Origin of the sequence: Mycobacterium paraense (assembly GCF_002101815.1) — a bacterium.
Classification (GTDB): Bacteria; Actinomycetota; Actinomycetes; order Mycobacteriales; family Mycobacteriaceae; genus Mycobacterium; species Mycobacterium paraense.
In genome coordinates, this window is record NZ_LQPM01000030.1 from 1 (window position 1) to 111,548 (window position 111,548).

Here is a 111,548-nt window from a genome sequence, read left to right on the forward strand (position 1 = left end):
CGGGTGGGCCGGCCGCGCTCGGCGGCCCGGGCGGCCCGGGCGGCTTGTTGGGGGGCTTGGCGGGCGCCCCCGGCGCGCCCGGACTGGCAACGGTCCCGATCACGGTGCAAAACAACGACATCCTGGCGAACCTCTCGGTGGGCGGTGGACCGACGGCGTCGGTGGTGGTCGACACCGGTTCGCGGGGCCTCATTCTCCCGCCCCAAGACGTGAACCTCGCGACCCTCGGCACGCCCACCGGTAGCGGCAGCGTCGTCTACGGCGAACCCGGCAACATTTTGACCGTGAACTTCAACACCTATACGACGACGGTCAATTTCGGAAACGGCATCGTCACCCAGCCGACCACCGTGGCCGTGGCCACGTCCGCGACCCAAACCGTCGACTTTTTCTTCTCCAATCCGGTTCCGACTTCGCAAGTGCCGGCGATCTTGGGCATCGGGGTGAACCCCGCCGGACCACTCGCCAGCAGCCCCGTGACGGCATTGCCCGGTAGTTTCGGTCAGGGTGTGCTGATCGACGAACCCAAGGGCGTAATGCAATTCGGCACCAACCCGCTGCCCGCCATCGGCTCCGTGACCGGCGCCCCCTCCGCCACCCTGGACGTCCGCATCAACAACGGCGCCCTCCAGCAGACCGGGGGCGCGTACATCGATTCGGGCGGCCTGTACGGATACGTCCCCGACAATCTCAACCCGCCGAATTCCGGCGGATACCTGCCGGCGGGAACCACCATCTCCGTCTACACCCCCGACGGGACGACGTTGCTGTACACGACGACGGTCGGTGCGCAACAGACGCCCGTCGTGTCGAGCCTCCTCGGCGGCAACTTCAACACCGGCATCGCTCCGTTCCTACAAGATCCGATCTATCTCTCCTACAACCCGACCGGTTACGGGACGACGGTCTTCGACGCGTGAATCGGCTTTGAATTAGCTTTGAAAACAAGCAATTTCGCGACGGCGAGCCGCTAACATCCGCTTGTCGCTCATCGGGTCGCGACCGCTCACTGACACGCATTACTCCTGGAGGGGTCGGATGTCGTTTGTCATCGCGGTGCCCGAAATAGTTACCGGCGCGGCAACGGATTTGGCGAGCCTCGGCTCAGCGATCGACGCCGCCCACGCGGCGGCGGCAACCCGGACGACGGGCGTGATGGCCGCCGCCGGCGACGAGGTGTCGGCGGCCATCGCGGCGCTGTTCTCCCGGCAGGGCTCGGCGTATCAGGCACTGGGCGCGCAGGCCGCGGCGTTTCACGCCCAGCTGGTGCAGACCCTCAACGCGGGGGCGGGCGCCTATGCGGCCGCCGAAGCCTCCAACGCGGCGCCGCTGCAGGCCCTCGAGGACGGGGCGCTCGGGGTGATCAACGCGCCCACCGAGCTGCTGTTGGGGCGCCCGCTGATCGGCAACGGCGTCAACGGCATCACCGACGCGGCAGGGGTGGGAACCCCCGGTGGGGCTGGCGGACTCCTGTGGGGAAGAGGCGGTAACGGCGGAAACAGCACGGCCGAGGGGGTGCCCGGCGGCGCCGGCGGACCCGCCGGGCTGCTCGGCACCGGCGGCACCGGCGGACAGGGCGGCTGGGGCGCGCCCGGCGGGGCCGGCGGCACCGGCGGGTTCCTGTTGGGCAACGGCGGCGAGGGCGGTGTGGGCGGGCCGAGCGGGATCGGCGGTCCCGGCGGCAGGGCGCTGCTGTTCGGCAACGGCGGGCCCGGCGGGGTGGGCGGCGAAGTCGCGGTGGGCGGCGCCGGTGGCGCCGGCGGGTTGCTGGTCGGCAACGGTGGGCCCGGCGGGACCGGCGGCGTGCTGGCAGCCGGCGGCCAGGGCGGCCCCCGCGGTTTGGTGTTCGGCCAGGCCGGGCCCGGCGGCGCCTACGGCGGTGACGCCTCCGTCGAGCTGACGATGATCAACGGTCGCCCCACGGTTGCGGTCAGCGTGGGCAACGGACCGTCGGTGCCGGCGCTGATCGACACCGGATCCACCGCCACGTTGTTCCCGGTCCAAGACGTCGATCTGCAATCCCTGGGCCAGGCAACGGGATCGGGCGTGTACAAGTTCGGGCCGCCCGAACAAAGCACGGTCGATTACTACACCACCTACACGGCATCACTGGATTTCGGGAACGGCATCATCACCAAGCCGATGACGGTCGGCGTCATCACGTCGGAAACCTACAACGGAGTACAGCAGACCCCGAGCGAAATTGTTCTCGGTGTCGGGTCCAACACCCCGTCTCTCCCGCATTTCGCCGTCAGCCCCGTGCAGGAGCTGCCGGGCGCGCTCAGTCAGGGTGTGCTCATCAACGAACCGAAACTTCAGGTCGAGTTCGGGCCCGACCCGCTGACGCCGTTTGCCGCGGCCACCGGAGCGCCGATCACCAACGACCTGGGCGTGGCGGTCACTCCGCCCGGCGGTCCGCTGGGCGGGATGCAGAGTACTACCGGCGCGTTTGTCGACACCGGCGGTAACGGTGGCGACCTCCCGGAAAGCATGCTGCCGCAATCCCTTTCCTACCTTCAGCCCGGCCAATACCTGCCGCAGGGCACCGAGATCCAGGTCGAAGTCCCGAGTGCGACCCTGTCCGGCTACCAGTTGGTGTACGAAGAGATCGTGCCCGCCAATTCCATGTTGGTCACCGCAGGCGATTTCAACACCGGCAACTATGTCTTCACGAAGCTGCCGGTCTATCTCTCGTACACCCCCAGCGGTCCGGGAACGATGTTTTTCGACACCCCCGCGTAAGCAGGCGGGCGATGCCGTTCAGGCCGCCGCCGTACCCGCCTTCGCTTCCACAAAGCGCCTCGGCCGCGGCCACCGGACGACGGCGGCCGCCCACAGCAGCACGCACATCGCCTCGGCGACCACGGTGAGGGCCGCGTGGGGCGCCGGCTCCCACCCGTGCTCGGTGAAGCCAAAGAGGCCAACGGTTCTCGACAGCACGAAGGCCACCAGGGAGCCGCCGGCCAGCGCGGCGGCGGACCACTCGACCCACCAGGGTCCGCCCGCGGCGACCAGCAGCGCCAGCGAGAACGACGCGCTGGCCTGGACCAGGAAGGCATTCCCGATCATCGGGATGTGTTGGTAGCCGTGGATGTAGAGGTAGGCGTGGCTGAAGGCGCTGACGGCCAGGGCGGCGGCCAGGGCGAGCCGAAGGATGAGTTTCATTGCAGCGTCGTCTCCTTCAGTGCCAGGGCGGTCTGCCCCTTGGTGTAGTTGACCTCGCGAATCCCCAGGGCGTCGCGCAGCTTGCCGGCCGGCAGCGTCACCGGCTTGGGCGCCGGGCCGTCGCCGGGATGCGGCAGCGGGTAGGCGGTCGTCGTGCCGCTGTAGAAGGTGACGTTGCCCTCCGTCTTCGAAAACAGTTGGTGCACATGCCCATTGAGGCAGGTGACCGACGAGAAGCGGCTCAGGTAGCTCAGCGCCTGGGCGGCGTCGTCGGTGCCCCAGCCCCAGTCGGGGTACATCGCGAACAGCGGGATGTGGCTGAACACGATGATCGGCGTGTCGTTCGACAACCCCGCGACGTCCTTCTCGACGAATGCCAGCTGGTCCGTGTCCAGATGCCCGAGCTTCTTGAGGTTCAACGTGTTCACCAGGGCGATCACGTGGACGCCGGCGATGTCGAAGCTGTACCACCCGTCGCCGCGGGTTCCGGCGCCGAAGACACTCCGGTACTTCTGGCCCCCGTCGTCGACCGAATCGTGTTCACCGGGCACCGTGAAGATGTGCGGCGTCTGCAGCTTGGTCATCATCTGCTTCACCTGGTCGAACTGCTCGGGGCTGGACAGGTGCGTGAGGTCGCCGGTGTGGATGACGAAATCCGGTGTGTAGCCGAGGTTGTTGATCTCGTCGATCGCGTGGCCGAACGTGGTTGTGACGTCCGGGTTGGGTGGGCCGGAGAAGCCGATGTGGCTGTCACTGATCTGGGCGAATCGCAGCGTGGGTCGGGCCGCGGTGTGCGCGGCCGTCGCCGTCCCGGCGACGTGCGAGATGACCTCGCCGCCGACGACGGCGAACCCGACCGCCGCGCCGAACCAGGCCGAGTGCCGGATGAGCTGGCGGCGGGTCATCGAGTTGGGGTCGTTCATCCCGTCACCACCACCGTGCCGTGCATCATCGGGTGAATGGAGCACACGTAGTCGAACTTCCCGGCCGTGGGAAAGGCATGCGAATACGTGGCGCCCGTTCCCATTCCGGGTGAATGAAACGACCCGTCGCTCGCGGCCACCGTGTGCGGTTCCTCGTCGCGGTTGGTCCACGTGACGGTGGTGCCCGCCTTGACGGTCAGGGTGGCCGGCGCGAAGGCGAAGTTGTCGATGGTGACCTGGTCGCCCGCGGCGGCCGCCGGCGACCCGGTCGCCGATGCCGGGCCCGACGTCGGGCCCGACGTCGGGCCCGGCGCGCTGGGCATCCCGCTCATGCCCGGCATTCCGGGCATGCCGCTGGCGCCTGAGCCAACGGTCACCGACGGCTGGGCGGCGGGTGGCGAGGACGAGCAGCCGGCCAGCAACAGCGCGCCCGCGGCCAGCACCGTGAGCAGATGTTTTCGAAGCTTGGCGATATCCATGCCAAGAGATAGGGCGGCGGGTTACACCTCGCGGCGCGGCGGGGCGAACACCTCGATCACGCCGTTGACCTCGCGAACCATCAGCGTGGGCAAGGGCTTTGGCGAGATCGGCAGCTGGTGGGTGAGCACCTTCCCGCTGGGCGAGAACGATGTCGTGTGGCACGGGCAGCGCAGGGTCCCCTCCGGGGCGTCGAACCACAGCCGGCAACCCTGATGCGTGCAGACGCCGGATATCGCCTCCGGTTTGCCGTCCACGCGGCGGACGAATCCGGTGACCGAGCCCAGGTCGAACGGATGCATGACGCCGTCGGGCACGTCGGAGCTGGCCGCGACGCGCTGCCAGCTGCCCTCGTAGGGCGTGAGTTCCCCGGCGACGGCCGGGCCTTCGGTGGGGCCGCCCATCAGCGCCCGGTCGATCGACACCGCCGCCGCCGCGGCGGCCGCGGCGGCCGACGTGCCCACGATGACCTGGCGGCGCGTCGTGGGGTGCTTGGCCGGCGCGGGCGCCGGCGCACCGTTCATCTGCTCGGCGAGCCGGCCGTGCAGCTCGCTGAGGAACTCCTGCCGCGGTTCGTCGTCACCCTGCCCGGCCGCGCGCAGGTCGATCGCGGTCCGGATCTGCGCCGCCTCGAAGTCGTCGGCCGCGAACGGCTTGGGCCGGCGGCCCCGCAACAGGTCATCGACATAGCGGCGCAACCCTCGCGCGTTCATCGCTGACCTCCATCGTTGACCTGTGCCGCCAGCCGCAGCGCCCGGTGTTGGAGCACTTTGGCGTTGGCGACGCTGATTCCCAGCTCGGCGGCAGACTCCTTGATCGAATTACCTTGCAAGAAACGCATTTCCAAAATCTGGCGGTACCGGTCCGGCAGCCTGTCGAGGACCCGGGCGACTCGCTGGGGCGCGGTGCTGATCGCCTCCTCGCTCTCCGGTGGTTGTTCGATGTCGTCGATCGAGGTTATCTCCCGGCCCATGGTCTCCCGCCAGTGCGCGGCCAGGACCGTCCTGGCCGTGGCCCGCAGGTAGGCGCGCACCTCGCCGACGCTGGCCGTCAGGCGCAGCGGCCGCAGCGCGGCGAGGAAGACCTCCGCGGTGAGGTCCTCGGCGTCCGCCCGGTTGCCCACCCGGGCGAACAGCGTGCGGTACACCCAGGACGCGTTATCGGAATACACGGCCTCCCAATCGGGATAGCCGTCGTCGGGGACCGCGCGCAGCGGACGCGGGCCGGGTTCGTTGTGAGCCGCCACGTGCCTCCTTCACCGATAAGTATCAGCTCGGGTTACACGAGAGTTCGTCGGCCATCAGCCGGTCCAGCTTCTCGGCGGTGGCCGACAACGCCGAGCGGGCCATGCGCAGGATCCGTTCCCGCACCCTTGGCTTCGCCGACGCCGGCGCCAGCAAATGTCCCATCAGATGACCGAACAGGTCCAGGCGCGCCGTGGCAAGCCAGGCGGCCAGGTCCGCGTCGTCGAGCCAGCGCAGCTGATTGCCGTAGTCGGCCCGCGCGATGCGCAGCCAGTCCAGGTCGGTGTCGGGATGCGGCAACGGCGGGCAGAGCTCGTTGCGCGCGGCATCGTCGGGGCAGGCGGCCTCGACGTGGGCGATCAGCGCCGCGCTGAAGATCTGCTGGCAGCCCCGCACGCTTTGCAACGTGATGCGGCCCGGCTCGAAAATCGGTGCGGCGGGCGGCTTCTCGGCGCCGTCGGCGGTGCAGTCGACGTACAGCGCCGAGGCGCCCCCGCGGACGGCGCCACCCTCGAGGACCATACCGTCGGCGTCGACGCGCAGCAGGTGGCCCATCCGCACCACGTCGGTGATCCGCCGCAGCTGCTCCAGCTCGGCGCGGGTGACGGTGGCGCAGCGATACATGGTGGGTCGGATCGCCGGGTCGATCCGCAGCAGCGCGCCGGCGTCCTCGAGGCGGGCGAACAGGTCGTCGACCGAGGTCGCGTCGTTGACGGCCCGCAGCTGCGCGGTGAAGGCCGCCTTGATCCGGTCGGCGAACAACGAACCCGGCTGGATCGTCGCGCGGTCCAGCAACCACGAGTCCCGCGGCATGATCCAGGTCAGCCGGTCCGGGTCGATGCCCTGGCCCAGCAGCCAGAGGCAGGTGTCGATGCCGGTCTTGCCGGCCCCGACCACGACGTAGCGCTCGCGCGCGGCAAGGCGGGGCAGGTCGTTGGGCGGGACGCACGCGACGCCGGGCGCCACCTCGTACGGCGGCGGGCGCATTGACGGGACCATGACGCGCATGTAGGTGGCGTCGACGACGCGGCGCCTGACGTCGACGGCGTATTCGGTACCTCCGAGCGTGGCAAAGCGGCCATTCCCGCGGTACTCGCTCATCGGGAAGTAGGCCACGCGCCCGGTCGGCAGGAACCGCCGGCGCAGGACGTGGTCGTAGTACGCGCAGACCTCGCCGGCGGTCGCGAGCTCGTAAAGCCCCTCGTTCCAGCCGACTTGGTCGAGGGCGTCGCTGCCGAGCGGCAGCGAGTTGACGCCGTAGAACGCCGACGGCTGGTGCAGCCGCACGAACGGGTAGGCCGTGGTCCAGTGCCCACCCGGCTGGTCGTTGCGATCCACCAGCACCACGCGGGCCTGCGTCTCGGTGACGAGCGTGTCGAGGAACGCCATCCCCATGGCGCCCGCCCCGACCACCAGGTAGTCGGCCTCGATGGCGTTCAACGGATTTCGGCCGCCGCCGCGCGCAGGTCGTTCAGGGCCGCGCGGGCGAGCTCACCCAGGCTCTGATCGCCGTCGGTGGTAATCCATTCGGCGAACGCCTCTTTGAACGCCAGCCCACCCAACTCGGCCGCCAGGGCGGCCGCCCGCTCCGGCACGCCGCGCGCCCGCAATGCGCCGGCCATGGCCGCGGCGAGGCCGACCTGCTTGAGCGCGTCGCGCTCCTGCAGTTCGCTGCTGGTGGCGATGACGGCCTTCACCCGGGGGGCGAGCTCGCGGTTGAACGGTGTCATCGCCCCGGCCGCGCTCTCGAGCCCGGCGGCGACCGCGGTGAGTGGTGTGGCGTCCGCGGGCGCCGACGAGATGCCGTCGACCAACAACCGGGACAGCGTCTCCTGGCCGGCCGCCAGCACCTCCCGCTTGTCGGGGAAATACCGGAAGAAGGTGCTTCTGGTCAGGCCGGCCCGGTCCGCGATCTCGGCGACGGTGGTGTTGTCGTAGCCCTTCTCGGAAAACAGATGCAGCGCGGCCTCCACCAGCCGCAGACGGGCATCGGGCTCCCAGCGTGGCATGCAGTCATCGTAGCGATGCGACTTTTGTCGCATCACTCTGTTACGGTGATAGGACATCAGTCTCATCACTCGAGGAGTAGTCATGCGGGTTTTCGTCACGGGTGCCACCGGCGGGGTCGGTTCGGCGGTCGTCCCCGAGCTCATCGGCGCCGGCCACGAGGTCCTCGCGCTGGCCCGGTCCGACGCGTCGTCGCGGGCGGCCGCGTCGATGGGGGCCGAGGTGTTGCGCGGCGACCTCGACGACGCCGAGAGCCTGCGCAGGGGCGCCGCCGAGGCCGATGGCGTCGTCCACCTGGCCTTTCTGCACTTCGACGATTTCGAGAAGGCGGTCGCGCAGGAGGCCGCCGCCGTCGAGACGTTCGGCGCGGCGCTGGACGGCAGCGGCAAGCCGTTCGTCATGGCCTCGGGAACGCCTCCCGTCCCCGGCCGCGCCGCCACCGAGCGGGATTGGCCGCCGAGCGAGGGGCTCGTCGGCGGGCGCAGCCGCAACGCGCACGCCGCCGTGGAATTGGCGGACCGGGGTGTCCGCTCGGCGGTGGTCCGCCTCCCCCGGTCCGTGCACCGGGCGGGCGGTCCCTGCGGTTTCGCCTCCCTGCTCGTCGAGGCCGCCCGGCGGACCGGCGTGTCCGGATACGTCGGCGACGGCACCCAGCGCTGGCCGGCCGTGCACGTCCTCGACGCCGCCCGCCTGTTCCGGCTGGTTCTCGAGCAGGCCACGCCCGGCACGGTCGCGCACGCCGTCGGCGACGAGGGCGACCCGATGCGCGCGCTCGCCGAGGCCATCGGGCGCCAGCTCGAGCTGCCCACGGTGTCGGTCCCCGCGGAGCATTTCGGGTTCGTCGGCGCCATCTACGCCCTGGACCAGCCGGCCTCGAGCGAGGCGACCCGGGAGAGATTCGGGTGGCAGCCCACCCATCCGAGCCTGCTCGAGGATCTGGAGGCAGGAAACTATCCGGTGTGAGACCGTGCGGCTACGGTCGCGACATGACCAGCTGGAGAGAGTTCACGGAAGCCGCTCCGCGCATCGCGACCATCTTCGTCCGCCGCCATCGGGCCACCGGCAACTTGTGCATGCTGGGCACGCTTCGTTCCGACGGGTTTCCCCGAATCAGCCCGGTCGAGCCGAGGGCCTTCGAGGATCAGCTCTGGATCGTCGGCATGCCCGCTACGACGAAATTTCGTGACCTCGCCCGCGATCCGCGCTTCTGCCTGCACACCGCCACCGTCGACACCGGGGTCGAAGACGGTGACGCGAAGTTGTTCGGCGTCGTCGAGGACGTCGGGGACAGGGCCCTGCAGCGACGGTTCGCCGAAGCGCTCTACGAAGAGACCGGCCTGGACCTTCGAGGGCAGGACTTCGATCACTTCTATCGGGCCGACCTGATCGGCGGGTCCGCGGTCGAGGTGACCGATGGCCACCTGGACATCACGATCTGGAAGCCCGGCGAGGCCGAGCGCGTCGTGCGCAAGCACTGAACGCCTTGCCAACCCCCGAGGGCAGTTACTAGGATATGCAAGTATCCGCTTTCAGCGCGCCAACAACACTCGAGGGCCCCATGACCACACAGATCCCGCACTTCATCGACGGGAAGCGCACCGCAGGCCAGTCCACCCGCACCGCCGACGTCTTCAACCCCAGCACCGGCGAGGTGCAGGCGAAAGTGCCGATGGCCGGCAAGGCCGACGTCGACGCGGCGGTGGCCTCGGCCGTCGAGGCCCAAAAGGGTTGGGCCGCATGGAATCCGCAGCGCCGCGCGCGGGTGATGATGCGCTTCATCGACCTGGTCAACAAGAACATCGACGAGCTGGCCGAGCTGCTGTCCCTCGAGCACGGCAAGACGGTGGCCGACTCGCGCGGCGACGTCCAGCGCGGCATCGAGGTGATCGAGTTCGCCATCGGGATCCCGCACCTGCTCAAGGGTGAGTACAGCGAGGGCGCCGGGCCGGGCATCGACGTCTACTCGCTGCGCCAGCCGCTGGGCGTGGTCGCCGGCATCACGCCGTTCAACTTCCCGGCGATGATCCCGTTGTGGAAGGCCGGGCCGGCCCTCGCGTGCGGAAATGCCTTCGTGCTCAAGCCCAGTGAGCGCGACCCCTCGGTCCCGGTGCGGTTGGCCGAGCTGTTCGGAGAGGCCGGGCTGCCGCCGGGCGTCTTCCAGGTCGTGCACGGGGACAAGGAGGCCGTCGACGCCATCCTGCACCACCCCGACATCCAGGCTGTGGGTTTCGTCGGCAGCTCCGACATCGCGCACTACATCTACTCCACGGCCGCGGCCAACGACAAGCGGTCGCAGTGCTTCGGCGGCGCCAAGAACCACATGATCGTGATGCCCGACGCCGACCTGGACCAGGCCGTCGACGCGCTGATCGGCGCCGGGTACGGCAGCGCCGGCGAGCGCTGCATGGCGATCAGCGTCGCGGTGCCCGTCGGCGAGCAGACCGCGGACCGGTTGCGCGCCAGGCTGATCGAGCGGATCAACAACCTGCGCGTCGGCCACAGCCTCGACCCCAAGGCCGACTACGGCCCACTGGTCACCGAGGCCGCTCTGGCGCGAGTGCGCGACTACATCGGCCAGGGCGTCGAGGCGGGCGCCGAATTGGTCATCGACGGCCGCGAGCGCACCAGCGACGATCTGACCTTCGGTGACGCCAACCTGGAGGGCGGATTCTTCATCGGCCCCACCCTGTTCGACCACGTCACCCCCGACATGTCGATCTACACCGACGAGATCTTCGGGCCGGTGCTGTGCATGGTGCGCGCGCACGACTACGAAGAGGCCCTGCGGCTGCCCTCGGAACACGAGTACGGCAACGGCGTGGCGATCTTCACGCGCGACGGCGACGCCGCCCGCGACTTCGTGTCCCGGGTGCAGGTGGGCATGGTGGGCGTCAACGTGCCGATCCCGGTGCCGGTTGCCTACCACACCTTCGGCGGCTGGAAGCGCTCCGGCTTCGGCGACCTCAACCAGCACGGCCCGGCGTCGATCCAGTTCTACACCAAGGTCAAGACCGTCACGTCGCGATGGCCGTCCGGCATCAAGGACGGCGCCGAATTCGTCATCCCCACAATGAATTAACCGCCATGTTCACTCTGAACGACGACGAGCGGGTCATCACCGAGACGGCGGCCGCGTTCGCCGCCAAACGAATCGCCCCGCACGCGCTGGATTGGGACGCGGCCAAGCACTTTCCGACCGACGTGCTGCGCGAGTCCGCCGAGTTGGGCATGGCGGCCATCTACTGCCGCGAAGACGTCGGCGGCAGCGGGCTGCGCCGGCTGGACGGGGTCCGCATCTTCGAGCAGCTGGCCATCGGCGATCCGGTCACGGCGGCGTTCCTGTCCATCCACAACATGTGCGCGTGGATGATCGACAGCTTCGGCACCGACGAGCAACGCAAGTTCTGGGTGCCGCGGCTGGCCGCGATGGATGTCATCGCCAGCTACTGCCTGACCGAGCCCGGCGCCGGGTCGGACGCCGCCGCGCTGAGCACCCGCGCCGTCAAGCAGGGCGGCGACTACGTGCTCGACGGCGTCAAGCAGTTCATCTCCGGCGCCGGGGCCTCGGACGTCTACGTGGTGATGGCCAGGACCGGCGGCGAGGGCCCGCGCGGCATCTCCGCGTTCGTCGTCGAAAAGGGCACCGACGGGCTGAGTTTCGGGGCGCTCGAGGAGAAGATGGGCTGGCACGCCCAGCCCACCGCGCAGGTCATCTTCGACGGCGTGCGGGTGCCCGCCGACGCGATGCTGGGCGGCGCCGACGGCGAGGGCGCCGGCTTCGGCATCGCGATGAACGGCCTCAACGGCGGCCGGCTCAACATCGCCGCGTGCTCGCTCGGCGGGGCGCAGTCCGCCTTCGACAAGGCGGGCGCCTACGTGCGCGAGCGGCAGGCCTTCGGCTCTCCCCTGCTCGACGAGCCGACCATCCGGTTCGCCCTGGCCGACATGGCCACCGGGCTCGAGACCTCGCGGATGATGTTGTGGCGCGCCGCGAATGCCTTGGACACCGACGACCCCGACAAGGTCGAGCTCTGCGCGATGGCCAAGCGCTACGTCACCGACACCTGCTTCGAGGTCGCGGACAAGGCGCTGCAATTGCACGGCGGCTACGGCTATCTGCGCGAGTACGGTCTGGAGAAGATCGTCCGCGACCTGCGGGTGCATCGAATCCTGGAAGGTACCAACGAAATCATGCGGGTGGTCATCGGCCGGGCCGAGGCCGGCCGCGTGCGGGCGAGCGCCTAGGAGGCTCAGTTGACGGCAATCGCGTTTCTGGGGCTGGGCAACATGGGCGGGCCAATGTCGGCCAATCTGGTCGCCGCCGGCCACGATGTGCGCGGGTATGACCCGGTACCCGCGGCCGCGGCCGCCGCGACCGCCGGCGGTGTCACGGTCTTCGACAGCGCCGCCGACGCGGTGGCCGAGGCGGACGTCGTCATCACCATGCTGCCCAACGGCGACATCGTCAAACGCTGCTACGGCGAGGTGCTGCCCGCCGCCCGGGACGGCGCGCTGTTCATCGACAGCTCGACGATCTCCGTCAACGACGCCCGGGAGGTGCACGCGCTTGCCGAGCAGCACGGGGTCGCGCAGCTCGACGCCCCGGTCTCGGGCGGCGTGAAGGGCGCCGTCGCCGGCACCCTCGCGTTCATGGTGGGCGGCGACGAGTCGGCGCTGCAGCGCGCCCGGCCGGTGCTGGAACCCATGGCGGGCAAGGTCATTCATTGCGGTGCGGCCGGGGCGGGCCAGGCGGCCAAGGTGTGCAACAACATGGTGCTCGCGGTGCAGCAGATCGTGGTCGGTGAGGCGTTCGTGCTCGCCGAGAAGCTGGGGCTGTCGGCGCAGTCCCTGTTCGACGTCATCACCGGCGCGACCGGCAATTGCTGGGCGGTGCACACGAATTGCCCGGTGCCCGGCCCGGTTCCGACCTCGCCGGCCAACAACGACTTCAAGCCGGGTTTCGCGACCGCGCTGATGAACAAGGACCTGGGCCTGGCGATGGACGCGGTGACGTCCACCGGTTCGGCGGCACCGCTGGGCACGCACGCCGCGGAGATCTACGCCAAGTTCGCCGCCGACCATGCCGACAAGGACTTCAGCGCGGTGATCGAGGCGCTGCGCGGCGGCTAAAGCCTTGCGTCACTGCACCTTTCGGCCGAGGAACGCGGCCAGCTGATCGGCGGGCGCCCGGTCGCCCGAGCACGACTGCTCGTGGCCGAAGGGCCGGCCCGGCCCGCGGAATTCGGCCCTGACGAAGGCCCGGGCGGCGACGAGCTGCTCGGCCGCCAGCTCCGGGTCGAGATCGGTGGACTGGTCGGTGGCGAAGGCGAGATCCCACGCGTGGGTCAGCACGTCGGAGGTGCGCATCCCGACGAACACCTGCCCGGGGACCTCCCCGAACGGCAGCTTGTACATCGCGGTCATCCCGTCCGGCCCGGCGAAGACGTTCTGGGCGGCCAGCGCGGAGGCCCGGTGGGCGGCGACCGCGTCGTCGGGCCGGGCCTGCGGCTCGGTGGGTTTGGCCGCCCACAGCCCGACGCGCTCGTTGCCGCCGATGACGTGGTCGATCAGGTCCCCGATCGTCCACTCCGTGCAGGGCGTCGGCGCGCCGAACTGGTCGGGGCTGACACGGGCAAGGACGCCGGCGAACGCCTCCTGGGCGCGCTGGTGCGCAACTAATGGGTCCACGGTCCTGTCCTGCCTTCCTTCGTTTCAGTCTGAGAAGTCACCCGCGTTGCGCCGCAACGTCTCGATGGACGACACCAGCGCCTGGGATTCGGCGTCCTTGATCCCGATGTCGGCGAACACCTGCTCGTTGAGCGTGATTGTGGCGTCCTCGACGGTGGAACGCCCGAGATCGGTGATTTGCACCAGCGTCGTGCGCCCGTCGGTGGGGTGCGGCGCCCGCTGGACCAGCCCGTCGGCCTCCAGCCGGCGGATGGCGTGGGTCACGCTGGTGACGTGGACCTGCAACCGATCGGACGCCTTGGTGATCGGTAACGCCCCGGTGCGGCTGAACGCCAGCAGCCGCAGCAACTCGTAGCGGGAAAAGCTCAAGTCGTAGGGCCGCAGCGCGTTCTCCACCCGGGCCAACAGGATCTGGTGCGCGCGCATCACCGAGGTGACCGCCACCATGCCCTGCGACACCTCGCCCCACCCGGCGCGCTCCCAGTTGGCCCGCGCCGCGGCGATCGGATCGCGCTTGGAGCTTGATGGGGCCACGGCCCCTTCTTACCGCATCTGCGGCCCAACCGTGGCCTTTCCTATCGCCGAGACCACCGCCAGCGTCGACGCGCGGTTGCCGACGGTGATGCGCGCGCCGCCGTCCGCGTAGTGGCGCACCTGCAGGCCGCTGCCCGCGAAAACCTCATGCCACGGCCCACCCCTCGAAGGCAGGTACATGAAGTTCGCGTGGGCGTCGGTGGTGTAGACCCCCAGCGCGCTCAGCCGCATCCGCAGATAGCGGCGTTCCGCGTTGATCGCGTGAATCCGTTGCAGCAGTTGGTCTTCCGCCTCATACGACGCGGCGACCGCGAGCAGGCTGGTAAGCGCGACCCCGAACGGCAGCTGCTGGGACCACAGGGTGCCCGCCAGTTCCGGCGCCGCCAGCCCGTAGCCGATCCGCAAACCCGCCAGCCCGTACGCCTTGGAGAACGTCCGCAGGACCACGACGTTGGGAAAGCGGGACAGCAACGCCGGGACGTCGATGCGGTGCTCGGGCGCGGCGAATTCGATGTACGCCTCGTCGAGCAGCACGACGGTGTCGCGCGGCACCCGGCCCAGAAAACGCACGAGCTCGGCGGCGGGCTCCAGCGTGCCGGTCGGGTTGTGCGGGCGGCACACCACCACCACCCGCGCGCCGGCGGCTGCGTCGGCCAGGCCGTCGAGGTCGTGGTGGCCGTCCTGGTCGAGCGGAACGGTCAGCGAATTCAGCCGCGCCATCGCGGCGATGATCGGGTAGCCGTCGAAGGTCGGCGACGCCATCGCCACCACGTCGCCCGGTTCGGTCAGCGCCTGCAGGGCCTGCAGCGCCACCCCGGTCGCGCCGGCGCCCAGCACCACCTGGTCGGCGGGCAGGCCGACGTGGCCGGCGATCACGCCGCGCAGCCGCTCGGGCAGGAACTCGGGGTAACGGTTGACCGCATAGATGGACCGGATCAGCGCGGACCGCACCGCCGGCAGCGGCGGGAACGGATTCTCGTTGAGCGACAAGGCAAGCGGGTCGATCGCGGTCGGAAACGCGTCGTCGATCTCGGCGGCGAACGGGCCGCGGACCGGTTGCATCAGCTTCGTCCGCCCCAGCGCACCGCCGCCGCGCCGGCGAAGTCGCCGGCGTGGGCGAAGGCCGCCATCAGGACCACATCGCCCGCCTTGGCCTGCCCGTCGGTGATCGCACGGTCGAGGTTGACGGGGATCCCGGCGCCGAACAGATTGCCGCACTCCTCGAAGGTGTCCCGATGGCGTTCGGGGGGCAATTCGAGCGCGTCCCGCCAGTTGCGCAGAAACGCCCGGTTGGGCTGGTTGGTGACGAGCAGGTCGATGTCCTTGGTGGGCAGCCCGATTCGGTCGCAGACCGCGAACGCCACCTCGGGTACCTGCCGGTTGCCCCGGGCCAGCACCTTGGTGATCTTGCTTTCGGTGAAGCCGATGCTGCCCTCGCCCGGCCCGGCCTGCCACCACTTGCGGGGCGGGTCGAAGGACAGCGTCATCTCACCGGCGTACTCGCCGTAGGTGCGGCACTCGACATCGAGGATGGGCGAGGCGTCGGACAACGCCACCAGCGCCACCGCCGCCCCGTCGCCGGGGACCGCCGATTGCGCCTTTCGCCGGATCGTCGGCTGGTCGAAGAACTGCCCCGCGGCATTCTGCGCGATCGCGATCAGCGCGCTGTGGCCCTCCCCCGACGACAGCAGCTTGCGGGCCACGTTGAGCGCCAACACGAAAGCCGCGCACCCGCCGTTGTTCAGGTCGAGCACCCAGGAGGGCCGCATGCCCAGCCGGTGCGCGATGCCGCCCCCTTGCCCATAGAACGCCATGTCCGGCACCTGGGTGTGGGTGATCAGCACGTCGGCGCCCTCGACGGCGTCGTGGCCGTGCCGCTCGATGATCCCGCGGGCCGCGCGTTCGATCATGTCGATCGAGCTCTCCTCGGGCCCGACGTGATGGCGAAGCTTGGGGGCGCGGAACATGAGATGGTCTCGCAGGTCGTCGTTTTCGGCGAATTGCGCGTAGTACTCGGCGCCGATCGGCTCGCCCGGCAGATAGGTGGAGACGTCGATCAGGCTGACGCTTGGCGTGCTCATGTCATCCCATCCAATCCGGCGTCACCGGCAGGCCGTGGCGGTGGCGGTACTCGGCGATGGCCTTGAGGTTCTTCAGCTCCAGCAGGTGGCCGGCGCCGAACATGTCCCAGAAGTCGCCCACCCACACCGGCCGCTGCGGCGGCGCGGTCTCCGGATAGGGATTGTGATCGTAGAACGGGTGATGGCAATTGGTCCACAGCACAACCGAACCGGGCTTGTCGAGCACGATCTGCGCGTCGACGACGCGCATCAGGTAGACCATCCACAGGTGCTTGCCCTGATCCCAGGCGCAGTGGTAGTCGACGGTGCGGGCCCGCGGGTTGGCGATGGTGCGCGTGTAGATCTCGGTCTCCGAGCCGAGCCGGTCGTGGGCCAGCCACAGCCCGGGTTCGTCGGTGGGGGTGAAACCGCGCAGGCTGTAGGTCCACTCCTCGAGGCTGCGGGTGTCGGCCATGTAGTCGTACAGCTCGTCGGGCGGACAATCGACGTAATCGTTGACGGTGCAGTACTCCCCGAAGACCTGGTCGTGCGGATACACCGACCGCATCATGTCCATGATGATCGGGGTGGCCTTCTCCCGCGGGCTGGTCTCGATGCGGATCACGCCGTCGATGTGGGTGGGAATGTCCTCAAGCGCTGGCAGCGACATCGGTCCTGGCCTCCTTGGCGGTCGGAATCAAAAACGGTGCGAACGGCGGAATCTCGTCGGCGGCGCATTCGACGCTGACGACGGCCGGGCCGTCGGTGGCCAGCGCCGCGCGCAGCGCGGCGGACAGGCCGTCGAGGTCGGTCACGTCGACGGCCGTCAGCCCGGGGAACATCGCCGCCAGGCCCGCGCCCAGTCGACTGGACCGGAATCGGTTGTAGCTGTACAGGTCGTCGTAGAACAGCTGCTCGCGGGTCACGCACATGGCGTGGGCGTTGTTGTTGAACAACACGAAGGTCACCGGCAGCCGGTACTGCACGGCGGTGTGCACCTCCATGCCGTGCATGAAGAACGCACCGTCGCCCGCGATCACCACGGTGCGCCCGCGGGGGCGCCCGCTGGTGGCCCGCCCGAAGGCCATCCCGATGCCGGCACCGAAGCTGTAACCCATGCCGCCCATTCCGAGCGCGACCGCGAACCTGCCGTCCCGCCGCGCCGGCAGGTAGTGCACGGCCGCCGCGCCGGTGTTGCCCGCGTCGACGACGATGTCCGCGCCGTCGGGCACGCAGCCGTCCAGCACCGCCATCGCGTCGCGGTAGCGCACGCCCGGGCCCGCGAACGGCGGCGGCGACAACTCGGTGCGTTGAATCCTGTCGGGGACCCGCACCCGCGTCGGCCGCCCCGGCCCGGACAGGTCGTCGGTCAGCATCCGCAGCGAGGCGCGCAGGTCGTCGGTGTGCACGTGCGTGCACGGGATGTAGGGCTGCGCCGACCCGATCGAGACCGTCCGCACCGCCGCCAGGGCGTCGTCCAGGCCGGTGCGCGCCGTGACCGACAGGCGCGTGCCGATCACCAGGCACACAGCGCTGTCGGCCACGGCATCGACCACGCCCGGGTGGCCCATGACGCCGGTCACCCCGAGCGCGGATGACGAGCCCATGCCCGGGGTGCCGGCGACGTCTTTGGCGTCTGGCACGGTCGCGACCCGGGCCCGCAGCACCGCCCGCAGCGCCTCCAGCTCGGCGCGGGCGTCGTCGCGGGCCACCTGCTCCCCGACGATGATGGTGATCGGGCCGCTCGCGTCGCGCAGGATGCCGGCCAGCGGACGGGGGTTCCCGATGGGCCGCAGATACTGCACGCTCTGCCCGTTGCGCTCGCAGTCCAGGTAGCCCTGCTGAATGTCCTTGGGCAGCAACAACACTGCGGGGCCGCCGGTGCGCGCCGCGGCGATCGCCCTCGACAGCGCCGGCGCGGCGTCGGCCGGGTTCAGCACCCGCTCGCACGACACCGAGACCGCCGAGAACACCGCCCGCGCGTTCAGCGATCCGTTGTCGCCGCTGGTGTCCTGAAAGCTGCCCCGGCCGTCCATGGCGGTGGGCGTTTGTCCGACCAGGGCCAGCACCGGAACCCGGCTCGTCAGCGATTCCCCAAGGGCTGCAACGAGGTTGAGCGCACCGCCACCCGACGTCGCCGCCACCACGCCCAGGCCGGATCCCAGCCCGGCGCCGCTGCGGCTGTACCCGTCGGCCATGGCCGCGGCGGAGAACTCGTGCTTGGCCAGCACCGCGGTGATGTCGGTACGGAAGTGCGCGGCGTCATACAGGTCTTCGATGTTGGCGCCGTCGACGCCGAAGATGTGGTCTACGCCGACCGAGGCGAGCCGCTCGACGATGTGGTCGACCACCCGCTGCTTCCTGGGCATGCCTGTAACACGACGCGCGGGTAACTTCAGTTCACCGCGCGCCGTGTTTTTAGAGCGAGCGCTGCAGCAGTACCTGACCGCTGTCGGCCGAAACCACCTGCACGGCGGCGATCTGGTCGACCGGGGTGGAGATGCTGCCCGCGGGCGTCGCGGTGTGGCCGGGTTCGGCCACCCAGGTCGCCAGCCGGGTTTGGCTGCCGTCGCGACCGACCACCACCATTGCCAGCGTGTCGTGGTGGGCGTTCAGCGGGGCCAGGCAGACGCACTTGAGGTTGATCGACGTCCCCCAGTGCTGGCTGGACAGCTGCACCGTGGACGCCAGCAGGCTGGTGCCGACCTGCGCCATCGGCTGCGAGGACGCGGCCACCTGCTGCGCGGGCGACGAGGTATACCCGTGCACACCGACCAGCACGCCGACCCCCAGCACCGCTGCCGCGGCGGACGAGGCGACCCACGTCGCCACCCGGGTGCGGCGCCGCCGCCAGCGCACCGTCGCCAACAGCGACGGCAGCAGCTCCGGCGACATCTCGGGCGTCGCCGCGGCGCGGCCCGGTTCGTCGATCGCGGCGACGTCCGCGTGGTCCAGCTGGGACAGCAGCGCCGGCACGCCGCTCAGATCGGCGACGGCCTCCCGGCACGCCGGGCAGTCGGCCATGTGCGACTCGAACTCGCGGCGGTCGTTCGCGGACAACGACCCCAACACGTATGCGGCATCCCACATCGCGTAACGGTGGTTGTCCCCAGTAGTCAACCCGAACACCTCGTTGTCACCGGGCGGGCCGATGCCCCGTAGCGGCGTCCTCATCTCGTCCATCTCCTGTCACCCATCAAGTATTCGGAGCCGATGACCATGCGGATGGTCATCGCGTGACTCCAAGTTCCTGCAGAGTGAGCCGCAATGCCCGCACGGCATAGTGTAGTCGCGACTTCACTGTTCCTTCGGCTATCTCGAGGTCCGCAGCAATCTGTGCGGTGGTCCACCCGCGGTAGTAGGACCGCTCGATCACGGCCCGGTGCTCCACGGACAATTGCGTCATGGCCTCGGCTATCAGCAGCCGGTCCAGCGCCGCGTTCACCTCGTCGGGCGTCGACTGCTCGGGCGCCCCCGCTTCGTCCAGCGAACCGACGACGTTGCGGTACCTCGCGCTGCGCCGGTCGTCGATGATCATGTTGCGGGCGACGGTGAACAGCCACGCCCGCGCCGAGCGATCCGTGTCGCCGATGACCTCCGGATGCTGCCACGCCCGCAACAGCGTCTCCTGGACGACGTCCTCGGCTTGGCTCGCGTCCCCGGTCAACCGGAGCGCGTAGCGCCACAAAACCGCGGCGTGCTCGTCGTAGAGCGCCTTCATCAGGGCGGCTTCGGCAGCCCCGGAAGCCCTCCACGTGCCTGCCACACGGGCCACTCGATCACCTCCGACTACTGAAACGAGTCGAATGGGTGTTTAGTTCAGGCGGCTAAGCAAGGGTCAGGATGCGCGGCCCGGCGTCGGTGACGGCGACGGTGTGCTCCCAGTGCGCGGCGCGCGATCCGTCGGCGGTGGTGACGGTCCAGGCGTCGTCGAGCACCAGCGTTTTGGTGGTTCCCAGCGTCAGCATCGGCTCGATCGCCAGCACCGAGCCCGGCGCCAGCAGCGGGCCCCGTCCGGGGGAGCCCTCGTTGGGCAGGAACGGGTCCATGTGCATGTGCCGGCCGATGCCGTGGCCGCCGTAGCCCTCGACGATCCCGAAGGGGATCCCGTAGCGGGACTGGGCGGCGCGCGTGCCCGTTTCGATGGCGTGCGCGACGTCGGTCAGCCGGTTGCCGGGGACCATCGCCGCGATGCCGGCCTCCAGCGACTCCCTGGTCGCGTCGCACAGCGCCTCGTCGGCGGCGTCCAGCGTCTCGACCCCGAACGTGATGGCGGCGTCGCCGTGCCAGCCGTCCAGCACCGCGCCGCAGTCGATGGACACCAGGTCGCCCGGGGCCAGTATTTCCGCGGCGGACGGGATGCCGTGCACCACCCGGTCGTTGACGGACGCGCAGATCGACGCCGGGTAACCGTGGTAGCCCAGGAACGACGGGACGGCCCCGGCCTCGCGGATCACCGACTCGGCGATCTCGTCGAGGCTCAGCGTCGACGCCCCCGCGACCGCGGCCGCATGCACCGCCTGCAGGGCGGAGGCCACCACCGCACCGGCCGCCGCCATCGCGTCGAGTTCGCCGGGGCTGCGCTGCGGCACGACCCTGCGACTCCGCAGCCGTGCCAGCGCGCTCATGATTACTTGCCCAGCGCTTGCAGGGCGCGGGCGAAAACCTCGTCCATGGAGCCGACCGCGTCGACCGTCTTGAGCTCGTCGCTGTAGTACTCCAGCAGCGGCGCGGTCTCGTCGCGGTAGACCTTCATCCGGTTGTGGATCACGTCCTCGGTGTCGTCGGCGCGGCCGCGGCCCTTGAGCCGGTGCAGCAACTCGTCCTCCGAGACGCGGAACTCGACCACCGCGTCGATGTCGGTGCCGCGGCGTTCGAGCATCTCGTGCAGCGCCTTGGCCTGCTCGAGCGAGCGCGGGTAGCCGTCCAGGATGAAACCGTTGGCCGCGTCGGCCTCGTCGAGCCGGTCATCGACGAGCTGGTTGGTCAGGTCGGAGGGCACCAGATCGCCCGCATCGAGGTAGCGCTTGGCCTCAAGACCGAGTTTGGTGCCGTTCTCGATGTTGCTGCGGAACAGCTCCCCGGTGGAGATCTGCGGGATTCCCAGCTTCTCGGCGAGCTTTTGGGCCTGCGTACCCTTGCCCGCCCCGGGCGGTCCCAGCAAAACCACTCTCACTTGAGGAACCCTTCGTAGTTGCGCTGCATGAGCTGGCTCTCGATTTGTTTGACCGTATCCAAACCGACGCCAATCATGATCAAAACCGCAGTACCGCCGAACGGCAAATTCTGGACCGCGCCGCCGTTGCCGATCTGGAGGAACAGGTTGGGCAGTACCGAGATCGCGCCCAGGTAGATCGAGCCCGGCAGGGTGATCCTGCTCAGCACATAACGCAGGTAGTCGGCGGTGGGCTTGCCCGGCCGGATGCCGGGGATGAACCCGCCGAACTTCTTCATCTCGTCGGCGCGCTCGTCGGGGTTGAACGTGATCGACACGTAGAAGTACGTGAAGAAGATGATCAGGCCGAAGTAGATGCCGATGTAGACCGGGTCGCTCGGGTCGGACAGGTAGCTGCCGACGAACTTGTCCCACCAGCTGTTGCCGACCCCGCCGCTGCCGCTCCGGATCAGCTGGGTGATCAGGTGCGGAATGTAGATCAGCGACGACGCGAAGATGACCGGGATGACGCCGGCCTGGTTGACCTTCAGCGGCAGATAGGTCGAGGTTCCGCCGTACATGCGCCGGCCCACCATGCGCTTGGCGTATTGCACCGGGATGCGGCGCTGGCCCTGCTCGACGAACACCACGCCGACGATGATGATCAGCGCGGCGATGCAGACCGCGGCGAAGATGACGCCGCCGCGGCTGTCCAGGATGCTCTTGCCCTCCGCGGGGATGCGCGCCGCGATCCCGACGAAGATCAGCAGCGACATGCCGTTGCCGATGCCGCGCTCGGTGATCAGCTCACCCATCCACATCACCAGCGCCGCACCGCCGGTCATGACCAGCACGATGACGACCAGCGTGAAGATGCTCTGGTCGGCGATGATGTCCAGCGAGCAGCCCTGCAGCAGCCCGCCGTTGGCGGCCAGCGCCACGATGCTGGTGGCCTGCAGGACCGCCAGCGCGATGGCCAGGTACCGGGTGTACTGGGTCATCTTGGCCTGGCCGGACTGGCCTTCCTTGCGCAACTCCTCGAACCGCGGGATGACCACGGTCAGCAGCTGCACGATGATGCTGGCGGTGATGTAGGGCATCACCCCCACGGCGAACACCGTGAGCTTGAGCAGCGCGCCGCCGGAGAACAGGTTGATCAGCGAATAGATCTGCCCCGCCTCGCCGCCGCTGGCCTCCTTGATGCACTGCTGCACGTTCGGGTAGTTGACCCCGGGCGACGGCAAAGCCGCACCGACCCGATAGAGGACGACGATGCCAAGCGTGAAGAGGATCTTCCGTCTCAGATCGACTGTCCGCAGCGATGAGATGAAAGCCGAAAGCACTCTTCCTCCTGCGTCCTGCGTCACGCGCCTAACACCCGCAGGCCAGGACGTACGGCGTCGCGCGTCAAACCGTGTACGAGACTAACAGCTGGGCGGGACTGCTCCGGTCAACACCCTTTGCCGACAGCGACGAGGCGTAGAGTTTCGGTGGCTCATTGCATTGGCTAAGTAAGTGGGAGCATCGATGACGCGAAGCGATCAAGACACCTGGGATCTGGCCTCCAGCGTCGGCGCCACGGCCACGATGGTCGCCGCCGCCCGCGCGCGGGCCAGCGCCGAACCGGACGCGATCATCAACGACCCGTTCGCGGCGCCGCTGGTGCGGGCTGTCGGCCTGGAGTTCTTCATCCGCCTGGTCGACGGCGACCTACCACCGTCAAAAGCCCCGACCGAGGCGCCGGCCGGCGAACGCGACCTTCGGCTCGAGACGGATTCGATCGCGGTGCGCACCCGCTTCTTCGACGACTTCTTCCTCAACGCGGCGCGCGACGGCGTCACGCAGTCGGTGATCCTGGCCGCCGGCCTGGACGCGCGCGCCTACCGGCTGGCCTGGCCGCCCGGCACCGTGGTCTACGAGGTCGACCAGCCCAAGGTCGTCGAGTTCAAGAGCGCCGCCATGGCCAACCTGGGGGCCGCCCCGACCGCCGAGCGGCGCACCGTCGCCATCGACCTGCGCGAGGACTGGCCGGAGGCGTTGCGCCGCAGCGGTTTTGACCCGTCCCAACCGACGTCCTGGAGCGCGGAAGGGCTGCTGATGTACCTGCCGCCCGAGGCGCAGGACCGGCTGTTCGACAACATCACCGACCTCAGCGCGCCGGGCAGCAAGCTGGCCACCGAGTACCACGGCGATTCCGGTCGCACCATGACCCAACGGGCGCAGCAATTCAACGAGCGGTGGGCCAACCTGGGCTGCGACATCGATCTGTCCGGGCTGTTCTTCGACGGCGAACGCAGCAATGTCGTGGACTACCTCGGCGAGCGGGGCTGGGAAGTGACCACCCGACCGCGGCGGGAGTTCTTCGCCGATTACGGCCGGGTGTTCCCCGAGGACGAGGAATCCCAGCTCCGCAACATCATCGCCGTCACGGCCACCCTGCGCTAGGAGTCCGCATGGCGGAACGCTTCGACGGCGACAGCTGGGATCTGGCGTCCAGCGTGGGCGCCACGGCCACCGCGGTGGCCGCGCGCCGGGCGATGGCATCCAAGGGCCCGAACCCCTTGATCGACGACCCCTTCGCCGAGCCGCTGGTGAACGCCGTCGGCGTCGACGCCTTCATCCGGATGATGAACGGCGAGATCGAGCTGGCGGAGGACGATCCGGCCTTCACGCCGCGGCGGCTCAGCGAGGGCATGGCCGTGCGCACCCGGTTCTTCGACTCGTTCTTTCTCGACGCCGCCGGGGCCGGGATACGGCAGGCCGTGATCCTGGCCTCGGGGCTGGACACCCGCGCCTACCGGCTGCCGTGGCCGGCCGGGACGGCCGTCTACGAGATCGACCAGCCCAAGGTGATCGAGTTCAAGACCCGCACCCTGGCCGGGCTCGGCGCGTCCCCGACCGCCGACCGCAAACCGGTGGGCGTCGACCTGCGCGACGACTGGCCGGCCGCGTTGCGCGACAACGGGTTTGACACCGCCTCGCCGACGGCCTGGATCGCCGAGGGCCTGCTGGGTTACCTGCCGCCCGACGCCCAGGACCGCCTGTTCGACCACATCACCGCGCTCAGCGCCCCCGGCAGCAGGCTGGGCACCGGCTACGTCCCCAACATGCGCGACCGCATCGAGAAGCGAGGCCGCGAGATGAGCGAGCGCTGGCGGCGGCTGGGCCTGAACCTGAACTGGGCCGAGCTGGTCTACCCGGGTGAGCGCAACGACGTGGTGGCCTACCTGGCCGGCCTCGGCTGGCAATCCACCGTGCACAGCACGCCGGAGCTTTACGCGCAGAACGGTTTTGAGTTCCCCGGCCAGCCGTCCGCGGTCGCCTTCGGCGATATCAAGTACGTGTCGGCGACGCTGAGCTAGCTGCCTCAGGCGGGCTTGGCCGGCGGCGTGCGCACCACCAGCGGCACGGCCGGGAAGCACCATGCCATCTCGGTGCGCGACTTGCGCAGCGCGGCCGTGCCGTAGCCCTTCTTGCGGTGCTCGGGGTGGATCCAGATCCGCACGTTCACCTCGCCGCGGACCAGCTCGCCGAACACCATGCCGACCTTCTCCCCCGAGTCGACGGCCACGAACCAGGCGGCCTCCTCGTCGTCGAGGCGCCCCAGCGCCGCGCGGATCTCGTCGTCGAGGCTGCCGGCCGGGCCGCCGGACCCGTCGCCGGCGGCGCCCATGTCCTCGGTGCGCGCGCCGAAGATGTCCCGGTCCTCCTCGGCGGAAAAGGGCCGCAGCTCGAGGGTCTCCCCCGAACTGGCCGGGCGCTCGCCGAGGGTGAAGCTCAGCTGCTTGTTCAGGTCCTCGAGCTCGGCCAGGATCTTGCGGCGCGAGTCCTTGGTGAGCTGGGCGAAGGACATGCTCATCACCGCTTCGGCGGCCAGGTGCGACGTGTCGAGCAGCCGGACGATCTCCTCGACCGCGACCGCGTTGTTCTCGGACTCGACCACGACATCGGCTATGTCGTGCCGGCGTTCGAGGGCTTTCAACAGGGCGTCGGCGATCTCCCGGCGGGCGGCTTTGCGGTCCTGGTCAGTCATTGCACCAGCCTAGAACGCCACCGAAGGTAGTGCGTCGGATCGTCGGTTTCCCAGCTCCAGGAAGCGTTGGTAGCGGTCCGCGGTGGCCGCGGCCCACGCGGGCTGCGGCTCCACGACGCGCTCCACCCGCGCCCACCGGGCCGCGTCGGCGATCGCGGTTTCCAGGCCGGCCGCCATGCGACCCAAAAAGGCCGCGCCCAGCGCAGCCCCCTCGGCCACCGCGGACACCTCCACCGGGCGCCCGGTGGCGTCGGCGATGGCCTGCATCCACGGCGCGACCCGGGTGCCCCCGCCCGCGGCCACGATGCGCGCCACCGGCGCCCCGCTCAACTCGATCAGCTGACGCACGACGAAGGCGGACGCCTCGTAGGCGGCGCGGCGCAGCGCGCCGGCGTCGTGGGTGAGGTCCAGGGCGTCGAGCACGGCGCGGCGGTCGGGGTCGTGGAACGGGGTGCGCTCGCCGCGGATGTAGGGCGACCAGACGGGCACCCGGCGCGGGTCTGCGGCCGTCGGATCGCCTTGGGCGACAACGCGATCCACCCAGCCGAGGAACAGCCCGCCCGCGTTGCTGGCCCCGCCGATCTGGCTCTTGCCGGGGGCGGTGTGCGGGATCGTCCACAGTCCGGGCACCTGCCGGGCCTCCGGGATGGTGTTCCACACGATCAGGGTGGTGCCGCACAGCACCAACACGTCGCCGTCGCGGTCGGCGCCGGCCACGATCTGTTCGCACAGCGCGTCGATGGCGCCGATCCCCAGCACGGTCCCGGCCCCGGGAAGCTGCCCGGCGGCCGTCCCGATCGTGGCCACCCGGGGCATCTGCTCGACGTTCGCGCCCCGCTCGGCGCATGCCGCCTCGTTCCAGCCCGTCCCGTCGAACAACGGGAAGGCGGTGGCCGCGGTCGCGAGGTCCAGCACCGCCTCGCCCGCCAGGGCGTGGTTGGCCACCGCCGGCGCCGGCCAGTACCCGGCCGCTCCGGGCGCCTCGGCGGCGGTCCAGCGCAGGAACTCGGCGGCCTCGCCCAGCGCCGGCAGGGGCTGCTCGTCGCCGCCCGGGCCGCGGCCGCGGCCGTCCCCGTACAGCAGCCCCGGCGTCAGCGGGGTGCCTGCGGCGTCGACGGCGGTCAGCGAGGGCACCATCGCCGCGACGGCCACCGCGGCGGCGTCCGGGCGGTCCAGCTGCGCGAGGGCGGCCAACGGCCCGCGCCGCCACGCCTCGTCGGCGTCGTGCTCGAGCCGATCGGGCGCCGGCACCCGCAGCTGGTGCGGCACGCGGGCCCGCGCGGTCACCCGGCCGTCGGCGTCGGCGGCCACCGCCTTGACGGCGGTGCTGCCGATGTCGATGCCGATTGTGACGCCATCACGTGACACGGGCGTCACCGTACGCCAGCATGGTGCTTCGTGACGTCAAGACCGCGCGCCTTGGTGACCGCCCCGCTGCGGGGGCCGGGCTTCGACAAGCTCCGGCAACTGGCCGAGGTGGTCTACGACCCCTGGATCGACCAGACGCCGCTGCGGATCTACAGCGGCGAGCAGCTGGCCGAGCGGATCACCGCCGAGGCCGCCGATGTCGTTGTGGTGGAAAGCGACTCGGTCCGCGGCCCGGTGTTCGACCTGAAGCTGCGCGCGATCGCGTCCACCCGGGGCGACCCGAACAACGTCGACGTCGACGGGGCCACCGCCGCCGGCATCCCGGTGCTCAACACCCCGGGCCGCAACGCCGACGCGGTCGCCGAGATGGCGGTGGCGCTGCTGCTGGGGGTCACCCGCCACCTGCTGGCCGCCGACGCGGATGTCCGCACCGGCAACACGTTTCGCGACGGCAGCATCCCCTATCAGCGGTTCCGCGGCTGGGAGATCGCCGGGCGCACCGCCGGGCTGGTGGGCCTGGGCGCCGTCGGCCGCGCCACGCGATGGCGGCTGGCCGGGCTGGGCATGCGGGTGATCGCCCACGATCCCTACAACGACGAGGCGCACCACTCCCTCGACGAACTCCTGGCCGAGGCCGACGTGGTGTCCCTGCACGCGCCGGTCACCGAGAGCACCGCCGGCATGATCGGCGCGCCGCAGTTCGCGGCGATGCGCGACGGCGTCGTCTTCCTCAACACCGCCCGGGCCCAGCTGCACGACACCGACGCGCTCGTCGACGCGTTGCGCACCGGCAAGGTCGCCGCCGCCGGGCTGGACCATTTCGTCGGCGAATGGCTGCCGACCGACCACCCGCTGGTGGCCATGCCCAATGTCGTGCTGACGCCGCACATCGGGGGCGCCACGTGGAACACTGAGGCGCGGCAGGCGCAGCTGGTGGCCGACGACCTGGAAGCGCTGCTGGCCGGCGGGACGCCCACCCACATCGTCAACCCGGAGGTGCTAGGGCCATGACATCCGTGAAATCCGTGGCCAACGCCGAGAACGCCGTGCTGGACGCCGCCAAGGACATGCTGCGCCGGGGCCTGGTCGAGGGGACCGCCGGCAACATCTCGGCACGGCGCCCCGACGGCAACATCGTCATCACGCCGTCGTCGGTCGACTACCGCGACATGCAGCTCGACGACCTCGTCCTGATCGACCCGGACGGCGCCGTGCTGCACGCCGCCGAGGGCCGGTCGCCGTCCTCGGAGGCGAAGCTGCACCTGGCGTGCTACCAGGCGTTCGACGACGTCGGCAGCGTCATCCACAGCCATCCGGTGTGGGCGACCATGTTCGCCATTGCGCACCAGCCGATCCCGGCGTGCATCGACGAGTTCGCCGTCTACTGCGGCGGGGAGGTCCGCTGCACCGACTACGCCGCCTCCGGCACGCCCGAGGTCGGGACCAACGCGGTCAAGGCGCTCGAGGGCCGGGGGGCCGCCCTGATCGCCAACCACGGCCTGGTCGCGGTGGGGCCGCGGCCCGACAAGGTGCTGCACATCACCGCGCTCGTCGAGCGGACCGCCCAAATAGTCTGGGGCGCAAGGGCGCTCGGCGGCCCGGTCCCCATTCCCGAGGACGTGAACCGCAACTTCGCCGGCGTCTACACCTACCTGCGCGCCAACACCTGATGCGGCGGGCCCGGTTCGGCCACGCGAGCGTCGGGCGGGTGCTGGAACTTCGGTTCGACCTGCCGACCCGCTCCTTCCCCGGTACGCCGCCCTCGGGGTGGCGCGACAACGCCGACCTGCTGGTGCCGGACTTCTTCGACCCCGACACCGACCAGTGGCACATCGCGATCCAAAGCTGGTTCATCGAGGTGGACGGGCTTACCGTCGTCGTGGACACCGGCGTCGGCAACGACCGCGACCGCCCGCACATGCCGCCGCTGGACCACCTCGACACCGGGTTCCTGGCGGCGCTGGAGTCGGCGGGCATCGACCGCAACGCGGTGGACGTGGTGGTCAACACCCACGTCCACTCCGACCACGTCGGGTGGAACACCATGGCGCACAACGGAACCTGGGTGCCGACGTTTCCCAACGCCCGGTACCTGGTGCCGGCCGCCGACTACCGCCACTTCGCACCGGACGGGCCCGCGGGCGATCAGCCCGGTGACCGGCTCGTGTTCGCCGACAGCGTGCTGCCCATCGAGGCGGCCGGGCAGCTCGTCGCATGGTCCGACGACTTCCAGATCAGCCCGTCGCTGCGGCTGCGCCCCGCCCCCGGGCACACGCCGGGGTCCTCGGTGCTGTGGCTGGACGCCGGTCAGCCGGCCGTCTTCGTCGGCGACCTCACCCACAGCCCGCTGCAACTGCGCCGGCCCGCCGACGCCTGCGCGTTCGACGTCGACGCCGCCGCCGCGGCCGCCACGCGGAGCCGAATCTTCACCGAGGCCGCCCGGGCCAAGGCCGCCGTGATACCCGCCCACTACCCCGGCCGCGGTGGCGCGACCATCCGCGCCGTCGGCGACCAATTCGAGGTCGACGACTGGCTGGACATCGATACGGTATGAGCATGACGTACCGCGTGGTGCAGTGGTCGACCGGCAACATCGGCACGCGGGCCCTGGGCGTCCTGCTGGAGCGCGACGACTTCGAGGTGGTGGGCGTCCACGCGTTCGGCGCCGACAAGGTGGGCCGCGACGCCGGCGCGCTGGCCAGCCAGGCCCCCGTCGGTGTCGTCGCAACCGGCGACGCCGACGCGTTGCTCGCACTGAAACCGGACTGCGTGAACTACATGCCCCGCGCCATCGACTACGACCTGGTGATCCGGATGCTGCGCTCCGGCATCAACGTCGTCACCACGGGAGATTTCGTGACCGGCAGCCACCACCCGGCCGAGCTCCCGGCGCTGCAGGAGGCGGCCCGGCAGGGCGGCGCGACGTTCCTGGGCACCGGGTTCGAGCCGGGCTTCATCAACGTCGTCGCCGGCTTCCTCACCGGCGCCTGCCGAAAAGTCCACAGCGTCAAGCTCGTCGAAACGCTGGACTGCACAACCTATCCCGTCCAGGACGTGTGGAAGGTGCTCGGATTCGGGAAGGCGCCGCGTGAGCGGGTGACGCGCCTCGACCCGGCGGCGCAACGCTACGGCCTCGGCTACTTCGAGACGCTGGACATGATCGCCACCATGCTGGGCACCGAACTCGACTCCAAGGAGGCGTTCGTCGAGCCCGCGGTGCTGACCCGCGATCTGAACCTGGGCTGGGTGGACTACGCCGCCGGCACCGCCGGTGGCCAGCGCCGCACCTATCGCGGCTATCGCGGCGGGCGCCCGGTGGTCGAGCTGGCCATCTGCTGGACCATGAGCGACGACGCGCTCGACCCGAAGTGGACCGACCCCAAGGGTTTCAGCGTGGTGATCGAGGGTGCACCGCGCGTCGACGCGACGATCCGGTTCGGCCGTCCCGGGGAGGACGTGATGACCGTGTTGATGGACAGCACGGCCGTCGCGGCGGTCAACGCCATACCGTTCCTGTGCCAGGCGCCGCCGGGCGTCATCACCCCGATCGACCTGCCCGTCAGCGGATCCCCAGGGGCGCTAACGATTTGAACCGCGCCACGCGCGGGGCGAGGTGCCGTGCGCGCGGCCGAAGAGCCGGCTGAAATAGCCCGGATCGCCGATCCCGACGCGACCGGCGACCTCGGCGACAGGGAGATCCGTTTCGGCCAGCAAGGTCCGGGCCTCGGCCATCCGGCGTTCGATGATCCACTCCTGCACGGTGCGCCCGGTGCGGCGTCGCACCACGGTGGTCAGGTGCCCCGGCGTGATGCCCAGTTCGCCGGCGACGTCGCGCAACGACAACGGCTCGGCGTGCCGCCGGTCGATCACCTCGAAGACCTCGGCCAGCAGCGGTTCGCCGCTGCGCCGCAGGTCGCCGACCACGTCGACGGCCAGCCGCGCCAGGTCGATCAGCAGCAGCGTGAGATGGGCCAGCGCGGCCTGCTGGTAACCGTCTTGGCGCGCGGTCAGTTCGGCGTCGATCGACGCGATCGCGCCCTCCCACGCCGGCCGCCGGTCCGCGGGCACGTCCAGCCGCAGCAGCCCGCCGGACCGCCCGTGCAAAAACGGGAACAGCAGCGGATGCGCCCGCCACGCCGGCCACGGCGACCGGCCATCCTCGCCGAGGGCCGCCGGATCGAAGAAGACGCCCACCCCACCGACGATGTTGCCCACGCCGGCGGGGTCGATGACCTCGCCCGCCGCCACCACATACACCCGCCCGGCGGCGGGGATGTACCACAGCGCGGGGAAGTCGTGAATGTGGCGGCCATGCGCGACCACGTCTTCGCGCCCCGCCCACATCACCGATACGGGCGGGATGTCCCCATCGCTCCGGTACTGGTAGACGGGCACGCCGCCGCGATGGCTGATCAAGCGGGTCGCGACACTCATGGCACCCAAAGATAGTCCAATTTTTGCCGAGAATCGGCTAATTATTAGGCGCCCCTGCGGTTCACCATGGAATGCATGACAAAACATCATCCACATGACTACCTGCCCGCCGCCGGCCACGACGCGCTGCTCCCCTGCTACGACCTGTTCGCCCGGCTGTTGGGGATGCCCAAGGTCTATGCCACCCTGATCGCTCAGGCCGAAATCGCCGACGGCCAGCGCGTCCTGGAAATCGGCTGCGGCACCGGCAATCTCACCACCCGCGTCAAGCGCGCGCACCCGGGCGCCGACGTCACGGGGTGCGACCCCGACCCGCGGGCACTCGACCGCGCGCGGCGCAAGGCGAACGACATCCGTTTCGACCCCGGCTACGCCGAGCGGTTGCCCTACGCCGACGGCGAATTCGACCGGGTGCTGTCGTCGATGATGCTGCACCACATCAACGGCGACGCGAAAGCCGCTGCGGCGGCGGAGATCTTCCGCGTCCTGCGTCCCGGCGGGTGGCTGCACCTGGTCGACATCGGCGGCGACGCCGCCGGCGACCACGGCCCGGCGGCCCGGCTGATCAGGCGCAATCCGCATGCGGCCGGCAACCTCGGCGACGCGATCCCCCGGCTGCTGAGCACGGCGGGATTCGACTGCACCGAGCTCGCGTCGACCCCACACCGCATTCTCGGGCGATTGAACTACTACCGCGCCACGCGACCCGTCTAGCGCTGGTCGATCGCCACCTTGACCGCGCCGCTGTCGGCCTGGTTGGCGATCGCCAGGAAGGCGTCGCGCCACCGCTCGAGTCCGAAGGTATGCGTCAGCATGGGCCGCAGGTCCACCCGGCCGGCGGCGGCCAGGTCCAGGTAGTGCGCGATCGCGTGCCGGCGCTGGCCCTCGACCTCCTCGACACCGAACGCGTTCGACCCGACGAGGGCGATCTCCTTGAAATACAACGGACTCCACTCCCAGCGGCCAGGCGCGTGCACGCCGGCCTTCACCAGCGTCCCGCGGGCGCGCAGCACCCGGACCCCGACCTCGAAGGTCTCGGGCTTGCCGATCGTGTCGTACACCACGTCGACCGCGCCGGGGTAGGCCATCGGCAGGCCGAGCAGCGGCTGCCGGAGCCGCCCGCCGCCCCAGGCCACCAGTTCCTCGATGACGGCCAGCCGGGGTTCGTGCTCCAGCACGAGATCGGCGCCGAACCGGTGGGCCAGCTCGCGCTGGGCCGCGAACCGCGCGACCACCGCGACGGCCACGTCGGGGTAGAGCGCCCGCAGGATCGCGACGGCGCACAGCCCCAGCGAGCCCGCCCCGTACACCAGCACCCGGCCCGAGGGCGGCGGCGGGTGGCGGGTGATCGCGTGCAGGGACACCGAGAAGGGGTCGGCGAACACCGCCAGTTCGTCGGGCACCGAATCCGGAACCGCGAAGAGCATGCTGTCGTGGGCGGGCATCAGTTCGGCGTAGCCGCCGGTCACGTCGGCCGACACCCCGGTGTGGATGCCGGGCTTGATGTCGCCGTCGGTAAAGCTCCAGCACAGGCTGTAGTCGCCGCTTTCGCACGCGGGACAGGGCGGGGAGATGCCGCGCGGCCCGCACGACAGCCACGGGTTGAGCACCACCCGCTGGCCGATCTGCAGCCCGCGGGCCTGCGGCCCCAGCGCGACCACGTCGGCGACCACCTCGTGCCCCATGACTTGGGGAAACGAGCAGAACGCGGACATGGCGTTGTCGGCGTCGGCCTCGCCGAAATCCATCAGGATCTGCTTGGAGTCCGACCCGCAGATGCCGGTCAGCCGCGGCCGGGTGATCACCCAATCCTCATGCGGCAGTGCCGGATCCGGCACGTCGCGCATCGCGGTCGGCGTGCGCGCGAGGTTTCGGGTCAGCGTGTTGGCGGTATCGGGTACCGCGAAGGGCTCCGGCGGCACGCCGTAGACGAGCGCCCTCATCGCGACCCCATCCCGGCCGAGCCCGCGATGAACGAGTCGAGGTCGGCGTTCTTGGCGTCGACGACCGCTTTCATGTCGGGCACGTAGTGCTCGAACGCGCCGGTGCCCAGCGCCTCGATGACGCCTTCGGCCACCTCGTCGGCGGGCACCTTGGGGCCCTGGTAGAGGGGTTCCTCGCTGCCGGGGTGGTCCCAGATCTCGGTGTCGACGGGGCCCGGTTCGATGAGCTTCACCGCGACCCCGCTGCCGTGCAGGTCCACGGCCATCGCCTCGCTCCAGCCGCACAGCGCGAACTTGCTTGCGCAGTAGGCGCTTTCGTGGATGATCCCGAGCCGGCCGCCGACGCTCGACACGTTGACGATCAGGCCGGACCCGCGGGCCAGCATCCGCGGCAGCAGGGCCAGCGTCAGCCGCATCGGCGCGAAGAAGTTGACCCGCATGACGTCTTCGACCTCGTCGGGCGCCAGCGCGGTGACGGGACGCCGTTTCGGGATCGCGGCGTTGTTGACCAGCACGTCGACGCCGCCGAGCGCCTCCCATGCCCGCAGCGCCAGCTCGGGCAGCGACGCGGTGTCCGCCAGGTCGGCCACCCACATCGTCGATTCCGGGGAGGACCGCCGGCAGTCGGCCAGCACCTCGGCCAGGCGGTCGCGCCGCCGGGCGACCAGGCCGACCACCGCGCCCCGCGCCGCCAGCCCTCGGGCCAGGGCCGCCCCCAGGCCCGACGAGGCGCCGGTGATCAGCACCCGCTTGCCTGCCGCCGCGTACGTCATCCGTCAAGGTTGCCGCTAAAGGCGGGAAGCGTACAGTGGGGGAAGCTTGTTATATCGGCTAAATATTAGATTAACTAGATCCGAACAGGGGCGACTATGACTTCCACCAGGTATGAGGGCGACACCTGGGACCTGGCCTCCAGCGTCGGGGTGACCGCGACCATGGTCGCCGCCGCCCGGGCCGTCGCCACCCGCGCCGACCGGCCGCTGATCGACGACCCGTTCGCCGAGCCGCTGGTCCGGGCCGTCGGCGTCGACCTGCTCACCCGCCTGGCGACCGGCGAGGTCAATCCGGACGACCTGAACGACGTGCACGACGGCGCCAGCGGGTCCACCGGGGCGATGTCGCGCATGGCCGACAACATGGCCGTGCGCACCAAGTTCTTCGACGAGTTCTTCCTGGGCGCGACGCAGGCGGGCATCAAGCAGGCGGTGATCCTGGCGTCGGGCCTGGACTCCCGCGCCTACCGGCTGGCCTGGCCCGCCGGAACCGTGGTGTACGAGGTCGACCAGCCCCAGGTCATCGAGTTCAAGACCCGCACGCTGGCCGAGCTGGGCGCCGCTCCCACCACCGAGCGGCGGGTGGTGGCCATCGACCTGCGCGAAGACTGGCCCGCCGCCCTGCGCGCCGCCGGGTTCGACCCGGCCCAGCCCACCGCGTGGAGCGCCGAGGGCCTGCTCGGCTACCTGCCGCCCGAGGCGCAGGACCGCCTGCTGGACACCATCACCGAGCTCAGCGCGCCGGGCAGCCGGCTGGCCACCGAAAGCGCGCCCAACCCCGAGCCCGGCGACGAGGACAAGATGCGGGAGCGCATGCAAACCATCTCCGAGCGCTGGCGCGCGCACGGCTTCGACCTGGACATGGCGGGGCTGGTCTACTTCGGCGAGCGCAACGAGGCGGCGCCCTACCTGCGCGAGCGCGGTTGGGCGATGGACGGCATCAGCATCCGAGACCTGTTCTCGGCCAACGGCCTTCCGCCGCTGGCGGACGACGACATGCGCATGGGCGACGTCCTCTACGTGAGCGGCACGCATGAGTAAGGGGCGCACCGACGGCGACAGCTGGGGCCCCGCGGCCAGCGTGGGCGCGACGGCCACCATGGTCGCGGCATCCCGCGCCGTGGCGTCGCAGGGACCCGACGCGCTCCTCGACGATCCGTTCGCCGATCCGCTGGTCCGCGCCGTCGGGTTGGACCCCTTCATCCGCATCATCGACGGCGAGCTCGATGTCGAGGACGACGCGCTGTTCAACCGGAAAGCCCGGGCCCAGCAGATCACGGTGCGCACCAGGTTTTTCGACGACTTCTTCGCCGGCGCAGGCGAAGACGGCGTGCGCCAGGCGGTGATCCTGGCTTCCGGCCTGGACACCAGGGCGTACCGGTTGCGGTGGCCGGCCGGCACCGTGGTCTACGAGATCGACCAGCCCCAGGTGCTGGCGTTCAAGACAGACACGCTGGCCAACATCGGCGCCGAACCGACCGCCGAGCGCCGCGCGGTCGCCATCGACCTGCGCGACGACTGGCCCGCCGCCCTGCGCGACGCCGGGTTCGACACTTCCCGGCCGACCGCGTGGAGCGCCGAGGGGCTGCTGCCCTACCTGCCGCCCGAGGCACAGGACCGGCTGTTCGACAACATCACCGCGCTCAGCGCGCCGGGCAGCCGGCTGGCCACCGAGCGCGTGCCCGACCCGAACGCGTTCTCCGACGAGCGCCTGGCGCGCATCTCCGAGCGCTGGCAGCGCTTCGGTTTCGACCTCGACGCGGCCGACCTGTTCTACCGCGGCGAGCGCAACGTCGTCGTGGACTACCTGAGCACCCACGGCTGGGAGGTGACGGCCCACCCCGCCCGGGACTTGTACGCGCGCAACGGCTTTGACTTCCCCGAGGACGAGATGGCGGCCACCTTCGGCGAGCTGAGTTACGTCGCCGCGACCCTCAAGTAGGGTTGACCCATGGCACGCGCTCATGACGACAACTGGGACCTGGCCACCAGCGTGGGCGTGACCGCGACCATGGTCGCGGCCGGCCGCGCGATGGCCACCAAGGACCCCCGCGGGCTGATCAACGACCCGTTCGCCGAGCCGCTGGTGCGCGCCGTCGGGGTGGAGCTGTTCACCAAGCTGATGGACGGCGAAATCGATTTCGACGCCATCGAGAACGCGTCGCCGGCGCGCATGCAGGCGATGAGCGACGGAATGGCCGTGCGCACCAAGTACTTCGACGATTACTTCATTGACGCCACCAGCACCGGCGTGCGCCAGGCGGTGATCCTGGCGTCCGGCCTGGACTCGCGCGCCTTCCGGTTGCCGTGGCCGGACGGCACGGTGGTCTACGAGCTCGACCAGCCGCAGGTGATCGAGTTCAAGACGACCACGCTGGCCGGCATCGGCGCCGAACCGACCGCCACCCGGCGCACCATCGCCATCGACCTGCGCGGGGACTGGCCGGCCGCGCTGAGGGCCGCGGGATGGGACGCGGCGGCGCCGACCGCGTGGTTGGCCGAGGGCCTGCTGATCTACCTGCCACCGGAGGCCCAGGACCGGCTGTTCGACCACATCACGGCCCTCAGCGCGCCCGGCAGCACCGTCGCCACCGAATTCGTGCCCGGCATCATCGATTTCGACGCGAGCCGGGTGCAGGACATGGCCGGCGTCTTTCGGGAGCACGGCGTCGACGTCGACATGGCGTCGCTGGTGTACACCGGCGAGCGCAACCACGTCGTCGACTATCTGCGGTCCAAGGGCTGGGAGGTCGACGGCATCACGCGCACGGAACTGTTCCAGCGCAACAACATCGAGGTGCCCAACCCCGAGCACGACGACCCGCTGGGCGAGATCATCTTCATCAGCGGCAGGCTCGCCGGCTAGCGTCGCGGGGTTACAGGCGCGAATTCCCCAGCCACAACGCGCTGGCGCCACTCAGCGTCTGCTCGGCGCTGTCCAGAATTCCGGCGATCGAGCGGCCGAGCAGCGCGCCCAGCGCATCCGGCAGCGACGCGGCGGCCGGCTGTGACGACGACCTCGGCCGCACCAAATCGAGCAGCGAGGAACTCGGATAGCCGACGAGGCGGACCTCGGTGTCCTCGTCCAGGCCCGCGAGGGCCTTGGCACGCCGCACCGCCGCCCGGAAGCCCCCGAGTTCGTCGACCAGGCCGCGCTCGGCGGCGTCGGCACCGGTCCACACCCGGCCCCGCGCAGCGACATCCACGTCGTCGATGCTCAGCTTGCGGCCCTCGGCGACCCGGTCCACGAAGTCGGCGTACATCAGGTCCGCCTCGGCCTCTCGATGCGCCCGCTGCTCCGGCGTGAACGGCGCATCGGCCGACCAGGCGTCGGCATTCGCGTTGGTGCGCACCGTATCCGACGCGACACCCAGGCGACCCTTCAGGCCGCGAACCACCAGCTTCCCGGTGATCACCCCGATCGAGCCGGTGATGGTGGCCGGATTGGCGACGATCGCGTCGGCGGCCATCGCGACGTAGTAGCCGCCGGACGCCGCGACCGCACCCATCGACGCCACCAGCGGCTTGCCGCGTTCGCGCGCCATTTTCACCTCGCGCCAGATGGTTTCGGACGCGGTGACCGAACCGCCCGGGCTGTTGACCCGCAGCACGATCGCGGACACCGAGTCGTCGGCGGCGGCCTCCCGCAGCGCCGCCGCGATCGTGTCGGCGCCGGCGGTGGGCGTGCCGACGGGCAGGAATTGCGGGCCACCGCGCCCGCCGACGATGTTGCCGTCGACGGTGATCACGGCGAAGGTCGGCTTGGGCCGGCGCCCGGGCACCGGCGGCACGGGCGGGGTCAGCCGGGACCGGGCCGCTCCCGCGTAGCGCGCGAGGTACAGCCGGGGCGGCTCGTCGCCGTCCGAAACATCCTCAGCCCCGGTGAGTTCCGCTATCCGGGCGTAGGCTTCGTCGCGGAATCCGATGCGGTCGACCAGGCCGGAGGCCACCGCTTCGTCGCGCAACAGCGGGCCGCGGTCGGCCAGCGCGTCGAGCGCCTCCGGCTCGACCTTGCGCGACTCGGCGACCGCCCGCCACACCTGGTCCTGCAGGCTCTGCAGCATCCTGGTGACCGCCTCGCGGTGGGCCTCGGTGAAGCCGCCCTCGGTGAAAAGGTTTGCCGCCGACTTGTATTCGCCCTTCGAGATGATCTGGGCCTCGATGCCCGCCTTCTCGAGCGCGTCGCGCAGGAACATCGCGTTGCTGGCGAAGCCGATCAGCCCGACGCTTCCCGCCGGCTGCATCCACACCTCCCCGAACGCGGAGGCCAGGTAGTAGGACAGCGTTCCGGGATAGGTCTCGGCCCACGCCAGGGACGGCTTGGCGGCGCTGAAGGCCTCGATGGCCGAGCGCAGCTCCTGCACGGCCGCCGGGGGCGACGCGCCCAGCTGCACGCGGGCGATCAGCCCGGCCACCCGGGAGTCCTCGGCTGCGCGGTGGATCGCGGCGACGGTGTCGCGCAGCGTCATCGGCCGGCCGGCGCCGCTGACGATCGCCAGCGGGTCGAACCCCGCCGTCTCCGGCGGCACCGAGCGCAGGTCCAATTCGAGCACGCAGCCGTTGGGCACGCCGTGGTGGCGGGCGGTATCGACGCGGCCGGCCAGCGCACGGACCTCGTCGATCCCGGGAATGGAGGGCAGGAAACCGAACATACTGTGCAGGGTACCGATCGGCCGCCGTACGGTGGTCGGGTGAGGTTTTCCATTGCCATCCCCCAGTTCGACTACAGCGGCTTTGACGCTCAAGGCCTTCGGTCCTACCTTGCCCGCGCCGAGGAGCTCGGGTTCGAGGGAGGCTGGGTGCTCGAGCAGACCATCGGGCAGGCCCCGCTGCTTGCGCCGCTGGAGCTGCTGGCGTGGTGCGCGGCCGGCACCGAGCGACTCCGCCTGGGTGTCGCCGTACTGGTGACGTCCCTGCACGAGCCGCTGCAGCTGGCCCAGTCAGTGGTCGCCGTCGACCGATTGAGCCACGGCCGGCTCGACATTGGCGTGGCACCCGGCGGCGGCGGACGACAGTTCGCCGCATTCGGGGTGGACAAGGACCACTTCATCTCGTATTTCACCGAGGGCCTCGAGCTGATGAAGGGGGCGTGGTCGGACGAGCCCACGGTGACCTTCCACGGCCGCTTCCGCGACGTCGACGGCCTGCCCTTCAATCCGAAACCCGTGCAGCGGCCGCACCCGCCGATCTGGTTCGGCGGTCTGGCGCCCAAGGCCCTGGCCCGGGCTGTGCGCCTCGGCGACTCGTTCCTGGGCGCGGGCTCCTCGACGACGGAGCACTTCACCGGCGCGGTCACCACCGTGCGTCACGAGCTCGAGGAGCAACAAAAAGACCCGGCGCGCTTCACCATTGGCAAACGGGTTTACCTGATGGTCGACGACGATGCGGCCCGCGCCCGCGAACGGGTGCTGGAAGGGCTGCACCGCATCTACGGCAACGCGATTCCCGGCATCGAGGCGGTGCCCGTCTCCGGCACACCCGACGACGTGGCGCGCGGCCTGCGCGAGGTGATCGACGCCGGCGCCGAGTACCTGTTGCTCAACCCCGTCGGCGTCGACGTGCCGGAGAACCGCGAGCAGATGGAACGCCTTGCCGCGGAGGTCATTCCGCAGCTGGGCTGACTACAGCTCGGTGACCGAACCGCCCGCGGCGGTGATCTTCTCGCGCGCGCTGCCGCTGAACTTGTGCGCGGTCAGGTCGACCTTGACGGTGAGCTTTCCGTCCCCGAGGACCTTGACCAACGCGTTCTTGCGCACCGCGCCCTTGGCCACCAGTTCGTCCACACCGATCGAACCGCCCTGCGGGAACAGCCGGTTGATGTCGCCGACGTTGACGATCTCGTATTCGGTGCGGAACCGGTTCCGGAATCCCTTGAGCTTGGGCAGCCGCATGTGAATCGGCATCTGGCCACCCTCGAAGGTGGCCGGCACGTTCTTGCGGGCCTTGGTGCCCTTGGTACCCCGGCCGGCCGACTTGCCCTTGGAACCCTCACCGCGACCGACGCGGGTGCGCGCCGTTTTCGACCCGGGCGCGGGCTTCAGGTCGTGCAGCTTGATGGTCACTGTGTTTTCCCTTCGGGTGCCGACTCCACCTCGACGAGGTGACGCACCGCCGCGATCAGGCCGCGGGTCTGCGGGTTGTCCTCGCGGATCACCGAGTGGCGAATCCGCCGCAACCCCAGGGTGCGCAGGCTCTCACGCTGCTTCCAGCGCGCACCGATGGTGCTGCGCACCTGGGTGATCTTGAGCTGACTCATGGCTACGCCGTTCCCTCCCGGACCGCCGCGCCCGCGGGCAGGCTGGCGGCGACCGCTTCGCTCTCGCGGCGCGCCTTGAGCATCCCGGCCGGGGCGACGTCCTCGATCGGCAGGCCGCGACGAGCGGCCACCTCCTCGGGACGCTGCAGCAGCTTGAGCGCGGCCACGGTGGCGTGCACCACGTTGATCGCGTTGTCGCTGCCCAGCGACTTGGCCAGGATGTCGTGCACCCCAGCGCATTCCAGCACCGCGCGCGCCGCACCGCCGGCGATCACACCGGTACCCGGGCTGGCCGGGCGCAGCAGCACCACACCGGCGGCCGCCTCACCCTGCACCGGGTGCGTGATGGTCCCGCCGATCAGCGGAACGCGGAAGAAGCCCTTGCGGGCCTCCTCGACGCCCTTGGCGATCGCGGCCGGAACCTCCTTGGCCTTGCCGTATCCGACGCCGACCATGCCGGCGCCGTCACCGACGATGACCAACGCGGTGAAGCTGAATCGCCGTCCACCCTTGACCACCTTGGAGACTCGGTTGATGGCGACGACCCGCTCTAAGTAGTTGCTCTTCTCGCCGTCGCGGTCACGACCGCCGCGGCCGCCACCATCGCGCCGGCCACGGCCGTCGCGGTTGTCACCGCGCGAGTCGCGGTTGTCGCCGCGGGCCTCGGGTCCGCCGGCTGACTGTTCCGCCATTATGCGGTCCTTCCAGTTGTCATCAGAAACTCAATCCGTTCTCGCGCGCGGCGTCGGCCAGCGCCGCGATCCGTCCGCCGTAGGTGTATCCGCCACGGTCGAACACCACGGAGTCGATGCCGGCGGCCTTGGCGCGCTCGGCGATCAGCTGGCCCACCCGCACGCTGTGGGCTTTCTTGTCACCCTCGAGGCCCCGCACGTCGGCCTCGATCGACGAGGCGGCGGCCAGCGTGGTGCCGTTTTCATCGTTGACCAGCTGCACGTGGATGTGCCGCGCCGAGCGGTGCACCACCAGCCTCGGACGCTGCGGCGTGCCCGCGATCTTCTTGCGCAGCCGCGCGTGCCTGCGCAGCCGCGAGACGCGCCGCGTCGCGGATACGCTCTGCCCCACCGGCTTCCGCGCGGCGGTCTCAGCCTTCTTTTGCGCCATGACTACTTACCTGTCTTTCCGACCTTGCGGCGGATCTGCTCGCCCTCGTAGCGCACGCCCTTGCCCTTGTACGGATCGGGACGGCGCAGGCGGCGGATGTTCGCCGAAATCTGGCCGACCTTCTGCTTGTCGATCCCCGACACCGTGAACTTCGTCGGCGACTGGACCGCGAACGTGATGCCCTCGGGCGCCTCGATCACCACGGGGTGGCTGTAGCCCAGCGCGAACTCGAGGTTGGAGCCCTTGAGCTGCACGCGGTAGCCGACCCCGAAGATCTCCATCTTCACGGTGTAGCCCTCGGTCACGCCGGTGACGAGGTTGGACACCAGCGTGCGCGACAGCCCGTGCAGCGAGCGGTTGCGCCGCTCGTCGTTGGGGCGGGTGACCACGATCGCGCCGTCGTCGTTGCGCGCCACCGTGATCGGCTCGGCGACCGTCAGGTTCAGCGAGCCCTTGGGTCCCTTGACCGAGACGTTCTGGCCTTCGATCGTTACGTCGACTCCGGTGGGTACCGGAACCGGCTGCTTACCAATGCGCGACATCTGTACTACCCCTCACCACACGTACGCGAGGACTTCGCCGCCCACGCCCTGTCTGGCCGCCTGACGGTCGGTGAGCAGACCCGACGACGTGGAGATGATCGCCACGCCCAGTCCGCCGAGCACCCGCGGCAGGTTGGTGGATTTCGCGTACACGCGCAAACCCGGCTTGGACACCCGGCGCAGGCCGGCGATGCTGCGCTCCCGGCTCGGGCCGTACTTGAGCTGGATCACCAGCGACTTGCCGACGCGAGCGTCCTCGGTGCGGTAGTCGTTGATGTAGCCCTCGGCCTTGAGGATCTGGGCGATGTTCGCCTTGATCTTGGAGTGCGGCAGGCTCACCTCGTCGTGGTACGCCGAATTGGCATTGCGCAGACGCGTCAAGAAGTCCGCGATCGGGTCCGTCATCGTCATATCGTTAGTCCCCTGTTACCAACTGCTCTTCTGCACACCGGGCAGCTCGCCCGCGTGCGCCATCTCGCGCAGGCAGATCCTGCACAGCCCGAACTTGCGGAACACCGCACGCGGACGGCCGCACTTACTGCAGCGGGTGTAGCCGCGCACCGCAAACTTCGGCTTGCGTGCGGCCTTGTTGACCAATGCCTTCTTCGCCATCTGCTCAGTTCTCCTTGAACGGAAAGCCGAGGGCCCGCAACAGCGCTCGTCCTTCGTCGTCGGTCGTCGCCGAGGTGACGACGTTGATGTCCATGCCCCGGACCCGGTCGATCTTGTCCACGTCGATCTCGTGGAACACCGACTGCTCGGCCAGTCCGAACGTGTAGTTGCCGACGCCGTCGAACTGCTTGGGCGACAGGCCGCGGAAGTCGCGGATACGCGGAAGCGCGATGGACGTGAGCCGGTCCAGGAACTCCCACATCCGGTCCCCGCGCAGGGTCACCCGGGCGCCGATCGGCATGCCCTCGCGCAACTTGAACTGCGCGATGGACTTCCGCGCCTTGCGGATCTCGGGCTTCTGCCCGGTGATCAGGGCCAGGTCGTTGACCGCACCGTTGATCAGCTTGGCGTCGCGGGCGGCGTCGCCGACCCCCATGTTCACGACGACCTTGGTCACGGTCGGGATCTGCATGACGTTGCCGTAGCCGAACTGCTTGTGCAACGCATCCCGAATCTCGTTGCGGTAGCGCTCTTTCAGGCGCGGCTGAGTTTTCTCTGCGGTGCTCATCAGATGTCCTTGCCGTTGCGCTTGGAGATGCGGACGCGCTTGCCGGTTTCCTCGTCCACCCGGTAGCCGATCCGGGTGGGCTTGCCGTCCGAGTCGACGACCATCACGTTGGAGACGTGGATCGGCGCTTCCTGCGTGACGATGCCGCCCGACCGCGCTCCGCGCTGGTTGGTCGAGACCGCGGTGTGCTTCTTGATCCGGTTGACGCCCTCGACCAGCACGCGGTTACGTTCCGGGTAGGCCTGCAGGACCTTGCCCTTGGCGCCCTTGTCCTTGCCCGCGATGACGAGGACGGTGTCGCCCTTGTGGACCTTCATCTACAACACCTCCGGGGCCAGCGAGATGATCTTCATGAATCGCTTCTCGCGCAGTTCGCGGCCGACCGGCCCGAAGATGCGCGTCCCGCGCGGGTCGTTGTCGGGCTTGATGATCACCGCGGCGTTCTCGTCGAACTTGATGTAGCTGCCGTCGGGACGGCGGCGCTCCTTGACCGTGCGCACCACGACGGCTTTGACGACGTCGCCGCGCTTGACGTTGCCGCCGGGGATGGCGTCCTTGACGGTGGCGACGATGACGTCACCGATACCGGCGTAGCGTCGCGACGAACCGCCGAGCACACGGATGCACAAGATCTCCTTGGCGCCGGTGTTGTCGGCGACCTTCAGCCGCGATTCCTGCTGAATCACTCGATCTCCTGACCTGGTTCATGTGTGCACGGCAGGACGAACCCACTAGCCTGACGTGCGCGGTCTTTGTCACCGAAGGGCACGCGGGGCCGATTCGCACCGGCCGAGGTCTGCCCAAGGCAACCCCTAGAGTCTAGGGGACGACCAGCTCAGAGCCAAATCTGCGGATGTCGGCGAGATGATGGACGCCTTCGTGCATCGCCTGGCGCACCAGCCAGCGCGCGGTGCGCCGTTCGCCGGGCAACCGGCTGCCCGCGCGGTCCCAGTCTTCCGTGCGCCTGACCTCGTCGCGGAACCCGGCGGTGCCGGCCGCCAGCTCGTCGAGCGTGGCCTCGATGTCGCAGTCGTTGTAGCGGAAGCGGCGGGCCCGCAGGTCGTTGAACATCGGCTCGAAGGCGGGTTCGTGCTCCGTGCGCACGCGGTGCAGCCGGATGGTGAAGCTGACGTAGACGTCGCGCACGTGGCAGAGGTACTCGGCGACCGACCACACCTCGGGGGCCGGCCGCACCCGCCGCGCCTCGGGCGCGATCGCGCCGATCGCCTCCCGGAGGGCGTCCGGCAGGCCCGAGATGACGGCGAGCGCGTCGTCGATGCCGGTGTCCAGGTAGGCGACTGAGCAGGCGTCGCAGACGTGATCCTCGGCGGCGAGCGGCGGTAGCGACGCGGGCATGGGGAAATCCTGCACCCGGCGCGGGTGCTACGGGGGGCAGGGCACCCTGACGGTGTTGTACCGGCAGACCTCGTCGGGCACGTTCGGCGGCGGCGACTGCAGCATCTCCATCCCCTGCTGCACCATCCGGGACACCTCCGGCGGCAATGCGACGCCCGGGGGCAACGGCGGCATCGGTAGCCCCGTCCCCGGCAGCTCCACCGCCCCCGGCGGCCACGGCGCCCCCGGCGGCAGCAGCGACCCGGCGGGAACCGGCGACGGCGGCGGACACGCGACCCGGACGGTATTGAACCGGCAGACCTCGTTCGGGTCGTTCGGGTCGTTCGGCGCCGGCAGGTCGGTGGCCCTGTCCACCAGGCGCACCGACGGCTCGGGGTTCACCGGCGCGGCCGCCGACGCTCCAGCCGCGACGAGCACGCCGGCCACCGCCAACAGCGCAACATTCCTCATGGTCTGACGGTCGCAGCCGCGGCTCGCAATGGCGTGGGAAACGACTATGCGCGCCGTGAGAAGGGCCGGCCGCAAGCATCACACAAGGATTAGGCAAGGCGGCCGCCAGACACTTTCCACGAACGGCCGTCACAGGCGGGCACAGCTGACGACCAGCGCCTGCCGCGGCACCCCCAGATTCGAGATTTCCGTCGGGAAAGGACACCTCCATGACCACACTGTCGTACTACCGGCAGGCCGTGACGCTCACCGCAGCGGCCGCGGCCCTGATTGCAAGTGCCGCGGTCGCCAACGCGGATCCGTCGGACGATCCGCCCATGCAGGCGGCGCGCGGCGACTACGTCGGCGACTGGCAGCGGCACGAAAGCGCGATGACGATCGCCCCCGACGGCACCGGGACGATCTTGATCGGGTCCAGCGCTCGCGACGTCGAGAAATGGGCGATGCGCTGGACGCGGGGCGCCGGCGCGGACTTCGCGATCGGGTTGGACCACCGCATCGGCATGTGGGGCAGCGGGCTGGAGGGCGCCCTCAACGAGCAGACCACGTGGCAGGCCGAGCTCGTCGTGGCCCCGGACGGTGTCACGGTCCTGCACTTGGTCCACAACGCCGCCGAACTCACCGACGCGAACGCCGGTGCCATCTGGTGCTCACAGAAGTACGGCTACAGCCACTTTTGCGGGGCCTGAAGGGCATCCCACAACGAGCAGATCCTCAGCTCGAATGTCGGTACCAGGCGGCGATGTACAGGACCAGCGCCGTGGCCAGCGCGATCAGCACCCAGATCACGACGGCCTGGTCGATCCACGAACCCGCGGGCGGGGTGCCGGGGAGGATGTTGCGCAGCGGCACGACGGCGAACAGCATCGCGGCGTACCAGGTGGAAAACGGCGGCAGGAATTGCCGGCGGCCGGTGAGCATCTGGATGGCCACGAACAGCGCCAGCGTCGGCAGCGTGATGAGCACCAGGCAGATCCCGAGGTCGAACACCAACGGGCCCTTGGCCCGCTGCAGGGTGAGGACGACGTTGTCCGGGCGATCGGAATCGCGGCTGTCCCGCCCGACCCGGCGGACCGAGATGTCCCAGCCCTCCAGCGACCCGGTCACCTCCACGCGTGCCGGTTTGTATTGACGGTTGTCGCCGGTTCCGACGAGCACGTCGGCCTGGATGGTGTCGGTCCGGTACGAGTCGAAGGGCCAGTCGCCGGGGTCGCCGTGGGCCTCGATGGTGGTGGCGACCTGCGCGGGCAGCTTGCCCACCGGATACTGCAGGTCCCCCAGGTCGTTCTGCGGGAAGAAGCGCACGGAGGTGTCGGTGTTCAACACGTTGAGTCGCTTGCTGATCAGCGAATCGTCGGGCATCACAAGGACTTTCACGTCGAGGCGATTCTGCACGGCGTGCAGCTGCTCGAATCGCACCAGAACCACGGTGCCCTCGGCGGTGTTCACGTCCGGCTCGGGCAGCGGACCCGGCGCGGACGCCAGCCAGTGGTAGCCGAACAGCGAGAGGGTATAGACCACCACGACGCCCACGATGATGGAGACATCAAGGACGAGGTGTCGCCGCCGCGGCTTGCGCGGTCGGCGCTGGCCGTTGGCCGGCGCGGCCAACGCCTCGGCCAGACGGGTTATCTCCTCGTCCCGTTGAATGGTCACGGAGGCTGATGCTAGCAACGCGCGTGTTTGCTGGCAGCTTTTAACGGCGGCCGCCACAAGCTTGTAACAAGCGGCGTTACCTGCGTTAACACAGCGCGGCTAGCCGAGGCTTTCGGGTATCAGTCCCCTTGCCGGACCCAGGCGAAGATGTACAGGCTCATCGCCGTCACGAGCGCGATCAGCACCCACTGCACGATGGCCTGGTCTATCCAAGAGCCGGGCGGCGGGGCGCCGGGCAGGATGTTGCGCAGCGGGACGATCGCGAACAGGTTCGCGGCGTACCACGTCGCGAAGGGCGGCAGGAACTTCCTTCGGCCCAGCGCCATCGGGATGGCGACCAGCAGGGCCAGGGTGGGAAGGCTGATGAGCACCAGGCAGATGCCCAGGTCGAAGATCAACGGGCCCTTGGCCCGCTTGAAGGTGATGACCACGTTCCCGTTGTCGGTGCCGCGCTGGGTCGGGAGCGCCCCGGGGTCGTGCAGCCGCTGGACGCTGACGTCCCACCCGTCGAGCTCACCGGTGACTTCGACGCGGGCGGGCACCTTCTTGACGTTGTCGCCGGACCCGACGAACGCGTCGGCCGAGATCGGTTCGGTCCGGTACGAGTCGAAGGGCCAGTTGCCGGGATCGCCGTGCGCCTCCACGGTGGTGCTGAGTTGTGCCGGCGCCTTTCCCTTGGGGTAGTGCAGGTCCCCCAGGTCGCTGGTCGGATACAGGCGCACCCCGACGTCGGTGCCCAGCACGTCGAAGCGGTTGTCGTAGGCCGAGATGCCCGGATACACAAGGACATTCACGGTAAGGCGATTCGCGACGGGCTTGAGCTCCTCGAGGCGCAGCTGCACGATGGTCGCGTCGCCCCCACCCTGGCTGAGGTCCAGCGGGGGAAGCGGGGCCTCCGCTTCCTGCAGCTGGTGGACGCCGAACAGGGATAGCGCGTAGGCGGAGATGACGACGAGCAGAATGCTCACGCCGATCGCGATGCGCGGCTTCCGATACTGTTTGCCACTCGGCGGCGGGGGCGACGGCGGTTCGTCCGACGGCGGGGGCGGGGCCGGTGTCGTCTGAGCCTCAGCGGTCATTGCTGACCCGCGCGCGCTGTGGGGGCAACACCGATCGAATGCTAGTGAACTTGCGCCGGTCCCGCGCGGTGACGAAAGCTCCGTCACTCACCGTCCATCGGCCGGTAACCCCGCCGTCGCTTTGCTGTAGGGAGGCCTAGCGCGGCGGCGAATCCGCCACGCAGCGAAACCCGATGTGGGTGGTCGCGGTGTCCTGTGATTGCGGCGACCGCGCGGCCGGACGGTAGCGATGGCAATATTCCGGCGCGCACAGGTGCGAACCGCCCTTCAGTGTCTGGCTGACGGACGGATCCGCCGGCCCCGACGGCGCGCAACAGGCCTTCGGCGGTTGATCGAGCCGGTGGTGCGCGGAGAACTCGGTGGCGGTCCACTCCCAGACGTTGCCGATCATGTCCAGCAGGCCGAATCCGTTGGGCGGAAAGGTCCCCACGGGCGAGGTGCCCACCCACCCGAGCGCACCGTCGTTCTCATACGGGAACCGGCCCTGCCACGTGTTGGCCATCAGCCGGCCGTCCGGGTTCGCCTCGTCGCCCCAGGAATAGGTCGTCGTGGTCGCGCCGCGCGCGGCGTACTCCCACTCGGCCTCGCTGGGGAGCCGCCGGCCGGCCCACCGCGCGTACGCCGCCGCGTCGGGATACGCCACCTGCACCACCGGATGATCGCCCCTGCCCTCGAGATCGCTGCCCGGCCCGAACGGATTCCGCCAGCTGGCGCCCGGCACCCAGTCCCACCATTGCCGCCAGTCGCGCAGATCGACCGGGCCCGGCGTCGGGCGGAAGACCATGGCGCCCGGGCACAGGTCGTCAGGGTTGGCGCCGGGGTACAGCGCCGGGTCTATCGGCTGCTCGGCGACGGTGACATAGCCTGTGGCGGAGACGAATTCGGCGAACTGGGCGTTGGTCACCGGGTGGCGCTCCACCGCGAAGGCCGCCACGGTCACCGTGTGGACCGGCGCCTCTTCGGGATAGAAGCTCGTCGATCCCATGCGGAACGATCCGCCCGGCAGGTCGACCAACTCGGTGAGCACCCCTTCAGGGTAGGGCTGCCACCGGCGGGCTCAGTCCGATTGTCGATACCAGCTGAACATGTACAGGGCCATCGCCGCGACGAGCGCCATCAACACCCAGATCACCAGGACCTGGTCGATCCACGCACCCGGCGGTGGAGATCCGGGCAGGAAATTGCGTATCGGGATGACGGCGAACAGCATGGCGGCGAACCACGTCACGAAGGGCGGCACGAATTTCCTTCTGCCCAGGGCTATTTGGATGGCCACCGCGAACGCCAGGGTGGGCAGGGCGAACAGGACCAGGCAGATGCCCAAGTCGAAGATCAGCGGCCCCTTGGCGCGGTGCAACGTGATGATCACGTTGTCCGGGCGGTCCGCCTCCTGGCTCGCTTCACCCACACGCTGGACACTGACGTCCCAACCGTCCAGCGCCCCGGTCACCTCCACCCGGGCGGGTATGTACTGGCGGGCATCGCCTTGCCCGACGAGCACCTCCGCCGACAGGGTGTCGGTGCTGTAGGAGTCGAACGGCCAGTTGTTCGGGTCGCCATGGGCCTCGATCGTGGTGGCGACCTGCGCCGGCGACTTCCCCGCCGGGTATTGCAGGTCACCCAGGTCATTGGCCGGGTCCATCCGCACGGCGGTGTCGGTCTTCAGCACGTCGAGGCGCTTGTCGAACATCGAATCCTCGGGGATCACAAGCACCTTTACCGTCAGACGGTTCGCGACGGTCTCCAGCTTTTCGAGACGCACCAGAACGACGGTGTCGTTGGTCGCGTTCAGGTCCGGCGGCTTGAGCGGTCCCGCCGATTTGGATAGCGCGTGGACGCCGAACAGCGCCAGTGCGTAGACGATCAGGAAGGCGACCAGGATGCCGATCAACAACAGGGTGCGCCGTCTGCCCCGCTTGGCGGGCGCCTCGGGCGGCGCCGCGGGCGGCGGTTCCGATGCGGGCGGTGTTGCGGGGGGTGGTGCTGGTGGAGCCTGGGTCATCGGTCAACACCTCCATGCGGTGTGCGGAGCTCGGGGGGCGAGCCCACGAAAATTAGATCGTAGCGAACCCATGCTGTTCATGCGTCAAATAATTTTTTCCGCCCACCAGTAGGCAATTTCCGTCAACCCGGCGCACACCCGAGCGCCACCCAGCGAAACCCGAGCCGCGGCGGCACGACGACTCGTTCATTCCCCGTTTGTTTGCCTGTTAATTCGACCGCTGTAAATGTGTCGATCAGCGCCGGCGCCAGGAGGCAAGCAAGGTGAAGTACAACCGATCGGCCATCCCCATGAGCCTGCTGGCGGCCGCCGCCTTGGTGGTCTCGGGATGCAGCAACGCCCACGCGACGCTGGCGTATGCCGCCGGCGCGAAGGTGGACTGCGGCGGCAAACAGACCCTGATCGCCAGCGGCTCGACCGCGCAGGCGAACGCGATGACGAAGTTCGTCGACGCGTACCACCGGGCGTGCCAGGGGCAGACCCTCAACTACACGGCCAACGGCTCGGGCGCGGGCATCAGCGAATTCCTGTCCGGTAAAACCGATTTCGGCGGGTCCGACATCCCGCTGTCCGGTGACCAATACGCCGCCGCCAAGCAGCGTTGCGGCGGGGCCGACGCGTGGAACCTGCCCGTGGTGTTCGGCCCGCTGGCCATCACCTACAACCTCGGCTCCGTCGACTCCCTGGTGCTCGACGCGCCCACGCTGGCCAAGATCTTCAACGGGACCATCACGCGCTGGGACGACCCGGCCCTCACCGCGTTCAACACCTCGATGCCGGCCGAGGACATCCGCGTCGTCTACCGCAGCGACGCGTCGGGCACCACCGAGAACTTCCAGTCCTACCTGCAGGCCGCGTCCGGCGGGGCCTGGAAGCAGGGCACCGGCAAGTCGTTCAAGGGCGGAGTCGGCGTCGGGGCCGCCGGCAACAAGGGCACGTCGGAGCTGGTGAAGGCCACCGAGGGCGCGATCAGCTACAACGAGTTGTCCTTCGCGCTGCAGCAGGGCCTGTTCGCCGCGGAGATCAAGACCCCGGCGAGCCGCAGGTCGCTGCGACCGGTGCGGATCGGCACCGACACGGTCGGCAAGACCATCACGGGCGCCAAAATCATCGGCACGGGCAACGATCTGGTGCTCGACATCTCGTCGTTCTACAACCCCGCCCAGCCCGACGTCTATCCGATCGTCCTGGCCACCTACGAGATCGTCTGCTCCAAGTACCCCGTCGCGGACGAGGCCAAGGCGGTCAAGGCGTTCCTGCAGGCGGCGATAGGCCCGGGCCAGGTCGAGCTGGCCCGCAACGGCTACATACCGCTGTCGCCCGACTTCCAGTCCAGGGTCTCCAGCGCCGTCGACGCGATCAGCTACGCCGGAGCGGCCGTCGCCGAGTAAGTCGCCGAGTAATCAGCCCTTCTTCGGCTGTCTTCGGTCGCGTTGCTGCCACCAGCCGAACAGGAACAGGGCCATCGCGGCGACGAGGCCGATCAGCACCCACAGCACGACGGCCTGGTCGATCCACGAACCGTACGGCGGGCTGCCCGGCAGGATGTTGCGCAGCGGGACGATCGCGAACAGCATCGCGCCGTACCAGGTGGTCATCGGCGGCAAGAACGACGTCTTGCCCAGCGCCACCGGGATGGCCACCCACAGCGCCAGCACGGGCAGGGCGATCAGGACCAGGCAGATGCCGATGTCGAAGATCAGCGGGCCCCGGGCCCGTTTCAACGTGATGGTCACGTTGTCCTTCACGTCCGGGTTGGAATCCTCGGGGTCGTGGACGCGGGTGACGGTGGCGTCCCACCCGTCCAGCTTTCCGGTGACTTCGACGCGCGCGGGCGCCTTTTCGCGGCTCTGGCCGGTGCCGGTGAACACGTCGGCCGCGATCACCTGCGTCGTGTACGAGTCGAACGGCCAGTTACCCGGGTCGCCCTGCGCCTGGATGGTGGTGCTGACCTGCGCCGGCGCTTTTCCGACCGGGTACTGCAGGTCGCCCAGGTCGTTCTCCGGGTACAGGCGCACGGCGGCATCGGTGGTGAGCACGCCGTTGTTCTTGTCGTACAGCGAATCCTTCGGGTAGACAAGGACGTTCACCGTCAGGCGGTTGGCGACGGTGTCCAGCTTTTCCAGGCGCACCTGCACCACGCTGTCTTCGGCCTCGACCTTGCTCAGGTCCACCGAGGGCAGCGCCGGCGCCGATTGGGCCAGCAGGTGCACGGCGATCAGGGACAGGACGTAGATGACGATGACGGCCACGACGATCCCGAACGCGATGGCGATGCGCGGTCCGCGCGTGGCGGGCGGTGCCGGCGGCGGCGGCGGCGGCGAAGTCTCAGTGCTCATGGGGCATCACGGGGCGAGATGCTACCGCCCGCTTGCCTTGAAAACGGTCCTTTACGGAATGACGACAGCAAACTGCTGCATCGCCGTCGCCTTCGCCGCGTCGAAGCCGGGCGCACCGGCCGGGCCTCCCACATGGATCACCACCAGGAACGACCTCGTGTTCGTCCAGACGTGGGTGATGCGGTCGGCGAACGCCACCCCGCCGGGCCCCGCGACGGTGCCGCCCAGCAATTGGCTGCTGTAGCCGCAGAACTCCGCCGGCGCGACGCTCACCGCGACGCCCGGCCACCGGGCGCGCAGGTCTGCCGCGTAGCGCAGGAACGCCCCACCGGCGTCGAGGTCCGTCGGCGTGATCGTCACGCGCACCGACATGCCGGCAGGCCCGGGCGCCGTCAATGCCACGTCTCCGGAGCCGCGGGCCGGGTTCCAGCCGTCCGGCAACGGAAGCGTGATCACGGGCGCCACCGGATCCGGCACCGAGGCGACGGCCATGGTGCCACTGGCGGGTGGCGGCGGAAAGCACACCACGGCGTTGGGCGGAATGTGGTCGGGCAGCGTGATTTTGACCCCGGGCACCGGCTCTGCGGGGTCGGACAGCGTCGGCGCGGCGGACGTCGTCGAGGAAGCCGCACCGCTCGTCCGGACCGCGGTGCCGCCGGTGCTTCGCTCGCAACCGACGCCCGCCGCCAGGCAGAGCAGGACCGCCGCACCGGCGGCCAGATCAGTCGCGCGAAAACGCAAGCGCGAGTTCCCTTTCGACGTCCTGGTACGGCCGGTCCGACAGGTCGATGGTGACCTGGGCGATGGTGCCGCCGGTGAACGCGAACGGCGCCTTGTAGCGGCTCGACACCCCCGAACCGCCGTTGCGCCCGACCGTGATGCCCGCCCCCGCCAGGCCGAACGTTCCGGGATGGGTCGTCACCCCCGGCAGCGTGCCGACGGCCTCGTCGTCGACGAACAACGTGAGGTCGCCGAGCGGTGTGTGGCTGTTCTCGACCGTTCCGGTGCGCGCATAGCGCACGCCGAACAGGTGCCGCCCCAACGGAACCGGGCCCGACGACGAGACCAGCTGCTGGCGTTCACCCAGGAAGTTGTACACGTAATGCAGCCGTCCGTCCTGGATGAACAGGACGTGCCCGCCGTGGGCGCCGCCCTGCTTGAACAGCACGCCCTCGGCGCCGGTGGTGTCCACGGTCACGTCGGCCAGCACGACGAACGACCGGCCGCGCAGCTCGGCGGCCGCGCCGATGCCGACGTCGGCGCAGTCGGGATAGTAGGTGTAGTTCGACCGCTCGCCGACCAGGTAGGGCCGGAAGCGGGTCAGCGTCTCCATGATGTTCAGGTCCGCCAGCGGCAGCCCGTTGTACTTGGCCGCCTCCGAAAACCACAGCGCCTTCAGCTCTTCCAGCTTGTCGGGCCGCTCGGCGGCCAGGTCGTGGCACTGGCTGCGGTCGGCCTCGATGTGGAAGAGCTCCCAGCGATCGGCGTCGAAGTGCGACCAGCCGGCCGGTGTGGCGGCGTGGACGGTGTTGGCGAACCAGCCCTCATGCCAGATGCCGCGGGTGCCCAGCATGGTGTAGAACTGGGTCCTCTTTCCGGTGTCGGCGCCCGGATCGTCAAGGGCCGCCTTGAAACTCACGCCGTCGAGCGGTTTCTGAGCGATGCCCTTGACGGTCTCCGGCGGCGCGATGCCCAGCAGATCGAAGACTGTCGGCGTGATGTCGCAGACGTTGACGTAGGTGTCGCGGACCTCGCCGTGCGCTGCAATCCCGTGGGGCCACGACACGATTGCGGTGTCGGCGATGCCGCCTTCGTGCGACGCGTAGCGCTTGTACAGCTTGTAGGGCGTGTTGAAGGCCATCGCCCAGCCGATCGGGTAATGGTTGTAGGTCTCCGGGCCGCCGAGATGGTCGAAGAGCTTCATGCTCTCCTCGACCGTGTCGATGTAACCGTTGAAGAACTTGCCCTCGTTCACCGACCCGTTGGGGCCGCCCTCACCGCTGGCGCCGTTGTCGGAGATCACCACGATGATGGTGTCGTCCAGCTGGCCGGACTCCTCGAGGTAGTCCAGGATGCGGCCGATCTGGGCGTCCGTGTAGCTGAGGAACCCGGCGAACACCTCGGCCATCCGGGAAAACAGCCTCTTCTCTTCGTCGGTCAGCGAGTCCCAGGGCCGCACCGTGTCCTGCAGCGGCCACGGCTCGCCGTTCGGCCCCTTGACGTCCGAGTACGGGTTGACCGGGGACAGTTCGGTGTCCGGCGGCACAATGCCCATCGACTTCTGCTTGTCCAGCACGATCTCGCGGTAGCGCTCGTAGCCCATGTCGAACCGGCCGGCGTAGCGGTCCGCCCACTCCTTGAAGACATGGTGCGGCGCATGCCCGGCGCCGGGGCACACGTAGCTGAACCACGGCTTGTCCGGCGCGATCACCTTGGCGTCCCGGATGAATTCGATGGTGCGGTCGGCGATGTCCTTGGACAGGTGGTAGCCGTCCTCCGGTGTCCCCGGCGGGCTGACGGGGTGGTTGTCGTAGACCAGGTCGGGATACCACTGGTCGGTCTCGCCGCCCATGAACCCGTAGAACCGCTCGAAGCCGCGCGAGGTGGGCCAGTGTCGTTTCGTCGCCGCCAGATTGGACTCTTCGAGCGGCGTCAGGTGCCACTTGCCGATGCAATACGTGTTGTAGCCGCGCTCGGCGAGCACCTCCGAGATCAGCGCGGTGTCGGCGGGGATCCGCCCGTTGCAGTTGGGGAACCCGTCGGTGAATTCCTCGATGGTGGCCATGCCGACCGTCGTCGCGTTGCGTCCGGTCAGCAACGACGCCCGGGTCGGCGAGCACAGCGCGGTGGTGTGAAATTGCGACAACCGCACGCCGCGCTCGGCGATGCGCGTCATCGCGGGCATCTCGACCAGGCCGCCGAAGCAGTCCCACGTCGCGATGCCGGTGTCGTCCCACACCAGATACAGGATGTTCGGCGAGTTCTCCGGCGCCGTCGGCGCCGCGTACGGCCCCCAGTCCGGCTCCGAATCGCGGATATCCAGCTCGATCTTGCCCTGAAATTCGGTCGACCCGGTCATGGTTGGCCTCACTGCCGTTGGTGGACGCCGCTACACGCGTGGCGTGGAGACTACACCGGGCAGGTGAGAGCCAGGTGAGAATTTCCGGCGCCCCGCCAGGCAGACGCAAAAGCCCCCGACACGCCGGGCGTGCGGGGGCGTTCGCGTTGCTCGAAGGCTACTTGGCCTTCTCCAGGATTTCGACCAGCCGCCAGCGCTTGGTCGCCGACATCGGGCGCGTCTCCATCAGCGAGACGCGGTCGCCGATCCCGGCGGTGCTGTCCTCGTCGTGCGCCTTGACCTTCTTGGTGGTGCGGATGATCTTGCCGTACAGCGGGTGGCGCATACGGTCTTCGAGCTCGACCACGATGGTCTTCTGCATCTTGTCGCTCACCACGTAGCCGATGCGCACCTTGCGCCGGCCACGGGACTTCGGGCTGGCCGGAGTGTGCTTGGGGCCCTTGTCCTTCGACTCGGCGCCCTGCGCGGCGGCGTTCTTGGGAGCGGCCTTTGCGGGGGCCTTCTTAGCTTCTGCCATCACGAATCCTTACCATCGGGCCCGGATGCGAGGCCCAGTTCTCGTTCGCGCAGCACCGTGTAGACGCGCGCGATTTCCTGACGCACCGTGCGGAGCCGGCGGTTGTTGGTGAGCTGTCCGGTCGCCATCTGGAAGCGCAGGTTGAACAGCTCCTCCTTGGATTCACGCACGCGCTCGGCGAGTTCTTCGTCGGTGAGCTCGCGCAGTTCGCCAGGCGAAATTCCCAGTGCCATCAGAACTGATCCTCTCGGGTCACGATGCGTGCCTTGATCGGCAGCTTGTGGATCGCGCGGGTGAGTGCCGCCCGGGCGACCTGCTCGTTGGGGTAGCTGAGCTCGAACAGCACGCGACCCGGCTTGACGTTGACGACCCACCACTCCGGCGAGCCCTTACCCGAACCCATCCGGGTCTCGGCGGGCTTCTTGGTCAGCGGGCGGTCGGGGAAGACGTTGATCCAGACCTTGCCGCCACGCTTGATGTGCCGGTTGATCGCGATACGGGCCGACTCGATCTGCCGGTTGGTGACGTAGGCGTGCTCGAGCGCCTGGATGCCGTAGTCACCGAAGTTCACCGCCGTGCCGCCGCTGGCGATGCCACGCTGGCGGGGGTGGTGCTGCTTGCGGTGCTTGACCTTGCGGGGAATCAACATGATTCAGCTCTCCGTGCTCTGTGGTTCTGCAGCGGGCGCGGCCTCGGCCGGGGCCGGCGGAGTGCTTGCAGTGCTTTCCTCGGCGCCCGCCGCGCGGCCGGCCTCGGTGCTGGTCGCCGTGGTGCCCGACGCGCCACTGCGCCGCGGCCGCGTGCCCGACGGGCGCTCGCGACGCGGACGGTCGGCGCCCGCGGGTGCGGCGGCGGCCAGTTCGCGCTTGCCGCCGACGATGTCGCCCTTGTAGATCCACACCTTCACGCCGATCCGGCCGAAGGTGGTCTTGGCCTCGTAGAGGCCGTAGTCGATGTCGGCGCGCAGGGTGTGCAACGGCACCCGGCCCTCGCGGTAGAACTCCGAGCGGCTCATCTCCGCGCCGCCGAGGCGGCCGGAGCACTGCACCCGGATGCCCTTGACGTTGGGCTGGCGCATCGCGGACTGAATGGCCTTGCGCATCGCCCGGCGGAACGCCACGCGGTTGCTCAGCTGCTCGGCGACGCCTTGGGCCACCAATTGTGCCTGCGACTCAGGGTTTTTGACCTCGAGGATGTTCAGCTGGACCTGCTTGCCGGTCAGCTTCTCCAGGTCAGCACGGATCCGGTCGGCCTCGGTGCCGCGACGGCCGATGACGATGCCGGGACGCGCGGTGTGGATGTCCACCCGGACCCGGTCGCGGGTGCGCTCGATCTCGACGTCGGCGATACCGGCGCGCTCCAGGCCCGTGGACAGCAGCCGGCGGATCGCGACGTCTTCCTTGACGTAGTCGGCGTACTGCTTGTCCGCATACCAGCGCGACTTCCAGTCCGTCGTGATGCCCAGCCGGAAGCCGTGCGGATTGATCTTCTGGCCCACTAGTCTGAGCCTCCCTTCGCGTCAGAAGCCTCAGAAGCCTCAGAAGCCTTGGCCGGGGCCTTCTTTGCCGGGGCCTTCTTCGCGGCCGGCGCTTTCTTGGCGGGTGCCTTCTTGGCGGGTGCCTTCTTGGCGGGCGCCTTCGCCGCGGCCTTGCTGGCCTCGGCGCGACGGGCCCGAGTCGACTTCACCGACCCGGCGTCCTTGGCCGGCCGGCTTTCCACCACGACCGTGATGTGACTGGTGCGCCTGCGGATCCGGAAGGCGCGGCCCTGGGCGCGCGGACGGATGCGCTTCGCGGTCGGGCCTTCGTCGGCGTAGACGGTGGCCACCACCAGGGTCGCCGGGTCCAGGCCGTTGTTGTTCTGCGCGTTGGCCGCCGCGCTGGCGATCACCTTCGCGACCGGCTCGCTGGCCGCCTGGGGCGCCCAGCGCAGGATGTCCAGCGCGTCCTCCACGGACCTGCCGCGGACCAGGTCGATCACCCGGCGCGCCTTTCTCGGCGACACGCGCACGAACCGCGCCTTGGCGACCGCGGACGGAAACTCAGTTGTGGTCATCGCCGTTTGGCCTTCCGATCATCCTTGATGTGCCCCTTGAAGGTGCGCGTCGGGGCGAACTCGCCGAGCTTGTGGCCCACCATCGCCTCGGTGACGAACACGGGCACGTGCTTGCGTCCGTCGTGCACCGCAAAGGTGTGGCCGATGAAGTCCGGAATGATCGTCGACCGGCGCGACCAGGTCTTGATGACCTGCTTGGTGTTCTTCTCGTTCTGTACGTCGACCTTCTTGAGCAGATGGTCGTCGACGAACGGCCCCTTCTTCAGGCTGCGTGGCATGGGTGGCTGCTCCTACCGCGAATGCTTCTTGCCGGTACGCCGGCGTCGGACGATGAGCTTGTTGCTCTGCTTGTTCGGGTGGCGGGTGCGACCCTCGGGCTTGCCCCACGGGCTGACCGGGTGGCGGCCACCGGAGGTCTTGCCCTCACCACCGCCGTGCGGGTGGTCCACCGGGTTCATGACCACACCGCGGACCGACGGGCGCTTGCCCTTCCACCGCATGCGACCGGCCTTGCCCCAGTTGATGTTCGCCTGCTCGGCGTTGCCCACCTCGCCGACGGTGGCGCGGCAGCGCACGTCGACGCGGCGGATTTCACCGCTGGGCATCCGCAGCGAGGCGTAGCTGCCCTCCTTGCCGAGCAACTGGATGCTCGACCCGGCCGATCGCGCGAGCTTCGCGCCGCCGCCCGGCCGCAGCTCCACGGCGTGCACCAGGGTGCCGGCCGGGATGTTGCGCAGCGGCAGGTTGTTGCCCGGCTTGATGTCGGCGTTGGCGCCGGACTCCACCACGTCGCCCTGCGAGAGGCCAAGCGGCGCAATGATGTAGCGCTTCTCGCCGTCCAAGTAGTGCAGCAACGCGATGTTGGCGGTGCGGTTCGGGTCGTATTCGATGTGCGCGACCTTGGCGTTGACGCCGTCCTTGTCGTTGCGGCGGAAGTCGATCACCCGGTAGGCGCGCTTGTGCCCACCGCCCTTGTGCCGGGTGGTGATCCGGCCGTGCGCGTTGCGCCCGCCGTGACCGTGCAGCGGACGGACCAGCGACTTCTCCGGCTCCGAGCGGGTGATCTCCGCGAAATCGGAGACGCTGGCGCCGCGGCGACCCGGGGTCGTCGGCTTGTACTTACGAATTGCCATGTCTGATCAGCTCTTTCTAGCTCGGTGCGCCGAAGAGGTCGATCGGCTTGCTGCCCGGCGCCAGGGTGACGATGGCGCGCTTGGTGCTCTTGCGCTGGCCATATCCGGTGCGGGTGCGCTTGCGCTTGCCCTGTCGATTCGCGGTGTTCACCGACGCGACCTTGACGGAGAAGATCTTCTCGACAGCGATCTTGATCTGCGTCTTGTTCGAGTCGGGGTGCACCACGAAGGTGTAGACGTTCTCATCGAGGAGCCCGTAGGACTTCTCGGAGATGACCGGCGCGAGGATGATGTCGCGGGGGTCAGCGATGGTCGCCATCAGGCCGAAACCTCCTCGGCAGAACTAGTGTTGGCCGCGATGTAGGCGTTGAGCGCCTCGACGCTGAACACCACGTCATCGGAGCGCAGCACGTCGTAGGTGTTGAGCTGGTCGGGCGCCAGCACGTGCACGCCCGGCAGGTTGCGCACGCTCTTCGCGCCGGTCTCGTCGGTGCGCCCGATGACGAGCAGCACCTGCTTGCGGTCGGTCAGCGTGCCCAGAAATGCCTTGGCGCTCTTGGTCGACGGGGTCTGGCCCGAGACCAACTCCGTGATGGCGTGGATGCGCCCGTTGCGCGCCCGGTCGGACAGCGCCCCACGCAGCGCCGCGGCGATCATCTTCTTGGGCGTGCGCTGGCTGTAGTCGCGCGGCTTGGGACCGTGCACCACACCACCACCGGTGAACTGCGGCGCCCGCGTCGAACCCTGCCGGGCGCGGCCGGTGCCCTTCTGCCGGTACGGCTTGCGCCCGCCGCCGCTGACCTCGCCGCGGGTCTTGGTCGAGTGCGTGCCCTGGCGGGCGGCCGCCCGCTGGGCGGTGACCACCTGGTGCATCAGCGCGATGTTGGCCTCGACGTCAAACAATTCGGCGGGCAGCTCGATGGAGCCGTCGACCTTGCCGTCGGGCGTCTTCACGTCAATCTTCTGCGCTGCCATTACTTCTCACCTCGTTTGATCGCGCTGCGCACCATCACGAGTCCACCGGTGCGGCCGGGGACCGCACCTTTGATGAGCAGCACGCCGTTCTCGGGATCGACCTTGTGCACCACCAGGTTCTGCACGGTCACCCGGTCGTTGCCCATCCGGCCGGCCATCCGGGTGCCCTTGAACACCCGCGCCGGGGTGGCGCAGCCACCGATGGAGCCCGGCCGGCGGTGCACCGCCTGGGCGCCGTGGCTGGCGCCCTGACCGCGGAAGCCGTGCCGCTTCATGGTTCCGGCGAAGCCCTTGCCCTTGGAGGTGCCCGTCACGTCGACATAGGCGCCGTCGGCGAAGATCTCCGCCGTCAGCTCCTGGCCGACCTCGTATTCGGCGGCGGCGTCCGGGTTGTCCAGACGCAGCTCGGCCAGGTACCGGCGCGGGTTGACGCCCGCCGCGGTGTACTGACCGGTCACCGGCTTGTTGACCTTGCGCGGGCTGATCTCGCCGTACGCCAGCTGCACGGCGCTGTAGCCGTCGCGCTCCGGCGTGCGGATGCGGGTCACCACGTTGGGGCCGGCTTTGACCACCGTCACGGGCACAACCCTGTTGTTCTCGTCGAACACCTGCGTCATGCCCAGCTTGGTGCCCAGAATGCCTTTTCTTGCCATGAGTCCTGGAGCTCCTACTGGATGTTGACGTCGACGCTGGCCGGCAGATCGATGCGCATCAGCGCGTCGACGGTCTTCGGCGTCGGATCGAGGATGTCAATCAACCGCTTGTGCGTACGCATCTCGAAGTGCTCCCGCGAGTCCTTGTACTTGTGCGGAGAGCGGATGACGCAATACACGTTCTTCTCGGTCGGCAGCGGCACCGGACCCACGACGCTGGCACCCGTGCGGACGACGGTCTCGACGATCTTGCGCGCCGATGCGTCGATAGCCTCATGGTCGTAGGCCTTAAGCCTGATGCGGATCTTCTGTCCCGCCACGCTTTCCCTACCCTTACTTCTCTTGAAGCCCGGCAACCGGGCTTACGTCCATGTCTCAGTGCCCCCCAGCGCGCGAATCGGCCGCCCAGTCGTTGGGCCGGTCGAGCGTCGCGCCGGATACTGCGCCGCTGTTTACCTGTCGTGGTCCACCGGCCCCCGCGGTCGGGCGTGTCACCCTTACGCAGCCTCTTTCGCGGCCAAAATAGGTCGCGTTCCAAGGATGGGACCGGACGCGCCCGTTTGGGCGCTGGTCGTATGCCCAGCCAGGGAGAACCTGGCGAAAGGCAACCTGAACAGTATGCCCTAGATCGGGGCGCGGACAAAATTCCGACGCCGGCGTCGACGCCTCAGGCGCCCGCCGATTCGGTACTCGCCGCCTTGGCCCTCTGCTGTGCGCGCTGAACATGCAGGAAACCGTCGACGGCGGCGTGCGCACACTCGCGATAGTCGAAGTTGGGCAGGGTGGACAGGCGGCCCAGCATCAGCGGGCCGATCAGCATGGCGATGGCCCGCGATCGGTCGACCTCTCCCAGCTCGGCGGCCGCCTCGGGACTGTCGAACACGGCGTCGAACGGCGCCGCGTACTGCTGGGCGATGCGTTCGCGCAACGAGGTGATCGAGCAGCTGTTGGCGGCGCGGGCGTCGCCCGGTTCCGGCAACTGTTCCAGATCGGGGCCCAGGGCCAGCCACGACATGGCGGTCAGCAGGGCGGGCGCCTGGGCCACGGCTTCGGCCTGAGCCAGGACCAACGCGACCAGCCGATCGCGCAGCGAACCCTCCGCCGGTGGCGTCGGCGATGGCGGAATCAGGCTGTTGAACGCCGCCGCCAGCAAATCATTTCCGCTCGGGAAGTGGCGATACAGGGTCGCCCTCGCTACGTTGGCGGTACGGGTGACCGCGTCGACCGTCACCGCGCTCGGGCCACCGGAACGCAGAAGCGCGGCAGCGGCTTCGAGCAATCGGGCCCGGGACCGCGCCGGCCGGGGATCGGTGCTTGCGCCGGTAATTGTGAGCCACCTCTCCGTTTGGGACCTTGATTATCGGCTACGTATGAGACTACCCGTCTCAAAACTTCTACGCCCCCGTTAGGAGGCGCTTCATATGGTCGAAACGCTGGTACAGCCTGATCAGCGTACTGACACAGCGCGCATCGGCGGAAGCCCACGCGCCCGAACCTGGACCCTGGCCGTCGCCTGCATGGGCGTCGGGCTGGTCGTCGCGTCGATGACGGCGCTCAACACCGCGCTGGGCGACCTCGCGGTGGCCACCTCCGCGACGCAGTCGCAGCTGAACTGGATCGTCGACGGGTACACGGTGGCCCTGGCGTGCCTGCTGCTGCCCGCCGGCGCGATCGGCGACCGCTACGGCCGGCGGGGCGCGCTGCTGGCCGGCCTGGTGATCTTCGCGCTCGGCTCCGTCGCCCCGGCGATGTTGCACACCCCGCTGCAGATCATCGCGGGCCGGGCGGTGGCCGGCGTGGGCGCGGCCTTCGTGATGCCGGCGACGCTGTCGCTGCTCACCGTGGCGTATCCGAAGGAAGACCGCGTCAAGGCCGTCGGCATCTGGGCCGGCACGGCCGGGTCCGGCGCGGTCCTCGGCATGCTCGGATCCGGTCTGCTGCTTGAGTTTTGGGACTGGCACGCGATCTTCTGGTCGCTGGGCGCCGCCGCTTTGGTGATCTTCGCGCTCGCGTGCACGGTGGCGTCGTCGCGCGACAGCGCCGCGCCGCGCATCGACAAGCCGGGCGCGGTGCTAATCGGGGCGGCGCTGGCGATCGGCGTCGCGGCGATCCTGGAGGCGCCCAACCGCGGCTGGAGCCATCCCCTGGTCTGGGGCGGGCTCGTCGCGGGGGCCGTGCTCGCCGCGGTGTTCGGCGTCGTCGAACTCCGGCGCCGGCAACCACTCCTGGACATGCGGCTGTTCGCCGACCCCAGCTTCGCCACCGGCGTGGCGTCGATCGTCGTGCTGTTCGGGGCGACGTTCGGCTTCTTTTACCTGGGCATGCAGTACGTGCAGCAGATCCTGGGCTATTCGCCGCTGATGACGGCGGTCGCGTTCACGCCGTTCATGGTTCCGCTTGCCATCTGCTCGGCGCTGTCGTTCTGGTACATGCCCAAGCTCGGTTTGCGGCTGGTGATCTTCGTGGGCACGGCGCTGATGGCGGTGGGCTTCATCAGCATGCACGTGCTCGGCCTGCACACGTCCTACCTGGAATTGGCCTGGCCGACGCTGATCCTGTCCACCGGCATCGGGTTCTGCACGGCCCCGACGACCTCGGCGATCATGGGCGCGGTCCCCGACGAAAAGCAGGGGGTCGCCTCCGCGGTGAACGACGCCTCGCGCGAGATGGGCGGGGCGTTGGGGATCGCCGTCGCCGGTTCGATCCTGGCCGGGCGCTACTCCCGGGAGCTCGCGCCGCAGCTGGCGCAGTACCCCGCGGGAGTCCGCGGACCGGCGACCGATTCGCTGGCCAAGGCCGTCGAAGTGGCGGACAGGCTCGGGCCGCAGGGGCGCCCACTGGCCGAGTTGAGCAAAACGGCTTTCATGACCTCCATGCACGCGTCGACGACGGCGCTCGCCGTCATCGTCGCCGTCGCCGCGGTCCTGATCGGGTTGTGGGCGCCCGGCCCCGACGGCCGCCAATTGGGCCCGGTGCGCCGGGCTGTCGCCCGGGCCAAGCCGGGGGCCGGGCGGCATGGGGTGGCCGCGCGCTGATCGCCAATGTCGCTGGCGGAGAACGGCGCCGGTCGACGGCGAGGCCGGTGACTCGGGCCCGCATCACCTGATTTTTCGTCCGGCGGCCGCCAAAACGGGCCCGGATGCTTGCGAACGCCCGCGCGTCGTGGTATCAGAAAATATATATCGACAAGTACAGGTCATCTCGCGGGTTGAGGTGGGTGTGATGTTGATGGGCGTCGACTCGTTCAGCAAACAACAGGTGACGTCGGATGAGCCGGTGTGCCCGGCGATCATCGAGGCGGCGGCGATCGTGGAGGCCGAATGGATGCGCCTCAATCCGTCGAGCCGCCCGGCTCCCCGCGTCACCTGTGAGCTGCCCGCGCCCCGGCACGTGCGCCGCCCGGCCCACACGTTGGTGGCGACGCAGCGCAGGCCGCGCGCGTTGCCTACCTGCGGCACGCAGCTCCGCGTCCGATGGCCGGCCTGCAGGGTCTGGGCGCGGGAACGGTCTCCTCCGGCGGGGGCGTGAGATGGCTCGCCGGTCGGGTTCTGCCGAAGGGAGGTGATGCAACAAGCCGTACGTCGTACCGTCCACGAATATTGCGACGCAGAGTTCGCGCCTGACGGAAAGTCAGCGACGCGCCAGCCACTTGTCGTGGCCATCTACGTGGGCAGCACGACGTCACCACAGTTTCGCGAGCGGGTCGCGCCCGGCTCGATCGCCCTCAATCGGGCGGGTGGCGCGGCCCGCTCCCCATTGGGTGGGGGTTCTGGGTGAACATCGGCTGAAAACGCCCCGGCGACCCGGCGAGGGCGATAGCATCCGCAGGAGCGGAGTCCGTCATGGGGAACCGGACGCCGCCGAGGCTAGCCGGGGGAGCGGAATGTCCTATGTGATCGCAGCGCCGGAGTACGTGGCAGCCGCCGCAATGGATTTGGCGAACATCGGATCCATGGTCAGCGACGCCAACTCCTTCGCGCTGGGTCCGGTTTCGAGCGTGCTGCCGGCGGGGGCCGACGAGGTGTCGGCGAGCATCGCAAGCCTGTTCGACGCGCACGCCCAGATCTACCAGGCGCTGAGCGCCGCGGCGCAGGCGTTCCACACGCAGTTTGTCCAGCTGATGAGCGCGGGCGCGGAACAATACGGCCTCACCGAGGCCGCCAACGCCAGCCCCCTACAAACCGTCCAGAGCATGGTCAGCGGCAACGTACCCGGCGAGGCGCTGTCGAACGCGCAGCCGCTGATGGGCACCGCCGCATCGGCGGGTTCGGCGGCGGCGAGCGTGCCGGCGTCGACGGCCGGCCTGGCGACCGGTGCGGCGCCCGCCACGCCGGCGGCACCGGTCGCGGCGGCCGCGGTCGCGCCGGCCCCGGTCGCACCGGTCTCCCTGGCTCCGACCGGCACGCCGCTGGCGGCCGCACCGACCGTGGCACCGGCCGCTGCGACGGTGGCCGCGATGCAGCCGGCCACGCCGGCCTACGCCCCCGCGGCCGCCGAGGTGGTCGCTCCGGCACCCGCCGCCGCGCCGGTGGCGGCCGCGCCGGTCGAGGCGCCGGAATTCTCTCCGGTGTCGGCGGCGCAGGCGATGCCGGTCTCCACACCGCTGACGGCGGCCCCGGCGGCGACACCGAACTATTCTCCGGCGACGCCGCCCTACTCCCCCGCGACCGCGGCGACGGCCGGATCCCATGAGGAGCAGCCCACCGCGATGGGCGCACCGATCGAGATGGAGCCGTACTCCGCCTGATCCGCCGGGGCTACGCGACGAATTCCGCGGCGCGGTGGCCGATCATCACGATGGTCGCGTGCGGTCCGCGGCTGGTGATCGTGGGCAGGACGGAACCGTCGATCACCCAAAGGTTTTCGATGCCCAGCACCCGGCAGCGCGGGTCGACCACGGCGCCCATCGGCGCGGTGCCGCAGAGGTGCTGGGAGGTCGACCACACCGGCGAACCGACAGAGGTTGTGCCGCCGGCCAATTCGCGGGCAAGCTCGCTGCCCCGGCGCAGCGCCGCGACATCGTCGGGCTCGCTGTCGTAGCGGTGCTCGATCCGCGGCGGCACGGCCGGATCCGGCGAGACCAGCGTGACGCGTCCGCGCGCCCGTGGCCGCATGAGCGCCACCCCGATGTGCGGCCAGTCGGGATGCCCCGCGGTCCCGTCGCCGGTCATCGCCACGAATCCGCCCGTGTACGGCCTGATCTCGAGGCCGTCGGCGGTCCCGAGCACCACTTCGACCACCGGCCGGCCCGGCGCCACGGTCCAGTTGGTCGGTAACACCCACTCGGGGTGGTCGCTGCACGACGTGCCCACCGGCAGCGGCGCCACCACCGGGATGCCGGCGGCCCGCAGCATCGGTTCGTCGCCGATGCCGGACAGCATCAGCAACTGAGCGGACTGTATCGCCCCGGCGCACAACACGATTCGATCGGCGGCAAGCTCGATCGGGCCGTTCGGGCCGACCGCGTCGACGCCCACCACCGCCGTGCCGGAGAAACGCAGTCGCACCGCGCGGGTGCGCTCCAGCAGCACCAGGTTGGGCCGCCCCAGCGCCGGCAGGAGGTATGCGGCACCGGAGCCGGTCCGTACCCCGTCGACGATGTTCAGCGGAACGGCGCCCAGCCCCGAAATCGGTTCCGGCCCACAGTCGTTGAGGTCCTCGATCCACCGAAATCCGGCGGCCTCGGCGGCCGCGATGAAAACCTCTGTGGTGCCGGTCATTTCGCGGGTCCGACGCACGGCGATCGGGCCGTTCGTGCCATGGGCGGGGCCGGCGAAGTCGAGGTCGGTCTCGATGGCGCGGAAGTGCTCGAGCACCTCGGGCCACGCCCAGCCGGGCTGCGGGACGCGGTCGAAGTCACCGGACAGGGATCGGCAGAAGTAGCCGCCGTTGATGGCGCCCGAACCGCCCACCGTCTTGCCGCGCACGATCGGAAGCCTCAGGTCGTGCCGATCGGTGAGGTGGGTCAGGTAGCGCTCGGCCACCGGGCTGCCGACCCCGATCGGCAGTTGCAGCCCGTTGGCGGTCATGGCGAGCAGGTCCGGATCGGACAGCCCGGGGCCGGCCTCGAGGACGGTCACGGTGCGGGCGGGATCGCTGGAAAGCCGTTCGGCAACAACCGATCCGGCGCTGCCGGCGCCGACGATCAGCACGTCGCTGCGCCCGGCGGCCGCGGTCAAGGCTGCTTCAAGACCACTAGGTGCGGATCTGCGGCTTGAGCGCGCGCACGTTGCGCTCGCGCGCCACCCCCCACCACAGCCCGAGGCCATAGGCCAGGTCGTCGATCCGCTTGAGCAACAGGTAGGTCAGCAGCCCGATCGGTTCCGCCTCGTCGCCGGTGGCGTCCCGGCGGCGCAGCCAGTCCACCACGCCGTCCATCACGGCGGCGACCAGCACGACGCGTCTGCAGTGGCGCGACAGCACGGCGGCCAGCAACGCCACCGGCCAGTAGTGCCGGCAGACGGCCGACGCCAGTTGCAGCGCCGCCGCCCACAGGCCGCGGGTGGCGATCGTCACGACATCCCACAGCGAGGTCTCGGCGCTGCGCATCGCCCGGGCGATCCGCCGGCCCGTCACCAGGGCGACCACGATCGAGGCGAGCTGGCTGAGGCTGGTCCCCAGCGCCATGAGCGTCCAGGCCATCAACGCCCAGCCGGAGATCACCACCGGCGCCGTCTTGTCCGGGTGGCGCACCGACAGCGGGGCGGCCGAGCCGCCATAGAATGCCTTGCGCGCAAGCCAGTCCCGCAATTCGGTGCGGTGATCGTGCGCGACCTGCGCGATCGGCTCATAGCGCAGCCGGGCGCCCACCTCGATCAGCCGCCAGCACAGGTCGACGTCCTCGCCGGACTGCATGGTCTCGTCGAACCCGCCCACGTCGCGCAGGGCCGTGCGGCGGCAGATGATGGCCGCGCTGGGGACGTAGGACACCGTGCTGTGAGGCAGCACCGGGGCCTCGCGCTCCCCCAGGTCCAGCGACGAATGCACCGCCTCGTAGCGGGCCACCAGGTTCTCGCTGTGCGACAGGCCGACGATGCGCGGCGCGACCAGGGCGACGGTGGGGTCGCAGAAGTGACCGAGCAAGGCCTCCAGCCAGCCCCGGCGCGGCGTCACGTCGGAGTCCAGGAAGGCGACGAAGTCGGTCGTGCAGGCGGCCAGCCCGGTGTTGCGCGCCGCCGCCGGGCCCTTGCTGTAGGAGTGGCGCAGCACCTCGACGTCGCAGTGCGCGCCGATGAAGTCCTCGGGCTCGATCGGCGGGAAGGAGCCGTCGTCGACCACCACGACGCGCAGTCCGCGCAGCGAGCTCACCAGGCGCCGCACGCCGGAAACGTTGTCGCGCACCGGTATTACCACGGTCACGTCGCGATGCGACGGTCCGCCCGCGGGCCGGGGGTGGGCCACCGTGGCGTCCAGCAGGGTGCGGGCCAGCTGCGCGCTGACGTCGTCGCGGACCTTCAGCCGGCCGTCGGACAGCATGCTCTGGGCGGCCGGGGCCAGCTTCAGCAGGCGCGTCGGTGATCCGCCCAGCAGGGCCGAGCCGTCGCCGAGCACCCGCACGCGGCGATCGACCTGAACGGCGAATCCGTCCGGCAAGCGGGTGGCCGTCATGTGAGCATCCCGTCGGGCCCGGCTGACCACCGGGCGACTCGACGGACACAGTCGTCGACCATCTCGCCGAAGATGCGCTTGCCCTCGGCGGCGGTCGCGGTCGTCGGGTCCCCCAGCACCCCGACCGGGCTGACCGCCGCGACTCCCCCGCGACGCATCGCGGGGAGCAGGTCGGGCAGCGGCGCCCGGTTGCCGGCGAGCCACCGGTCGGTCAGCACCTCGGTCGGCGAGATATGGAGCAATACGGAAGTTTCGGTGTGGCCGGCGTGGGCGTCCCCGCCGCGGGCCACGCAGGGACACCACCCGGCGTCGCGCCCTTCGGCGCGCAACCGTGCGACCGCCGCGCTCAGGGCGCCGACGTTGCCGCCGTGCCCGTTGACGAAGACCAGGCTGGGGGCCCAGGACGCGGCTGACCTGCCGTACTCCACCAGCAGCAGCGTCAGGGCCTCGGCGCCGATCGAGATCGTGCCGGGGAAGTCTTGGTGCTCGCCGCTGGCGCCGTAGGCGATGGGCGGCGCGACCAGCCACGGTTGTTCGAGGCGCGCCCGAGCCCCTCGGGCGACCGCGGCCGCAATGCGGGTGTCGGTGTCCAACGGCAGGTGCGGACCATGTTGTTCGGTCGACCCCAGCGGGACCATTAATGACGGCGAGGTACTCAATAGCTGGCTCGACGTCGTCGTTCCTAATTCGCCGAGTACGGGCACTGGCTGATGGTAGGACGAATTCACCTGGCGTGCACCAATTGTTGACCCTCGAAAATAATTTTTTTCTCGCTTGTTCACCGATCGGTCGAATATGGTGACTCGTCCGTCACGGTTACCACGCGAACACCACAATTTTCGCGACGGCGGATTGAGATTAGATCAAATCCAGATCAAATCCTAGGAATCCCGGCCAACATTTTTAACTATGCGGGCGGCACCCCGAGCGACCGGGTGAAGCCGGCCGGCATCAGGATGTCGTCGGGGCCGAGGTCGTGGACCGACGAGTGCCCCAAACCCATCAGCGCCGAGTCGATGCCCCCGCGCAAGATGTCGAGGACGTTTTCCACCCCCGCCTGCCCGGCCGCGGCGAGGCCCCAGAGATAGGCGCGGCCGATCATCACCGCCCGCGCCCCCAGGGCAACCGCCTTGACGACGTCGCCTCCGCGGCGGATGCCGCCGTCGAGCAGCACCTCGACCTGATCGCCGACCGCCGCGGCCACCGCGGGCAGGGCGCGGATCGACGCCGGCGTGCCGTCCAGGTTGTTGCCGCCGTGGTTTGACACCGAGATCGCCGAAACACCGGCGTCCACAGCCCTTTTGGCGTCGTCGACGCGCATCACGCCCTTGAGCATGAAGGGCCCGCCCCACAGCTCGCGCAGCCAGGCGATGTCCTCCCACGTCGGCGGCGGGGTGCCCATCCACTCCCCGTAGGCGGCGAAGAACGCCGGGCCGGGCTCGCCGCGCCGGCCCTGATTCGGCACCCGCAGGTCCGGCGGGCGCAGCGTCTTGCCGTACTTCCACAGCCAGCGGGGCTTGAAGACGGCCTCGGGCGACTGCCGCAGGACGGTCCGCAGGTTCATCGCCTCGGGGATCTTCGGGCTACCCCAGTCGCGCCCGTGCGAGAACGACCAGTCGGTGGTGACGATCAGCCCGAGGGCGCCGGCCTGGCGCGCGCGTTCCACCCGTTCGGCGATGGCGTCGCGCCCGCCCAGCCAGTACACCTGGAAGAACACCTTGGGGTTGGCGGCGATGACATCTTCGATCGGCTTGCTCGCGAAAGAGGACAGGCCCATCGCCGTGCCCCGCGCGGCCGCGGCCCGCGCGACGGCGACCTCACCGTCCGGGTCGACCGCCTGGACGCCGGTCGGCGAAATCAACACCGGCATCGAAATATCTTGTCCCATAACGGTGGTCGACAAGTCGCGCTTTTCCTGCGCACCGACGACGTGGGGCGCGAATCCGAGTTCACCAAACGCCGCGATGTTGTCGGAGACGGTGATCCCCTTTTCGCTGCCCGCCAGCAGCGCCGAATAAACGGATTTCGGCAGCCGCCGCTTCGCGCGTTGCTGGGCGATGGCCACCGTTTCGAACCATTGGTCGGCCATCGTTATAGCGGGCTCTCGTTGCAGAGCCGGGCCGGGGGTCGCGACAGTGTCAGGAGCACCGGCCCGGCCGCCTTCCGGGAGTGGTCGGCGCGCGGCCGCGGCGTCTCCCGCTCGCGGGCGAGCGCCGGGGCGCTGTGCCCTTGGACGCATTCGGGGTCCGGGCCGTCCAGCGGCAGGCCGGTGAAGAATTTGGCCGCCATGCAGCCACCCCGGCAGCTGTCGTAGTGCCCGCAGCTGCCGCAGGCGCCCGCCGACTGCGGCTCGCGCAGCTCGCGAAACAGCGGCGCGTTCTTCCAGACGTTGTCAAAACCGCCGTCCGACAGGACGTTTCCCGCCAGGAATCGGTCGTGGATGGCGAACGGGCAGGCGTACACGTCGCCCACCGGGTCGATCAGGCAGACCACCCGGCCCGCGCCGCACATGTTCAGCCCGGCCAGCGCGCCGGGCGAGCCGAGCGGTGCCAGGTGGAAGAAGGAGTCGCCGGTGAGCACCCGCTCCCCCTTGGCGACCAGCCAGTCGTACAGCTGGACCTGCTGGGCGTCGGTGGGGTGCAGCTCCTCCCACACGTCGGCCCCCCGGCCCGAGGGGCGGAGCCGGGTGATGCGCAGGGTGGCGCCGTAACGGCTTGCCAGCGCGGCGAATTCGTCGAGCTGGTCGACGTTGTGCCGGGTCACGACGACGGAGATCTTCGCGTCCTTGAAACCGGCCGCCGCGAGGTTCTCCAGCGCGCGCACCGCCATCGCGAACGAGCCGGCGCCCCGCACGGCGTCGTTGACCTCGGCGGTGGCGCCGTCGAGCGAGATCTGGACGTCGACGTAGTCACTGGCGGCCAACCGCGCGGCGACCTGCGGGGTGATCCGGACGCCGTTGGTGGAGAACTTCACGCCGACGTGGTGCGCGGTCGCATAGTCGACCAGCTCCCAAAAGTCCGGACGCACCGTGGGTTCCCCGCCGCCGATGTTGACGTAGAACACCTGCATGCGTTCCAGCTCGTCGATGATGTCCATGCACTGGCGGGTGGACAACTCCCGCGGGTCGCGCTTGCCCGACGACGAAAGGCAGTGCACGCAAGCGAGATTGCAGGCGTACGTCAGCTCCCACGTCAGGCAGATGGGCGCGTCCAGCCCGCGCTCGAACTGCTCGATGAGCCGCGGTACGGGGGAAGTTGCGGCCGTCATTGCGCCTCCTGCAGTACCAGCATCTTCGAATCGGCCAACACGCCCAGCGCGTGCAGGTAGGGCCCCTGCCCGGGGTCGTCCACGCCCGCCGCGCGGCAGGCGGACCGGACGTCGGGATGGTCGGCCAGCGACCGCACCACCGTGAGGATGGTGCGGTTCTTCAGAAAGGACAGCTTGCGGGTGCCGAAGTGGTAGAGCAGCGCGCCGAACGGCTCCGGCCGTACCGCCACCTGCGGGTGCAACCGCCAGCCGCGATCGGGGTCGAACACGCGGATCAGTAGACCCCGCACATCCCGTCGATCGACACCTCTTCCACCAGGGTCTCGGTGACGAGCTCGGTCGCGGTCTCGGTTTCGTGGTCCATGTGGATTTTCCTCCCTGGGGGCTCGACAACGACGGATCGTTCTGGACACAATATGGCATCGAGTGCCGCAATGGAAGGGCGGGTCGGATGATGCCGCAGCCGCGGGTGGGCCGGCGCCGCTCCACGACACCGGGCCACATCACCGACGTCGCCCTCGACCTGTTCGCCGCCCGGGGGTTCGCCGAGGTGAGCGTCGACGACGTCGCGAACGCGGCCGGCATCGCCCGCCGCACGGTGTTTCGCTATTACGCCTCCAAGAACGCCATCCTGTGGGGCGACTTCGACGCCCACCTCGCGCACCTGCGGGAGCTGCTCGACGCGGTCGATCCGCGGGTCCCGCTGGCCGAGGCGCTCCGGGCGGCGCTGCTGGCGTTCAACACGTTTGACGAGTGTGAGACGGTCCGGCACCGGCAGCGCATGCGCGTCATCCTGGAAACCGCGGAGCTGCAAGCGTATTCGATGACGATGTACGCCGGATGGCGCGAGGTGATGGCGGGCTTCGTGGCCCGCCGGTTGGGCGTCAAGACGACCGATCCGCTGCCGCAAACCGTCGCCTGGACGATGCTCGGGGTGGCGCTGAGCGCCTACGAGCACTGGCTGTCCGACGAGTCCGTCCCGTTGCCCGCCGCGCTCGGCAACGCGTTCGACGTCGTGGGCGCCGGGCTGGAAAGCCTGGACCGATGAGCGGCGGCACCGAGCACCTGCTGCACATGCTGCGCTCGCAGGGCCGGTTCTGCGCGGGCTCGGGCTCCCCGATGTACGGGGAGCTCTTCGAGCTGGTCGCCCGCGACGTCGAGGCGGGCGGCGTGTTCGCGGCGATTCTGTCCGGTCACGAGGACGACCCGTCGCGCCTCGCGGTGCCGCTGCGGCTGCTCGGCGGGCTGCACCGGTTGGTGCTCGACAGCACGGCACCGGCGCTGCGGCGCTGGTATCCCAGCACCGGCGGCGCGTGGGACGCTCGCGACGCCTGGCCCGAAATCCTGGACACCGCCGCCCGGCACGCCGACTTCCTGCGCGCGGCGCTGCAGCAACCGCCGCAGACCAACGAGGTGGGCCGCTCCGCCGCGCTGATCGGCGGGCTGCTGCGGCTGGATGACGGATTGGGGTTGCCGGTAAGGCTTTTCGAGATCGGGTCGAGCGCCGGGCTGAACATGCGGGCCGACCACTACCACTACCGGTACGACCGCGGCGGGTGGGGACCGGCCGGCTCGCCGGTGACCATCGACGACGCCTGGCGCGGCGTCCTGCCGCCCGACGGCACCGTCCGGATCGTCGAGCGCAACGGCTACGACATCGCCCCCATCGACGTCACCGGCGCCGACGGCGAGATGACCGTGCTGAGCTACGTCTGGCCCGACCAGCACGCCCGATTGGACCGGCTGCGCGGGGCCATCGCCGTCGCCCGCGACGTCCCGGCGGGGCTGCAGCGCCGGTCGGCGGCCGACGCGGTCGCGGGCATGAGCCTCGCCGACGGCGCGCTGACCGTGCTGTGGCACTCGATCACCTGGCAGTACCTGTCCGACGACGAGCGCGCCGCGGTCCGCGACGGCGTCGAGGCGCTGGGGGCGCGAGCCGGCGCCCGTTCGCCGTTGGCGCACCTGACCCTCGAGCCCGCGCGGGACGGGCCCGGCGAGTCGATCCGGTTTTTGGTGCGGGCCCGCCGCTGGCCGGGTGGTGAACTCGCGGTCCTCGGCGAATGCCATCCGCACGGGCCGCCGGTGAACTGGCGGTAGATCCCGCCGGTGAACCGGCCAAAGAGATTTTTTCGCCCGCCCCGTCGGAGTTCGGCCCGCCGCGGCGACGATAGGAGTGTGAGCGCCGAAGCGGAGCACCAATCCGACGCTCGACGCGCGCTGCTCGCGCTGTACGACGAGGCGTTGCCCGTGGTGTACGGGTATTTCGTCCGTCGCTGCGGGGATCGCGCCACGGCGGAGGACCTGACGTCGGAGACCTTCCTCGCGGCGATGGACGCCGCGCGCAGGGTTGACCCTCCGCCGATCACGATCCCGTGGCTGCTCGGCGTGGCACGCCACAAGCTGGCCGACCACTATCGGCGCGGTCAGCAGCGGCTGGCGGTGCCGGTCGCCGACCCGCCCGAACCGGCGGACGCGGCCGACGACTGGGACACCGAGCTGGATCGCATGGTCGCCGAGGCGGTGCTGGCGCGGCTGGCCGAGCCGCACCGCACCGTGCTGGTACTGCGCTACATGGACGACTGCTCGGTCGGCGAATGCGCCGAGCTGATCGGCCGCACCGTGCACGCCACCGAGGCGCTCCTGGTCCGGGCCCGCCGGGCCTTCAGGCAAGAGTATCCGGAAGGAGGCACGTCATGACCTCGGACCCGCTGGACGTGCTGCGCGCCGATGACCTTCCGGCGCAACCCGATCCGGAGTTCGCCGCGCGCCTGCGCCGGCGCTTGGAATCCGCATTGTCCCTACCGAAAGGAGTCGTCATGAGCGGCACCGCCAGTGCCCTGTCCGAACTCACCGAGCCGTCCGCCGCCGACGCCGCCCCGCGCCCGGCGGCGCTGCCCTACCTCAGCGTCGCGGACGCGCGGGCGGCGATCGCCTGGTACGCCGACGCGTTCGGCGCCGAGGTGATCGGCGAACCGATCGTGGTGGGCGACGGCCGCATCGGGCACGCGGAGATCGCGATCGCCGGTGGGGTGCTGTACCTCGCCGACGAATATCCGGAACTCGGGCTGAAAGCCCCTGCGCCCGGCGGTGTTTCGGTGAGCCTGATGTTGAACGTCGCCGACACCGACGCCGCGCTGCGCACGGCGCGCGAACGCGGCGCCGCCGTCGAGCGCGAGCCCTACGAAAACTACGGAACGCGCACCGCGACCATCATCGACCCCTTCGGCCACCGCTGGATGCTGTCCGGCCCCGCCGCAGCAGGCATCCGGCACGGCGACATCGGGTACGTCGCGGTGTGGAGCCCGGACGCCGATCGCGCCGCCGCCTTCTACGGCCACGTCCTGGGCTGGACGTACGACCCCGCATCGCACCGGGTCACCAACACCGATCTGCCGACCGGCATTTCAGCGCAACCCGGAAGGCCCACCCTGTTCTGCTGCTACGCCGTCGCGAGTGTGGATGCCGCCCGCGCGGCGATCGAGGAGGCCGGCGGCGTCCCGGGTGAAACCCGGGACACAGGGTACGGCGTCCTCCTCGAGGCCACCGACCCCCACGGGGTGGCGTTCGCGGTGTTCGAGCCGCCGGCCGGGCGAAAGCGACCGGCGCTCAACGGATCCGGGCCCGGCGAGCTGTCCTACGTCACCTACCTGGTGCCGGATTCCGCTGGCTTCCGCGACTTCTACGGCCGGGTGCTGGGCTGGGCGTTCGAGCCCGGCCGGGTGGCCGACGGCTGGCAGGTGGTGGGCGCCCACCCGATGGCCGGCGCCGCCGGCGGCAGCGCCGATCCGGCCACGGTGCCGATGTGGACGGTGCGCGACATCGACGCGGCCGTCGCGCGGGTGCGCGAGGCCGGCGGCACCGTGCTCGCCGAGCCGGCCCGCCAGCCGTACGGGGTGACCGCCGAGTGCGCCGACGATCAGGGTAGCCGGTTCTACCTCGGCGAGCTCTAGGGGTTGGCGATCCGGATGGGCGCCCCGTCCAACCAGGCGACGACGGCCTCGACGGTGTCCTCGTAGAAGGCGCCGAGCATCTCGCGGGTGACGTAGCCCAGGTGCGGCGACAGCGTCACGTTGCGCAAAGACCGCAACGGATGGTCCGGCGGGGGCGGCTCGGCGTCGTAGACGTCGAGCCCCGCCCCGGCGATCCGCCCGGTCCGCAGCGCGTCGATCAGCGCGGCCTCGTCGACGATCGGGCCGCGGGAGGTGTTGATCAGGTAAGCGTGCGGCTTCATCAGGGCCAGCTCGGCACGGCCGACCAGACCCCTGGTGCGCTCGGAGAGCACCAGATGGATGGACACCACGTCGGAATCAGAGAACAGGGTCGCCTTGTCGACCCGGCGGGCGCCGACCGCCGCCGTGGCCTCGTCGGTGAGGTTCTGGCTCCACGCGATGACCTGCATGCCAAACGCTTTCGCGTACTCGGCCATGCGGCTGCCGGTCCTGCCCAGGCCGAGCAGCCCGATCGTCTTGCCGGACAACGTCATCCCGGTGGTGGTCTGCCAGCCCCCGGCGCGCATGCTTCGGTGCTCTTCGGCCAGGTTGCGCACCGTCGCGATCAGCAACCCCCAGGCCAGTTCCGGGGTGGCGTCGCGCACCGACCGGAATCGCGGGTTGGCGAAGTCCGAGTGGGCGACCAGCACGCCGTGCTCGCCGGCCGCGGCCATGTCCAGGTTGGGCAGGCTGCGGCCGACGATGGTGATCAGTTTCAGGTTCGGCAGCCGCTCGATGAGCGTGCGCGGCAGGGCCATCCGCTCGCGCATGGTGCAGATCACGTCGAAGGGGCGCAGCTCTACGGCCGCTTCCGCCTCGGAGAGATGCCGGTTGAAAACCGTTACCTCGGAACGGCTTTGCACCCGCGACCAGTCGGCGAGGTCAAGCGCCAGGCCGGCGTAGTCGTCGAGTATCGCAACCTTGGGAAGCGTCAGCCCAGCACCTCGGCGATGGGGGTGGCGGAGGCGATCTTGGCGCGGACCTTCATGACCTTGCCCGGCATCCCGCCGCCGACCACGCCGACCAGCACCCCGTCGCGCTCGTAATAGGCCAGGAACTTGCGGCCGTCGTCCTCCACCAGGTGGACCGTGTCGGTGGCCTCGGGTTCGCCCAGGCACTGGATCTTGACGTCGTACTGGTCGCTCCAGAAATACGGGACGACGGCGTTGGCGGGAACGTCCTGCCCCAGCATCGCGGGCACCACGACCCGGGCCTGGTCGGCGACGTTGCTCCAATGTTCCACGCGCGCTTGGTGTCCCGTCGTGTCGCGCCAGGAGGCGACGTCGCCCAGCGCCCACACGTGGGGTGCGCTGGTGCGGCCGGCCTCGTCGCAGACCACACCGTTGTCGACGTCGATGCCGCTGCCCTCGAGCCACTGCGTCGCCGGGCGCGACCCGATGCCGATCACGACCAGGTCGGCCGGCAGTTCCGTCCCGTCGGTCAGCACCACGGTGTCGACGTGGCGCTCGCCGCGCACCTCCGCCACGCCGAGGCCGAGGCGGACGTCGACGCCTTCGTCGCGGTGCAGGCGCGCCACCAGCGCGCCGATCTGCTCGCCGAGCACGGCGGCCAGGGGCGTCGGCTGCGGCTCGACCAGCACCACGTCGACCCCGAGGGTGCGCAAGCTGGCCGCCACCTCGCAGCCGATGAAGCCGGCGCCGATCACGACGGCGCGCTGCGCGGCCGACGCGTGCTCGCGCAGCGCCATGCTCTCGTCGAACGAGCGCAGCACCCGGATGCCCTCGAGATCGGGTAGCGCCGGAATGCGCCGCGGCACCAGCCCGGTCGCGATGACGAGTTCGTCGTAGCCGAGCACGGATCCGTCGGTGAGCGTGACCGTCCGCGCGGCGGCGTCGAGACCGGTGGCCGCCGACCCGAGTCGCAGGGTGATGTCGTTGTCGTCGTACCACTCGCGCGGCTTGAGGGCCACGTCGTCGACCTCTTTGCGCAGCACTTCCTTGGACAGCGGCGGGCGGTCGTAGGGCAGGTGCACCTCGTCGCTGACGATCGTGATGCGCCCGGTGTAGTCCGACCGGCGCAGTTGCTCGGCGGTCCGGGCCGCGGCGAGGCCGCCACCCACGATCACGATGCCCTTTTCCGTCACGTGGAGTTCATACCACGCTCGCCGGTTAATACTTCAGGGCGCCCTTGTCCACCGGGATCTGGGTGCCCGACAGTGTGCCCGAGCCGTCGCCGGCCAACCAGACGACGACGTCGGAAACCTCGTCGGCCGTCATGAACCCCTTGTACTGCATCGGCATTGGCGGGAAGCTGTGCACGAAGCGGGGATGCTTGGCAAAGATCTCCATCATCGCTTCCGGTTCGATCATCGGGGTGTCGACCGAGTAGGGGTGGATGGAGTTGACCCGGATGTCGTATTCGCCGAGTTCGATGGCCAGCGTGTTGGTCAGCGCGGTGAGCCCGAACTTGCTCGCGGCGTAGTGGCCGTTGCCCGGCGTCGCCTTTAGGCCCGCCGACGAGCTGACGACGACGATCGAGCCGCCGTTGCCGGCCTCGATCATCGCGGGAATCGCGGCGCGCAGGGTGCGCCAGGTGCCGGTCAGGTTGATCCCGATCACGGTGTCCCACTGCTCGTCGGTGAGCTCCCACACCCGACCCCACCCCAGCACCCCGGCGTTGGCCACCAGGATGTCGAGCCTCCTGAATTGCTCGACGCCGTCGGCCACCAGTTGCCGCAGCGCGGCATCGTCGCGGATGTCGACCTGGCGGGCCAGCACCTTGCGGCCCTCGGCCTCGACCAGGCGGACGGTCTCGTTGAGATCCTCGGGCGTGGCCGGCGTGTAGGTGAGGGTGTCGGACGCACGCGCGCAGATGTCGAGCGCGATGATGTCGGCACCCTCGCGCGCGAGCCGCACGGCGTGCGACCGCCCCTGGGCCCGGGCCGCGCCGGTAATGAATGCCACCCGTCCCTGCAGTGATTCCGCCACGGAGCAAGGCTAGCAGCGAAACTGAAACGTGTTCTAACTAACCCGGCGTTCAGATTTCGGAGATGATCTGGGCCCGGCGGCCGTTGTATTCCTGCTCGCTCAGCGCACCGCTGGCCCGCAGCGTCTCGAGCTCCTGGAGCCGCTGCGCGATCGAGGTCTGCGGCGTGGCGACCGGCGCCGGACCGCCGGCCGCCGCCGGCTGGGGGGCCGGTGCCTGCTGCTCGGCGGCCCGCCGCACCACGGCCTGGACCTGTTGGCGCAGCGCGGGATTGGACCGGATGTCGACCATCCGATTGAGCGGCACGTTGTTCGCCTTGAGGATCTGCAGGATCTCCATCAGCGGGCCGGCCTGCCCGCTGAGGTCGTAGGTCTTGTTGTCCTCGGCCACCGTGAACTGCGCCGGCACCAGCCCGTTGACCAAGGCGCTGCGTTCCCAGTCGATCCGGTATTCGCCGGTGGTGGGATTGACCAGGACCACGACCTTGCGGGCGTTGAGGTTGCCGAGCCGGGTCACGCTGGCGATCACCCGGTCCTCGCTGTCGAACGGCAGAAACCCGGGCCCCGCGATGTGCAGGTAGACCTTGACCACCTGCTGGTTGTTGATCCACGTCCCGGTCTCGCTCAGGCCGGTGATCTGGGCCAGCGCCAGCACGCCGTTCTGCTCGAGCTCGGCGTTCTTGGCGGACGACTTCGCCCCGTAGCTGGCCAGCGCGAGCGCGATCACCACGTCGGCCACGGTGATCAGCAGACCCACGTAGAGCATCCACTGCAGCAGGTTGTCGAACCCGAGGGTGAAGTAGACGACCAAAAAGATCGGCCCCACCAGGCCGCCGCACAGCAAAACGATTAACTGTGCCTTCAGGTAGCGCGCCAACACGTGTCTCTCCTCGTCTCGCTGGGAAGTCCGTGTCAGATTAGCGCTCGACCGGCGGTCGCGATACCCGAGCGCGCAAACCGTTTGCGCGCCTTGGTCACTCCTCGGAGGACTCGGCCTGGGCGGCCGCCGCCGGAGAGTAGGCCGGCGTCGCGGGACGCACCGCCGCCGAGGAGCCGGCGGGCGCCGCGGCCGGCATCGTCGCGGGCAGCGGTGTCCCGGCGTATCCGCCGAGGCCGGCCTCCTCGGCCGCTGCCGCCCCTTCCGAGGCCCCGATGACGCCCGACGACGCGGCCGGGCCGCCGGTCGCGGCGGCCGCGGGGACGGCGCCGAGGTTCTGACCCGCGACCAGGCTGCCGGTAAAGCCGGCCCCGCCCATGCCGAACGATTCGCCGCTGCCGACGGCCGAGGCGGCGGGGCCGACACTGTTCACCAGCTGACCGGCCGCGCCGCTGCCCCCGACGCCGAACGCGCTCGGGGGGACGCTGGGCGCGACGGTCAGCGCGGGGCTCACGCCGTTGCCCGCCGGGACGGCCGCGGCAGCCGCCTGGGTGGGCGTGCCGACCGCCCCCAGCGCCGCTTGCTCGACGGTCTGCAGGGGCGAGGCGTTCGCGGCCTCGGCCAGGGCATACTGGGCCGCGCCGCCGCTCATGAGCTCGACGAACTGCTGATGGAACATCGCCGCCTGGGCGCTGAGGGCCTGGTAGACCTCGGCGTGCGCGCCGAACAGCGCCGCGATGCCCGCCGACACTTCGTCGGCACCCGCGGCCAGCACCCCCGAGGTCGGGGTCAGCGCCGCGGCATTGGCCGAGCTGATCGCCGAGGCCAGATTCGCCAGGTCGGACGCCGCCGCCGCCAGATACTCGGGCGTCGCGAAAACGAACGACATCCGTACCTCCTGGGGCGGGCGGGCGATCAAAACAATCTTCCGGTCATTAGACACGGACGCAATAAGCCTGAATCTATAGTAACCCGGGCCGTCCTCGCCCGGTTTCCCCAATCCCGGCGGCCCCGGGAACGCACGAAGCCCGGGCGCCGATCGGCAGCCCGGGCTTCGTGTCGAACAGAACTACTTGATGATCTTGACGACCCGGCCGGCGCCGACGGTGCGGCCGCCCTCGCGGATCGCGAACCGCAGGCCCTCGTCCATGGCCACCGGCTGGATCAGCTTCACCGAGATGTTGGTGTTGTCACCGGGCATCACCATCTCGGTGCCCTCCGGCAGCGTCACCACACCGGTCACGTCGGTGGTGCGGAAGTAGAACTGCGGGCGGTAGTTGTTGAAGAACGGCGTGTGCCGGCCGCCCTCGTCCTTGGACAGGATGTAGACCTGGCCCTCGAACTCGGTGTGCGGCGTGGTGGTGCCGGGCTTCGTGACGACCTGGCCCCGCTCGACGTCCTCACGCTTGATACCGCGCAGCAGCAGCCCGACGTTGTCGCCGGCCTGGCCCTGGTCGAGCAGCTTGCGGAACATCTCCACACCGGTGACCGTGGTCTTGGTGGTGGACGGGCGGATGCCGACGATCTCGACTTCCTCGTTCACGTTGATCACGCCGCGCTCCACACGACCGGTGACCACGGTGCCGCGGCCGGTGATGGTGAAGACGTCCTCGACGGGCATCAGGAACGGCTTGTCGGTCTCGCGGACCGGGTCCGGGATCGACTCGTCGACCGCGTTCATCAGCTCCTCGACGGACTCGACCCACTTGGCGTCGCCCTCGAGCGCCTTGAGCGCCGAGACGCGGACCACCGGGGCGTCCTCGTCGAACTCCTGGGCGGCCAGCAGCTCGCGGACCTCCATCTCGACGAGCTCGAGCAGCTCCTCGTCGTCCACCGCGTCTGCCTTGTTCAGCGCGACCAGGATGTAGGGCACGCCGACCTGGCGGGCCAGCAGCACGTGCTCGCGGGTCTGCGGCATCGGGCCGTCGGTCGCGGCGACCACCAGGATGGCGCCGTCCATCTGGGCGGCACCGGTGATCATGTTCTTGATGTAGTCGGCGTGACCAGGCGCGTCGACGTGGGCGTAGTGCCGCTTGTCGGTCTGGTACTCGACGTGCGCGATGTTGATCGTGATACCGCGCTGACGCTCCTCGGGGGCGTTGTCGATCTGGTCGAACGCCTTGGACTCGTTCAGGTCCGGAAACTTGTCATGCAGGACCTTGGTGATAGCCGCGGTCAGGGTGGTCTTGCCGTGGTCAACGTGACCGATGGTCCCGATGTTGACGTGGGGCTTGGTCCGCTGGAACTTCGCCTTCGCCACTGTTGTGTCCTCCGACTTGTTGGTGCTTTGTTAAGCAGTGTTGATTTCTTGTTGTGCCGCGGTGTTAACCGGGTCAGCTTACTCGTAGGCCCCGGAGCTGATTGCTCGGCTCCTTGCTCGTGAGCTTCGCTCACTCGCCGTCGCCTTCGCGCTCACTGACCCGTCGCCTTAGCGATGATCTCCTTCGACACGTTCGCCGGTACTTCGGCGTAGGAGTCGAACACCATCGAGTAGTTCGCCCGGCCTTGCGTCTTCGACCGCAGGTCGCCGACGTAGCCGAACATCTCCGACAGCGGCACGTGCGCCTTGACCACGCGTGCACCGCTCCGCTCCTCCATGGCCTGGATCTGGCCACGGCGGGAGTTCAGGTCGCCGATCACGTCGCCCATGTAGTCCTCGGGCGTGGTGACCTCGACGGCCATGATCGGTTCCAGGATCACCGGTTGCGCTTGCGCGGCAGCCTTTTTCAGCACCTGAGAACCGGCGATCTTGAAGGCCATCTCGGACGAGTCGACCTCGTGGAAGGCGCCGTCGAGCAGGGTGACCTTGAGGTTCACCAGCGGGTAGCCGGCCAGCACGCCGTACTGCATGGCGTCCTGGGCGCCGGCGTCCACCGACGGGATGTACTCGCGCGGGATGCGGCCGCCGGTGACCTTGTTCTCGAACTCGTAGGTCGCGCCGTCCTCGCCGTGGAACGGCTCGAGGTTGATCAGCACCTTCGCGAACTGGCCCGAGCCACCGGTCTGCTTCTTGTGGGTGAACTCGACCTTCTCCACCAGCCGCCGGATGGTCTCCTTGTAGGCGACCTGCGGCTTACCGACGTTGGCCTCGACCTTGAACTCGCGGCGCATGCGGTCCACCAGGATGTCCAGGTGCAGCTCGCCCATGCCGCCGATCACGGTCTGGCCGGTCTCGGCGTCCTGGTGGACCTTGAACGTCGGGTCCTCCTCGGCGAGCTTCTGAATCGAGAGGCTCAGCTTCTCCTGGTCGCTCTTGGTCTTGGGCTCGATGGCCACCTCGATGACCGGGTCGGGGAACGTCATCGACTCCAGCACGACCTGCTCGTTCGGGTCGCTCAGGGTGTCGCCGGTGGTGGTGTCCTTCAGGCCGATCACCGCGTAGATGTGGCCCGCCGACGCCGTCTCGACCGGGTTCTCCTTGTTGGAGTGCATCTGGAACAGCTTGCCCAGCCGCTCCTTCTTACCCTTGGTGGAGTTGATGACCTGGCTGCCGGAGTCGACCTTGCCCGAGTACACCCGGACGTAGGTCAGCTTGCCGAAGAACGGGTGCGTGGCGACCTTGAAGGCCAGCGCCGAGAACGGCTCGTCGGTCGACGGCTTGCGCACGACCTCGACGTCCTCCTTGCCCGGGGCGTGGCCCACGGCCGGCGGCACGTCCAGCGGCGACGGCAGGTAGTCGATGACCGCGTCCAGCATCGGCTGGACGCCCTTGTTCTTGAACGCGCTGCCGCACAGCACCGGGTAGGCCTCCGAGCTGATGGTCAGCTTGCGCAGCGCGCCCTTGATCTCCTCGACGGTGAGCTCCTCACCGCCCAGGTACTTCTCCAGCAGCGCCTCGTCGGTCTCGGCGACGGCCTCGACCAGCTTGGTGCGGTACTCGTCGGCCTTCTCCTGCAGGTCGGCAGGGATGTCGACGACGTCATACTTCTCGCCGAGCTTGGCCTCCGCGCTCCACACCTTGGCCTTCATCTCGACCAGGTCGACGACGCCCTCGAAGTCACCCTCGGAGCCGACGGGCAGCTGGATCGGGATGACGTTCGCGCCGAGGCGCTCCTCCATGGTCTTCACCGAGAAGTAGAAGTCGGCGCCGATCTTGTCCATCTTGTTGACGAAGCAGATCCGCGGGACGTCGTACTTGTCGGCCTGGCGCCACACCTGCTCGGACTGCGGCTCGACGCCCTCCTTGCCGTCGAAGACGGCAACGGCGCCGTCGAGCACGCGCAGGCTGCGCTCCACCTCGACGGTGAAGTCGACGTGGCCCGGGGTGTCGATGATGTTGATCTGGTTGTCGTTCCAGAAGCAGGTGGTGGCCGCGGAGGTGATGGTGATCCCCCGCTCCTGCTCCTGCTCCATCCAGTCCATGGTGGCGGCGCCGTCGTGCACCTCACCGATCTTGTAGCTGATACCGGTGTAGTAGAGGATGCGCTCGGTCGTCGTCGTCTTGCCGGCGTCGATGTGCGCCATGATGCCGATGTTGCGGACCTTGGTCAGGTCGGTCAGCACGTCCTTCTGTGCCACAGAAGTCTTCCCACTCTTTCGATTGCTTGGTTAGCTGTCATTACGCCTCCGGCACTCCACCAGTGGGGGCCGGTCGGCCCCTACCAGCGATAATGCGCAAAGGCGCGGTTTGCCTCGGCCATCTTGTGGGTGTCCTCACGCCGCTTGACGGAGGCCCCGAGGCCGTTGCTGGCGTCGAGGATCTCGTTGGCCAGCCGCTCGATCATGGTCTTCTCCCGGCGCTGCCGCGAGAAGCTGACAAGCCAGCGCAGCGCCAGCGTGGTGGACCGGTCCGGGCGCACCTCGACGGGCACCTGGTAGGTCGCACCACCGACGCGGCGGCTGCGGACCTCCAGCGCGGGCTTGACGTTGTCGAGAGCGCGCTTGAGCGTGATCACGGGATCCGTACCAGTCTTTTCCCGGGCATTCTCGAGCGCACCATAAACAATGCGCTCGGCGAGGGATTTCTTCCCCTTGAGCAGAACCTTGTTCACCAGCTGGGTGACCAGCTGCGACCCGTAGACGGGGTCGTTGACCAGCGGACGCTTGGGCGCGGGCCCCTTGCGCGGCATTAGCTCTTCTCCTTCTTGGCGCCGTAACGGCTGCGAGCCTGCTTGCGGTTCTTGACACCCTGGGTGTCGAGCGAACCGCGGATGATCTTGTACCGGACACCGGGCAGGTCCTTGACCCGGCCACCACGCACCAGCACCATCGAGTGCTCCTGCAGGTTGTGGCCCTCGCCGGGGATGTAGGCGGTGACCTCCACCTGGCTCGTCAGCTTCACGCGCGCGACCTTGCGAAGCGCCGAGTTCGGCTTCTTCGGGGTGGTGGTGTACACGCGGGTGCATACGCCACGGCGCTGCGGGCTGCCCTTGAGTGCCGCGGTCTTGACCTTGCCGATCTTGTCCCGGCGACCCTTGCGGACCAGCTGCTGAATGGTTGGCATCTACCGGCTTTCTGTGTTGTCGTTCGTGTTCTGGCTCAAGCTGTTAAGTCTGTGTACTGCAGTTTTGCCCCGCCCCGGGTAAGCTCGCCTACCCCGCGGCCGGGTGTGTCGCAAGCGCTCAGCACGGCAGTCGATCCGGTGCGTCGGGGACATGCGAATTAGCCCGGCATCCGCTCCCTTACGTCAGGCGCCGTAAGCCGCCAGGCACGAGCTACCACAATACCCGCCGCCGGTCTCGCAGGTCAAAGCGACGGCGGGAGCACCAACTATTGCGATGCGCCCTGGTGGTGCGCGGTGCGCCTGCTCAGACCCTCCATGCCCCGGGCCAGCCGCAACACCATGTCGGAGAACAGCACATCGGTGTCGATGTCATCCATGACACCGGTCATTTCGAGCAGCACAAACCCGTGCAGCGCAGACCAGAATTCCAGCGCGGCGTGGAAGGCCTCCTCCCCGCCGAGGCCGTAGGAGGCCAGCACGGAGATGACCGGCGCGGCCGCGCCCCTGGTGGCGGCCGCATACTCGGGGTCGTCGCCGCCCAGCGGCATCCGGGTGAACGCGGAGTACCGGCCGGGGTGGTGATGGGCGTAGCTGCGGTAGGCGCCGGCCATGACCAGGACCGCGTCGTCGCGGGCGCGGCCCTCGCCAACCCTGTTCAGCATCGTGATGATGTCGTCGATGACGCGGATGCGCACCGCGCGGCGCAGGTCCTCCAGGCTGTCCACGTGGTTGTACAGCGACGGCCCCTTGGTTCCCAGCTGGGTCGCCAGCGCGTTGATCGTCAGCGAGTCCCAGCCCTCCCGGTCCAGGAAGGTCAGGGCGCCGTCGACGATGCCTTCGCGGCTCAGCTTCGCCGGGCGGGAGGCCGACTTCCCGGCGCGCGGGCGCCCCGCCGCCGGCGGCGGTTCTGGAGCTGCCATGGCGATCGCCCTTCGAGTGATGCGGGTGGGTTAACTAATGACTCTAGTTGACGATGCGCCCGAAACTGGTGAGCCGATAACCCTGCCGCCGGGCGGGCCCATGCACGTAATCTCTTTCCAGGCTGATCCGAACGCCGAAGGGGGCTCGCCGTGAAGTGGACAACCGCCGCGGGGCCGCTGGTCACGTGCGCCCTCCTCGTCGTCGTCCCCACGGGGGTTGCGGCGGCCAAGAACGGCGACACCCACATCACCGGCCAGGGCGTCGACCAGACGCTGGACTGCAACGACGCCACGCTGTTCGTCAACGGCACGGGGAACACCGTCAACGCGAAGGGCAACTGCTGGGCCGTGACGGTGATGGGGTCGGGCAACACCGTCATCGCCGACTCCGTCACGCACGACATCACGGTGTATGGCTATGACGAGACCGTGTTCTATCACGGCGGCTCGCCGATCCTGTGGGACCGCGGGCGCGAACTGGGCATGACCAACCGGCTCCAGCAGGTGCCGGGCTGAGCACCGAATCGAGAGAATCGAGGATCGATGCGTGACCACATCACCGACCGCCCGTCCAGGCTCGCCGCGCTCGCCCTGGCGCCGGCCGCCGCGGCGTTAGTGCTGGCGGGTTGCAGTTCCACCGCCAACCCGCCCGGCGGCACCACCACCACGACGACGAAGAGCGCGACCACGACGACCAGCGCCGCGGCGGGGACCACGGGCACGAGCGGGGCGAGCACCACGGCGTCGGTCGAGATCGGCAACACGCTGAACTACGGGTCGATGGGGACCACGGCCACTCTCGATTGCGCCAGCGGCAAGTCGCTGAACGTCGGCGGCTCCAACAACACGCTGACCGTCACCGGCACCTGCGAGTCGGTGACGATCGGCGGCGCGAACAACAAGATCACCCTGGACAAGGTCAACACGCGGATCACCGTGGTGGGGCTGAACAACACCATCACCTATAAAGACGGTGATCCCAAGGTCGACAACCTCGGCTCCACCAACTCGATCAGCAAGGGCTAATTCGCCGGCGCGCCATGGCGTCCGGCGCCCGCGGCGAACCGCCCGGCCCCTTCCGCGGCCTCCGCGGCGACCCGCGAGATGCTCGCGAACTCGAAGTCGATGGCCTCGGGTTCCGGACGTCCCCACTGGTGCAGCGCCGACAGTCGATCCGATCGCAAGCACTGCTGCGGCAGCGCCGCGAGCTGGGCCGCCAGCTCCTCGGCCGCTTGGCGCGCTTGGCCTTTCGGCACGACGCGGTTGGCCAACCCCATCGCCAGCGCTTCGTCGGCCCTGACGCCGCGGCCGGTGAGGATCATGTCCATCGCGCGGCTGTGCCCGATCAGCCGGGGCAGCCGCACGGTGCCGCCGTCGATGAGCGGGACGCCCCAGCGCCGGCAGAAGACGCCGAACACGGCGTCCTCCTCGGCGACCCGCAGGTCGCACCACAGGGCCAGCTCCAGACCGCCGGCGACGGCGTAGCCGCTTACCGCGGCGATCACCGGTTTGGACAGCACCATTCGCGTCGGCCCCATCGGCCCGGGGCCGGTGCGGTGCACCGCGTTGGCGTCGGGCGTGCCGAAGGACTTCAAATCGGCTCCGGCGCAAAAGGTTCCGTTGTCGCCCCAGAGCACGGCCACCGACGCGGCGTCGTCGCGGTCGAACTCCTCGAACGCCGTGTGGAGCGCGGCGGCCGTCGGTCCGTTGACGGCGTTGCGCGCGCCCGGCCGATCCAGGATCACCGTGGTGACCGGGCCGTTGCGCTCGATACGAACCGGATCGCTCATTTTGCCTCCGCGAATAGGGGTTCCCGCCGCTGCAGCAGCTCAGTGGCGAAGTCGTGGTACGCCGCCCGCAGCCGCGCACCCGGCCAGTCGGCGGGCAGCAGTTCGTCGGGCAAGACCGGGTCGGTGAGCAGGTGGCGCACCGCCGCCGCGGCCACCACGAACCGGCCGGGTATGTCGGGTGCGGCGGCCATCTCGTCGAGCAGCCGGTGGCCGCTTTCCGCCCAGCCCGGCACGTCCCACAGCTCGCCGGCCAGCTCCGCGGCGTCGTCGACGCGTGATCGCAGCACCCGCACCCGGGCGTCGATCTCGGGATCGAGGTCCAGCTCCAGGTTGTCGGGGCGCATCCAGACGCCCTCGCGGAGTTCGCCAAAGCGCTTGTCGTGCATCGCGGTTCGCAGCGCGGCTCGGGTCCGCGCGTCGCCGCCCACGCTGGTCACGATCAGCGTGACCCACTCCCCGCTCCACGGGCGCATCCGCGGGTCGATGGCGTCGTCCTGACGTCGCTGCCGGGCCAGCAGGCGATCGGAGAGCCGGTAGCCGTCGGCGGAGCGGATCAGGTCGCCGGCGCCGACCATGCGGGTCAGCGCCACCCGCAGCGTCGTCTCTTTGATCCCGAAATCCGAAGTGAGCCTGACCAATTCGGCGGCTCGAGCGTGCGCCGGGTGGGTGCCGAGCAGCACGCTGAGCACCACCGACCGGGCCGTCAAGTCTGGCATGGGTTAGACCTGGGATGCTTTCCGGCCGTGGTCCCCGAACGGCTCGTCGCGGTGCCGCACCGCCTCCCGGAAACCGTGCTCGACCGCGTCGGCCACGAAGGCGTGCCCCTCGGGCGTGTGCCGGGCGACGCCGTCGAAGACCGTGCTGACCATCCTGCTGGTGGCCACGCCCTGTTGCAGCAGCGCGGAATTGAGCGCGAGCTTGACCATGATCAGCTGGTTGACCGGCATCGCCGCGATCCGCTCGACGAGCCGCTCGGTGCGCTCGTCGAGGTCCTTCGGGTCCGGCGCCTCGACCGCCAGGCCCCACTCGGCGGCCTGCGCGCCGGTGATGCAATCGCCGGTCAGCAGCAGGCGTTTAGCGCGCTGGTCGCCGAGCCGGTGGGCCCACAGACCGGCCGCGGGGACGCCCCACACGCGGGTGGGCGGGTAGCCGATCTTGGCGTCGGCCGCGGCGATCACCTGGTCGGCGTGCAGGGCGATGTCGGTGCCCCCGGCCACGCAGTAGCCGTGGATCTTGACCACCGTCGGCTTGTCGGCGTGCATCAGGCTGGAGAACCCGCGCACGAAGCGGCTCATCATCTGGTAGTCGAGCATCGGGTCCCACGGCTGGTCCGGCAGGTGGTTTACCGCCTGTGTCTTGCCGTCCAGCGCGGTGCCCTGATACGCGCCGGTCCCGCCGGCCGAGCCGGTGCGATCGGCGTAGGCGCTCAAATCGAAGCCCGCGCAGAAACCCTCGCCGCGACCCGACACCAGGATGACGTGCACATTCGGGTCGAGGTCGGCGCGCTCGACCAGCGCCGAGAGCTCCAGCGGGGTGTCGGCGACGATCGCGTTGCCCTTCTCGGGCCGGTTGAAGGTGATGCGCGCAACCCGGTCGGTGACCTCGTAGGTCATCGTCTTCAGGTTGTCGAAGTCGACCGGCCTGATCGCGTGAGTCACCCCTTGACCAACGCTCGCTCGAGGATCGGCGCGAGGTCCAGCCCGGCCGGCATGGTGCCGAACGCGCCGCCCCACCGGCCGTCCAGCCGGGTGGCCAGGAACGCCTCGGCGACGGCGGGGTGCCCGTGCCGCACCAGCAGCGAGCCCTGCAGCGCCAGGCAGATGTCCTCGGCGACCTTGCGGGCGCGGTATTCGATGCCGTCCAGGTCGCCCAGGTCGTGGCGCAACCGCTCCACGTGCCGGCCCAGCCGGGAGTCCTGGCCGGCGCTGGGGCCCAGCTCCGCGAACAGCACCTCGACGCATTCGGGTCGAGTCGCCATGGCGCGCAACGTATCCAGCGCGCCGACGTTGCCCGAGCCCTCCCAGATGCCCATCAACGGCGCCTCGCGGAACAGCCGCGGCATCCCGGAGTCCTCGACGTAGCCGTTGCCGCCCAGGCATTCCAGCGCTTCGGCGGCGTGCGGGGTGGCGCGCTTGCACACCCAGTACTTGCTGGCAGCCAGGCCGATCCGGCGCAGCAGCGCCTCGGTCTGGTCACCCCTGATCGCCTTGTCGGTGGCGCCGGCCATCCGCATCGCCACGATCGTCGCGGCCTCGGCCTCCACGGCCAGGTCCGCGAGCACGTTGCGCATCAGTGGCTGGTCGATCAGGTACGCGCCGAACGCCTTTCGGTGCTGGGCGTGATGGATGGCGCGGGTGAGCCCGGTGCGCATGCTGGTCGCGCTGCCCAGCGTGCAGTCCAGCCGGGTGAGGTTGACCATCTCGATGATGGTCGGCACGCCCCGGCCCTCCTCGCCCACCAACCAGGCGATGGCGCCGTCGTACTCGACCTCGCTGGAGGCGTTGGCGTGGTTGCCGAGCTTGTCCTTGAGCCGCTGCAGGAACATCCGGTTGCGGGTGCCGTCGGGCAGCACCCGCGGCAGCAGGAAGCAGGACAGCCCGCCGGGCGCCTGCGCCAGCACCAAGAAGATGTCGCACATCGGCGCCGAGGTGAACCACTTGTGGCCGGTCAGGCTGTAGGTGCCGTCGGCGTTGGGGGTCGCCTGGGTGGTGCCGACGCGCACGTCGGAGCCGCCCTGCTTCTCGGTCATCGACATGCCGGCGGTGATGCCGGCCTTGGTGGTGGCCAGCTTCAGCTCGGGGTCGTACTCGCGACTGGTCAGCAGCGGCTCGTACACCGCGGCCAGTTCCGGGTTGAAGCGCAGCGCCGGGACGACGGCGTACGTCATCGAGATCGGGCAGGTGTGCCCGGGCTCGACGTTCCAGACCGACATCTTGGCGGCGCGCACCACGTGCGCGCCCGGTCGGCCGTCGGCCCACGGGGCGGCGTGGACGCCGTGGGCGATCGCCGCGCGCATCAGCTCGTGGTAGGCCGGGTCGTACTCCACCTCGTCGACGCGGTGCCCGTATTGGTCGTGGGTGTGCAGCACGGGCCGGTTGCGGTCGGCGAGCTCGCCCCAGCGCTGGGCCTCCCGGGTGCCCGCCAGGGCCCCGAGCTCGGTCACCTCTTCGGAGCCCCACTGCCCGCCCTCGCGGACCAGGGCCTCGACGAGCACGGCGGACGTCGCGGGGTTGTGGTTTTCCAGGGGCGGGACCTGGTTGGTGACGACATGGGTGTCTGGCATGCCACTCATGTTACATTTTCCCGACAGTCGCACAAGACCTGTAATGGTCAGCGGGAGTGGGCCGCGAAGAATTGCCACAGGGCCTGGCTCGCGAACGGCGGCCACTCGTGCCCGCCCCCGGCGATGGTGACGAGCACGACGCTGCGGCCCTGGGAGCAGCCGGCCGTCGACGTGGTCACCGGGCCGCTGGTGGTGACGGCCGGCGTACCGCACTGATCGACGTTGCGCCAGAACGCGTTCACGTCGGGCACCGACGGGCCGTTGATGACGCTGAAGCCTGGGCCGCCGCCGTACGGGACGAGCCGATCGGTGGTGCCGTGAATGTGCATGACCGACGTCGGATGCGGGGTCCGGCACGCGTTCAGCTGCGTGCCGGCGACCGGGCCGATCGCGGCGAAGAGGCCGGTGGTGCACGCCAGCGTGAAGGCCATGATGGCGCCGTTGCTCATGCCGGTGGCGTAGACCCTGGCGGGATCCACGCCCAGGTTCTTGGCGACGTCGGCGACGGCCGCCTTGATGAAGCCGACGTCATCGACGCCGTCGCGTCCGGACCGCCCGCAGCAGGTTTCGCCGTCGACGTTCCAGGCCCGGCCGAGCCCGTCCGGGTAGGCGACGAGGAACTTGCCCGAATCGGCCAGACCGTCCCAGTGGTAGTCCCTTTCGACCTGCCGGCCGCTGCCGGAATAGCCGTGCATCACGACGACCAGCGGCGCCGACGGCGGCACGCCGACGGGCTTGTACAGCCGGTAGCTGCGCTCGAGGCCGCCGACCTGGATGTGGTGCAGGCTGGTCCCGGTCACGAACCCCGCCGGCGGATCGGACCACGACGAGCAGCCCGCGAGCACAAGAAGCACCCCGACGAGCGCCGCGAGCCGACCTGGCATGGGCCGGGAGTTCAGCTGCCGGTCTTTTCCCGCAGGAACGCGATGTCGTCCTTGCGGCCCTCGTCGGCGGTTTCGCAGATGACGGGGGCGTCGGCGGCCTTGACGACCGCGGCCAGGAGCTCGGGATCGATCTGCCCGGTGCCGAAGTTGGCGTGCCGGTCGGCACCCGAACCCGCCGCGTCGCGCGAGTCGTTGCAGTGCACCAGGTCGATGCGGCCGGTCAGCGCCTTGATCCGGTCGACCGCGTCGATCAGCTCCTCACCCGCGGCCCACGCGTGGCAGGTGTCCAGGCAGAAGCCAATCCCCTTGTCCCCGATGCGATCCCACAGCCTGCCGATGGTGTCGAAATAGCGCGCCATCGCGTGGTCGCCGCCGGCGGTGTTCTCCAGGTACACCTGCACATCCGATTCCAGGTAGTCCAGCGCCTTGACCCAGCGCTCGAAACCGGCCTCCATGTCGTTGTCGTCGGCGTGACCGCCGTGCACGATCACCGCCGTCGCCTCGATCTCCGCCGCCGCGTCGCAGGTGTCCTGCAGGATCTTGCGCGACGGGATGCGGATGCGGTTGTTCGCCGAGGCCACGTTGATGAGGTACGGCGCGTGGACGTACAGCGGGATGCTGGACGCCTTGAGCGCCTCGGCGTCGTCGCGCGGCTTGGGCTTCTTCCAGCTCTGCGGGTTGCCGAGGAAGAACTGGACCGCGTCGGCGCCGTCAGCCTGCGCGGCGGCCAAGGGGTCGTCGGAGTGGACGTGCGAACCGATGAGCACGGTGGCCAGTGTAATGCGGTGAGCAGACACGGAATCGCACTGCGGGGGGCGTGATCGTGCGATTCCGCGTCTTCTCGCCATAAGAAAAGAGCCCCCGCACGAGGCGAGGGCTCTTTCCCTGTCGAACTAGCGGTAGTCGCTGTACCCGTAGTCGTCCAGCGGGACCGCGGCCCCGGTGGCCTGGCCGAAGTCCGGGCTGTAGTAGTGATCCTCGTAGGACGGGATCGTGTACGCCGCGGCGCGGGCCTCCTCGGTCGGCTGCACCTGGATGTTGCGGTACCGGTTGATGCCGGTACCCGCCGGGATCAGCTTTCCGATGATCACGTTCTCCTTCAGACCGTTGAGCTTGTCGCTGCGGCAGTTGATCGCCGCATCGGTCAGCACTCGCGTGGTCTCCTGGAACGACGCCGCGGACAGCCACGAGTCGGTGGCCAGCGACGCCTTCGTGATACCCATCAGCACCGGACGCCCGGCCGCCGGCTCGCCGCCCTCGGCCACCACCCGGCGGTTCTCCGCCTCGAACTCCGCGCGGTCGATCAGCGAGCCGGGCAGGAACTCCGTCGAGCCCGAGTCGATGATGGTGACGCGGCGCAGCATCTGGCGGACGATCACCTCGATGTGCTTGTCGTGGATCGACACACCCTGGGCCCGGTAGACCTCCTGGACCTCGCGGACCAGGTGGATCTGCACCTCGCGGGGGCCCTGCACGCGCAGCACCTCGTGCGGGTCGGCCGAGCCCTCCATCAGCTGCTGGCCCACCTCGACGTGGTCACCGTCCGACAGCACCCGCTCGGAGCCGTCCTCGTGCTTGAACACGCGAAGCCGCTGCCGCTTGGAGAGCTTGTCGTAGACGACTTCCTCGCCGCCGTCGTCGGGGACGATGGTGATCTTGTAGAACCGCTCACCGTCCTCCAGGCGCACCCGCCCGGTGACGTCGGCGATCGGCGCCTTACCGCGCGGCACCCGGGCCTCGAACAGCTCCTGGACCCGGGGCAGACCGCCGGTGATGTCCTCACCGACACCACCCTGGTGGAACGTCCGCATGGTCAGCTGCGTGCCGGGCTCACCGATGGACTGGGCCGCGACGATGCCGACGGCCTCGCCGATGTCGACCAGCTTGCCGGTGGCCATCGAGCGCCCGTAGCAGGTGGCGCACACGCCGGTGCCGGTGGTGCAGGTCAGCACCGAACGCACCTTGACCGACGTGATGCCGGCCGCCAGCAGGGCGTCGATCTCCGGGTCACCCAGGTCCTCGCCGCGCGCGACGACGACGTTGCCCGCCTCGTCGACCGCGTCGGTGCCCAGAGTCCGCGCGTACGCCGAGGTTTCGATGTACGGGTCGCGGATCAGCGTGCCGTCCGGCTGGCGCTCGGCCAGCTCGACGACGATGCCGCGCTCGGTCTGGCAGTCGTGCTCGCGGACGATGACGTCCTGGCTCACGTCCACCAGACGGCGGGTCAGGTAACCCGAGTCTGCGGTGCGCAACGCGGTGTCCGCCAAGCCCTTTCGGGCGCCGTGGGTGTTGATGAAGTACTCCAGCACGGTCAGGCCCTCACGGAAGGACGACTTGACCGGACGCGGGATGAACTCACCCTTCGGGTTGGTCACCAGACCCTTCATGCCGGCCAGCGTTCGGGTCTGGGTGAAGTTACCCGTGGCGCCGGAGTCGACGATCGTGATGATGGGGTTGTCGGCGGGGTAGTGCTCCCGCAGCGCCTGACCCACCTCGTCGGTGGCTTCCTTCCAGATCTCGACCAGCGCCTCGTTGCGCTCGTCGTGGTTCAAAGCACCACGCTGGAACTGCTTTTCGACCTTGTCCGCGCGCTCCTCGTAGTGGTCGAGGATCTCCTTCTTACGCGGCGGCACCAACACGTCGGCCATCGAGACCGTGACACCGCTGCGGGTCGCCCAGTAGAAGCCGGCGTCCTTGAGCTTGTCGACGGTCTGCGCGACCACGATCATCGGGTAGCGCTCGGCCAGGTCGTTGATGATGGCCGCCTGCACCTTCTTGTGCATCTGCTTGTTCACGAACGGGTAGCCGACCGGCAGCAGCTCGTTGAACAGCACCCGGCCCAGCGTGGTCTCGGCCATCCAGGCATCCCCCGGCTGCCAGCCGTTGGCACCGAACAGCTCGGCCTCGATCTCGGCCGGCGGACGCAGCTGGGTCAGCCGCACCTTGATCTTGGCGCGCACCGACAGCAGCCCGCGGTCCGACGCCATGATCGCCTCGGCCGGCGAGGAGTACACGCCGACCTCCGGGGTGTCCTTGGCGGCCGGGGCGAACTCGCCCTTGTCGCGGTCGACCTCGGTGGTCAGGTAGTACAGGCCGGTCACCATGTCCAGACGCGGCATGGCCAGCGGGCGGCCGGATGCCGGCGACAGGATGTTGTTCGACGACAGCATCAGGATGCGGGCCTCGGCCTGCGCCTCCGCGGACAGCGGCAGGTGCACGGCCATCTGGTCACCGTCGAAGTCGGCGTTGAACGCCTCACACACCAACGGGTGCAGCTGAATCGCCTTGCCTTCCACCAGCATCGGCTCGAAGGCCTGGATGCCCAGCCGGTGCAGGGTCGGCGCGCGGTTCAGCAGCACCGGGTGCTCGGCGATGACCTCCTCGAGCACGTCCCACACCTGGGGACGCTGACGCTCGACCATCCGCTTGGCGCTCTTGATGTTCTGCGCGTGGTTGAGGTCGACGAGCCGCTTCATCACGAACGGCTTGAACAGCTCCAGCGCCATCAGCTTGGGCAGGCCGCACTGGTGCAGCTTGAGCTGAGGGCCGACCACGATGACCGAACGGCCGGAGTAGTCGACGCGCTTACCGAGCAGGTTCTGGCGGAACCGGCCCTGCTTGCCCTTGAGCAGATCCGACAGCGACTTGAGCGGACGGTTGCCCGGCCCGGTGACCGGACGCCCGCGGCGGCCGTTGTCGAACAGCGCGTCCACCGACTCCTGCAGCATCCGCTTCTCGTTGTTGACGATGATCTCGGGGGCGCCGAGGTCGATCAGCCTCTTGAGCCGGTTGTTGCGGTTGATCACGCGGCGGTACAGGTCGTTGAGGTCGCTGGTCGCGAACCGGCCACCGTCGAGCTGGACCATCGGGCGCAGCTCCGGCGGGATGACCGGGACGGCGTCGAGCACCATGCCCATCGGCGAGTTGCCCGACTGCTGGAAGGCGGCGACCACCTTCAGCCGCTTCAGGGCGCGAAGCTTCTTCTGGCCCTTGCCGCTTCGGATGACCTCGCGCAGCGAGTCGGCCTCGGCGTCGATGTCGAAGTTCTCGATCAGCTTCTGGATCGACTCCGCACCCATGGCGCCGGTGAAGTACTCGCCGTACCGGTCAACGATCTCGCGGTAGAGGTTCTCGTCGACGATCAGCTGCTTGGGGGCCAGCTTGGTGAAGGTGTTCCAGATGTCCTCCAGCCGGTCCAGCTCGCGCTGGGCGCGGTCGCGGATCTGGCGCATCTCGCGCTCGCCGCCGTCCCGAACCTTGCGCCGGGCATCGGCTTTGGCACCCTCGGCCTCCAGCTCGGCCAGGTCGGCCTCCAGCTTCTGCGCACGGGCCTCCAGCTCGGCGTCGCGCTGGTCCTCAACACCCTTGCGCTCCACCATCATTTCGGCCTCGAGCGTGGACAGCTCGTTGTGCCGCATCTCGTCGTCGACCGACGTGATGACGTACGCCGCGAAGTAGATGATCTTCTCGAGATCCTTCGGGGCGAGGTCGAGCAGGTACCCCAGCCGCGACGGCACACCCTTGAAGTACCAGATGTGCGTGACCGGGGCGGCCAGCTCGATGTGGCCCATCCGCTCACGGCGCACCTTGGCGCGGGTCACCTCGACGCCACAGCGCTCACAGATGATGCCCTTGAAGCGGACGCGCTTGTACTTGCCGCAGTAGCACTCCCAGTCGCGAGTAGGTCCGAAGATCTTCTCGCAGAACAGGCCGTCCTTCTCCGGCTTCAGCGTGCGGTAGTTGATCGTCTCCGGCTTCTTGACCTCGCCGTAAGACCATTGCCTGATGTCCTCCGCGGTGGCCAGACCGATGCGGAGTTCATCGAAGAAGTTGACGTCGAGCACGTAACTCCCTTTCCCCTTGCGGGTTTAGTAACTAATTAAGCCAAGTCCTCAACAGAGGCGGATTCGTTGCGGGACAGGTTGATTCCCAAGTTGGCCGCGGCCCGCTCGAGATCCTCGTCCTCGCCCTCGCGCAGTTCGATCGCCGCGCCGTCACTGGACAGCACCTCGACGTTGAGGCACAGCGACTGCAGCTCCTTGAGCAGCACCTTGAACGACTCGGGGATGCCCGGCTCGGGGATGTTCTCGCCCTTGACGATCGCCTCGTACACCTTGACCCGGCCGACCGTGTCGTCGGACTTGATGGTCAACAGCTCCTGCAGCGTGTACGCGGCGCCGTAGGCCTGCATGGCCCAGCACTCCATCTCACCGAACCGCTGGCCACCGAACTGCGCCTTACCGCCCAGCGGCTGCTGGGTGATCATCGAGTACGGGCCGGTGGAGCGGGCGTGGATCTTGTCGTCCACCAGGTGGTGCAGCTTCATGATGTACATGAAGCCGACGGTCACCGGGTACGGGAACGGCTCGCCGCTGCGGCCGTCGAACAGCACCGCCTTGCCGTCGCCGTTGACGAGCACCTCGCCGTCGCGGTTGGGCAGCGTGGCCGACAGCAGACCCTGCAGCTCGGCCTCCTGCGCGCCGTCGAACACCGGCGTCGACACGATGGCGTTGGGCTCCGCGTGCAGCAGGTCCTCCGGCAGGTTGCCGGCCCAGTCCGGGACGCCCTTGCCGGTGTCGACCTTCCAGCCGCTGTGCGCGCACCAGCCGAGGTGCGTTTCCAGGATCTGGCCGATGTTCATCCGTCGCGGCACACCGTGGGTGTTCAGGATGATGTCCACCGGGGTGCCGTCCGGCAGGAACGGCATGTCCTCCTGCGCCAGGATCTTGCCGATGACGCCCTTGTTGCCGTGCCGGCCGGCGAGCTTGTCGCCGTCGGAGATCTTGCGCTTCTGGGCCACGTACACGCGGACCAGTTCGTTGACCCCGGCCGGCAGCTCGTCGTCGTCCTCGCGGGAGAACACCCGGATGCCGATGACCTTGCCGGACTCGCCGTGCGGCACCTTCAGGGAGGTGTCGCGGACCTCGCGGGCCTTCTCGCCGAAGATCGCGCGCAGCAGCCGCTCCTCCGGGGTCAGCTCGGTCTCGCCCTTCGGGGTGACCTTGCCGACCAGGATGTCGCCGTCGCGGACCTCGGCGCCGATGCGGACGATGCCGCGCTCGTCGAGGTCGGCGAGCACCTCATCGGAGACGTTCGGGATGTCCCGGGTGATCTCCTCGGCGCCCAGCTTGGTGTCGCGGGCATCGATCTCGTGCTCCTCGATGTGGATCGAGGTGAGCACGTCCTCTTCGACCAGGCGGTTGGAGAGGATGATCGCGTCCTCGTAGTTGTGGCCCTCCCACGGCATGATCGCCACGAGCAGGTTCTTGCCCAGCGCCATCTCGCCGTTCTCGGTGCACGGACCGTCGGCGATGACCTGGCCGGCCTCGACGCGGTCACCCGCGTCCACGATCGGCGACTGGTTGGCGCACGTGCCGTGGTTGGACCGCGCGAACTTGCGCATCCGGTAGGTGTGCCGGGTGCCGTCGTCGGCCATCACGGTGATGTAGTCGGCGGAGACCTCCTCGATCACCCCGGCCTTCTCCGCGACGACCACGTCGCCGGCGTCGATCGCCGCGCGCAGCTCCATGCCGGTGCCCACCAGCGGCGCCTCGCTGCGCACCAGCGGAACCGCCTGGCGCTGCATGTTGGCGCCCATCAGGGCACGGTTGGCGTCGTCGTGCTCGAGGAACGGGATCATGGCCGTGGCCACCGACACCATCTGGCGCGGCGACACGTCCATGTAGTCCACCTCGGACGAGGGCACGTATTCGACCTCGCCCGCCTTGCGGCGGACCAGGACGCGGCCCTCGACGAACCGGCCGTCGGCGTCGATCGGCGAGTTGGCCTGCGCCACCACGTGGCGGTCCTCCTCGTCGGCGGTCAGGTAGACGATCTCGTCGCTGACCACACCGTCGACCACCTTGCGGTACGGCGTCTCGATGAACCCGAACGGATTGACCCGCGCGTACACCGACAGCGAGCCGATCAGACCGATGTTCGGACCCTCCGGGGTCTCGATCGGGCACATGCGGCCGTAGTGCGACGGGTGCACGTCGCGCACCTCGAGGCCGGCGCGCTCACGGGACAGACCGCCGGGGCCCAGCGCCGACAGGCGGCGTTTGTGGGTCAGCCCCGACAGCGGGTTGTTCTGGTCCATGAACTGCGACAGCTGGCTGGTGCCGAAGAACTCCTTGATCGCGGCGACGACCGGCCGGATGTTGATCAGGGTCTGCGGCGTGATCGCCTCGACGTCCTGAGTGGTCATCCGCTCGCGGACGACGCGCTCCATGCGGGACATGCCGACCCGGATCTGGTTCTGGATCAGCTCACCGACCGTACGCAACCGGCGGTTGCCGAAGTGGTCGATGTCGTCGGTCTCCACCGGCACCTCGACGCCGCCGGGGACGGTCATCGTGGCCTGCCCCTCGTGCAGGCGGACCAGGTACTCGATGGTGGCGACGACGTCCTCTTCGGTCAGCGTCGTGGTCGTGATCGGGTTCTGGGTGTTCAGGCCCAGCTTCTTGTTGACCTTGTAACGGCCCACCCGGGCCAGGTCGTAGCGCTTCTCCTTGAAGAACAGGTTCTCCAGCAGTGTCTGCGCGGACTCCTTGGTCGGCGGCTCGCCCGGGCGCAGCTTGCGGTAGATGTCCAGCAGCGCCTCGTCGGTGCCGGCGGTGTTGTCCTTCTCCAGCGTCGACATCATGATCTCGGAGAACCCGAACCGCTCGGTGATCCGCTCGGCGCTCCAGCCCAGCGCCTTGAGCAGCACGGTGACCGGCTGCCGGCGCTTGCGGTCGATGCGCACGCCGACGGTGTCGCGCTTGTCGACGTCGAACTCGAGCCAGGCGCCGCGGCTGGGGATCACCTTGACGCTGTGCAGCGTCTTCTCCGTGGACTTGTCGATGGTCTCGTCGAAGTACACGCCGGGCGACCGCACCAGCTGGCTGACGACGACGCGCTCGGTCCCGTTGATGATGAAGGTGCCCTTCTCGGTCATCATCGGGAAGTCGCCCATGAACACCGTCTGGCTCTTGATCTCGCCGGTGTTGTTGTTGATGAACTCGGCCGTGACGAACAGCGGGGCCGCGTAGGTCATGTCCTTGTCTTTGCACTCGTCGACCGGCGCCTTGACCTCGTCAAAGCGGGGGTCGGAGAAAGACAGCGACATCGAGCCCGAGAAGTCCTCGATCGGCGACAGCTCGTAGAGGACCTCTTCGAGGCCACCCACCGGGTTGGCCCCTCCCGTGCCCTCGCCGCGGGCGATGGCTGCCTCGCGCCAGTGCGGCGAGCCGATCAACCACTCGAAGGAGTCGGTCTGCACGTCAAGAAGCCCCGGAACCTCGAGCGGTTCGCGGAGCTTGGCGAAGGAAACTCGGTTAGGTGCCCCGGGCACGGAGCCATTTGTGGAACTTTTTTGGCGACGCTTGCTCTGGCGGGAATCTGCCAAGATGCATCCTTCCAGCACCTCGTGCGACTCACGGGAACCGGGGACACCGGCTGCGTTCGCCGCATCAATTTTGTCGGTATGGCCGGCGAACGATCTGCCCAGATCTCACGCGCACAACTAAATAGCTAAGCCGCGGGTGGGGGCTCAGGCTAAGACCACGATGTCAGGTGGCGGGTGAGGTGGGCAGGAAGTAGCCAGCGCAACGTCCAACAATAGCGCAGGCGCGCGCATTCCTCAACTACCCACAACAATCTGCCCAGGGACATCGGCGCTGGCAGGCAAATCGACTTTCCCGTAGGCACATGCTGCCCAACAGACTGACCCGTTTACGCCCTGTCGTCAAGAGGACGGAGCGGCAAGTTGCGCCAAGTTATCGCAAAATTTTCACCGGCCGCCGGGTCCGCCGCGCCCCGCTAGGCGCCCCCGAACTCGTTGGCGCGGTACTTGTGGGTGCCCTCCAGGTCGTCGAGGATCGCCGCCTGAGCCTTCTTGGGCAGCGTGTGCAGAATCTCGCGGACGCGGGCCTGACGCCGCGCGACGGCCTTGCGCTCCGGCATGCCCGGCGTCGCGACGATCTGCGGCGGCACGCCCTCGATCTCTTCGACGCCACCGGCGTGGTGGCCCGCGTCGAGCAGCGCCTGCTCCTCGGCCATGGTGGCCTCGTCCTTTTCCTCGGACATGCCGATGGGACCGATACGCCGGCCGTTGAGGAACTGCCGCACCACCGGCTCGTCGCTGGTGAGCAACACCTCGCGCGGGCCGAACATGACCAGCTTGCGGCGGAACAACATGCCCATGTTGTCCGGCACCGTGCGGGCGATGTTGATGTTGTGCGTCACGATCAACACTGTGGCGTCGATCTGGGCGTTGATGTCGAGGATCAGCTGGCTCAGGTAGGCGGTACGAACCGGGTCCAGACCCGAGTCCGGCTCGTCGCACAGGATGATCTGCGGGTCCATCACCAGCGCCCGGGCCAGGCTGGCGCGCTTGCGCATACCACCGGAGATCTCACCGGGGAACTTCTTCTCATCCCCGCCCAGACCCACCAGGGAAAGCTTCTCCATGACGATGTCACGGATCTCGCTTTCCTTCTTCTTGGTGTGCTCGCGCAGCGGGAATGCCGCGTTGTCGAACAGGTTCATCGAGCCGAACAGCGCGCCGTCCTGGAACATCACGCCGAACAGCGTGCGGATCTCGTAGAGCTCCTTAGCCGAACATTCCAGGATGTCCGTGCCGTCGATCATGATCGAGCCGCGCTCCGGCCGCAGCAGACCAATCAGAGATTTCAGGAACACCGATTTGCCGGTACCCGACGGCCCCAGCAGGACGCTGACCTCCCCGGCGGGGATATCCAACGACACGTCTTCCCAAATCCTCGAGGGACCGAAGGACTTGGTCAGTCCCCTCACCTCGATAGCGACGCCCATGGGAGATCCTTCCGTCGACGCTTGTGCCCGCCACCTGCCCTTTTCTGTGGCATGAGTCACTGTAGCGCACGCCCGGTGGACCGCATCAGGGTTGGACAGCACCGCCGGCAAAAATTGGCCGAGCTGAGATCGGAGCGCGCGTCGGCGCGACGCGTTATTGACGCGAGTGTTAGCCAGCCGGCGCCCAGTTGCCGTGGAAACCCATGGGCACCCGCTGCGGCAGATGCACGGTCGCCACCGATTCGAGGGTCTGGGCATCCAGCAACACCAATTGCCCTTCGTCGCGGTCGCGGTGGTAGGCGAAGCCCATCAGGATGCCGTCGTCTTCGGCGCGTGGCGCCGGGTTGGGCACGAATGACATCTCGCCGAGCGAAAGGGCGGGGTCGAGCGCCGCAACCTCACGCGACCCGGTCGCGTAGTCGTGCTTGTAGAGCCCCGCTTCGGCGCCCTGGAACGCCGCACCGATGGTGTAGCCGAAGCGGTGCCGCCCGCCCAGCAGGGCTTCGTTGATCCGGGGGAATTCCTGGGGCCGGTCGTCGCGGCATTCGGTGGTGACGGCGCCCGTCGCCAGGTCGACGGTCCAGCGGTCCAGCGTCGGCGGGGCTTCGCCGGGACCCCGCCGGTCGCGGTCGAACATCCGCGCGTAGCGCACCACGTCGAGCACCAAAACCTCTGCGCCGCCGCGCATTTCGGAATAGGCATTGAGCGGGTGGTAGACGTAGCAGGGTTCGATGTCGAACCAGCGGACGTCGGAATTGGCGCCCTCGCGGGGCAGCACGCCGATGCGCGCCGGGTAGTTCGGGTTCCAGGCGTACGGCATCCGGTCGGAGTGCCTCGGGTCGCGGTTCATCCTGGCGTGAATGGGGCCCGGCACCCGGACGCGCCCGACCAGCGACTGCATCACCAGCCGGGCCGGCGCGGACAGCCAGCGTGGCATGTTCGCCGGCAGCGCCTGCACGGCGTCGAACGTCACCGGCAGGTCGTAGATCACCACATATTTGTCGGTCAGCGAGAAGTCGTGCATCATCGGCGACCCGGACACCGCGATGTCGACGGTGCGGCGGGCCCGCCCGGCGGTGTCGATCACCGAGTACTGCACGGTGCGCCCGCGGGCGAACGAGTAGGACACCGCGTGCAATTCGCCGGTGCGCGGATCGCGGTGCGGATGCGCGGTATAGCCGCCGGCCAGGGTGCCGTCGAAGTCGCAGGTCCCGACGGTGTCGAGCTCGTCGGTCAGCTCGTAGTTGGCGACGCCGCCCTCGACCAGTGCCAGGGTTCGGCCGGCGTGGGTCAGCACGTTGGTGTTGGCGCCCAGCGAGAGCATGCCCGCGCGCGGGTCGAGCCGCGCCGGCGCCGGCTCACCCAGGGTGTTGCACACCGACAGGCTGCGCACCCAGCGGTTGCGATACCAGTTGGCCTTGCCGTCGCGCAGCGCCACCCCATGCACCATGCCGTCGCCGCTGAACCAGTGATAGGTGGCCGGGTCGACCTCTTCGGCCGGGTTCGGGCCGTTGCGCAGGTACCGCCCGTCGAGGTGCTCGGGGATGTGCCCGGTGACCTCCAGGTCGGTGGCGGTCACCTCGGCGCCCACCGGCGCCAGGAAGCCCTCGAGATACGGATTCCGGGATCGGGTGGTCTGTGCGGTCGTCACGGCTGAGCTCCTATAACATTGTTATTTCGCTGTTATGACGACGGTACGCCGGTGATGAGAAGATGACAAGGATGACTTCGGAGACCCAACGCAGCGTGCGGGACGAGATGCTGCACGCCGCCGTCGGCCTGCTCGACGAGCACGGGCCGGACGCGCTGCAGACCCGCCGGGTGGCCGGCGCCGCGGGGACCTCGACGATGGCGCTGTACACCCATTTCGGGGGGATGCGGGGCTTGATCGCCGGCGTGGCCGAGGAGGGCCTGCGGCAGTTCGACGCCGCGCTGACGGTGCCCGAGACCGACGACCCGGTCGCCGACCTGTTCGCCGTCGGCGCCGCCTACCGGCGCTACGCCATCGAGCGTCCGCACATGTATCGGCTGATGTTCGGCAGCACCAGCGCGCACGGCATCAACGCGCCCGCGGGCAACGTCCTGACGCTGACGGTCGCCGAGATCGAGCGGGGCATCCCCAGCTTCGCGCACGTCGTGCGCGCGGTGCAGCGGTCGATGCGCGCGGGGCGAATCACCGTCGGCGCCGCCGACGAGGCGACCGACGCGGCGATCGTGGCCACAGCCGCCCAGTTCTGGGCGCTGGTGCACGGCTTCGTGATGCTCGAATTGGCCGGCTTCTACGGGGCGGAGGGGGCGGCGGTCGCGCCGGTGCTTGGCTCGCTGACCACGAATTTCCTTGTCGCCCTGGGCGATTCACCCGAGCGCGTGCGACAGTCGCAACGCGCCGCCTTCGGCGTCCGCTGAGCGCACGAAACCCCCGGAAGGGCGCTTCCGGGGGTTTCGCGACGCAGTGCTACTTGACGGTGACCGTGGCGCCGGCGGCCTCGAGCTTGGCCTTGGCGTCGTCGGCCGCCTCCTTGGCGACCTTCTCGAGCAGCGGCTTGGGCGCGCCGTCGACCAGGTCCTTGGCCTCCTTGAGGCCCAGGCCGGAGACGATCTCGCGGACCACCTTGATGACGCCGATCTTCTTGTCACCGGCGGCCTCGAGGATGACGTCGAACTCCGACTGCTCCTCGGCGGCCTCGGCGGGCGCGCCACCGGCGGCCGGGCCACCGGCGGCGGCGACGGCGACCGGGGCGGCCGCGGTGACCTCGAAGGTCTCCTCGAACTTCTTGACGAAGTCCGAGAGCTCCAACAGGGTCATTTCCTTGAAGGCGTCGAGCAGGTCGTCAGCAGTCATCTTTGCCATGGGTATTGGGTCCTTCCTGGTAATCGGGTTGGGTTATTCGGCTGAAGCCGGTGTCTCGGCGGATTCCGTCGTTTCAGCCGGTGCCTCGGGGGTTTCTTCGGCGGGTGCCGCCGCTGCTTCTGCGACCGGAGCGGCGGGCTCCGGCGCGGAAGCCTCTGCGGGCTTCTTGTCCTGCAGGGCGGCCAAGAGGCGGGCCATCTGCGAGGTCGGGGCGGCGAACAGGCCGGCCGCCTTGGCGAGGTTGCCCTTCATCGCGCCGGCCAGCTTGGCCAGCAGCACCTCACGGGACTCCAGGTCCGCGATGCGCTCGACCTCGGAGACGGTCAGCGGGTGGCCATCCATGTAGCCGCCCTTGATGACCAGGGCCTTGTTGTCCTTGGCGAACGTCTTGAGGGCCTTGGCGGCGTCGACCGCCTCCCCGCTGACGAACGCGATGGCCGTCGGGCCGGCGAACAGCTCGTCGAGACCCTCGATGCCGGCGTCCGCGGCCGCCCGCTTGATCAGGGTGTTCTTGGCCACCGTGTAGGTGGCCGATCCCGCCAGCGACCGGCGCAGCTCGGCGAGGTTCGCCACCGTGAGGCCGCGGTATTCGGTGATCAGGGTGGCCGTCGAGTCCTTGAACTGCTCCGCGATGTCTGCGACGGCGGTGGCCTTGTCAGCCCTGGCCATGCATACCTCCTGTCAGTGAAAGTCTGTGCGATTCACCGGAGGCCTCAGAACGAAGTACGCCCCGGCGCAGGAAGCGGCCGGGGCGTGAAAATGCGCCGGCGTGCGCCGGCGTTGTGCCTCGTCCTCCTGCGTGGGCCGCCGGGATGTCCCGGACCTTCAACCGATTGCTCGGTGACCGACGGTCTTCGGTGGATCGCCACCACAATAGCGTGACCCCCCGCGGTCAGCCAAAACGCCGCCTAGCCGAGCGCCGCCAGCCGCGCCGCGCCGACCAGCCCGGCCTCGCCACCCAGCGCGGCCGGCAGCACGCGCAGCCCGGCCAGGAAATCCAGCCCGGCGTAATCGGCCAGCGCGGCGCGCAGCGGGTCGAAGAGCACGGCGCCGGACTTGGCGACGCCGCCGCCGATGACGACCAGGTCCAGGTCGCACACCGCCCCGACCGACGCGATCATCGCCGCGAGCGCGGTGGCGCCGCGGCGGAACGCCCGCACCGCGAGCGCGTCCCCGGCCGCCGCCGCGGCGGCGAGGTCCCGGGCGCCGGCGCCCGGCGGCGCGGACCAGCCGTTGTCGCGGGCCCAGCGCACCATCCACGGTCCGGACGCGACGGTCTCGACGCAGCCGCGCCCCCCGCACGCGCAGGGCCGGCCGTCTTGCTCGACCACCACGTGCCCGACGTGGCCGGCGTTGCCGGTGCGCCCGGTGTACGGCACGCCGTCGAGGATCAATCCGCCGCCGACGCCGGTGGACACCACCATGCCGAGCATGAAGCGCGCGCCGCGGCCCGCGCCGAGCCAATGCTCGCCCAGCGCCATGCAGACGCCGTCGCCGCCGAGCCGGACCGGCACGCCGGGCACCGCGGCGGCGACCCGGTCGCGCAGCGGGAAGCCGCGCCAGGACCGGATGTTGACCGGGTTGACGGTCCCGGCGGGCAGGTCGATGGGGCCGGCCGAGGCGATGCCCACCGCGGTGACGGGTCCGTCGGCGGCGCGCATGGCGTCGGCGATGGTGGCGGCGACCGCGGCCCAGACCGCCTCGGCGTCGCCGCCCGCCGGGGTGGGCCGGATGGCGGTGTGCACGAGCGCCCCGCCGGGATCGGCCAGGCCGGCGGCGATCTTGGTGCCGCCGATGTCGAGGCAGAGCGTGAGCGCGGCCATCAGTGGCGGTGGGTGTTGTCGGGCTGGCGCGGGTCGCCCGGGTGCTCGTAGCCGGGCGCGAGCCGGACCAGCGCGGCCCGGCGCCCGTCCAGCCACATCCGGAAGGCGCGCCGGCGGGCGGCGCCGCGCAGGTGCTCGGCGATCGCGGAACGCACCTGCGCCAGCGCCGGGCCGGTGCGCGGGGGCGCTCGCCAGCCGTCGGGGCCGGGGCGCGGCGCGGCGAAGCGCAGCGGGTTGCGGGCGTGGTAGGCGGCCACGTCGTCGTCGCCGATCCGGACCGCGGCGGTGACATCGGCGAACAGCGCCCGCGCCCGCGGATCGGCCAGCACCGCGGCGGCCACGCTGCCGATCTCCAGCCGGGCCGTCGCGTCGGGCAGCAGCTCGGCCTGGGCCGGCGCGTCCCGGCCGGTCAGGCCGCGCGCGGCCGCCTCAGCGGCGACCACGCGTTCGGTCACGATCACCTGGGTGAGCCAGCGCCGCAGTTGCCGGCCCTCGGCGGTGCCGCCGGCAGGCAGCGCGGCCGCGCGCGGCCCGCGCCGCAGCCGCGCCTCGGCCGCGTCGACCTCGTCGACGGACACCGGGTCGCCGGCCACGCTCGCCACCAGCCGGGCGCTCATGTCACGACCACCCGCACCGCCGGCGAGTAGACCAGCCGGCCCGCGCAGCCCACCCGGACCAGGGCCCACCACTCGCCGGGGTCCTGCCACCGCGGCGGCGTCACCTCGAAGCCCAGCTCGACGGTTCCGCACGCGGGCAACTCGGCGCCCAGCGCGGCGGGGCCGATCCACTCCCAGGTGCCCCACGGGCTGATCAGGTGCGCCTCCAGCGCCAGGTCGGCCCAGGCGTGGGTGCCGACCGTCACGGCCAGCCGGGCCGTCCCGCCCGCCGCGACCTCGACGTCGGCCGGCCCGTCGACGAGGTAGAGCAACTGCGACTCGCCGGGCGCGCCGACCTCCACCACGCAGACGTCCTCGACCACCTGGCGCCACGCGGCGGGGACGTCGCCCGTGAGCCGCAGCTGCGCCCGGACCGGATACAGCCCGGGCCGCACGCGGGCCGGGAGGGCCACCACCAATTCGGCGTCGCGGTGCGCGCCGGGGCGCAGGCTGATCGGCTTGACCGGCTCGGCCGACCAGCCGTCGGGACACACCAGCGTCACCGCGACGTCCAGCGCGGCGTCGCTGCAATCGCTGGCCACGCTGAGCCGCAACGCCACCTCGCCGCCCGGCGCGGCCGGCACCCGCTGCGGGTGCAGGTGCGCGACGGCGGGCAATCCCCCGAGCGGCGCGGGCCCGCGGTTGTGCAGCCAGTAGCGCGCGTACAGCGGCTGCGCGGCCTCGGCGTCCGGCGCGAGCGGCGCCGAACTCGTTGAGAGGGAAGGCACTTCGAGGTGGGCCAGCACGGTGGCCACCTGATAGCCGTGCAGGTCGATCGACCTCGCGCGCCCCTGCGACTGCTCCAGCAGGTCGGCGGACCGCAGCCCGCGCACCGTGCCGAGCCCGGAACCGACGGCGACGCGGGCGCGGCTCCCGGTGGTCTCCACCAACCGCAGGGCCACCGCGGCGGGGTCGACGGGCCGGGCGCTGCCGGCGGTCAGCGGGTTGCCGGCCGCCTTGAGCGCCGCCAGCTGCGCCGCGCCGGCGGGCTCGACGTGCAGCAGCGACCCGGAGCTGGCCAGCTCGCCGCTTTGCCCGTCCGGGATTACGGCGAGCAGCGGGTGACCGAATTCGGCTGAGCGGGTCGGGATCTCGGCCCCTCGCCAGTCGCCGTCGCCGGTGACGAGCGCGTACTCGAAGGCGTGGCTCCAGTGCTGGAGTTGAAAGTTGGATCCGTCGGGCGCGGTGCGGCGCGGATCGTCGATCCAGGTGCCCGACGGCCAGCCGGTGCAGGACCGCAGCAGGGCGGTGTGCAGGGTGCCGTCGGTGTCGACGGCGAAGCTGGGCACCCCGCGGTTGAGCAGCGCGACGGTGCGCGATTCGAAGCGCCCGATGCCGGCCGGCGCCCGCTGGTCGACGACGATCTCGGCGTCCGCCAGGTCGTCGACCACCGACGCGATCGCCGCGGCCAGGCCGGGCTCGTCGCGGCCGTCGACCACCAGGACCGGCAGCGCCCGCGGCGCCCGCAGGTCCGCGTCGGGCACCCACGCGGCCGCCAGCGGGCCCTCGGCCGGCACCCAGACGCGGGCCCGGCCGGTTTGGTCCAGCTGGCGCTCGAGTTCGGCCGTGTACCCCGGATCCGCCTGCGCCAGAACGGCTTTGGCGAACGCGTTGCGGGCGGGCCCGCCGAGCGCGATCCGGACGTCGGGCAGGTTGGAGTCGACGCCGAGGCACCCGTAGCGCGGCTTGTCCGCGCCGCTGCAGGTGGCCGTGACACCGGCGCGGACCAGCGCGACCATCAGCTCGCGCGCCAGCGGCCCGGACACCGCCTCGGCCGGCGTCACCACCTCGGCCACCGACACGGCCCGGGCATCGGCGCCGAGCCGGACCCGCACCGCCGAGGACAGGCCGAACCAGCCGTACGCCGGGTTGTCCAGCGTCCACGGGTGTCGGGCAGTGTCCACGGAGCGGTCGCCGTCGTGCAGCAGCGCGAAGCCTCGCCCGACGACCGCGTCGCCGACCTCGCTGACCGGCATGGCGCCCGGCACCGGGCACGGCCAGCGCAGCCGCAACAACCTGTCCTCACCGGTGAATTCGTCGATGGCGGTGCGGCAGTCCAGCCGCGCCACCCCGTTCCACAGGGTCAGCGTCTGGGTGTAGCGCAGCAGGCCGCCGAGGCGCCCGTGCACGACCAGCCGCTGACCGAGCGGGCCGCGGTAGGCCCGCACCCAGGCCGGCGATTCCGACGAGCGGACCACCGGGCCCTTGGGCAGCAGGTGCCACGGCCCCTCGCCCTGCTGCGGGTGCGCCGGGTATTCCTCGTAGAGCGCGAGCTCGTTGCCCACCCGGCCGTCGGCGATCAGCTGCCGGCCGTCGCGCACCAGCGACGCGACTCCCCCGCCGCGCGCCGCGTCGGCCTCCACCCGGTAGTGCTCGTTGGCGATCGCCGCGCCCGGCATCGGTTCCCAGCCGCTCGCCTCGTCGACGGGAACCAGCCGGTAGGCCCGCCAGCCCAGCGACGGCACGTCGGCCGCCAGCCAGCTGACCGAGCGCCCGTCGTGCTCGACGTGCGCGGGCAGCTCGGTGCCGTCGGGATCGAGCACCCGGACCCCGGCGCCCGGCGGCGCGTCGAGGCGGGCGGTCACGACATCGGTGCGCCGCTGCGCCAACGGATTCCAGACGACCACGTCGCCGCCGATCGCGCCGGACAGCAGCGCCAGCGAGTTGTCGCGGGCCGCGCGGCCGAGCTCCCAGGCGTCGCGCCAGCCGGTCAGCAGGTCCAGGTACACCTGGTCGGACTCCGAGCCGGTGATGGCGTCGTGGTGCGCGCCGTAGGCCAGCTGCACCCACGCCTTGGCGAGGGCCGCCTGCGGGTACTCCGCGCCGCTTGCCGGCGCCGCGAACACGGCGAAGCGCTCGGCGGCCAGCACGGCGTTCTCGGCGGCCCGGTTGGCCTGCTTGGTGTCGATGTACGACACGTCCTTGCCGGTGTAGATCGGGTTCATGTCGCGGGTCTGCGGCGACGGCTCGCGGCCGCGCTGCGCGAGTTCCGCGCGCACCGCCGCGAAGAACTCCCGCGGCAGCGCGCACACGAACCGCGGCCAGGTGTACCGCGCGGACCAGTCGCGATGGATCGCCGTCACCCATTGGTTCGGCGGCGTGTAGTCGGTGCCGACCGGCAACAGCACGTTGCGCGTCAGGGCGACCCTCTTGAGCCGCCGGAACAGCGCGTAGGTGGCGTCCTCGGCCTCGGCGAGCGACGCCGCCGAGTCCATCCCCCAGCCCGCCCCGTAGTGCGCGGGCATGTAGTGGGTGAGCAGGCCGCGACCCGACGGCGCGATCCACTCGAACTCGCTGCAGAACTGCATGCGGTCCACGTCGCCGCCGGGCCCCCACTGGTGGTGCGGCCCGCGGGCCCACGAGCTCGACGTCAGGCCGGCGTCGGCGGCGAACCCCGGGAACTGGGGGTCGTGGCCGAACACGTCGAGCTGCCACGCGGTGGCCGGGTCGGCGCCCAGCACGTGCCGCTGAAAGCCGGCGCCGTGCACCAGGTTCCGGATGGTCGTTTCCGGGCCGGTGAGGTTGGTGTTGGGCTCGTTGTAGGTGCCGCCCATCACCTCGACGCGGCCCTCGGCGAGGAACCGGCGCAGGTCGTCGCGGTCCTCGGGGTGGGTGTCCCAGTACGGCTTGAGGTAGTCCACCTCCGCCAGCACGAACTTGTATTCGGGCTCGCGGCGGGCGAGCTCCAGGTGGGCGTGGACGAGTTCGAAGGCGTTGGCCTGCAGGTCCGGCGGGTCCGCCCGCCACTCGCTGGTGTAGGCGCCCTGGGTGTTCCACCAGACCGGGTCGTAGTGGAAGTGGCTGACCATGTACATGGTCCACCCGGGCTCGGCGATCGTGAACTCGAACTCCGTGGCGGCGCCGCCGGCGTGCACCCGTGCCGCCCGGCGCTCACCGACGGCCGCGGCGCCGACGGTGACCGGCACCTCGACGGCCCCGGCCCCGGGCCGCGCCATCGCCTCGCCGCTCAGGCCGTCACCGTCGACGCGGATCGGGGTCGGCGCGACGCAGCCCTTTATGCCGATGCGCGCGAGCTGCAGCGGCGCGTCCGGCGGCCCGACGAAAAGCTCGGTCGAGTCCGCCGAAATGACCTGCACCCCCGCACCTTACGACGCAACGGGCGGTCCTGTCGGCATCTCGACTTAGGATCGGCTCATGCCCGCCCTCGCCCCTCCCGTCACCGACGAGCGCAACGCCCTGCGCGAATTCATGGCGTTTCACCAAAGCGCGTATTTCGCCGTCGCGTACGGCCTCACCGACGAACAGGCCCGCTCGACGCCGTCGGCCAGCGCGCTGTCGGTCGGCGGGCTGGTCAAGCACGCCACCGCCACGCAACGCAATTGGATGGCGCGGGTCGCTGCCGCGCCGGAGCTGCCCCCGAAGGACCCGCGGCCCTTCGACCAGATCGCCAAGGAGTTCGGCGACCAGCACGTGATGCGGCCCGACGAGACGCTGGCCGGCCTGCTGAAGGCCTTCGAGGCCCAGAACGCCGAGACGCTGCGCCTGGTCGAGACCGCCGACCTCGACGCCGCGGTGCCCGTGCCGCAGGACATCCCCTGGTTTCCCAAAAACCAGAAGGCCTGGTCGGTGCGCTGGGTCATCCTGCACGTCATCAACGAGCTGGCCCGCCACGCCGGGCACGCCGACATCGTCCGCGAGACGGTCGACGGGGCCACCATGTACGAGTTGATCGCCGCGCTGGAGAACTGGCAGATCGCAGGATGGGTCCAGCCCTGGAAGAAATAGCGCAGATCCGCAGCGGGATCGCGCGCCGCGAGACGCCGCACGGCCCCGTCGAGCTCTACTACGAGGACCTCGGCGACCCGGCCGCGCCGCCCGCGCTGCTCATCATGGGCCTGGGCGCCCAGCTGCCCATGTGGCCCGACGGGTTCTGCGCGCGGCTCGTCGACGCCGGGTACCGCGTCATCCGCTTCGACCACCGCGACACCGGGCTGTCGGCCAAGATGCACGGGCTGCGGGCCCGGGGTCCGGTGTACCGACGGGTCGGCCGCTACCTGCTGGGCAGGCCCAGCCGGGTGCCCTACACCCTGGTCGACATGACCGAGGACGTGGTGGCGTTGCTCGACCAGCTGGGCATCGACCGGGCGCACGTGGTGGGCGCCTCGCTGGGCGGCATGATCGCGCAGATCCTGGCCGCCACCGCGCCCCACCGGGTGGCGTCGCTGGGCGTCATCATG

The 111,548-nt window shown here is 69.7% G+C and carries 119 protein-coding genes (1 of these 119 running past the window's edge); 32 read left to right on the forward strand and 87 right to left on the reverse strand.

Features of this window, described 5'->3' with window-relative positions; all coding sequences use genetic code 11:
* Together AWB89_RS20955 and AWB89_RS20960 are read left to right on the forward strand one after the other, a co-directional pair.
* Positions 1–920: PecA family PE domain-processing aspartic protease (locus AWB89_RS20955; RefSeq protein ID WP_158089844.1), on the forward strand; the 920-nt coding region annotated here is incomplete at its 5' end.
* Positions 921–1,038: 118 nt separating this feature from the next.
* Complete coding sequence (locus AWB89_RS20960) at positions 1,039–2,742, forward strand: PecA family PE domain-processing aspartic protease (RefSeq protein WP_085176267.1); 1,704 nt, start codon at positions 1,039–1,041, stop codon at positions 2,740–2,742.
* 18 nt (positions 2,743–2,760) lie between these two features.
* On the opposite strand, the gene AWB89_RS20965 is transcribed toward AWB89_RS20960, so the two are convergent.
* From AWB89_RS20965 to AWB89_RS20995, 7 genes are read right to left on the reverse strand one after another with little or no spacing between them, the layout of a single operon-like run.
* On the reverse strand, positions 2,761–3,165 hold the full coding sequence (locus AWB89_RS20965; RefSeq protein ID WP_085096888.1) for a hypothetical protein: 405 nt from the start codon (positions 3,163–3,165) through the stop codon (positions 2,761–2,763).
* Entirely contained in the window at positions 3,162–4,088 is a 927-nt protein-coding gene (locus AWB89_RS20970; RefSeq protein ID WP_085176269.1) for a metallophosphoesterase family protein, read from the reverse strand. Before AWB89_RS20970 ends, AWB89_RS20965 begins: the two co-directional genes overlap by 4 nt.
* Complete coding sequence (locus AWB89_RS20975; RefSeq protein ID WP_372515319.1) at positions 4,085–4,567, reverse strand: cupredoxin domain-containing protein; 483 nt, start codon at positions 4,565–4,567, stop codon at positions 4,085–4,087. The genes AWB89_RS20970 and AWB89_RS20975 overlap by 4 nt, the downstream gene beginning before the upstream one ends.
* 21 nt (positions 4,568–4,588) lie before the next feature.
* Positions 4,589–5,278: a Rieske (2Fe-2S) protein gene (locus AWB89_RS20980; protein WP_085176271.1), complete on the reverse strand. Its 690-nt coding sequence runs from the start codon at positions 5,276–5,278 to the stop codon at positions 4,589–4,591.
* Complete coding sequence (locus tag AWB89_RS20985; RefSeq protein WP_085096897.1) at positions 5,275–5,811, reverse strand: RNA polymerase sigma factor; 537 nt, start codon at positions 5,809–5,811, stop codon at positions 5,275–5,277. Before AWB89_RS20985 ends, AWB89_RS20980 begins: the two co-directional genes overlap by 4 nt.
* A 22-nt stretch (positions 5,812–5,833) precedes the next feature.
* Positions 5,834–7,249: an NAD(P)-binding protein gene (locus AWB89_RS20990; protein WP_085176273.1), complete on the reverse strand. Its 1,416-nt coding sequence runs from the start codon at positions 7,247–7,249 to the stop codon at positions 5,834–5,836.
* Positions 7,246–7,818, reverse strand: coding sequence for a TetR/AcrR family transcriptional regulator (locus AWB89_RS20995; RefSeq protein WP_085097698.1), 573 nt, complete (start codon positions 7,816–7,818; stop codon positions 7,246–7,248). The genes AWB89_RS20990 and AWB89_RS20995 overlap by 4 nt, the downstream gene beginning before the upstream one ends.
* An 82-nt stretch (positions 7,819–7,900) precedes the next feature.
* Here AWB89_RS20995 and AWB89_RS21000 point away from each other — a divergent pair, with 82 nt between their 5' ends.
* The 5 genes from AWB89_RS21000 (at position 7,901) to mmsB (ending at position 12,946) form a co-directional block, all read left to right on the forward strand.
* Complete coding sequence (locus tag AWB89_RS21000) at positions 7,901–8,779, forward strand: SDR family oxidoreductase (RefSeq protein ID WP_085176275.1); 879 nt, start codon at positions 7,901–7,903, stop codon at positions 8,777–8,779.
* A gap of 23 nt (positions 8,780–8,802) precedes the next feature.
* Entirely contained in the window at positions 8,803–9,294 is a 492-nt protein-coding gene (locus AWB89_RS21005; RefSeq protein WP_085176277.1) for a pyridoxamine 5'-phosphate oxidase family protein, read from the forward strand.
* Between the two features lie 80 nt (positions 9,295–9,374).
* The gene (locus AWB89_RS21010) at positions 9,375–10,895 is read left to right on the forward strand and encodes a CoA-acylating methylmalonate-semialdehyde dehydrogenase (RefSeq protein ID WP_085096909.1); all 1,521 of its coding nucleotides are present in this window, start codon (positions 9,375–9,377) and stop codon (positions 10,893–10,895) included.
* A 5-nt stretch (positions 10,896–10,900) separates the two neighbouring features.
* Positions 10,901–12,061: an isobutyryl-CoA dehydrogenase gene (locus tag AWB89_RS21015; protein ID WP_085096912.1), complete on the forward strand. Its 1,161-nt coding sequence runs from the start codon at positions 10,901–10,903 to the stop codon at positions 12,059–12,061.
* Positions 12,062–12,070: 9 nt separating this feature from the next.
* Positions 12,071–12,946, forward strand: a complete 876-nt coding sequence (gene mmsB, locus AWB89_RS21020) for a 3-hydroxyisobutyrate dehydrogenase (protein ID WP_085176279.1) — start codon at positions 12,071–12,073, stop codon at positions 12,944–12,946.
* Positions 12,947–12,955: 9 nt separating this feature from the next.
* Here the strand turns inward: mmsB and AWB89_RS21025 are convergent, their stop codons facing one another.
* The 11 genes from AWB89_RS21025 to secY are packed head-to-tail and all read right to left on the reverse strand — an operon-like array spanning position 12,956 to position 22,596.
* Positions 12,956–13,504 carry a TIGR03086 family metal-binding protein gene (locus tag AWB89_RS21025; protein WP_085176281.1) on the reverse strand — a complete coding sequence of 183 codons (549 nt, stop codon included), beginning with the start codon at positions 13,502–13,504 and terminating at the stop codon, positions 12,956–12,958.
* A gap of 24 nt (positions 13,505–13,528) precedes the next feature.
* Positions 13,529–14,038 carry a MarR family winged helix-turn-helix transcriptional regulator gene (locus AWB89_RS21030; RefSeq protein WP_085176283.1) on the reverse strand — a complete coding sequence of 170 codons (510 nt, stop codon included), beginning with the start codon at positions 14,036–14,038 and terminating at the stop codon, positions 13,529–13,531.
* A 9-nt stretch (positions 14,039–14,047) separates the two neighbouring features.
* Positions 14,048–15,100 carry a pyridoxal phosphate-dependent aminotransferase gene (locus AWB89_RS21035; protein ID WP_085096924.1) on the reverse strand — a complete coding sequence of 351 codons (1,053 nt, stop codon included), beginning with the start codon at positions 15,098–15,100 and terminating at the stop codon, positions 14,048–14,050.
* Positions 15,100–16,119, reverse strand: a complete 1,020-nt coding sequence (locus AWB89_RS21040; protein ID WP_085176285.1) for a 3-oxoacyl-ACP synthase III family protein — start codon at positions 16,117–16,119, stop codon at positions 15,100–15,102. The genes AWB89_RS21035 and AWB89_RS21040 overlap by 1 nt, the downstream gene beginning before the upstream one ends.
* A 1-nt stretch (position 16,120) precedes the next feature.
* Positions 16,121–16,768, reverse strand: coding sequence for an SRPBCC family protein (locus AWB89_RS21045; protein WP_085176287.1), 648 nt, complete (start codon positions 16,766–16,768; stop codon positions 16,121–16,123).
* The gene (locus tag AWB89_RS21050) at positions 16,749–18,467 is read right to left on the reverse strand and encodes a thiamine pyrophosphate-binding protein (RefSeq protein ID WP_085176289.1); all 1,719 of its coding nucleotides are present in this window, start codon (positions 18,465–18,467) and stop codon (positions 16,749–16,751) included. The genes AWB89_RS21045 and AWB89_RS21050 overlap by 20 nt, the downstream gene beginning before the upstream one ends.
* Before the next feature lie 49 nt (positions 18,468–18,516).
* Positions 18,517–19,281 carry an anti-sigma factor family protein gene (locus AWB89_RS21055; RefSeq protein WP_085176291.1) on the reverse strand — a complete coding sequence of 255 codons (765 nt, stop codon included), beginning with the start codon at positions 19,279–19,281 and terminating at the stop codon, positions 18,517–18,519.
* Positions 19,282–19,327: 46 nt separating this feature from the next.
* Complete coding sequence (locus AWB89_RS21060; protein ID WP_085176293.1) at positions 19,328–19,873, reverse strand: sigma-70 family RNA polymerase sigma factor; 546 nt, start codon at positions 19,871–19,873, stop codon at positions 19,328–19,330.
* A gap of 52 nt (positions 19,874–19,925) precedes the next feature.
* Positions 19,926–20,726 carry a type I methionyl aminopeptidase gene (gene map / locus AWB89_RS21065; protein ID WP_085176295.1) on the reverse strand — a complete coding sequence of 267 codons (801 nt, stop codon included), beginning with the start codon at positions 20,724–20,726 and terminating at the stop codon, positions 19,926–19,928.
* Positions 20,727–20,728: 2 nt separating this feature from the next.
* Entirely contained in the window at positions 20,729–21,274 is a 546-nt protein-coding gene (locus tag AWB89_RS21070) for an adenylate kinase (protein WP_085096949.1), read from the reverse strand.
* On the reverse strand, positions 21,271–22,596 hold the full coding sequence (gene secY / locus AWB89_RS21075) for a preprotein translocase subunit SecY (protein WP_085176297.1): 1,326 nt from the start codon (positions 22,594–22,596) through the stop codon (positions 21,271–21,273). The genes AWB89_RS21070 and secY overlap by 4 nt, the downstream gene beginning before the upstream one ends.
* 184 nt (positions 22,597–22,780) lie before the next feature.
* Here secY and AWB89_RS21080 point away from each other — a divergent pair, with 184 nt between their 5' ends.
* Both AWB89_RS21080 and AWB89_RS21085 read left to right on the forward strand, forming a co-directional pair.
* Positions 22,781–23,698, forward strand: coding sequence for a class I SAM-dependent methyltransferase (locus AWB89_RS21080; RefSeq protein ID WP_085176299.1), 918 nt, complete (start codon positions 22,781–22,783; stop codon positions 23,696–23,698).
* A gap of 8 nt (positions 23,699–23,706) precedes the next feature.
* Complete coding sequence (locus AWB89_RS21085) at positions 23,707–24,615, forward strand: class I SAM-dependent methyltransferase (protein ID WP_085176301.1); 909 nt, start codon at positions 23,707–23,709, stop codon at positions 24,613–24,615.
* Positions 24,616–24,620: 5 nt separating this feature from the next.
* Here AWB89_RS21085 and AWB89_RS21090 read toward each other — a convergent pair whose 3' ends face one another.
* Positions 24,621–25,286, reverse strand: a complete 666-nt coding sequence (locus AWB89_RS21090; protein WP_085176303.1) for a GNAT family N-acetyltransferase — start codon at positions 25,284–25,286, stop codon at positions 24,621–24,623.
* Positions 25,287–25,295: 9 nt separating this feature from the next.
* On the reverse strand, positions 25,296–26,654 hold the full coding sequence (locus AWB89_RS21095; protein ID WP_085176579.1) for a xylulokinase: 1,359 nt from the start codon (positions 26,652–26,654) through the stop codon (positions 25,296–25,298).
* A gap of 30 nt (positions 26,655–26,684) precedes the next feature.
* Here AWB89_RS21095 and AWB89_RS21100 point away from each other — a divergent pair, with 30 nt between their 5' ends.
* From AWB89_RS21100 to AWB89_RS21115, 4 genes are read left to right on the forward strand one after another with little or no spacing between them, the layout of a single operon-like run.
* Positions 26,685–27,665, forward strand: a complete 981-nt coding sequence (locus AWB89_RS21100) for an NAD(P)-dependent oxidoreductase (RefSeq protein WP_085176305.1) — start codon at positions 26,685–26,687, stop codon at positions 27,663–27,665.
* Positions 27,662–28,324: an L-fuculose-phosphate aldolase gene (locus AWB89_RS21105; RefSeq protein ID WP_139830641.1), complete on the forward strand. Its 663-nt coding sequence runs from the start codon at positions 27,662–27,664 to the stop codon at positions 28,322–28,324. The genes AWB89_RS21100 and AWB89_RS21105 overlap by 4 nt, the downstream gene beginning before the upstream one ends.
* Positions 28,324–29,208: an MBL fold metallo-hydrolase gene (locus tag AWB89_RS21110; RefSeq protein ID WP_085176307.1), complete on the forward strand. Its 885-nt coding sequence runs from the start codon at positions 28,324–28,326 to the stop codon at positions 29,206–29,208. Before AWB89_RS21105 ends, AWB89_RS21110 begins: the two co-directional genes overlap by 1 nt.
* A gap of 2 nt (positions 29,209–29,210) precedes the next feature.
* Positions 29,211–30,245 (forward strand): NAD(P)H-dependent amine dehydrogenase family protein, encoded by a 1,035-nt coding sequence (locus AWB89_RS21115; RefSeq protein ID WP_174627862.1) that lies wholly within the window; start codon positions 29,211–29,213, stop codon positions 30,243–30,245.
* Here AWB89_RS21115 and AWB89_RS21120 read toward each other — a convergent pair.
* The gene (locus AWB89_RS21120; protein WP_085176311.1) at positions 30,234–31,088 is read right to left on the reverse strand and encodes a helix-turn-helix transcriptional regulator; all 855 of its coding nucleotides are present in this window, start codon (positions 31,086–31,088) and stop codon (positions 30,234–30,236) included. The genes AWB89_RS21115 and AWB89_RS21120 overlap by 12 nt on opposite strands.
* Before the next feature lie 75 nt (positions 31,089–31,163).
* Here AWB89_RS21120 and AWB89_RS21125 point away from each other — a divergent pair, with 75 nt between their 5' ends.
* Positions 31,164–31,802: a class I SAM-dependent methyltransferase gene (locus AWB89_RS21125; RefSeq protein ID WP_085176582.1), complete on the forward strand. Its 639-nt coding sequence runs from the start codon at positions 31,164–31,166 to the stop codon at positions 31,800–31,802.
* Here AWB89_RS21125 and AWB89_RS21130 read toward each other — a convergent pair.
* Together AWB89_RS21130 and AWB89_RS21135 are read right to left on the reverse strand one after the other, a co-directional pair.
* Positions 31,799–33,031, reverse strand: coding sequence for a zinc-dependent alcohol dehydrogenase (locus tag AWB89_RS21130; protein ID WP_085176313.1), 1,233 nt, complete (start codon positions 33,029–33,031; stop codon positions 31,799–31,801). The two genes, AWB89_RS21125 and AWB89_RS21130, sit on opposite strands and share 4 nt — an antisense overlap.
* Positions 33,028–33,804, reverse strand: coding sequence for an SDR family NAD(P)-dependent oxidoreductase (locus tag AWB89_RS21135; RefSeq protein ID WP_085096979.1), 777 nt, complete (start codon positions 33,802–33,804; stop codon positions 33,028–33,030). The genes AWB89_RS21130 and AWB89_RS21135 overlap by 4 nt, the downstream gene beginning before the upstream one ends.
* A gap of 96 nt (positions 33,805–33,900) precedes the next feature.
* On the opposite strand from AWB89_RS21135, the gene AWB89_RS21140 reads away from it, so the two are divergent.
* From AWB89_RS21140 to AWB89_RS21150, 3 genes are read left to right on the forward strand one after another with little or no spacing between them, the layout of a single operon-like run.
* Positions 33,901–34,845 (forward strand): class I SAM-dependent methyltransferase, encoded by a 945-nt coding sequence (locus AWB89_RS21140; RefSeq protein ID WP_085176315.1) that lies wholly within the window; start codon positions 33,901–33,903, stop codon positions 34,843–34,845.
* Complete coding sequence (locus tag AWB89_RS21145; RefSeq protein WP_085176317.1) at positions 34,838–35,746, forward strand: class I SAM-dependent methyltransferase; 909 nt, start codon at positions 34,838–34,840, stop codon at positions 35,744–35,746. Before AWB89_RS21140 ends, AWB89_RS21145 begins: the two co-directional genes overlap by 8 nt.
* Positions 35,747–35,755: 9 nt before the next feature.
* Positions 35,756–36,670, forward strand: coding sequence for a class I SAM-dependent methyltransferase (locus AWB89_RS21150; RefSeq protein ID WP_085176320.1), 915 nt, complete (start codon positions 35,756–35,758; stop codon positions 36,668–36,670).
* Positions 36,671–36,680: 10 nt separating this feature from the next.
* On the opposite strand, the gene sppA is transcribed toward AWB89_RS21150, so the two are convergent.
* Positions 36,681–38,456, reverse strand: coding sequence for a signal peptide peptidase SppA (gene sppA, locus AWB89_RS21155; protein WP_085176323.1), 1,776 nt, complete (start codon positions 38,454–38,456; stop codon positions 36,681–36,683).
* 39 nt (positions 38,457–38,495) lie between these two features.
* Between sppA and AWB89_RS21160 the strand changes: the two genes are divergently transcribed.
* Positions 38,496–39,425: an LLM class flavin-dependent oxidoreductase gene (locus AWB89_RS21160; protein WP_085176325.1), complete on the forward strand. Its 930-nt coding sequence runs from the start codon at positions 38,496–38,498 to the stop codon at positions 39,423–39,425.
* Here the strand turns inward: AWB89_RS21160 and rplO are convergent, their stop codons facing one another.
* The 12 genes from rplO to AWB89_RS27105 all read right to left on the reverse strand — a co-directional run bounded on the left by rplO (position 39,426) and on the right by AWB89_RS27105 (position 44,710).
* Entirely contained in the window at positions 39,426–39,866 is a 441-nt protein-coding gene (gene rplO, locus AWB89_RS21165; protein ID WP_085096999.1) for a 50S ribosomal protein L15, read from the reverse strand.
* On the reverse strand, positions 39,863–40,060 hold the full coding sequence (gene rpmD / locus AWB89_RS21170; RefSeq protein WP_085097002.1) for a 50S ribosomal protein L30: 198 nt from the start codon (positions 40,058–40,060) through the stop codon (positions 39,863–39,865). The genes rplO and rpmD overlap by 4 nt, the downstream gene beginning before the upstream one ends.
* 2 nt (positions 40,061–40,062) lie before the next feature.
* Positions 40,063–40,752, reverse strand: coding sequence for a 30S ribosomal protein S5 (rpsE, locus tag AWB89_RS21175; RefSeq protein ID WP_085097005.1), 690 nt, complete (start codon positions 40,750–40,752; stop codon positions 40,063–40,065).
* A gap of 22 nt (positions 40,753–40,774) precedes the next feature.
* Positions 40,775–41,143 carry a 50S ribosomal protein L18 gene (rplR, locus tag AWB89_RS21180; protein ID WP_085097710.1) on the reverse strand — a complete coding sequence of 123 codons (369 nt, stop codon included), beginning with the start codon at positions 41,141–41,143 and terminating at the stop codon, positions 40,775–40,777.
* Between the two features lie 41 nt (positions 41,144–41,184).
* The gene (rplF, locus tag AWB89_RS21185) at positions 41,185–41,724 is read right to left on the reverse strand and encodes a 50S ribosomal protein L6 (RefSeq protein ID WP_066907413.1); all 540 of its coding nucleotides are present in this window, start codon (positions 41,722–41,724) and stop codon (positions 41,185–41,187) included.
* 12 nt (positions 41,725–41,736) lie between these two features.
* A complete protein-coding gene (gene rpsH, locus AWB89_RS21190) occupies positions 41,737–42,135 on the reverse strand; it encodes a 30S ribosomal protein S8 (protein WP_085097007.1) in 399 nt (132 codons plus the stop codon).
* A 15-nt stretch (positions 42,136–42,150) separates the two neighbouring features.
* Positions 42,151–42,336, reverse strand: coding sequence for a type Z 30S ribosomal protein S14 (locus AWB89_RS21195; protein ID WP_011739072.1), 186 nt, complete (start codon positions 42,334–42,336; stop codon positions 42,151–42,153).
* A 4-nt stretch (positions 42,337–42,340) separates the two neighbouring features.
* The gene (gene rplE / locus AWB89_RS21200) at positions 42,341–42,904 is read right to left on the reverse strand and encodes a 50S ribosomal protein L5 (RefSeq protein WP_066907407.1); all 564 of its coding nucleotides are present in this window, start codon (positions 42,902–42,904) and stop codon (positions 42,341–42,343) included.
* On the reverse strand, positions 42,904–43,221 hold the full coding sequence (rplX, locus tag AWB89_RS21205; protein WP_085097010.1) for a 50S ribosomal protein L24: 318 nt from the start codon (positions 43,219–43,221) through the stop codon (positions 42,904–42,906). The genes rplE and rplX overlap by 1 nt, the downstream gene beginning before the upstream one ends.
* Entirely contained in the window at positions 43,222–43,590 is a 369-nt protein-coding gene (gene rplN / locus AWB89_RS21210) for a 50S ribosomal protein L14 (protein WP_003403649.1), read from the reverse strand.
* 133 nt (positions 43,591–43,723) lie between these two features.
* Positions 43,724–44,260 (reverse strand): DinB family protein, encoded by a 537-nt coding sequence (locus tag AWB89_RS21215; RefSeq protein WP_085176584.1) that lies wholly within the window; start codon positions 44,258–44,260, stop codon positions 43,724–43,726.
* Positions 44,261–44,287: 27 nt separating this feature from the next.
* Positions 44,288–44,710, reverse strand: coding sequence for a hypothetical protein (locus AWB89_RS27105; RefSeq protein WP_139830643.1), 423 nt, complete (start codon positions 44,708–44,710; stop codon positions 44,288–44,290).
* Positions 44,711–44,919: 209 nt separating this feature from the next.
* Here AWB89_RS27105 and AWB89_RS21225 point away from each other — a divergent pair, with 209 nt between their 5' ends.
* On the forward strand, positions 44,920–45,399 hold the full coding sequence (locus AWB89_RS21225; protein WP_085176327.1) for a hypothetical protein: 480 nt from the start codon (positions 44,920–44,922) through the stop codon (positions 45,397–45,399).
* Positions 45,400–45,424: 25 nt separating this feature from the next.
* On the opposite strand, the gene AWB89_RS21230 is transcribed toward AWB89_RS21225, so the two are convergent.
* The 4 genes from AWB89_RS21230 to AWB89_RS21245 form a co-directional block, all read right to left on the reverse strand.
* Positions 45,425–46,333, reverse strand: coding sequence for a DUF4436 domain-containing protein (locus tag AWB89_RS21230; RefSeq protein ID WP_372515370.1), 909 nt, complete (start codon positions 46,331–46,333; stop codon positions 45,425–45,427).
* A 152-nt stretch (positions 46,334–46,485) separates the two neighbouring features.
* Positions 46,486–47,445, reverse strand: a complete 960-nt coding sequence (locus AWB89_RS21235; protein ID WP_085097018.1) for a DUF4436 domain-containing protein — start codon at positions 47,443–47,445, stop codon at positions 46,486–46,488.
* A gap of 136 nt (positions 47,446–47,581) precedes the next feature.
* Positions 47,582–48,472: a formylglycine-generating enzyme family protein gene (locus AWB89_RS21240; protein ID WP_085176329.1), complete on the reverse strand. Its 891-nt coding sequence runs from the start codon at positions 48,470–48,472 to the stop codon at positions 47,582–47,584.
* A gap of 30 nt (positions 48,473–48,502) precedes the next feature.
* Positions 48,503–49,447: a DUF4436 domain-containing protein gene (locus AWB89_RS21245; RefSeq protein WP_085176331.1), complete on the reverse strand. Its 945-nt coding sequence runs from the start codon at positions 49,445–49,447 to the stop codon at positions 48,503–48,505.
* A gap of 263 nt (positions 49,448–49,710) precedes the next feature.
* Here AWB89_RS21245 and pstS point away from each other — a divergent pair, with 263 nt between their 5' ends.
* Positions 49,711–50,838 (forward strand): phosphate ABC transporter substrate-binding protein PstS, encoded by a 1,128-nt coding sequence (gene pstS / locus AWB89_RS21250; RefSeq protein ID WP_142282601.1) that lies wholly within the window; start codon positions 49,711–49,713, stop codon positions 50,836–50,838.
* 12 nt (positions 50,839–50,850) lie between these two features.
* On the opposite strand, the gene AWB89_RS21255 is transcribed toward pstS, so the two are convergent.
* From AWB89_RS21255 to AWB89_RS21330, 15 genes are all read right to left on the reverse strand, one after another.
* Entirely contained in the window at positions 50,851–51,786 is a 936-nt protein-coding gene (locus tag AWB89_RS21255; RefSeq protein ID WP_085176333.1) for a DUF4436 domain-containing protein, read from the reverse strand.
* A 51-nt stretch (positions 51,787–51,837) separates the two neighbouring features.
* On the reverse strand, positions 51,838–52,527 hold the full coding sequence (locus AWB89_RS28060; protein ID WP_241520557.1) for a hypothetical protein: 690 nt from the start codon (positions 52,525–52,527) through the stop codon (positions 51,838–51,840).
* The gene (locus AWB89_RS21265) at positions 52,508–54,865 is read right to left on the reverse strand and encodes an arylsulfatase (protein WP_085176335.1); all 2,358 of its coding nucleotides are present in this window, start codon (positions 54,863–54,865) and stop codon (positions 52,508–52,510) included. Before AWB89_RS21265 ends, AWB89_RS28060 begins: the two co-directional genes overlap by 20 nt.
* Positions 54,866–55,022: 157 nt before the next feature.
* Complete coding sequence (gene rpsQ, locus AWB89_RS21270) at positions 55,023–55,382, reverse strand: 30S ribosomal protein S17 (protein WP_085176337.1); 360 nt, start codon at positions 55,380–55,382, stop codon at positions 55,023–55,025.
* The gene (gene rpmC / locus AWB89_RS21275; RefSeq protein ID WP_067873346.1) at positions 55,382–55,615 is read right to left on the reverse strand and encodes a 50S ribosomal protein L29; all 234 of its coding nucleotides are present in this window, start codon (positions 55,613–55,615) and stop codon (positions 55,382–55,384) included. The genes rpsQ and rpmC overlap by 1 nt, the downstream gene beginning before the upstream one ends.
* On the reverse strand, positions 55,615–56,031 hold the full coding sequence (rplP, locus tag AWB89_RS21280) for a 50S ribosomal protein L16 (RefSeq protein WP_066907369.1): 417 nt from the start codon (positions 56,029–56,031) through the stop codon (positions 55,615–55,617). The genes rpmC and rplP overlap by 1 nt, the downstream gene beginning before the upstream one ends.
* 3 nt (positions 56,032–56,034) lie before the next feature.
* Positions 56,035–56,880 carry a 30S ribosomal protein S3 gene (rpsC, locus tag AWB89_RS21285; protein WP_085097036.1) on the reverse strand — a complete coding sequence of 282 codons (846 nt, stop codon included), beginning with the start codon at positions 56,878–56,880 and terminating at the stop codon, positions 56,035–56,037.
* Positions 56,880–57,437, reverse strand: a complete 558-nt coding sequence (rplV, locus tag AWB89_RS21290; protein WP_085097039.1) for a 50S ribosomal protein L22 — start codon at positions 57,435–57,437, stop codon at positions 56,880–56,882. Before rplV ends, rpsC begins: the two co-directional genes overlap by 1 nt.
* Positions 57,434–57,715, reverse strand: a complete 282-nt coding sequence (rpsS, locus tag AWB89_RS21295; protein WP_010908582.1) for a 30S ribosomal protein S19 — start codon at positions 57,713–57,715, stop codon at positions 57,434–57,436. Before rpsS ends, rplV begins: the two co-directional genes overlap by 4 nt.
* 12 nt (positions 57,716–57,727) lie before the next feature.
* The gene (gene rplB / locus AWB89_RS21300) at positions 57,728–58,570 is read right to left on the reverse strand and encodes a 50S ribosomal protein L2 (RefSeq protein ID WP_085097042.1); all 843 of its coding nucleotides are present in this window, start codon (positions 58,568–58,570) and stop codon (positions 57,728–57,730) included.
* 16 nt (positions 58,571–58,586) lie between these two features.
* A complete protein-coding gene (rplW, locus tag AWB89_RS21305; protein ID WP_085097045.1) occupies positions 58,587–58,889 on the reverse strand; it encodes a 50S ribosomal protein L23 in 303 nt (100 codons plus the stop codon).
* Entirely contained in the window at positions 58,889–59,545 is a 657-nt protein-coding gene (rplD, locus tag AWB89_RS21310) for a 50S ribosomal protein L4 (RefSeq protein WP_085097048.1), read from the reverse strand. Before rplD ends, rplW begins: the two co-directional genes overlap by 1 nt.
* Positions 59,545–60,198 (reverse strand): 50S ribosomal protein L3, encoded by a 654-nt coding sequence (gene rplC / locus AWB89_RS21315; RefSeq protein WP_085097051.1) that lies wholly within the window; start codon positions 60,196–60,198, stop codon positions 59,545–59,547. Before rplC ends, rplD begins: the two co-directional genes overlap by 1 nt.
* A gap of 14 nt (positions 60,199–60,212) precedes the next feature.
* Entirely contained in the window at positions 60,213–60,518 is a 306-nt protein-coding gene (rpsJ, locus tag AWB89_RS21320) for a 30S ribosomal protein S10 (protein ID WP_003873519.1), read from the reverse strand.
* 347 nt (positions 60,519–60,865) lie between these two features.
* On the reverse strand, positions 60,866–61,477 hold the full coding sequence (locus AWB89_RS21330; RefSeq protein WP_263993446.1) for a TetR/AcrR family transcriptional regulator: 612 nt from the start codon (positions 61,475–61,477) through the stop codon (positions 60,866–60,868).
* Between the two features lie 238 nt (positions 61,478–61,715).
* Here AWB89_RS21330 and AWB89_RS21335 point away from each other — a divergent pair, with 238 nt between their 5' ends.
* From AWB89_RS21335 to AWB89_RS21345, 3 genes are all read left to right on the forward strand, one after another.
* Positions 61,716–63,233 carry an MFS transporter gene (locus AWB89_RS21335; RefSeq protein ID WP_241520559.1) on the forward strand — a complete coding sequence of 506 codons (1,518 nt, stop codon included), beginning with the start codon at positions 61,716–61,718 and terminating at the stop codon, positions 63,231–63,233.
* Between the two features lie 187 nt (positions 63,234–63,420).
* Complete coding sequence (locus AWB89_RS21340; protein WP_142282602.1) at positions 63,421–63,726, forward strand: hypothetical protein; 306 nt, start codon at positions 63,421–63,423, stop codon at positions 63,724–63,726.
* A 355-nt stretch (positions 63,727–64,081) separates the two neighbouring features.
* On the forward strand, positions 64,082–64,945 hold the full coding sequence (locus AWB89_RS21345; protein ID WP_085176345.1) for a PE family protein: 864 nt from the start codon (positions 64,082–64,084) through the stop codon (positions 64,943–64,945).
* A 10-nt stretch (positions 64,946–64,955) separates the two neighbouring features.
* On the opposite strand, the gene mftG is transcribed toward AWB89_RS21345, so the two are convergent.
* From mftG to mftA, 7 genes are all read right to left on the reverse strand, one after another.
* Positions 64,956–66,377, reverse strand: a complete 1,422-nt coding sequence (gene mftG / locus AWB89_RS21350) for a mycofactocin dehydrogenase MftG (protein WP_085176347.1) — start codon at positions 66,375–66,377, stop codon at positions 64,956–64,958.
* A 16-nt stretch (positions 66,378–66,393) separates the two neighbouring features.
* Positions 66,394–67,806, reverse strand: a complete 1,413-nt coding sequence (mftF, locus tag AWB89_RS21355; protein WP_085097066.1) for a mycofactocin biosynthesis glycosyltransferase MftF — start codon at positions 67,804–67,806, stop codon at positions 66,394–66,396.
* Positions 67,803–68,534: a mycofactocin biosynthesis peptidyl-dipeptidase MftE gene (gene mftE / locus AWB89_RS21360; protein WP_085176349.1), complete on the reverse strand. Its 732-nt coding sequence runs from the start codon at positions 68,532–68,534 to the stop codon at positions 67,803–67,805. Before mftE ends, mftF begins: the two co-directional genes overlap by 4 nt.
* A 179-nt stretch (positions 68,535–68,713) precedes the next feature.
* Positions 68,714–69,895, reverse strand: coding sequence for a pre-mycofactocin synthase MftD (gene mftD / locus AWB89_RS21365; RefSeq protein WP_085176351.1), 1,182 nt, complete (start codon positions 69,893–69,895; stop codon positions 68,714–68,716).
* Positions 69,896–69,897: 2 nt separating this feature from the next.
* The gene (mftC, locus tag AWB89_RS21370; protein ID WP_085176354.1) at positions 69,898–71,073 is read right to left on the reverse strand and encodes a mycofactocin radical SAM maturase; all 1,176 of its coding nucleotides are present in this window, start codon (positions 71,071–71,073) and stop codon (positions 69,898–69,900) included.
* Positions 71,070–71,342: a mycofactocin biosynthesis chaperone MftB gene (mftB, locus tag AWB89_RS21375; RefSeq protein ID WP_170929114.1), complete on the reverse strand. Its 273-nt coding sequence runs from the start codon at positions 71,340–71,342 to the stop codon at positions 71,070–71,072. Before mftB ends, mftC begins: the two co-directional genes overlap by 4 nt.
* 5 nt (positions 71,343–71,347) lie before the next feature.
* Complete coding sequence (mftA, locus tag AWB89_RS21380) at positions 71,348–71,437, reverse strand: mycofactocin precursor MftA (protein WP_066907308.1); 90 nt, start codon at positions 71,435–71,437, stop codon at positions 71,348–71,350.
* Between the two features lie 87 nt (positions 71,438–71,524).
* Here mftA and mftR point away from each other — a divergent pair, with 87 nt between their 5' ends.
* The 4 genes from mftR to AWB89_RS21400 all read left to right on the forward strand — a co-directional run bounded on the left by mftR (position 71,525) and on the right by AWB89_RS21400 (position 75,023).
* Entirely contained in the window at positions 71,525–72,121 is a 597-nt protein-coding gene (mftR, locus tag AWB89_RS21385) for a mycofactocin system transcriptional regulator (RefSeq protein ID WP_162293330.1), read from the forward strand.
* A complete protein-coding gene (locus AWB89_RS21390) occupies positions 72,118–73,170 on the forward strand; it encodes a DUF2332 domain-containing protein (protein WP_085176356.1) in 1,053 nt (350 codons plus the stop codon). The genes mftR and AWB89_RS21390 overlap by 4 nt, the downstream gene beginning before the upstream one ends.
* 78 nt (positions 73,171–73,248) lie before the next feature.
* Entirely contained in the window at positions 73,249–73,770 is a 522-nt protein-coding gene (locus AWB89_RS21395) for an RNA polymerase sigma factor (protein ID WP_085097084.1), read from the forward strand.
* Entirely contained in the window at positions 73,767–75,023 is a 1,257-nt protein-coding gene (locus AWB89_RS21400) for a VOC family protein (RefSeq protein WP_085176358.1), read from the forward strand. Before AWB89_RS21395 ends, AWB89_RS21400 begins: the two co-directional genes overlap by 4 nt.
* Here AWB89_RS21400 and AWB89_RS21405 read toward each other — a convergent pair.
* The 10 genes from AWB89_RS21405 to AWB89_RS21450 all read right to left on the reverse strand — a co-directional run bounded on the left by AWB89_RS21405 (position 75,020) and on the right by AWB89_RS21450 (position 85,247).
* Positions 75,020–75,997 carry a D-2-hydroxyacid dehydrogenase family protein gene (locus AWB89_RS21405; protein WP_241520568.1) on the reverse strand — a complete coding sequence of 326 codons (978 nt, stop codon included), beginning with the start codon at positions 75,995–75,997 and terminating at the stop codon, positions 75,020–75,022. The genes AWB89_RS21400 and AWB89_RS21405 overlap by 4 nt on opposite strands.
* Positions 75,994–77,166 (reverse strand): NAD(P)/FAD-dependent oxidoreductase, encoded by a 1,173-nt coding sequence (locus AWB89_RS21410; RefSeq protein WP_085176360.1) that lies wholly within the window; start codon positions 77,164–77,166, stop codon positions 75,994–75,996. Before AWB89_RS21410 ends, AWB89_RS21405 begins: the two co-directional genes overlap by 4 nt.
* A gap of 25 nt (positions 77,167–77,191) precedes the next feature.
* Positions 77,192–78,010 (reverse strand): mycofactocin-coupled SDR family oxidoreductase, encoded by an 819-nt coding sequence (locus AWB89_RS21415; RefSeq protein ID WP_085176362.1) that lies wholly within the window; start codon positions 78,008–78,010, stop codon positions 77,192–77,194.
* A gap of 49 nt (positions 78,011–78,059) precedes the next feature.
* Positions 78,060–78,887: an SHOCT domain-containing protein gene (locus tag AWB89_RS21420; RefSeq protein WP_085176364.1), complete on the reverse strand. Its 828-nt coding sequence runs from the start codon at positions 78,885–78,887 to the stop codon at positions 78,060–78,062.
* A gap of 94 nt (positions 78,888–78,981) precedes the next feature.
* Entirely contained in the window at positions 78,982–79,773 is a 792-nt protein-coding gene (locus tag AWB89_RS28340; protein WP_085176366.1) for a PE family protein, read from the reverse strand.
* Between the two features lie 180 nt (positions 79,774–79,953).
* On the reverse strand, positions 79,954–81,144 hold the full coding sequence (tuf, locus tag AWB89_RS21430) for an elongation factor Tu (RefSeq protein WP_085097102.1): 1,191 nt from the start codon (positions 81,142–81,144) through the stop codon (positions 79,954–79,956).
* Positions 81,145–81,296: 152 nt separating this feature from the next.
* Positions 81,297–83,402 carry an elongation factor G gene (gene fusA, locus AWB89_RS21435; RefSeq protein ID WP_085176368.1) on the reverse strand — a complete coding sequence of 702 codons (2,106 nt, stop codon included), beginning with the start codon at positions 83,400–83,402 and terminating at the stop codon, positions 81,297–81,299.
* A gap of 80 nt (positions 83,403–83,482) precedes the next feature.
* Positions 83,483–83,953: a 30S ribosomal protein S7 gene (rpsG, locus tag AWB89_RS21440; RefSeq protein WP_066907284.1), complete on the reverse strand. Its 471-nt coding sequence runs from the start codon at positions 83,951–83,953 to the stop codon at positions 83,483–83,485.
* Complete coding sequence (gene rpsL, locus AWB89_RS21445; protein WP_003879423.1) at positions 83,953–84,327, reverse strand: 30S ribosomal protein S12; 375 nt, start codon at positions 84,325–84,327, stop codon at positions 83,953–83,955. Before rpsL ends, rpsG begins: the two co-directional genes overlap by 1 nt.
* 266 nt (positions 84,328–84,593) lie before the next feature.
* Complete coding sequence (locus AWB89_RS21450) at positions 84,594–85,247, reverse strand: TetR/AcrR family transcriptional regulator (protein ID WP_085097108.1); 654 nt, start codon at positions 85,245–85,247, stop codon at positions 84,594–84,596.
* Positions 85,248–85,397: 150 nt separating this feature from the next.
* Between AWB89_RS21450 and AWB89_RS21455 the strand changes: the two genes are divergently transcribed.
* Both AWB89_RS21455 and AWB89_RS21460 read left to right on the forward strand, forming a co-directional pair.
* The gene (locus tag AWB89_RS21455; RefSeq protein WP_085176370.1) at positions 85,398–85,763 is read left to right on the forward strand and encodes a DUF3060 domain-containing protein; all 366 of its coding nucleotides are present in this window, start codon (positions 85,398–85,400) and stop codon (positions 85,761–85,763) included.
* Positions 85,764–85,790: 27 nt separating this feature from the next.
* Complete coding sequence (locus tag AWB89_RS21460) at positions 85,791–86,273, forward strand: DUF3060 domain-containing protein (protein ID WP_085176372.1); 483 nt, start codon at positions 85,791–85,793, stop codon at positions 86,271–86,273.
* Here AWB89_RS21460 and AWB89_RS21465 read toward each other — a convergent pair.
* The 10 genes from AWB89_RS21465 to AWB89_RS21510 all read right to left on the reverse strand — a co-directional run bounded on the left by AWB89_RS21465 (position 86,270) and on the right by AWB89_RS21510 (position 102,671).
* Positions 86,270–87,037 (reverse strand): crotonase/enoyl-CoA hydratase family protein, encoded by a 768-nt coding sequence (locus AWB89_RS21465; protein ID WP_085176374.1) that lies wholly within the window; start codon positions 87,035–87,037, stop codon positions 86,270–86,272. The two genes, AWB89_RS21460 and AWB89_RS21465, sit on opposite strands and share 4 nt — an antisense overlap.
* Positions 87,034–87,753, reverse strand: coding sequence for a PaaX family transcriptional regulator C-terminal domain-containing protein (locus AWB89_RS21470; protein ID WP_085097120.1), 720 nt, complete (start codon positions 87,751–87,753; stop codon positions 87,034–87,036). Before AWB89_RS21470 ends, AWB89_RS21465 begins: the two co-directional genes overlap by 4 nt.
* Positions 87,754–87,756: 3 nt before the next feature.
* A complete protein-coding gene (locus tag AWB89_RS21475) occupies positions 87,757–88,695 on the reverse strand; it encodes a crotonase/enoyl-CoA hydratase family protein (protein WP_085176376.1) in 939 nt (312 codons plus the stop codon).
* Positions 88,692–90,320, reverse strand: a complete 1,629-nt coding sequence (locus AWB89_RS21480; protein ID WP_085176378.1) for an acyl-CoA dehydrogenase family protein — start codon at positions 90,318–90,320, stop codon at positions 88,692–88,694. Before AWB89_RS21480 ends, AWB89_RS21475 begins: the two co-directional genes overlap by 4 nt.
* Positions 90,321–90,367: 47 nt before the next feature.
* The gene (locus tag AWB89_RS21485) at positions 90,368–91,204 is read right to left on the reverse strand and encodes an extracellular catalytic domain type 1 short-chain-length polyhydroxyalkanoate depolymerase (protein WP_085176380.1); all 837 of its coding nucleotides are present in this window, start codon (positions 91,202–91,204) and stop codon (positions 90,368–90,370) included.
* Positions 91,205–91,215: 11 nt separating this feature from the next.
* Complete coding sequence (locus AWB89_RS21490; protein ID WP_085176382.1) at positions 91,216–91,971, reverse strand: deoxyribonuclease IV; 756 nt, start codon at positions 91,969–91,971, stop codon at positions 91,216–91,218.
* Positions 91,972–92,097: 126 nt separating this feature from the next.
* Positions 92,098–96,048 (reverse strand): DNA-directed RNA polymerase subunit beta', encoded by a 3,951-nt coding sequence (locus AWB89_RS21495; protein ID WP_085176384.1) that lies wholly within the window; start codon positions 96,046–96,048, stop codon positions 92,098–92,100.
* Between the two features lie 35 nt (positions 96,049–96,083).
* Positions 96,084–99,593, reverse strand: a complete 3,510-nt coding sequence (gene rpoB, locus AWB89_RS21500) for a DNA-directed RNA polymerase subunit beta (RefSeq protein ID WP_142280254.1) — start codon at positions 99,591–99,593, stop codon at positions 96,084–96,086.
* A gap of 413 nt (positions 99,594–100,006) precedes the next feature.
* Positions 100,007–101,020, reverse strand: coding sequence for an ABC transporter ATP-binding protein (locus AWB89_RS21505; protein WP_085097140.1), 1,014 nt, complete (start codon positions 101,018–101,020; stop codon positions 100,007–100,009).
* 169 nt (positions 101,021–101,189) lie between these two features.
* The gene (locus tag AWB89_RS21510; RefSeq protein WP_085176388.1) at positions 101,190–102,671 is read right to left on the reverse strand and encodes a carotenoid oxygenase family protein; all 1,482 of its coding nucleotides are present in this window, start codon (positions 102,669–102,671) and stop codon (positions 101,190–101,192) included.
* Positions 102,672–102,742: 71 nt separating this feature from the next.
* Here AWB89_RS21510 and AWB89_RS21515 point away from each other — a divergent pair, with 71 nt between their 5' ends.
* Positions 102,743–103,426: a TetR/AcrR family transcriptional regulator gene (locus AWB89_RS21515; RefSeq protein ID WP_085176390.1), complete on the forward strand. Its 684-nt coding sequence runs from the start codon at positions 102,743–102,745 to the stop codon at positions 103,424–103,426.
* A gap of 49 nt (positions 103,427–103,475) precedes the next feature.
* On the opposite strand, the gene rplL is transcribed toward AWB89_RS21515, so the two are convergent.
* The 5 genes from rplL to AWB89_RS21540 all read right to left on the reverse strand — a co-directional run bounded on the left by rplL (position 103,476) and on the right by AWB89_RS21540 (position 110,447).
* Positions 103,476–103,871 (reverse strand): 50S ribosomal protein L7/L12, encoded by a 396-nt coding sequence (gene rplL, locus AWB89_RS21520; RefSeq protein ID WP_068230652.1) that lies wholly within the window; start codon positions 103,869–103,871, stop codon positions 103,476–103,478.
* A 33-nt stretch (positions 103,872–103,904) separates the two neighbouring features.
* On the reverse strand, positions 103,905–104,540 hold the full coding sequence (rplJ, locus tag AWB89_RS21525; protein ID WP_085176392.1) for a 50S ribosomal protein L10: 636 nt from the start codon (positions 104,538–104,540) through the stop codon (positions 103,905–103,907).
* Between the two features lie 239 nt (positions 104,541–104,779).
* A complete protein-coding gene (locus AWB89_RS21530; protein ID WP_085097151.1) occupies positions 104,780–105,694 on the reverse strand; it encodes an ROK family protein in 915 nt (304 codons plus the stop codon).
* Positions 105,694–106,311: a DUF7158 domain-containing protein gene (locus AWB89_RS21535; RefSeq protein ID WP_085176394.1), complete on the reverse strand. Its 618-nt coding sequence runs from the start codon at positions 106,309–106,311 to the stop codon at positions 105,694–105,696. Before AWB89_RS21535 ends, AWB89_RS21530 begins: the two co-directional genes overlap by 1 nt.
* Positions 106,308–110,447 (reverse strand): glycoside hydrolase family 38 N-terminal domain-containing protein, encoded by a 4,140-nt coding sequence (locus AWB89_RS21540; protein WP_085176396.1) that lies wholly within the window; start codon positions 110,445–110,447, stop codon positions 106,308–106,310. Before AWB89_RS21540 ends, AWB89_RS21535 begins: the two co-directional genes overlap by 4 nt.
* 58 nt (positions 110,448–110,505) lie before the next feature.
* Here AWB89_RS21540 and AWB89_RS21545 point away from each other — a divergent pair, with 58 nt between their 5' ends.
* A complete protein-coding gene (locus AWB89_RS21545) occupies positions 110,506–111,096 on the forward strand; it encodes a DinB family protein (RefSeq protein WP_085176398.1) in 591 nt (196 codons plus the stop codon).
* Positions 111,072–111,548, forward strand: the 5' portion of a protein-coding gene (locus AWB89_RS21550) for an alpha/beta fold hydrolase (RefSeq protein WP_085176400.1). It continues 471 nt past the right edge of the window; the window shows 477 of its 948 coding nt (coding positions 1–477); its start codon is at positions 111,072–111,074; its stop codon lies beyond the right edge, outside the window. Before AWB89_RS21545 ends, AWB89_RS21550 begins: the two co-directional genes overlap by 25 nt.

Coding starts and splice junctions, on each gene's coding strand:
- AWB89_RS21485 (WP_085176380.1), bottom strand. CDS start 91,204: ATGCCAGGTCGGCTCGCGGCGCTCGTCGGGGTGCTTCTTGTGCTCGCG.
- AWB89_RS21080 (WP_085176299.1), top strand. CDS start 22,781: ATGACGCGAAGCGATCAAGACACCTGGGATCTGGCCTCCAGCGTCGGC.
- AWB89_RS21215 (WP_085176584.1), bottom strand. CDS start 44,260: ATGCCCGCGTCGCTACCGCCGCTCGCCGCCGAGGATCACGTCTGCGAC.
- rplX (WP_085097010.1), bottom strand. CDS start 43,221: ATGAAGGTCCACAAGGGCGACACCGTCCTCGTCATCGCGGGCAAGGAC.
- AWB89_RS20960 (WP_085176267.1), top strand. CDS start 1,039: ATGTCGTTTGTCATCGCGGTGCCCGAAATAGTTACCGGCGCGGCAACG.
- AWB89_RS21480 (WP_085176378.1), bottom strand. CDS start 90,320: ATGCCAGACACCCATGTCGTCACCAACCAGGTCCCGCCCCTGGAAAAC.
- AWB89_RS21255 (WP_085176333.1), bottom strand. CDS start 51,786: ATGAGCACTGAGACTTCGCCGCCGCCGCCGCCGCCGGCACCGCCCGCC.
- AWB89_RS21110 (WP_085176307.1), top strand. CDS start 28,324: ATGCGGCGGGCCCGGTTCGGCCACGCGAGCGTCGGGCGGGTGCTGGAA.
- rplV (WP_085097039.1), bottom strand. CDS start 57,437: ATGACCACAACTGAGTTTCCGTCCGCGGTCGCCAAGGCGCGGTTCGTG.
- AWB89_RS21195 (WP_011739072.1), bottom strand. CDS start 42,336: ATGGCGAAGAAGGCATTGGTCAACAAGGCCGCACGCAAGCCGAAGTTT.
- AWB89_RS21040 (WP_085176285.1), bottom strand. CDS start 16,119: ATGAGCACGCCAAGCGTCAGCCTGATCGACGTCTCCACCTATCTGCCG.
- AWB89_RS21055 (WP_085176291.1), bottom strand. CDS start 19,281: ATGGACGAGATGAGGACGCCGCTACGGGGCATCGGCCCGCCCGGTGAC.
- mftR (WP_162293330.1), top strand. CDS start 71,525: ATGATGCCGCAGCCGCGGGTGGGCCGGCGCCGCTCCACGACACCGGGC.
- rpsS (WP_010908582.1), bottom strand. CDS start 57,715: ATGCCACGCAGCCTGAAGAAGGGGCCGTTCGTCGACGACCATCTGCTC.
- mftD (WP_085176351.1), bottom strand. CDS start 69,895: ATGGCCGACCAATGGTTCGAAACGGTGGCCATCGCCCAGCAACGCGCG.
- rplP (WP_066907369.1), bottom strand. CDS start 56,031: ATGTTGATTCCCCGCAAGGTCAAGCACCGCAAGCAGCACCACCCCCGC.
- AWB89_RS21535 (WP_085176394.1), bottom strand. CDS start 106,311: ATGAGCGCCCGGCTGGTGGCGAGCGTGGCCGGCGACCCGGTGTCCGTC.
- AWB89_RS21125 (WP_085176582.1), top strand. CDS start 31,164: ATGACAAAACATCATCCACATGACTACCTGCCCGCCGCCGGCCACGAC.
- mftA (WP_066907308.1), bottom strand. CDS start 71,437: ATGGACCACGAAACCGAGACCGCGACCGAGCTCGTCACCGAGACCCTG.
- AWB89_RS21000 (WP_085176275.1), top strand. CDS start 7,901: ATGCGGGTTTTCGTCACGGGTGCCACCGGCGGGGTCGGTTCGGCGGTC.
- AWB89_RS21010 (WP_085096909.1), top strand. CDS start 9,375: ATGACCACACAGATCCCGCACTTCATCGACGGGAAGCGCACCGCAGGC.
- rplB (WP_085097042.1), bottom strand. CDS start 58,570: ATGGCAATTCGTAAGTACAAGCCGACGACCCCGGGTCGCCGCGGCGCC.
- AWB89_RS20975 (WP_372515319.1), bottom strand. CDS start 4,567: ATGGATATCGCCAAGCTTCGAAAACATCTGCTCACGGTGCTGGCCGCG.
- AWB89_RS21345 (WP_085176345.1), top strand. CDS start 64,082: ATGTCCTATGTGATCGCAGCGCCGGAGTACGTGGCAGCCGCCGCAATG.
- AWB89_RS21450 (WP_085097108.1), bottom strand. CDS start 85,247: ATGGCAGCTCCAGAACCGCCGCCGGCGGCGGGGCGCCCGCGCGCCGGG.
- AWB89_RS21005 (WP_085176277.1), top strand. CDS start 8,803: ATGACCAGCTGGAGAGAGTTCACGGAAGCCGCTCCGCGCATCGCGACC.
- AWB89_RS21390 (WP_085176356.1), top strand. CDS start 72,118: ATGAGCGGCGGCACCGAGCACCTGCTGCACATGCTGCGCTCGCAGGGC.
- mftC (WP_085176354.1), bottom strand. CDS start 71,073: ATGACGGCCGCAACTTCCCCCGTACCGCGGCTCATCGAGCAGTTCGAG.
- AWB89_RS21465 (WP_085176374.1), bottom strand. CDS start 87,037: ATGAGCGATCCGGTTCGTATCGAGCGCAACGGCCCGGTCACCACGGTG.
- AWB89_RS20965 (WP_085096888.1), bottom strand. CDS start 3,165: ATGAAACTCATCCTTCGGCTCGCCCTGGCCGCCGCCCTGGCCGTCAGC.
- AWB89_RS21400 (WP_085176358.1), top strand. CDS start 73,767: ATGACCTCGGACCCGCTGGACGTGCTGCGCGCCGATGACCTTCCGGCG.
- AWB89_RS21045 (WP_085176287.1), bottom strand. CDS start 16,768: ATGTCGCTGCCAGCGCTTGAGGACATTCCCACCCACATCGACGGCGTG.
- rplD (WP_085097048.1), bottom strand. CDS start 59,545: ATGGCAGCGCAGAAGATTGACGTGAAGACGCCCGACGGCAAGGTCGAC.
- rpsL (WP_003879423.1), bottom strand. CDS start 84,327: ATGCCAACCATTCAGCAGCTGGTCCGCAAGGGTCGCCGGGACAAGATC.
- AWB89_RS21545 (WP_085176398.1), top strand. CDS start 110,506: ATGCCCGCCCTCGCCCCTCCCGTCACCGACGAGCGCAACGCCCTGCGC.
- rpsG (WP_066907284.1), bottom strand. CDS start 83,953: ATGCCGCGCAAGGGGCCCGCGCCCAAGCGTCCGCTGGTCAACGACCCC.
- AWB89_RS21130 (WP_085176313.1), bottom strand. CDS start 33,031: ATGAGGGCGCTCGTCTACGGCGTGCCGCCGGAGCCCTTCGCGGTACCC.
- rpmC (WP_067873346.1), bottom strand. CDS start 55,615: ATGGCACTGGGAATTTCGCCTGGCGAACTGCGCGAGCTCACCGACGAA.
- rpsE (WP_085097005.1), bottom strand. CDS start 40,752: ATGGCGGAACAGTCAGCCGGCGGACCCGAGGCCCGCGGCGACAACCGC.
- map (WP_085176295.1), bottom strand. CDS start 20,726: ATGAGCGCGCTGGCACGGCTGCGGAGTCGCAGGGTCGTGCCGCAGCGC.
- AWB89_RS21470 (WP_085097120.1), bottom strand. CDS start 87,753: ATGCCAGACTTGACGGCCCGGTCGGTGGTGCTCAGCGTGCTGCTCGGC.
- AWB89_RS21505 (WP_085097140.1), bottom strand. CDS start 101,020: ATGGGCGTCGCTATCGAGGTGAGGGGACTGACCAAGTCCTTCGGTCCC.
- AWB89_RS21035 (WP_085096924.1), bottom strand. CDS start 15,100: ATGCAACCGGTCCGCGGCCCGTTCGCCGCCGAGATCGACGACGCGTTT.
- AWB89_RS21115 (WP_174627862.1), top strand. CDS start 29,211: ATGACGTACCGCGTGGTGCAGTGGTCGACCGGCAACATCGGCACGCGG.
- AWB89_RS20980 (WP_085176271.1), bottom strand. CDS start 5,278: ATGAACGCGCGAGGGTTGCGCCGCTATGTCGATGACCTGTTGCGGGGC.
- AWB89_RS20995 (WP_085097698.1), bottom strand. CDS start 7,818: ATGCCACGCTGGGAGCCCGATGCCCGTCTGCGGCTGGTGGAGGCCGCG.
- AWB89_RS20970 (WP_085176269.1), bottom strand. CDS start 4,088: ATGAACGACCCCAACTCGATGACCCGCCGCCAGCTCATCCGGCACTCG.
- rplE (WP_066907407.1), bottom strand. CDS start 42,904: ATGAGCACCGCAGAGAAAACTCAGCCGCGCCTGAAAGAGCGCTACCGC.
- mftF (WP_085097066.1), bottom strand. CDS start 67,806: ATGACGGCCACCCGCTTGCCGGACGGATTCGCCGTTCAGGTCGATCGC.
- AWB89_RS21340 (WP_142282602.1), top strand. CDS start 63,421: ATGTTGATGGGCGTCGACTCGTTCAGCAAACAACAGGTGACGTCGGAT.
- AWB89_RS21140 (WP_085176315.1), top strand. CDS start 33,901: ATGACTTCCACCAGGTATGAGGGCGACACCTGGGACCTGGCCTCCAGC.
- rplF (WP_066907413.1), bottom strand. CDS start 41,724: ATGTCGCGCATTGGTAAGCAGCCGGTTCCGGTACCCACCGGAGTCGAC.
- AWB89_RS21265 (WP_085176335.1), bottom strand. CDS start 54,865: ATGACCGGGTCGACCGAATTTCAGGGCAAGATCGAGCTGGATATCCGC.
- AWB89_RS21105 (WP_139830641.1), top strand. CDS start 27,662: ATGACATCCGTGAAATCCGTGGCCAACGCCGAGAACGCCGTGCTGGAC.
- AWB89_RS21085 (WP_085176301.1), top strand. CDS start 23,707: ATGGCGGAACGCTTCGACGGCGACAGCTGGGATCTGGCGTCCAGCGTG.
- rplL (WP_068230652.1), bottom strand. CDS start 103,871: ATGGCAAAGATGACTGCTGACGACCTGCTCGACGCCTTCAAGGAAATG.
- AWB89_RS28340 (WP_085176366.1), bottom strand. CDS start 79,773: ATGTCGTTCGTTTTCGCGACGCCCGAGTATCTGGCGGCGGCGGCGTCC.
- AWB89_RS21235 (WP_085097018.1), bottom strand. CDS start 47,445: ATGACCGCTGAGGCTCAGACGACACCGGCCCCGCCCCCGCCGTCGGAC.
- AWB89_RS21335 (WP_241520559.1), top strand. CDS start 61,716: ATGGGCGTCGGGCTGGTCGTCGCGTCGATGACGGCGCTCAACACCGCG.
- AWB89_RS21530 (WP_085097151.1), bottom strand. CDS start 105,694: ATGGCCGCGCTCACGCTCTGCCTCGACATCGGCGGCACCAAGATCGCC.
- AWB89_RS21145 (WP_085176317.1), top strand. CDS start 34,838: ATGAGTAAGGGGCGCACCGACGGCGACAGCTGGGGCCCCGCGGCCAGC.
- rplC (WP_085097051.1), bottom strand. CDS start 60,198: ATGGCAAGAAAAGGCATTCTGGGCACCAAGCTGGGCATGACGCAGGTG.
- rpmD (WP_085097002.1), bottom strand. CDS start 40,060: ATGAGTCAGCTCAAGATCACCCAGGTGCGCAGCACCATCGGTGCGCGC.
- AWB89_RS21015 (WP_085096912.1), top strand. CDS start 10,901: ATGTTCACTCTGAACGACGACGAGCGGGTCATCACCGAGACGGCGGCC.
- AWB89_RS21150 (WP_085176320.1), top strand. CDS start 35,756: ATGGCACGCGCTCATGACGACAACTGGGACCTGGCCACCAGCGTGGGC.
- AWB89_RS21225 (WP_085176327.1), top strand. CDS start 44,920: ATGACCACACTGTCGTACTACCGGCAGGCCGTGACGCTCACCGCAGCG.
- rpsQ (WP_085176337.1), bottom strand. CDS start 55,382: ATGGCAGAAGCTAAGAAGGCCCCCGCAAAGGCCGCTCCCAAGAACGCC.
- rplJ (WP_085176392.1), bottom strand. CDS start 104,540: ATGGCCAGGGCTGACAAGGCCACCGCCGTCGCAGACATCGCGGAGCAG.
- AWB89_RS21515 (WP_085176390.1), top strand. CDS start 102,743: ATGACTTCGGAGACCCAACGCAGCGTGCGGGACGAGATGCTGCACGCC.
- AWB89_RS21135 (WP_085096979.1), bottom strand. CDS start 33,804: ATGACGTACGCGGCGGCAGGCAAGCGGGTGCTGATCACCGGCGCCTCG.
- AWB89_RS21120 (WP_085176311.1), bottom strand. CDS start 31,088: ATGAGTGTCGCGACCCGCTTGATCAGCCATCGCGGCGGCGTGCCCGTC.
- rplW (WP_085097045.1), bottom strand. CDS start 58,889: ATGGCGACCATCGCTGACCCCCGCGACATCATCCTCGCGCCGGTCATC.
- sppA (WP_085176323.1), bottom strand. CDS start 38,456: ATGTTCGGTTTCCTGCCCTCCATTCCCGGGATCGACGAGGTCCGTGCG.
- AWB89_RS21245 (WP_085176331.1), bottom strand. CDS start 49,447: ATGACCCAGGCTCCACCAGCACCACCCCCCGCAACACCGCCCGCATCG.
- AWB89_RS21460 (WP_085176372.1), top strand. CDS start 85,791: ATGCGTGACCACATCACCGACCGCCCGTCCAGGCTCGCCGCGCTCGCC.
- rpsH (WP_085097007.1), bottom strand. CDS start 42,135: ATGACGATGACGGACCCGATCGCGGACTTCTTGACGCGTCTGCGCAAT.
- AWB89_RS27105 (WP_139830643.1), bottom strand. CDS start 44,710: ATGAGGAATGTTGCGCTGTTGGCGGTGGCCGGCGTGCTCGTCGCGGCT.
- AWB89_RS21050 (WP_085176289.1), bottom strand. CDS start 18,467: ATGCCCAGGAAGCAGCGGGTGGTCGACCACATCGTCGAGCGGCTCGCC.
- AWB89_RS21090 (WP_085176303.1), bottom strand. CDS start 25,286: ATGACTGACCAGGACCGCAAAGCCGCCCGCCGGGAGATCGCCGACGCC.